At 54.4% G+C, this 114,738-nt stretch carries 107 protein-coding genes (1 of these 107 only partly in view); 50 read left to right on the top strand and 57 right to left on the bottom strand.

Translation table 11 applies throughout. The annotated features are described in order from the left end of the window. The 22 genes from HCX89_RS20145 to HCX89_RS20040 all read right to left on the bottom strand — a co-directional run. Positions 1-1,482: the start of a DUF6701 domain-containing protein gene (locus HCX89_RS20145; protein ID WP_167717175.1), read on the bottom strand. 1,983 nt of this gene lie to the left of the window's left edge; 1,482 of the gene's 3,465 nt are visible here — the first part of the coding sequence; it begins with the start codon at positions 1,480-1,482; its stop codon lies beyond the left edge, outside the window. After that, complete coding sequence (locus HCX89_RS20140) at positions 1,475-1,948, bottom strand: MSHA biogenesis protein MshP (protein ID WP_096141120.1); 474 nt, start codon at positions 1,946-1,948, stop codon at positions 1,475-1,477. Before HCX89_RS20140 ends, HCX89_RS20145 begins: the two co-directional genes overlap by 8 nt. Then, complete coding sequence (locus HCX89_RS20135) at positions 1,938-2,774, bottom strand: PilW family protein (protein ID WP_167717173.1); 837 nt, start codon at positions 2,772-2,774, stop codon at positions 1,938-1,940. The genes HCX89_RS20140 and HCX89_RS20135 overlap by 11 nt, the downstream gene beginning before the upstream one ends. Further along, entirely contained in the window at positions 2,774-3,274 is a 501-nt protein-coding gene (locus tag HCX89_RS20130; RefSeq protein ID WP_045282604.1) for a prepilin-type N-terminal cleavage/methylation domain-containing protein, read from the bottom strand. The genes HCX89_RS20135 and HCX89_RS20130 overlap by 1 nt, the downstream gene beginning before the upstream one ends. After that, positions 3,264-3,731, bottom strand: coding sequence for a Tfp pilus assembly protein FimT/FimU (locus tag HCX89_RS20125; RefSeq protein ID WP_167717171.1), 468 nt, complete (start codon positions 3,729-3,731; stop codon positions 3,264-3,266). Before HCX89_RS20125 ends, HCX89_RS20130 begins: the two co-directional genes overlap by 11 nt. A 108-nt stretch (positions 3,732-3,839) precedes the next feature. Beyond that, entirely contained in the window at positions 3,840-4,358 is a 519-nt protein-coding gene (locus HCX89_RS20120; RefSeq protein WP_093983822.1) for a prepilin-type N-terminal cleavage/methylation domain-containing protein, read from the bottom strand. 34 nt (positions 4,359-4,392) lie between these two features. Next, positions 4,393-4,995 (bottom strand): type II secretion system protein, encoded by a 603-nt coding sequence (locus HCX89_RS20115; RefSeq protein ID WP_028781345.1) that lies wholly within the window; start codon positions 4,993-4,995, stop codon positions 4,393-4,395. 65 nt (positions 4,996-5,060) lie between these two features. Then, positions 5,061-5,555, bottom strand: a complete 495-nt coding sequence (locus HCX89_RS20110; RefSeq protein ID WP_096141125.1) for an MSHA biogenesis protein MshF — start codon at positions 5,553-5,555, stop codon at positions 5,061-5,063. Beyond that, on the bottom strand, positions 5,555-6,775 hold the full coding sequence (locus HCX89_RS20105; RefSeq protein ID WP_045282601.1) for a type II secretion system F family protein: 1,221 nt from the start codon (positions 6,773-6,775) through the stop codon (positions 5,555-5,557). Before HCX89_RS20105 ends, HCX89_RS20110 begins: the two co-directional genes overlap by 1 nt. A gap of 2 nt (positions 6,776-6,777) precedes the next feature. Next, on the bottom strand, positions 6,778-8,532 hold the full coding sequence (locus HCX89_RS20100) for a GspE/PulE family protein (RefSeq protein ID WP_144224387.1): 1,755 nt from the start codon (positions 8,530-8,532) through the stop codon (positions 6,778-6,780). Then, on the bottom strand, positions 8,529-9,866 hold the full coding sequence (locus HCX89_RS20095) for a lipopolysaccharide assembly protein LapB (protein WP_167717169.1): 1,338 nt from the start codon (positions 9,864-9,866) through the stop codon (positions 8,529-8,531). The genes HCX89_RS20100 and HCX89_RS20095 overlap by 4 nt, the downstream gene beginning before the upstream one ends. Then, the gene (locus tag HCX89_RS20090) at positions 9,863-10,774 is read right to left on the bottom strand and encodes an ExeA family protein (RefSeq protein ID WP_167717167.1); all 912 of its coding nucleotides are present in this window, start codon (positions 10,772-10,774) and stop codon (positions 9,863-9,865) included. Before HCX89_RS20090 ends, HCX89_RS20095 begins: the two co-directional genes overlap by 4 nt. Before the next feature lie 8 nt (positions 10,775-10,782). Further along, entirely contained in the window at positions 10,783-12,474 is a 1,692-nt protein-coding gene (gene mshL, locus HCX89_RS20085) for a pilus (MSHA type) biogenesis protein MshL (RefSeq protein WP_096141129.1), read from the bottom strand. Then, positions 12,474-12,692, bottom strand: a complete 219-nt coding sequence (locus HCX89_RS22945) for a general secretion pathway protein GspB (protein WP_223828866.1) — start codon at positions 12,690-12,692, stop codon at positions 12,474-12,476. Before HCX89_RS22945 ends, mshL begins: the two co-directional genes overlap by 1 nt. An 88-nt stretch (positions 12,693-12,780) precedes the next feature. Continuing rightward, positions 12,781-13,440 (bottom strand): MSHA biogenesis protein MshJ, encoded by a 660-nt coding sequence (locus HCX89_RS20075; RefSeq protein WP_025011840.1) that lies wholly within the window; start codon positions 13,438-13,440, stop codon positions 12,781-12,783. Further along, on the bottom strand, positions 13,437-14,036 hold the full coding sequence (locus tag HCX89_RS20070; protein ID WP_054744487.1) for a PilN domain-containing protein: 600 nt from the start codon (positions 14,034-14,036) through the stop codon (positions 13,437-13,439). The genes HCX89_RS20075 and HCX89_RS20070 overlap by 4 nt, the downstream gene beginning before the upstream one ends. Further along, positions 14,033-14,917 (bottom strand): MSHA biogenesis protein MshI, encoded by an 885-nt coding sequence (locus HCX89_RS20065; RefSeq protein ID WP_107005202.1) that lies wholly within the window; start codon positions 14,915-14,917, stop codon positions 14,033-14,035. Before HCX89_RS20065 ends, HCX89_RS20070 begins: the two co-directional genes overlap by 4 nt. A 220-nt stretch (positions 14,918-15,137) precedes the next feature. Next, positions 15,138-17,051: an RNase E specificity factor CsrD gene (gene csrD, locus HCX89_RS20060; protein WP_044735305.1), complete on the bottom strand. Its 1,914-nt coding sequence runs from the start codon at positions 17,049-17,051 to the stop codon at positions 15,138-15,140. A 191-nt stretch (positions 17,052-17,242) separates the two neighbouring features. After that, complete coding sequence (locus HCX89_RS20055) at positions 17,243-18,490, bottom strand: malic enzyme-like NAD(P)-binding protein (RefSeq protein WP_025011583.1); 1,248 nt, start codon at positions 18,488-18,490, stop codon at positions 17,243-17,245. 175 nt (positions 18,491-18,665) lie between these two features. Continuing rightward, a complete protein-coding gene (locus tag HCX89_RS20050) occupies positions 18,666-19,445 on the bottom strand; it encodes a thermonuclease family protein (RefSeq protein ID WP_243887760.1) in 780 nt (259 codons plus the stop codon). 137 nt (positions 19,446-19,582) lie between these two features. Further along, the gene (locus HCX89_RS20045; RefSeq protein ID WP_144220639.1) at positions 19,583-20,245 is read right to left on the bottom strand and encodes an SDR family NAD(P)-dependent oxidoreductase; all 663 of its coding nucleotides are present in this window, start codon (positions 20,243-20,245) and stop codon (positions 19,583-19,585) included. Continuing rightward, positions 20,242-20,751, bottom strand: coding sequence for a hypothetical protein (locus tag HCX89_RS20040; RefSeq protein ID WP_167717165.1), 510 nt, complete (start codon positions 20,749-20,751; stop codon positions 20,242-20,244). Before HCX89_RS20040 ends, HCX89_RS20045 begins: the two co-directional genes overlap by 4 nt. 85 nt (positions 20,752-20,836) lie before the next feature. Here HCX89_RS20040 and HCX89_RS23035 point away from each other — a divergent pair, with 85 nt between their 5' ends. From HCX89_RS23035 to HCX89_RS20025, 4 genes are all read left to right on the top strand, one after another. Further along, a complete protein-coding gene (locus HCX89_RS23035; RefSeq protein ID WP_256873028.1) occupies positions 20,837-20,971 on the top strand; it encodes a hypothetical protein in 135 nt (44 codons plus the stop codon). After that, positions 20,968-22,449: a 4-hydroxy-3-polyprenylbenzoate decarboxylase gene (gene ubiD / locus HCX89_RS20035; RefSeq protein WP_054744491.1), complete on the top strand. Its 1,482-nt coding sequence runs from the start codon at positions 20,968-20,970 to the stop codon at positions 22,447-22,449. Before HCX89_RS23035 ends, ubiD begins: the two co-directional genes overlap by 4 nt. 65 nt (positions 22,450-22,514) lie before the next feature. Beyond that, a complete protein-coding gene (gene fre / locus HCX89_RS20030) occupies positions 22,515-23,213 on the top strand; it encodes an NAD(P)H-flavin reductase (RefSeq protein ID WP_025011578.1) in 699 nt (232 codons plus the stop codon). Between the two features lie 156 nt (positions 23,214-23,369). Next, positions 23,370-23,750, top strand: coding sequence for a gamma-butyrobetaine hydroxylase-like domain-containing protein (locus tag HCX89_RS20025; protein ID WP_025011577.1), 381 nt, complete (start codon positions 23,370-23,372; stop codon positions 23,748-23,750). A gap of 43 nt (positions 23,751-23,793) precedes the next feature. Here the strand turns inward: HCX89_RS20025 and HCX89_RS20020 are convergent, their stop codons facing one another. The 3 genes from HCX89_RS20020 to HCX89_RS20010 form a co-directional block, all read right to left on the bottom strand. Further along, the gene (locus HCX89_RS20020; protein ID WP_167717163.1) at positions 23,794-24,888 is read right to left on the bottom strand and encodes an MJ1255/VC2487 family glycosyltransferase; all 1,095 of its coding nucleotides are present in this window, start codon (positions 24,886-24,888) and stop codon (positions 23,794-23,796) included. 9 nt (positions 24,889-24,897) lie between these two features. Then, a complete protein-coding gene (locus tag HCX89_RS20015; RefSeq protein ID WP_025888251.1) occupies positions 24,898-25,410 on the bottom strand; it encodes a phosphatase PAP2 family protein in 513 nt (170 codons plus the stop codon). A gap of 121 nt (positions 25,411-25,531) precedes the next feature. Beyond that, positions 25,532-25,774 carry a YgjV family protein gene (locus tag HCX89_RS20010; protein WP_028781361.1) on the bottom strand — a complete coding sequence of 81 codons (243 nt, stop codon included), beginning with the start codon at positions 25,772-25,774 and terminating at the stop codon, positions 25,532-25,534. 334 nt (positions 25,775-26,108) lie between these two features. Between HCX89_RS20010 and rraA the strand changes: the two genes are divergently transcribed. From rraA to HCX89_RS19945, 13 genes are all read left to right on the top strand, one after another. Beyond that, positions 26,109-26,594 carry a ribonuclease E activity regulator RraA gene (gene rraA, locus HCX89_RS20005; RefSeq protein WP_025011574.1) on the top strand — a complete coding sequence of 162 codons (486 nt, stop codon included), beginning with the start codon at positions 26,109-26,111 and terminating at the stop codon, positions 26,592-26,594. A gap of 108 nt (positions 26,595-26,702) precedes the next feature. Further along, positions 26,703-27,725 (top strand): formimidoylglutamase, encoded by a 1,023-nt coding sequence (locus HCX89_RS20000; RefSeq protein WP_025888250.1) that lies wholly within the window; start codon positions 26,703-26,705, stop codon positions 27,723-27,725. Between the two features lie 270 nt (positions 27,726-27,995). Next, the gene (gene ubiE, locus HCX89_RS19995) at positions 27,996-28,751 is read left to right on the top strand and encodes a bifunctional demethylmenaquinone methyltransferase/2-methoxy-6-polyprenyl-1,4-benzoquinol methylase UbiE (RefSeq protein ID WP_025011572.1); all 756 of its coding nucleotides are present in this window, start codon (positions 27,996-27,998) and stop codon (positions 28,749-28,751) included. Position 28,752: 1 nt separating this feature from the next. Further along, positions 28,753-29,385, top strand: a complete 633-nt coding sequence (locus HCX89_RS19990) for an SCP2 domain-containing protein (RefSeq protein WP_144224403.1) — start codon at positions 28,753-28,755, stop codon at positions 29,383-29,385. After that, the gene (ubiB, locus tag HCX89_RS19985; protein ID WP_144224405.1) at positions 29,382-31,031 is read left to right on the top strand and encodes a ubiquinone biosynthesis regulatory protein kinase UbiB; all 1,650 of its coding nucleotides are present in this window, start codon (positions 29,382-29,384) and stop codon (positions 31,029-31,031) included. Before HCX89_RS19990 ends, ubiB begins: the two co-directional genes overlap by 4 nt. 59 nt (positions 31,032-31,090) lie before the next feature. Beyond that, the gene (gene tatA / locus HCX89_RS19980) at positions 31,091-31,336 is read left to right on the top strand and encodes a Sec-independent protein translocase subunit TatA (RefSeq protein WP_028781364.1); all 246 of its coding nucleotides are present in this window, start codon (positions 31,091-31,093) and stop codon (positions 31,334-31,336) included. A gap of 6 nt (positions 31,337-31,342) precedes the next feature. Next, on the top strand, positions 31,343-31,750 hold the full coding sequence (tatB, locus tag HCX89_RS19975; RefSeq protein WP_028781365.1) for a Sec-independent protein translocase protein TatB: 408 nt from the start codon (positions 31,343-31,345) through the stop codon (positions 31,748-31,750). A gap of 10 nt (positions 31,751-31,760) precedes the next feature. Further along, entirely contained in the window at positions 31,761-32,516 is a 756-nt protein-coding gene (tatC, locus tag HCX89_RS19970) for a twin-arginine translocase subunit TatC (protein WP_025011570.1), read from the top strand. A 48-nt stretch (positions 32,517-32,564) separates the two neighbouring features. Further along, positions 32,565-33,068 carry a hypothetical protein gene (locus HCX89_RS19965; protein WP_167717161.1) on the top strand — a complete coding sequence of 168 codons (504 nt, stop codon included), beginning with the start codon at positions 32,565-32,567 and terminating at the stop codon, positions 33,066-33,068. Beyond that, positions 33,065-33,868, top strand: coding sequence for a TatD family hydrolase (locus tag HCX89_RS19960; protein WP_144224409.1), 804 nt, complete (start codon positions 33,065-33,067; stop codon positions 33,866-33,868). Before HCX89_RS19965 ends, HCX89_RS19960 begins: the two co-directional genes overlap by 4 nt. Next, positions 33,861-35,762, top strand: a complete 1,902-nt coding sequence (locus tag HCX89_RS19955) for a diguanylate cyclase (protein ID WP_025888242.1) — start codon at positions 33,861-33,863, stop codon at positions 35,760-35,762. The genes HCX89_RS19960 and HCX89_RS19955 overlap by 8 nt, the downstream gene beginning before the upstream one ends. Further along, on the top strand, positions 35,759-36,769 hold the full coding sequence (hemB, locus tag HCX89_RS19950) for a porphobilinogen synthase (protein WP_025011566.1): 1,011 nt from the start codon (positions 35,759-35,761) through the stop codon (positions 36,767-36,769). Before HCX89_RS19955 ends, hemB begins: the two co-directional genes overlap by 4 nt. Before the next feature lie 203 nt (positions 36,770-36,972). Further along, positions 36,973-37,509: a thioredoxin family protein gene (locus HCX89_RS19945; RefSeq protein ID WP_025888240.1), complete on the top strand. Its 537-nt coding sequence runs from the start codon at positions 36,973-36,975 to the stop codon at positions 37,507-37,509. Between the two features lie 86 nt (positions 37,510-37,595). On the opposite strand, the gene HCX89_RS19940 is transcribed toward HCX89_RS19945, so the two are convergent. Then, positions 37,596-38,525 carry an exopolyphosphatase gene (locus HCX89_RS19940; protein ID WP_167717159.1) on the bottom strand — a complete coding sequence of 310 codons (930 nt, stop codon included), beginning with the start codon at positions 38,523-38,525 and terminating at the stop codon, positions 37,596-37,598. Beyond that, positions 38,526-39,839, bottom strand: a complete 1,314-nt coding sequence (gene rhlB / locus HCX89_RS19935; RefSeq protein ID WP_025011564.1) for an ATP-dependent RNA helicase RhlB — start codon at positions 39,837-39,839, stop codon at positions 38,526-38,528. A gap of 153 nt (positions 39,840-39,992) precedes the next feature. Between rhlB and trxA the strand changes: the two genes are divergently transcribed. Both trxA and rho read left to right on the top strand, forming a co-directional pair. Further along, positions 39,993-40,319, top strand: a complete 327-nt coding sequence (gene trxA, locus HCX89_RS19930; protein ID WP_025011563.1) for a thioredoxin TrxA — start codon at positions 39,993-39,995, stop codon at positions 40,317-40,319. A 212-nt stretch (positions 40,320-40,531) separates the two neighbouring features. Then, a complete protein-coding gene (rho, locus tag HCX89_RS19925) occupies positions 40,532-41,797 on the top strand; it encodes a transcription termination factor Rho (protein ID WP_025011562.1) in 1,266 nt (421 codons plus the stop codon). 75 nt (positions 41,798-41,872) lie between these two features. Here the strand turns inward: rho and HCX89_RS19920 are convergent, their stop codons facing one another. The 3 genes from HCX89_RS19920 to HCX89_RS19910 are packed head-to-tail and all read right to left on the bottom strand — an operon-like array spanning position 41,873 to position 44,227. Next, on the bottom strand, positions 41,873-42,820 hold the full coding sequence (locus tag HCX89_RS19920) for an SPFH domain-containing protein (protein WP_096141142.1): 948 nt from the start codon (positions 42,818-42,820) through the stop codon (positions 41,873-41,875). Further along, the gene (locus HCX89_RS19915) at positions 42,817-43,743 is read right to left on the bottom strand and encodes an SPFH domain-containing protein (RefSeq protein WP_025011560.1); all 927 of its coding nucleotides are present in this window, start codon (positions 43,741-43,743) and stop codon (positions 42,817-42,819) included. The genes HCX89_RS19920 and HCX89_RS19915 overlap by 4 nt, the downstream gene beginning before the upstream one ends. Before the next feature lie 22 nt (positions 43,744-43,765). Next, positions 43,766-44,227, bottom strand: coding sequence for an NfeD family protein (locus tag HCX89_RS19910; RefSeq protein WP_025888236.1), 462 nt, complete (start codon positions 44,225-44,227; stop codon positions 43,766-43,768). A gap of 412 nt (positions 44,228-44,639) precedes the next feature. Between HCX89_RS19910 and HCX89_RS19905 the strand changes: the two genes are divergently transcribed. After that, entirely contained in the window at positions 44,640-45,392 is a 753-nt protein-coding gene (locus tag HCX89_RS19905) for an outer membrane protein OmpK (RefSeq protein WP_028781368.1), read from the top strand. Positions 45,393-45,450: 58 nt separating this feature from the next. Here HCX89_RS19905 and udp read toward each other — a convergent pair whose 3' ends face one another. After that, positions 45,451-46,209, bottom strand: a complete 759-nt coding sequence (udp, locus tag HCX89_RS19900) for a uridine phosphorylase (protein WP_025011557.1) — start codon at positions 46,207-46,209, stop codon at positions 45,451-45,453. A 307-nt stretch (positions 46,210-46,516) separates the two neighbouring features. Here udp and HCX89_RS19895 point away from each other — a divergent pair, with 307 nt between their 5' ends. Then, positions 46,517-46,729, top strand: a complete 213-nt coding sequence (locus HCX89_RS19895; RefSeq protein WP_025011556.1) for a YdcH family protein — start codon at positions 46,517-46,519, stop codon at positions 46,727-46,729. A 73-nt stretch (positions 46,730-46,802) separates the two neighbouring features. Here HCX89_RS19895 and HCX89_RS19890 read toward each other — a convergent pair whose 3' ends face one another. Further along, entirely contained in the window at positions 46,803-47,978 is a 1,176-nt protein-coding gene (locus tag HCX89_RS19890; protein ID WP_071238643.1) for a type III PLP-dependent enzyme, read from the bottom strand. Positions 47,979-48,398: 420 nt separating this feature from the next. Between HCX89_RS19890 and ygiD the strand changes: the two genes are divergently transcribed. Beyond that, on the top strand, positions 48,399-49,178 hold the full coding sequence (gene ygiD, locus HCX89_RS19885) for a 4,5-DOPA dioxygenase extradiol (protein WP_109247131.1): 780 nt from the start codon (positions 48,399-48,401) through the stop codon (positions 49,176-49,178). 19 nt (positions 49,179-49,197) lie between these two features. On the opposite strand, the gene HCX89_RS19880 is transcribed toward ygiD, so the two are convergent. After that, positions 49,198-49,689 carry a hypothetical protein gene (locus tag HCX89_RS19880; protein WP_037437423.1) on the bottom strand — a complete coding sequence of 164 codons (492 nt, stop codon included), beginning with the start codon at positions 49,687-49,689 and terminating at the stop codon, positions 49,198-49,200. Between the two features lie 123 nt (positions 49,690-49,812). Between HCX89_RS19880 and HCX89_RS19875 the strand changes: the two genes are divergently transcribed. After that, complete coding sequence (locus HCX89_RS19875; protein ID WP_025011552.1) at positions 49,813-50,658, top strand: mechanosensitive ion channel family protein; 846 nt, start codon at positions 49,813-49,815, stop codon at positions 50,656-50,658. On the opposite strand, the gene HCX89_RS19870 is transcribed toward HCX89_RS19875, so the two are convergent. Further along, a complete protein-coding gene (locus HCX89_RS19870; RefSeq protein WP_167717157.1) occupies positions 50,659-51,537 on the bottom strand; it encodes a radical SAM protein in 879 nt (292 codons plus the stop codon). 206 nt (positions 51,538-51,743) lie between these two features. Between HCX89_RS19870 and HCX89_RS19865 the strand changes: the two genes are divergently transcribed. Then, positions 51,744-51,995 (top strand): hypothetical protein, encoded by a 252-nt coding sequence (locus HCX89_RS19865; protein WP_167717155.1) that lies wholly within the window; start codon positions 51,744-51,746, stop codon positions 51,993-51,995. Between the two features lie 58 nt (positions 51,996-52,053). Here the strand turns inward: HCX89_RS19865 and HCX89_RS19860 are convergent, their stop codons facing one another. The 4 genes from HCX89_RS19860 to HCX89_RS19845 all read right to left on the bottom strand — a co-directional run bounded on the left by HCX89_RS19860 (position 52,054) and on the right by HCX89_RS19845 (position 55,593). Then, positions 52,054-52,371 carry a putative quinol monooxygenase gene (locus HCX89_RS19860; protein WP_025011549.1) on the bottom strand — a complete coding sequence of 106 codons (318 nt, stop codon included), beginning with the start codon at positions 52,369-52,371 and terminating at the stop codon, positions 52,054-52,056. After that, complete coding sequence (locus HCX89_RS19855; protein ID WP_071238640.1) at positions 52,372-52,839, bottom strand: GNAT family N-acetyltransferase; 468 nt, start codon at positions 52,837-52,839, stop codon at positions 52,372-52,374. Positions 52,840-52,949: 110 nt separating this feature from the next. Next, a complete protein-coding gene (locus HCX89_RS19850; RefSeq protein WP_145839101.1) occupies positions 52,950-54,530 on the bottom strand; it encodes a DHA2 family efflux MFS transporter permease subunit in 1,581 nt (526 codons plus the stop codon). A 13-nt stretch (positions 54,531-54,543) separates the two neighbouring features. Next, positions 54,544-55,593, bottom strand: coding sequence for an HlyD family secretion protein (locus HCX89_RS19845; protein ID WP_144131722.1), 1,050 nt, complete (start codon positions 55,591-55,593; stop codon positions 54,544-54,546). A 100-nt stretch (positions 55,594-55,693) separates the two neighbouring features. On the opposite strand from HCX89_RS19845, the gene HCX89_RS19840 reads away from it, so the two are divergent. Both HCX89_RS19840 and HCX89_RS19835 read left to right on the top strand, forming a co-directional pair. Then, positions 55,694-56,668 carry a LysR family transcriptional regulator gene (locus tag HCX89_RS19840; RefSeq protein WP_167717153.1) on the top strand — a complete coding sequence of 325 codons (975 nt, stop codon included), beginning with the start codon at positions 55,694-55,696 and terminating at the stop codon, positions 56,666-56,668. Between the two features lie 243 nt (positions 56,669-56,911). After that, entirely contained in the window at positions 56,912-57,289 is a 378-nt protein-coding gene (locus HCX89_RS19835) for a GreA/GreB family elongation factor (RefSeq protein ID WP_028781376.1), read from the top strand. Between the two features lie 360 nt (positions 57,290-57,649). Here HCX89_RS19835 and HCX89_RS19830 read toward each other — a convergent pair whose 3' ends face one another. Then, a complete protein-coding gene (locus tag HCX89_RS19830) occupies positions 57,650-58,453 on the bottom strand; it encodes a helix-turn-helix transcriptional regulator (protein WP_167717151.1) in 804 nt (267 codons plus the stop codon). A gap of 137 nt (positions 58,454-58,590) precedes the next feature. Between HCX89_RS19830 and HCX89_RS19825 the strand changes: the two genes are divergently transcribed. Both HCX89_RS19825 and HCX89_RS23030 read left to right on the top strand, forming a co-directional pair. After that, positions 58,591-59,478: a DMT family transporter gene (locus tag HCX89_RS19825; RefSeq protein WP_223828868.1), complete on the top strand. Its 888-nt coding sequence runs from the start codon at positions 58,591-58,593 to the stop codon at positions 59,476-59,478. A gap of 427 nt (positions 59,479-59,905) precedes the next feature. Further along, positions 59,906-60,037 carry a hypothetical protein gene (locus tag HCX89_RS23030; protein ID WP_096141150.1) on the top strand — a complete coding sequence of 44 codons (132 nt, stop codon included), beginning with the start codon at positions 59,906-59,908 and terminating at the stop codon, positions 60,035-60,037. Positions 60,038-60,120: 83 nt separating this feature from the next. Here HCX89_RS23030 and HCX89_RS19820 read toward each other — a convergent pair whose 3' ends face one another. Then, on the bottom strand, positions 60,121-61,455 hold the full coding sequence (locus HCX89_RS19820; RefSeq protein WP_167717149.1) for an SO_0444 family Cu/Zn efflux transporter: 1,335 nt from the start codon (positions 61,453-61,455) through the stop codon (positions 60,121-60,123). Further along, on the bottom strand, positions 61,449-61,940 hold the full coding sequence (gene zntR, locus HCX89_RS19815) for a Zn(2+)-responsive transcriptional regulator (RefSeq protein WP_039035242.1): 492 nt from the start codon (positions 61,938-61,940) through the stop codon (positions 61,449-61,451). Before zntR ends, HCX89_RS19820 begins: the two co-directional genes overlap by 7 nt. A gap of 275 nt (positions 61,941-62,215) precedes the next feature. Here zntR and purH point away from each other — a divergent pair, with 275 nt between their 5' ends. Both purH and purD read left to right on the top strand, forming a co-directional pair. Then, the gene (purH, locus tag HCX89_RS19810; protein ID WP_117200043.1) at positions 62,216-63,805 is read left to right on the top strand and encodes a bifunctional phosphoribosylaminoimidazolecarboxamide formyltransferase/IMP cyclohydrolase; all 1,590 of its coding nucleotides are present in this window, start codon (positions 62,216-62,218) and stop codon (positions 63,803-63,805) included. Positions 63,806-63,939: 134 nt separating this feature from the next. Beyond that, entirely contained in the window at positions 63,940-65,235 is a 1,296-nt protein-coding gene (gene purD / locus HCX89_RS19805; protein ID WP_071238635.1) for a phosphoribosylamine--glycine ligase, read from the top strand. 137 nt (positions 65,236-65,372) lie between these two features. On the opposite strand, the gene HCX89_RS19800 is transcribed toward purD, so the two are convergent. The 4 genes from HCX89_RS19800 to HCX89_RS19785 all read right to left on the bottom strand — a co-directional run bounded on the left by HCX89_RS19800 (position 65,373) and on the right by HCX89_RS19785 (position 69,712). Next, on the bottom strand, positions 65,373-66,101 hold the full coding sequence (locus HCX89_RS19800) for a fumarate reductase iron-sulfur subunit (RefSeq protein ID WP_028781383.1): 729 nt from the start codon (positions 66,099-66,101) through the stop codon (positions 65,373-65,375). Beyond that, complete coding sequence (locus HCX89_RS19795) at positions 66,098-68,125, bottom strand: fumarate reductase flavoprotein subunit (RefSeq protein WP_071238634.1); 2,028 nt, start codon at positions 68,123-68,125, stop codon at positions 66,098-66,100. Before HCX89_RS19795 ends, HCX89_RS19800 begins: the two co-directional genes overlap by 4 nt. A 65-nt stretch (positions 68,126-68,190) precedes the next feature. After that, positions 68,191-68,856, bottom strand: coding sequence for a fumarate reductase cytochrome b subunit (locus HCX89_RS19790; protein WP_071238633.1), 666 nt, complete (start codon positions 68,854-68,856; stop codon positions 68,191-68,193). A gap of 130 nt (positions 68,857-68,986) precedes the next feature. Then, positions 68,987-69,712 (bottom strand): fumarate reductase cytochrome b subunit, encoded by a 726-nt coding sequence (locus tag HCX89_RS19785; protein ID WP_025889945.1) that lies wholly within the window; start codon positions 69,710-69,712, stop codon positions 68,987-68,989. Between the two features lie 351 nt (positions 69,713-70,063). Between HCX89_RS19785 and prmA the strand changes: the two genes are divergently transcribed. From prmA to pbpC, 5 genes are all read left to right on the top strand, one after another. After that, a complete protein-coding gene (prmA, locus tag HCX89_RS19780; RefSeq protein WP_025011337.1) occupies positions 70,064-70,945 on the top strand; it encodes a 50S ribosomal protein L11 methyltransferase in 882 nt (293 codons plus the stop codon). Positions 70,946-71,097: 152 nt separating this feature from the next. Then, positions 71,098-72,069, top strand: coding sequence for a tRNA dihydrouridine synthase DusB (gene dusB / locus HCX89_RS19775; RefSeq protein ID WP_025011338.1), 972 nt, complete (start codon positions 71,098-71,100; stop codon positions 72,067-72,069). A 14-nt stretch (positions 72,070-72,083) separates the two neighbouring features. Then, positions 72,084-72,389: a DNA-binding transcriptional regulator Fis gene (gene fis / locus HCX89_RS19770; protein ID WP_025011339.1), complete on the top strand. Its 306-nt coding sequence runs from the start codon at positions 72,084-72,086 to the stop codon at positions 72,387-72,389. A gap of 287 nt (positions 72,390-72,676) precedes the next feature. Further along, entirely contained in the window at positions 72,677-78,319 is a 5,643-nt protein-coding gene (locus HCX89_RS19765; protein WP_167717147.1) for an MG2 domain-containing protein, read from the top strand. Further along, positions 78,316-80,601 carry a penicillin-binding protein 1C gene (pbpC, locus tag HCX89_RS19760; protein ID WP_167717145.1) on the top strand — a complete coding sequence of 762 codons (2,286 nt, stop codon included), beginning with the start codon at positions 78,316-78,318 and terminating at the stop codon, positions 80,599-80,601. Before HCX89_RS19765 ends, pbpC begins: the two co-directional genes overlap by 4 nt. A gap of 135 nt (positions 80,602-80,736) precedes the next feature. Here the strand turns inward: pbpC and HCX89_RS19755 are convergent, their stop codons facing one another. Genes HCX89_RS19755 through HCX89_RS19745 form a run of 3 tightly spaced genes read right to left on the bottom strand, consistent with a single transcriptional unit; the run spans position 80,737 to position 87,881 of the window. Next, the gene (locus tag HCX89_RS19755) at positions 80,737-83,592 is read right to left on the bottom strand and encodes a pitrilysin family protein (RefSeq protein WP_167717144.1); all 2,856 of its coding nucleotides are present in this window, start codon (positions 83,590-83,592) and stop codon (positions 80,737-80,739) included. Between the two features lies 1 nt (position 83,593). After that, complete coding sequence (locus HCX89_RS19750) at positions 83,594-85,360, bottom strand: ABC transporter ATP-binding protein/permease (protein WP_167717142.1); 1,767 nt, start codon at positions 85,358-85,360, stop codon at positions 83,594-83,596. 58 nt (positions 85,361-85,418) lie between these two features. Next, entirely contained in the window at positions 85,419-87,881 is a 2,463-nt protein-coding gene (locus tag HCX89_RS19745; RefSeq protein ID WP_167717140.1) for a TonB-dependent siderophore receptor, read from the bottom strand. 205 nt (positions 87,882-88,086) lie between these two features. On the opposite strand from HCX89_RS19745, the gene HCX89_RS19740 reads away from it, so the two are divergent. The 8 genes from HCX89_RS19740 to HCX89_RS19705 all read left to right on the top strand — a co-directional run bounded on the left by HCX89_RS19740 (position 88,087) and on the right by HCX89_RS19705 (position 94,271). Further along, a complete protein-coding gene (locus HCX89_RS19740) occupies positions 88,087-88,827 on the top strand; it encodes a DUF3450 domain-containing protein (protein ID WP_141250878.1) in 741 nt (246 codons plus the stop codon). After that, complete coding sequence (locus HCX89_RS19735; RefSeq protein WP_167717138.1) at positions 88,824-90,152, top strand: MotA/TolQ/ExbB proton channel family protein; 1,329 nt, start codon at positions 88,824-88,826, stop codon at positions 90,150-90,152. Before HCX89_RS19740 ends, HCX89_RS19735 begins: the two co-directional genes overlap by 4 nt. Then, positions 90,149-90,643: a MotA/TolQ/ExbB proton channel family protein gene (locus tag HCX89_RS19730; RefSeq protein WP_025011346.1), complete on the top strand. Its 495-nt coding sequence runs from the start codon at positions 90,149-90,151 to the stop codon at positions 90,641-90,643. Before HCX89_RS19735 ends, HCX89_RS19730 begins: the two co-directional genes overlap by 4 nt. Before the next feature lie 3 nt (positions 90,644-90,646). Continuing rightward, positions 90,647-91,054: a biopolymer transporter ExbD gene (locus HCX89_RS19725; RefSeq protein ID WP_025011347.1), complete on the top strand. Its 408-nt coding sequence runs from the start codon at positions 90,647-90,649 to the stop codon at positions 91,052-91,054. Then, a complete protein-coding gene (locus HCX89_RS19720; RefSeq protein WP_157824608.1) occupies positions 91,023-91,682 on the top strand; it encodes an energy transducer TonB in 660 nt (219 codons plus the stop codon). The genes HCX89_RS19725 and HCX89_RS19720 overlap by 32 nt, the downstream gene beginning before the upstream one ends. Continuing rightward, positions 91,666-92,862, top strand: coding sequence for a hypothetical protein (locus HCX89_RS19715; protein WP_044735342.1), 1,197 nt, complete (start codon positions 91,666-91,668; stop codon positions 92,860-92,862). The genes HCX89_RS19720 and HCX89_RS19715 overlap by 17 nt, the downstream gene beginning before the upstream one ends. Positions 92,863-92,989: 127 nt before the next feature. Continuing rightward, positions 92,990-93,691, top strand: a complete 702-nt coding sequence (gene ric, locus HCX89_RS19710) for an iron-sulfur cluster repair di-iron protein (protein ID WP_044735343.1) — start codon at positions 92,990-92,992, stop codon at positions 93,689-93,691. Positions 93,692-93,755: 64 nt separating this feature from the next. Beyond that, entirely contained in the window at positions 93,756-94,271 is a 516-nt protein-coding gene (locus HCX89_RS19705; protein WP_025011350.1) for a helix-turn-helix domain-containing protein, read from the top strand. Here HCX89_RS19705 and HCX89_RS19700 read toward each other — a convergent pair. The 8 genes from HCX89_RS19700 to HCX89_RS19665 form a co-directional block, all read right to left on the bottom strand. Beyond that, positions 94,241-94,825, bottom strand: coding sequence for a HupE/UreJ family protein (locus HCX89_RS19700; RefSeq protein ID WP_167717135.1), 585 nt, complete (start codon positions 94,823-94,825; stop codon positions 94,241-94,243). The genes HCX89_RS19705 and HCX89_RS19700 overlap by 31 nt on opposite strands. A gap of 120 nt (positions 94,826-94,945) precedes the next feature. Beyond that, positions 94,946-95,416 carry an Sbal_3080 family lipoprotein gene (locus HCX89_RS19695; RefSeq protein WP_045283232.1) on the bottom strand — a complete coding sequence of 157 codons (471 nt, stop codon included), beginning with the start codon at positions 95,414-95,416 and terminating at the stop codon, positions 94,946-94,948. A gap of 79 nt (positions 95,417-95,495) precedes the next feature. After that, positions 95,496-96,212, bottom strand: a complete 717-nt coding sequence (locus tag HCX89_RS19690; RefSeq protein ID WP_167717133.1) for an HAD-IA family hydrolase — start codon at positions 96,210-96,212, stop codon at positions 95,496-95,498. Beyond that, the gene (gene xerC / locus HCX89_RS19685; RefSeq protein WP_167717131.1) at positions 96,212-97,108 is read right to left on the bottom strand and encodes a tyrosine recombinase XerC; all 897 of its coding nucleotides are present in this window, start codon (positions 97,106-97,108) and stop codon (positions 96,212-96,214) included. The genes HCX89_RS19690 and xerC overlap by 1 nt, the downstream gene beginning before the upstream one ends. Further along, positions 97,108-97,743, bottom strand: a complete 636-nt coding sequence (locus HCX89_RS19680) for a DUF484 family protein (protein WP_025011355.1) — start codon at positions 97,741-97,743, stop codon at positions 97,108-97,110. Before HCX89_RS19680 ends, xerC begins: the two co-directional genes overlap by 1 nt. Continuing rightward, positions 97,740-98,567: a diaminopimelate epimerase gene (gene dapF / locus HCX89_RS19675; RefSeq protein WP_062793757.1), complete on the bottom strand. Its 828-nt coding sequence runs from the start codon at positions 98,565-98,567 to the stop codon at positions 97,740-97,742. The genes HCX89_RS19680 and dapF overlap by 4 nt, the downstream gene beginning before the upstream one ends. Positions 98,568-98,616: 49 nt before the next feature. Then, the gene (gene lysA, locus HCX89_RS19670) at positions 98,617-99,861 is read right to left on the bottom strand and encodes a diaminopimelate decarboxylase (RefSeq protein WP_054744512.1); all 1,245 of its coding nucleotides are present in this window, start codon (positions 99,859-99,861) and stop codon (positions 98,617-98,619) included. Beyond that, on the bottom strand, positions 99,862-100,011 hold the full coding sequence (locus tag HCX89_RS19665) for a lipoprotein (protein ID WP_162887842.1): 150 nt from the start codon (positions 100,009-100,011) through the stop codon (positions 99,862-99,864). A gap of 80 nt (positions 100,012-100,091) precedes the next feature. Here HCX89_RS19665 and cyaY point away from each other — a divergent pair, with 80 nt between their 5' ends. Then, positions 100,092-100,421 (top strand): iron donor protein CyaY, encoded by a 330-nt coding sequence (cyaY, locus tag HCX89_RS19660; protein WP_025011356.1) that lies wholly within the window; start codon positions 100,092-100,094, stop codon positions 100,419-100,421. 14 nt (positions 100,422-100,435) lie between these two features. Here the strand turns inward: cyaY and HCX89_RS19655 are convergent, their stop codons facing one another. Continuing rightward, positions 100,436-102,859, bottom strand: a complete 2,424-nt coding sequence (locus HCX89_RS19655; protein WP_167717179.1) for a class I adenylate cyclase — start codon at positions 102,857-102,859, stop codon at positions 100,436-100,438. A 202-nt stretch (positions 102,860-103,061) separates the two neighbouring features. On the opposite strand from HCX89_RS19655, the gene hemC reads away from it, so the two are divergent. From hemC to HCX89_RS19625, 6 genes are all read left to right on the top strand, one after another. Continuing rightward, positions 103,062-103,991 carry a hydroxymethylbilane synthase gene (gene hemC / locus HCX89_RS19650; RefSeq protein WP_025011358.1) on the top strand — a complete coding sequence of 310 codons (930 nt, stop codon included), beginning with the start codon at positions 103,062-103,064 and terminating at the stop codon, positions 103,989-103,991. 12 nt (positions 103,992-104,003) lie between these two features. Next, entirely contained in the window at positions 104,004-104,732 is a 729-nt protein-coding gene (locus HCX89_RS19645) for a uroporphyrinogen-III synthase (RefSeq protein WP_025889834.1), read from the top strand. Between the two features lie 52 nt (positions 104,733-104,784). Beyond that, positions 104,785-105,894, top strand: a complete 1,110-nt coding sequence (locus HCX89_RS19640; RefSeq protein ID WP_052678653.1) for a uroporphyrinogen-III C-methyltransferase — start codon at positions 104,785-104,787, stop codon at positions 105,892-105,894. Next, positions 105,891-107,060 (top strand): heme biosynthesis HemY N-terminal domain-containing protein, encoded by a 1,170-nt coding sequence (locus HCX89_RS19635; RefSeq protein ID WP_025011361.1) that lies wholly within the window; start codon positions 105,891-105,893, stop codon positions 107,058-107,060. The genes HCX89_RS19640 and HCX89_RS19635 overlap by 4 nt, the downstream gene beginning before the upstream one ends. Before the next feature lie 242 nt (positions 107,061-107,302). Continuing rightward, positions 107,303-112,294, top strand: coding sequence for a retention module-containing protein (locus HCX89_RS19630; RefSeq protein ID WP_167717129.1), 4,992 nt, complete (start codon positions 107,303-107,305; stop codon positions 112,292-112,294). 251 nt (positions 112,295-112,545) lie between these two features. Continuing rightward, positions 112,546-114,738 (top strand): retention module-containing protein (locus HCX89_RS19625; protein WP_167717127.1); only part of this gene is annotated, 2,193 nt, incomplete at its 3' end.

Genomic DNA, 114,738 nt, shown 5'->3' with positions numbered 1-114,738 from the left:
TGTGAAGAGCTCTGAGCAGCTGGCATTTTTACAGGCCCTCAAGGTGATGGGTTCGGCACGACAGGTAAAAGGTGCGCTGCTGTAATCAAACTCAAAATGATGAACCTGCTCACCCACTGCCTTGGAGTCCAAAGCACAAACCTGGAAATTGTCTATCTCATGGTTGTTGTTGGAACCGCCGGTAGAGCCGGTGAGCGACAGGTAAAAATCTGTCGGCACACTCCCTTGGCCAATAAAACTCCGGGCATTGAATGGGCTAACCAGAGTTTGGTAACCGGCACCTGTATCCCGCTCAACAGACACCATGGCCATGTTGGCCTGGCGGGAATCTACAGTAATCTTATACCTGTGCCCAGGAGCGGGGTAATAGCTGCTACGCACATCTATCTTGGGATAAATATTGGCAACTGTACCTGTCAGGTATCGATAGGAACCGGCCTGAGCGCCCCGAATAGACACGGCTTGACGGCGAAAGCCCGGGCCACCGACACGCCCTTCTGTGGGGTTGGAAAAGTTGCCGTATTCATCCAGTGCCACCCCCAACCAGCCACCGGCAAAACCCGGGGTACCATCATTACGCTGGGCATAACCCAAGGCGCCACCAAAACTGCCCGGCTGTGGCGTCACGGCCGCATCAGAAAGGATCACCGCCACACCATCACCGCCGGTACCACTCTGGGGCGACCAGGCGTAATAATCAAATTCAACTGTTACCAGGTTGCCTTCGGCCGGAAATAAGCGCTGATAGGTACTGGAGGTTGCCTGATTGCCTCGGGCAGGAGTCAAACGCAGACGCCCACCCACTATGCTGGGCGGCACTGAATTGCCCAGCACCTTGATGGCCCAATCATCTGCCGATAGGGAAGCCGAACTGAAGTCATCGCTGAAACACCCCAGCACTGGCGTTTGGTCATTACTGCACATGCCGCCAAAATCGGCGTCTTCGACTGCACCGAGATCAATATCCACATCCGAGTTACCGGTAATCACCAAAGCTCCCCCAGATGCCAGAGCGCCATCCAAGGACCCATTTCCAGCTATCTGCACTGCACCCTCGACATACAAGATCGCATTTATGGTGTCATGACCATTGATACTCAAAGAGTTACGCACATAGATGATCAGATTCTCGGCCTTTCCACCTGGGTTCAGAGTGGCATTGTTCAGCTCTAGGTCATCGAAATATAACCTGGTGGTCGTTGTTGTTGGATTCAGGAAACTGCCATGGGAGAAACTACCGCGATCAAAATCATAATCTCCCGGAGCCAGTGACTGTTCACAAAAAAGAGGGTCAAACCAACTTTGTCTACAAGTTAAATTACCACGGCTAGGAGGCAGATTGGCAGGCGGCACAAAACCATCATTGAAATGGTTCCCTGTCGGAGGGTCGGTAAATATATCACTGCACTGAGGCACAGCCAATGCCAGCGCGGGCAGGCCGCCAAGCAATATCCCGAGCAAGAGTAATATGCGACTATTCACGGGCTTCCACCTCCACAACCCGGCTCACTCTCAGGCATTGACTGTCATCTGCCGCGCCCACACCACAACTGCCACTCTCGCATACAGCCGTGCTGCGAATACGATACAACTTGGCACTGCCCGGGCTGGTGTCCTGGCTTAAGGTATCGCAACTGAGCTGTACATTGCAGCCGTGAAACCCGGTCACATCCGGCGCTGTCCAGCTTGAGCCCACGGCGGCGCAGCCGGCAGTGCCACCGCTTAAGGGAAACAGCCTGGCCAGGGCCGCATCGGCGCCGCTGTTGGCAGCGTTGAGCGCCCTTAAGCCCCAGACTTCCAGGTTGACGCTTTCATCGGCGTCGCCGCCAACCCGCAACAGAGTCACGGCCAACAGCGACATCACCAATATTACAAAGATGGCTATCACCAAGGCGCTGCCGCCCTGATGCTTTTGCGCATAACAGTGATAATTTCGACTAAGGAACATTGATCACCTGCACTTGATGTTGATACTGAAAATGCTCTCCGACGACCGAAAACTCTGGCCGCAATTGCACTATGGCGTTGTTGACCAGAGTGGCCGGCAACAGCTGCACCGCCGGGTTGGTGGCAATATCATTGCTCAAGCCTTCGGCCATCAAGGCTCCAGAGCCCATAGTATCGGGCAGAGGTTGACCGGCATGATAACCATAGTTGCTATAACGGCGAATGCTGCCATCCACCGAAGAAAAACAGTAGCTGACAGGTTGCCCGGCCACATAAAAGCGCTTCGCCGGTGAGGCTTCGGCAAAATTAACCGCAGCGGCAAACTGCAAGGTCAGCTGTGAGCCATTGAGCACCACCTTATCTATGGCATGACGCTTGTTGCTGCCACTGCCATAAATCTCCGCATTGGTCAGCGGGTACACCAATAGCTGTTCACCGGCCGAAATAGCCGTTGCCGGCGCAAACACTGTGGCAGTGTCCGTCTGGACATCCGGCGCCAGTGGCAATGACAGATAGCTGCCGCTGGCACTGATGGGCAGAAACTCCAAACACTGCAGCTGAGAGCTGGACTGCAACCTGAGACTGGAAGGCACGGCATTACGCAGCTCCCGGCTCAGTCGCTCCATCACGAAACGACTGCTGCCCAGCACTCTGTTGACGGCGGTAGAATCCACAAAAATACGGGTACCAAAGATAATAAAGCTGCTGACACCCACCACCAGAATCCCCAGGATAAGGATCACTGTGACCAACTCCACCAAGGTAAAGCCCTTGGCGAAACCTTGTCCTTTGATCTGTATGAATCTCTTACCCTGCCTGCTGCGCATCAGAAATTACTCCTCAGCACGTCGTAACGGATAGCTTCGCCCGCAGGGGTAGTTACCGTGACAGTCACCAGCTTGCTGTTGGCTTGATACTGGGATACCTGGACGCTGAGACTGTACCCAGGGTAGTGACTCAGGTAACTCAGGCTGGAATTAAGCATCAGGCTCTGCTCGTTAAGGCCATGGTAATCGTCGATATCGTCAAACTGATCCCGACTCTCACCATCCGGGCCATAATCGCTAACCTGGGTACAACTGACACCACCCAAACCGTCACAGGCGGGCAGGCCACCGTTGGCGCCGCTATGCTCATCATAACGCTTGCCCCAGATTTCATTGATCACAGCCTGAGCCAACTCGGCGCTGCGCACTCTATGCAGAGTCTGCGCCGCGTGATCGCTTTGGGGAAACAGCACGCTGGTCAACAGCACCAGGGCGATACCGAGTACCAACATGCCGATCACCAGCTCTATCAGGGTGAATCCCCGCGCTTCAGCCCTCATGGATATAGCCCTCGGACTCTATGGCGATAGTCAGGGTTTCATCGGCGACCACAGAGAGGCAGGCGCCACTGCAGGCAAGGTTGGTGCGGCCCAAAGCATCGAACTGAATCTGAAAACTGTCAGCACCGTTACTTTGAAGCAGTATCCGGGTATTACGCGGCAGACTTTCGACGCTATTACTACGGATGACGCTCGTACAGTCCTGGGTCAAGTGGCTGAGTTGATAGGCGCTGTTGCTGATAGAGAGCCGATAGCAACGGTCGGGATTATTGAGTGCCAACATCTGGGTCTTTTGCAACTCGGCAATCAATTCCTGTCGCAGCGTCCAGGCGCTGTAACTGCTGGAGGATACCAATTTTGGCAGCACCACGACGGAAAGTATGGCCAGCAACATGATAGTCACTACCAACTCCACCAGAGTAAATCCCCGGGTGCCTGTCCCCTTGGTCACAGCCATATGATTTCCCGCCAATTCCATACTCAGTCAAGTATGGCAAATAAGCCCAATAGTTTGAATCCTGACGTAAAAAAGGCCTGCTTGGCAGGCCTTTTCAGCTACAGGCTATTAGCAACCATTGTCTGTCAGTGTAATAGTGGGTAATGCTCCGACTGCTGTAGGTGCTACGTAAACAATCTTACAGCTGGCTGCCGGATTGGCGACATCGGCTGGCGCACCGCGTTGCCAAATAGTCACCTGCCCATCAGTAGTTCCATCGATAACCCAGTCATTCGAACCCGTTGCCGTTGGCGAAGTGCCGGCATCAAACCGAGCATCCATTCCTGCCTGAAATGCAGCTTGACTCGCGGCCATATAGCCAAAAACGATGGCGACATCATCGGTAGTAGCAGTCGTACCCGCGATATCCACAGTGGTAGAAGGCTGCTTTTCAACTCCGGCCAAGGCGGCTTTGGAGTAAATCAAGCTGTTGGCTCCTTGAATCGCCCCTTTCATTCCTTGCAGGGCCGAAGCTCTGGCATCTGATTGCAGATTGATAAACTTGGGCGCTGCTACCACCGCCAGAATACCGAGAATTATGATCACCACCACCAGTTCAATCAGGGTGAAACCTTGTTGTCTTTGCATAGCGCTTTCCTTTGGTTCAAAAAATTCAATTCAATCAGTTGCTGAAACTCAATACCTGGCCAGTACCCGGGTTATAGGTAATTCCCTTGGCGCCTGTGGTGTTGAGATCCGGTGCCGGTGTCGCCACACCCGAGCTTTGATTCAGCACCAGAGATGCCACCTGATGGTAGACGCAGAGATCCAGCCCGGTTACCACAGTGCCGTTAATGGCTGTGGCGCTTGCACCTGCTCCTTCCAAGGCCCTGACGGTATAGCGTTGATCTCTGGCATCGGCACTGTAAAGCACATTCTTGGGTGCACTCTGCAGCACGGTATTGAACACTTGCTGGCAACTGGCATCATCCATGGAAGTGGCCGAGGTATTGCCAGTACCGGTCGGATAGCCGAAGCGGGTATCCAGAGACACTGTCGTACCATCGAGGATCACCGAGTTGTTACGGCGACCATCGACCTCCCATTGGGAGCGCACAAAACTGACTGCAGTGGCGAGGCCACCTGTTACACCTTCGAGACTGGCATCCTCGGCATCATCTGTCACATTCAAAAAACGCGGAATAGCGGTTGCAGCCAGCAGGCCCAGGATCACTATCACTATCACCAGCTCGATTAACGAGAAGCCTTGCATCTGTCGTTTCATCTAGGTTTCCTCCACCTGTTCGCCACTGATTTTAGCAGTTCCGTTAAGATAAAAAACCAACTCGGTCAATAATCTGTATCAGCTGTCAAAAAAATGACCCTGCCGGTGTCCATTTGATAACTCAGACTCTCACCGGCAGGGCTCATATAGCGGCAGCTTTGATCCTGGTGGAGAAACTGCACCCGGATAACGGCCTTATCCGGCATGCCTCCCAGAAGCTGTTGCCAAAGAGCTACACAGCCGCTGTCATCCCGGCTGGGCGCCTGTGGCCAACCGGCCTTATTCATAGCCAATTGACCTGGAGGCTCTGGTCGTTCCAGCGTCTGCCAATCCAGTTGCATCTGTTCAGGGCGTCCCAGGCTCAGCCACTGGGATCTCACCATGGCCAATACATTCAGCAACCTGTGGTGTTCAAGCTGCAACCCTCTGGCCGACACCTGATCCACGGCTGAAAAATAACGTACTCCCAACACCGCCAGAATGACCAACAACAGCAGCAGCGCGGCCAGTCTGGCGAAGGTTCGCAGCAGATCTTCCTCGGCCTGATGCTGGCTTGGCATCAGCGGCCTCCCTTGACCACATTAAGCATGTCCCACATAGGCAGATAGATACCCAGGGCCAGGATCAGCACCACAATGGCCACTATGCCGATCAAAATAGGTTCCAGCCTCGCAGTGAGGTTCTTGAGGTCATAATCTACCTCACCTTCGTAAAAATCGGCGGCATCATTGAGCAGTTGATCTATACGGCCGGTTTCTTCCCCAACAGCAACCATCTGCAACACCAGGGGCGTAAACAACTGACTCTGATTGGAAACCCTCAGCATGGATTCCCCCGCTTCGACCCCGCGGCGCATGTTGACGATTCTGTCGTGCATATAGCTGTTGTCTACGGCATCGGCCACCAAGCTGAGCGCCTGAGTCATTGGCACTCCGGCCCCCAACATCATGGCAAAACTGCGGCAATAACGGGCCAGAGTCGAGCGTTCGATTATGGAACCCACCGCTGGAATATGCAGTTTCCAACGATCCCACTGTTTTTCGCCCTTCTCGGTTCTATGCCAATAACGCACCCCGAGTACAGTTACCACCAACCCCACCAGCATCAAGGGCCAGTAATTGACAAACAGGTTGGAGGTACCGATAAGCAGCCGGGTCGCCCAAGGCAATTCGGCACCGAAGCGGGAAAACATTTCGGCGAACTTGGGGATCACCATAATATTGAGGATCACCAGTGCCAGTGCAACCGCCAACAGAACAAACATGGGATAACGCATGGCAGACTTGATCCGTCTGCGGGTTTCCTGCTCCCGCTCGATATAACCGGACAACTGTAGAAAGGCATCTTCCAGTTTGCCCGTGTTCTCTCCCACATGAACCATGGAGACGAACAAGGCGTCGAACACATCCGGATGGTGGTTCATTGCCGACGACAGCGGCCGTCCGGCGGTCAACTGTTCAGAGACATCCTGCAATGCCTCTTTCATCCGTTTGGAATGGGTGGTTTCCGACAGCCCGGCAATGGCTCGCAGAATAGGAATGCCGGAGCGGGTCAGGGAGTACATTTGCCGGGTAAATATCTGCAGCTCATCCAGGCCAACCCTACGCTTGAGCAAACCTTTGAGACTGAGATCCGGGCCAGGCTTGAGCTCAACAAGCTCCAATGGGATCACGGCTCTGGCCAGCAGCAGATCGGCCGCCACGCTCTCTGAAGCAGCATCCAATTGTCCCTTGACCTGTTCACCGCGGGCATCCCGGCCCCGATAGGCATAGAGCGGCATAATCAGACCTCATCCCGTTCCATCATCTCGGCCGCCAACGGCACTTGAGACTCGGAGACATCTTCCACCAGCTTGGCGACCTCTTCTATGGTCGTCAGGCCGCTGCGTAAATATTCCAGAGCCGATTCAGCCAGCGGGGTAAACTGCTCGCTGGCGTAAGCGGCACGGGCAAACTCATGGGGATTACCGCTGCGCATCGCCTCTATCATGGTTTCATCCAGTTCGAGGATCTCAAACACCCCTATACGACCGCGATAACCTGTGCCGGAGCAGCTCTGACACCCTGTGCCCACTCTGAGCCTGGCATCGGAAAAGTCGCGCTTGCTGATACTCTGGAGCCAGACCCTGTCCTGCGGCGTGAGATGATAATCGGTGGCGCAGTTCTTACACACCCGCCGCACCAGGCGCTGGGCTATGATGACCCTGAGGGCACTGGCCACCAAATAACTGGCCGCCCCCATATCAAGCAAACGCAGGGCACTGGTAATGGCATCATTGGTGTGCAGGGTCGAGAGCACGAAGTGACCTGTCAGGGCACCGCGCAAGCCGATTTCGACGGTTTCCTGATCCCGCATCTCCCCCACCATTATGATGTCGGGATCCTGGCGCAGTGTGGTGCGCAGTACATTGGAAAAATCCAGGCCTATCTTGTGATTGACCTGCACCTGGTTGATCCGCGGCAGTTGGTATTCCACCGGATCTTCCACGGTAATGATCTTACTCTCAGCCTTGTTCAGCTCACTGAGAATGCCGTAAAGAGTGGTTGTCTTACCCGAACCTGTAGGACCTGTGACCAACAACATGCCGTGGGGGCGTTTTATCTGCCGCCGTACCCGCTCGAGAATATGCGGCGGCATCCCGGTTTCATTCAGGGTCAAGAGCCCTGCCGATTGGTCCAGCAGCCGCATCACCACAGACTCGCCGTGATAGATGGGCATGGTAGACATACGCACATCTATCTGATGGCCTTTGATTTCAATATGAAAACGGCCATCCTGGGGCAAACGTTTTTCCGAGATATCCAAGCCGGCCATCAGCTTGAGCCTGAGCACCAGCGCTGCGGCAATATTGACCTCTTTGAGCACGTTTTCCTGCAACAGACCATCCACCCGCTGACGGATCCTGAGCGACTTGTCTCCGGGTTCAATGTGAATGTCCGAGGCGCGGATCTGTACTGCATCCTCGAAAATCGACTGCAACAGCTTAACCACTGTGGTTTCGTTGTCGCTGTCACCTTCGGTCAGACTGGCGAGATCGAACTGATCATCGGCGGCGTACTCCTCCTCCAGCTTGCCGGCCATCTGGGCAATGTGGCCGGTGCGGCGATAGAGGTTATCAAAAGCATCGAACAGCTGCTGTTCCTTCACCACCGCCAGTTTCAGGCGTCTTGGTGCCAATAGCACATCCAATTCATCCAGCGCCTGCAGATCGGCAGGATCGCTCATGGCCACCAGCACAGAATCCTTGTCGGCTTCAATCACCAGAGCCCGAAAACGCCGCGCCTGCACTTCGGACAAGAGGTTGACCACCTCGGCAGGAATGGGGCGTTTGCTGATATCGATAAAGGGAATATTCAACTGATGCGAGAGAAACTGCAGCAGCTGCTCCTCGCTGATAAAGTCCATGTCTATCAGGGTGCGCCCCAGCTTGCGGCCGGTTTGCTTTTGTTGTGACAGCGCGTTTTGCAGCTGCACCTCGCTGATAATCTGCTCCTGTACCAGGAGATCACCGAGGCGCATTTTCAACTTGGGTTTCACTGGCGGCCTCCTATCTGGGCGAGTCGGTTTTCTATGTAATCACGGGCATCCGCGGACAAGCCCTGGCGCTTGAGTGCTTCCTGGTAACTGGCCTTGGCAGCGTCATAATCACCACTCGCATCCTGGGCATAGGCCAGCCCCAACCACCAGCGTCCCTGAGAGGCATCCTGCCGGATCAGGCTAAGATAACTTTGTTGTACCAAGGGCCAATCCTTGAGGCTTTGGCCAATTTCCGCCTGCAGCAGCCATTTCTCGCGCCCAAGCTCGCTGCCATCGGCTATCTGTTGCAAACTGGCGAGCGCCAGAGGTAACTCGCTGCGAGCCTTCTGCACCCGGGCCAGCAACAACCAAAAGGTCGGTTGCTGCGGATAGCTTTCGGCACCTTGACGCAGCAGTACTGCCGCCTTGTCCAATTCACCGCGGCCATAAAACAGCGCCGCCAGCTCCTGGCGGGCGTTGTGATTGGCATCATTCAAACGCAAGGCTTCGGCATAGGCCGACATTGCCTTGTCCAACTGCCCCAGTTCCTTAGCCTGTTGTCCCTGTTGTAATTTCTTTTGCGACAGCTCTGCCGGGGTCAGAGATACCTGAGTCACGCTCATTTTCGCCTGGCTTGGCTTGGCACCCCCAGATGTGGATTGGGTTATCCTGCCGCTCTCATTGGGGCTGGGCTTCTGATCCAAGCCTGACTTTTCATTGCGACCAGGTCTTTCTATTTGCACTGACTGAGCCGGCTCTTGTCCAGCCTCCAGCCCGAGCGGCTCTTCCTTGACTGCCAAACGTTCGGCAACAGCACTGGTTTCAAGGCTGTCATCGGCCCGGCTTGATTTTAAGTTGCCTGTTTCTGAGCCATACATTTCCGGGCTTTTTGTTTCAAAGGCTGAGCCTTGAGCATTCAAGCCCGTATCAGGAGCTTTGGATTGTTCACTTGGAGCCAGGCTCTTGCTGGGAAGTTGCAGCGCCGAGTTCTGCGCCTCAGGCTCCAAACTTAATCTATCGCTGCCATCGGCAGCGCTTGAGACTACTTTCGGCTGCGGTCGATTACGGCCCGTGGGCCCCGGCTCATACGGCACGGTCTGCGATGGCTCTGCTCGGCTTCCGCTTTGGTTTGCAGCTTGGTTTAGGGTTTGAGAAGCGCTTTGACTGCCACTTCCCAAATAACCGCCCAACCATAACCCCAGCGCCAATAGAGAGATGCCAAGCAGCGTGCCACCCAGCAGCAACCACCAGGGATTAGCCGCCGCTTGACTGGCCTGCCCCGCCGGCACATGAGCTAAGTTGTGGGGCTGCTGGCGTTTATCCAGGTCCTTGAGCATCTGATTGACCACACTCATAACCAGACTCCCTTCATGGCATAAACCCCGACCGAGGCGCCGACTGAAGTAAGGAGCAGTGCCAGAGTCGGCCAAAGCCAGCGCCAGTTCGAAGTACGGGAAGCATCTTCGGTATCCTTGATGGCGCCCTTGATATGCGCCGTTTTCACTTGCTGTTTGCCTTCACCGAAACAGAGCAGCAGCGCCTTGTGCGCCAAAATATTCACCAATCTGGGGATCCCTCTGGCAGCCACGGCGATACGTTTACTGTCTGCAGCGCTGAATAACGCCGGCCCCTGATAGCCGGCCACCGCCAATCTGTGGCGCAGATAGGCATAGACTTCATCCCGGGTCAGCGGCCGCAAGCGATAGCTGAAGGTGATCCTCTGGCGTAACTGTCGAAACTCTTGCTGCGCCAGGCGCGAATCCAGTTCGGGCTGGCCGAAGATCACCACCTGCAGCAACTTGCGGCTCTCGGTTTCCAGATTGGTCAACAGCCGCAAGGCTTCAAGACTCTCATCCGGCAAGGCCTGGGCTTCATCGAGCAACAAAACAATATTGAGCCCCTGGGCACTGAGCGCCAGCAGCTGCTGCTGGATAAGACCACTGAGTTGCTGCTGATCTTTAATATCATTCACGGCAATCCCCAGCTCCTCGGCAATCGCCAGTCTGAGTTCTGCCGGGGTCAGATAAGGATTGGGCAACCAGGCGCAGCGAAACTGCTGCGGTAACTCGTTGAGCAGTTTGCGGCACAGCAATGTTTTGCCGGTTCCCACTTCGCCGGTGACCTTGATAAAACCTTCACCGGTTTGCAGCGCCACCTGCAGCACCTGCAAGGCCTCCACATGGGGAGCCAACCCCAGGAAAAATCCTGTATTTGGGGTCAGGGCAAAAGGCATGCTCTGGATGCCAAAATGCTGCAGATACATAGAAGCGGCTATTCCTGTGGATACCAGCGGTCAAGCAAGCTCTGAGAGCGTTGCAGTTCTTTTTGCCAGGTGCCATCAACTACCACGGTCGGCTTGAGCAAAATCACCAGCTCTGTCTTGCGCTTTAACTTACTGCGGTTGGTAAAGGCTTCACCGATAAAGGGTATATCGCCCAGCAGCGGCACCTTGGATACCACTTCGGTATTCTCGCTCTTCATCAGGCCGCCAATCACCACCACATCACCGGAAAGCGCCTTGATGACAGTGTCAGACTCACGGATTTCACTCTGGGCCAAGGGCAGATCCAACGAAGAGTCACTTATCTTGATGCTCTTTTTCTGCTCTTTCACATCTGTTACCGAAGGATGTACATGCAGCAAGACACTGCCGTCTTTGTCTATTTGGGGCGTCACATCCAGAGCGATTCCCGAGAAGAAGGGCGTCAGCTCCACCTCAGGTGATGTCACCGGTGTGGTGCTGGCCACTGTGGTAGAGGAGACATCTGTGACAAAGTATTCGTCACGGCCAACTTTGATCACCGCCTTCTGGTTGTTGGACGCTGTCACCCTGGGGCTGGAGAGCACATCGACATCGCCTTGGGTATCCAGCAGAGTGATCATGGCGGTGAAATCCGTACCCTTGAGTGATAAAGAGGTCACCCCTCCTATGGCCTCGGTGATCTGATCGCCAAACGAGCCCTCGCTGGTGCCAAAATTAACCTTGGTGTTACCGTCGGCCAAAGCGCTGCCAAGCACATCCTGCCACTGGATCCCCTGCTGGTAACCATCGGAGAGGGTCACTTCGAGGATCTTGGCTTCCAGAATAACCTGCCGCTGCAGATGGCTCTCGGCGGTGGAGAGGAAACTGCGGATCTGCCGCAGCTCGTCCGGATTGGCTCTGACGGTTACCAAGCCGGCCTGGGGAGTGACCACTACAGAGCGGCCGTCGCCACTGCTGCCGAGAATCGATTCCAGGGTCTTTTGCAGCTCGCCCCAGAAATCTGTCTTGGTGCGGGAACTGATGAAGGTGCCGTTGGTGTTATTGCTGTTCTGGTCGTTGCCGTTGTTGTTACTACGGTTATTGCTGAAATTGCTGTTATTGCCGTTGTTCAGGCCATTATTGTTGAGGTTGTTATTGCTGTTGTTGTTATTGTTGTTGTCAGAGATCCTTCCCGAACTGACCGAAGTCAGCGACAGACCGATACGCTCCATATAGAGGTAATTGACCGGGAAAGTCTCGGTTCTCAGGCCTGCCGGATAGACCCTCAGGATCCGTCCTTCCCGGCTGATCTCATAGCCGTAAATGTCCTGTACTACCTGCAAGGCTTCACTCAGGGTCACGCCCTTGAGCGATAAAGAGATATTGCCGCTCACTTGTGGGTGCACAGCCACGCTGAAGGGAGTGCCTTCCACCAGACTCGGGAAAAACACCCTGGCATCGACATCATTGGCCGAGACATCAAAACGCCGCTCGGTCTGCATAGGTGCGGCCAGCCCGGCCAGAAGACCATCGGCGTTCAACTCTTGCTGCACACCGGGAGGCAAGCTGGCCGGAGGAGGCACTGCTGCCCTGGCATTTTGCTGCGCCATGGAATCGCGCAGCGCCTCTTTGGAGGCGGCTGGGTTGGGCCTATCCGTGGTTTGACAGGCCGCCAGGCCCAGAGCCAACAACGGCAGCATATAGGCGAGTCTGGTTTTCATTAATGTTTTTCCTTGCGCTCGGTAATCGCTTGAAACAGATAGAGTCGGCGACCATCGGCCAGCAAAACACTGTCCTGATCGATACGGCTTAACACCACCCCTTGAATCCTGTCTCCCTGGCGGTAAATTTGGTTATTAATCACGGCCCGCCTGCCCTGAGGTCCGCTGAGCAGGCTGCTCAGTATCAGGCCCTGCCCTCCCTGCTCCTTGGCTGGCAAATTTACTCCCTGTGCCGGCATGGTAGGGTCCCGCAGGCTGGCTGCTGCCAGACCCTGGCTGCAGAGCATCGCCAATAAGATTAAGCACTTAGCTGGATGATGCCACACTGATAAAGTCCTCATTGATGCTGAGCGTGTATAACTCAAGTTGCACACTGGCCTTGGGATACTCAGACACCCGGTAATCCAGGCGCTTCCAATAGAGCTTGTCCGGCATGTTTTCCACCGCTTGCACAAACTTGAGCACGGCGAAATAGTCGCCTTCAAACTCCAGCACTATGCCGTGACTATAGAGATTCATCTGTTGTTCATCAGCTTTGCCTACCACCAGCAAAGGTGTTGGGGCGACAGACTTGAAGCCGGTCAGCTGTATTCCTTGCACCCGTTCCAGCAAGGCGGTAAGCAATGATGGCATATAGCTGGCGGGCACCATGTCGACCATCTGGCGGTCCAGTTGTTGATCCAACGCGGCGATATCACGATTGACTTGCCCCAAGCGGGCCTTAAGCGGCGTATCAGGGTCTTCCGCCAGGCGTTGGCGATAGAGCTCCAGCTGTTGCTGACTGAGTTTGATGCTACTCTGGCCGGCATGCAGGCGTTGCAGATTGCTCTGGCGCTCCAGCCAGAAAGACTCCAGCGGCAGATACAGCAGAAACAGCAGTAATAACAGGCTGACTCCCGCCACCATGATCCTCTCTCTTTGACTCAAACCATCAAAGGCTTGGCCCAGACGCCGAAGGAAATTCATTTCTTCACCTCCCGGGCTTCACTGGTCAGGACGAAGGCCAGTGGCTGGCCTGGCTCCCGAGCCATGGTCATGGAAGCAAACGAGCGCCCTCTCAGACTCTCGGTTTGTTTGAGCCTGTCTATCCAGCGCGGCAGACTCTGCGGATATTGGCCGAAACCTTCAAACTCCAGCTTGTCTTCTTCAAGTTTGATGCGGCTCAACCACACGCTGCCATCGGACACTTGGGCCAACTCCTGCAGCACAGGCGCAAAGCCCTTGGACGTCATGCGCTCCCGCTGCCCAAGCTCGGTCAGCAGTAAACCCTTGAGCTCTCGCTCCTGAGTACGACGCTCCAGCTCAATGACCAGCTCGGCACTAGGCTGACGCTTGGCCAATTCGGCTTCCAGTTGTTGTTTTTGGCTCTCCAAGGCCTGTCGCTGCGACTCGACCTCAAGCAACTGCCTGGACACTTGCGTTTGCTGCCACCATCCCAAGCCGATAAGTGAGAGTCCCAGTAACAAGAATACGCCAGCAATAACCAGCAAACGAACAAAACTGAGCCTTAGCCTGGGAGGCAAGAGTGAAGACGAATAGAGATTGATCCGGGTCTTGCTCATTTGCTACCCCGCTCCAATTCCAGATAGCTGAGCTCAGCCATTTTCATACCGACATCCATGCCATTAACCGGACGCACCTGCTGGTTAAAGTTACTGGACACAAGTTGCGCCAGGGCATCGGTTTGCCCCTGAACCATGATTTCAATCGAGGCTACCGGCGCTTGTCTGAGCTGGCTTTCAAAAAAGTCCATCGAGCGCTGGATCTCCAGGCTGAGGGTATCGGCAACGCCGAACCCCAAGGATTCGGCATCGGTCTGGTGCAGTTCGGCAAATCCGCGAATGCGCCGCTGCATGTAGAGTTCACCCTCGCGCACCACAGTGAGCAGTAACTCCTGCCCGGGAATTTGGCTGATCACCAGCCTGGCCATAGGGTCTTGGCCAAAGAGGTTAGTGGGCAGTAACTCTTCGATGCTGATCCCCACCAACTCCATACCGGCCTTGTCTATTCCCTGGGCCAAAGCAGATAGGCTGCTGCGGGAGCAAACCACCACATTGAGTTTGTCACTGCTTTTAATTGGTGATTCGAAGTAGTCCAGATGGATATCGGCCGGCGGCGTGCTGACCATGTCCTTGACCGCCCAAACCAGCGCTTGAGCCATCTCATCGGCTTCTACCTTGGGCCGGTCGGCGCTCAGGAGTTGATAATGACCAAAGCCCAACGCCAACTGCAGTTTCGAGGGGCCAAAGTCGGCATAGATAGCGGAAAACAGTGCATTCCAATCATCTTTTTGCAGTGAATAGCTGTGGCAGAGTGCACCTTGGTTGTCACTGCCGGGGCGAAAGACCCAGGCGTGATTGGCCGCGAGGAAGATGCCGGTAGCGACGCCGGATTCGGGCGAGCCAAAGCTAAAAAGACGACTGATGAATGACTTGTTCGTCATAGGTAACCCTGAGTCCCTGTGAAAGTGGTTGGCCTGACCTCGGCCTTAAGGTTAACAAATTGCTGCAACCTTAAAATTTAAGTCAATATTTTGGCGTATCCATTCTAAACACTAATCACTTCATTTTATAGGCAAATATTCTCAAACTGAGAACTGCTCTAAAGATAGGCTCACCCATGCTGATAAACAAGTCGAACGAATACAAGGCTTGTACTCTTGCTCAGGCGCTGGCCGGCATAGGCTCGCTGAACCAGCTACCCTGAGCGGCGCTGACGCCGAGTATTCTCAAAGTCTGCCACTCTTCGAACAGCTCCACGCCTTCGGCACAAACCTGTACTTCGGTGCGGTAGAGTCCACCTATCAGGCTGCGAACAAACAGCTGATTTTCGGGCCGTAAATGGATCTGCCGCACTATGGATCTGTGCAGTTTAATCAGCTCGAACCCCGTGTCCTGAATATACTGGGTGCTGATCACCTGCTGCCCCACATGATCGACACACAGGCGCGCGCCCATTTTGCGGATCATTTGCAGCCTGGAGGCTATCTTCTCCTGATTGGGCGCCGCGATATCTTCACTGACCTCGAAGATCAACCTGCCGGTCAGATCCCGGTATTCCAGCAAGGTAGTACGCAGCCAACGGATAAAGGCGCGACTCATCAGCGAATCCAGACTCAGGTTGATGCTGAAACAAACCTTCTTGTCCGGCTCACTCGGCAGCAACTCAAACAGGACTCTTTCCAGAGTCTGGCGCTCAATTTGCGGCATCAGCCCACATTTAACCGCCATAGGCAGAAACAGTGTCGCCCGCACCAGATTGCCCTCGGGATCTCTGGCCCGGGTGAACACCTCTCTATGGTGCAGTTTGCCGTCACAATCCATCACTGGCTGGGTATAAGCGAGAAAACGCTTGTTGACCAAGGCCATTTCCAGAAAGCTGCGCCAGCGCACAGAGCCCTTGGCAAACTCCTGATCCACCGCACCCTTGTCATACATAAACCAGGTATTGATCCCCTGCAGCTGAGCCGCTCTCAGCGCCATTTCCGCCTCTTCCAGCAACTGTTGCTGACCATCGCCCACCTTGAAGTAAGCGCCGCCGAGATGATAGAAGTTGTCGGCGTTGTCCAGCTTGGGCAACACTTGGCTTTGGCAGACTTTCAGCAGTCGGATCGCCAGTTGATCGGCCTCCGCCAGGGAAATCTGGGTCACCACTATTGCAAACTGGTTATGGGAACGGCGGGCAAAGAAACTGTTGGGCTGAGACTGCAGTATCTGGCTAATGCCGTTGACGTTTTGTCTTAGCAGCTCCAGCGTCAGGCTGTCTCCCAGCTGTTGCTGCAGCAGATCCAGATCCTCCAGCTCCAACAGATAAAGCACCCCATGGGCTATCATGCCCTGTTCATTGCTCAGGGCATCGAGTCGATTCTTGAGAAACAGGCGGTTACCTATGCGGGTGTCGGGATCCAGGAAAGTATTGCTGCGGATAAACTTGTCAAATCTGGCCCGCTCTTTCTGGGCATCGGCCAGCTCTTCCAGCAAGCGACTTAGGGCGCGGTTAATCAATCTGGGTTTACCCTTGCCCGGCATCGCCAGCGCTTTTTCATGCTCACCCAAGAGGATTAAACGGCTGCGCTGTGCCAGCTCTTCAATTCCCTCCAGTTGCCGCGAATACCAGAGATAGCCGAAACGGACAAACGCCAGCACGGCACCCACGCCGACCAGAATGATCAAGACTTCGTACCAACCTGGCCTGTGCTGGGAAAACGGCTGCGGTAGTTCCAGCTCCATGCGGATACCCGGGTTGTTCTTCAGCTGTGACTGATAACGCACCAGGTTTTCTGTGCCGATATTGCCTTTATATTCAAACAATAACTTGTCGTAATGCCAGAGCTTAAAGCTGGCGGCGTTGTAGGCAATCAACATGGGAGGCAGCCAGGACTCCAGCTCCCAATTGCTGCTGGGTTGGTACTGGTTGCTCAGCATGGTTTCCAGCTCCGTGACCTTCTGTTGCTGGAACTTGTAGGTCAGCTGCAGGAAACTCATCATGGCACAGAGCAGAAACACAAACGCCACTGTCGTCAGCGACAAGAGCCAAAAACTGGTGAGTTTTTTTGTGAGAATTCGGGTGAGTTTCATCGAGGGCGATCCTGCCAGTCTTCTTATTCTTCTAAGTGTTGAGCCGCCTCACTGCGGGAACTCAGTCTGTTGATTATTCAGCAGCCATACGCAAAAGGCAACCGACAAGCTGCATAGCACGGCAAATGCCCCGTTTGCCTTGCAGAAACAACAAAGGGGCCAAACAAGGCCCCTTGGGAGTAAAGCTGCTATCAGACTTCCGGGTATTGCGGCAGTGTGTCTATCTGAGCAACCTGAGAGTCTATGGCTGCTTGCGCCACAGCCTTGGCGACTTTGGGCAACAGTCTTGGGTCCATAGGCTTGGGCAGCACATATTGCGGGCCGAAACTCAGCTCGCTGACATTGGGGTAAGCCGCCAACACAGATGCTGGCACAGGCTCCTTGGCCAGTTCAGCAATGGCATAAACCGCGGCTATCTTCATCTCATCATTAATGCGGCTGGCACGCACATCCAAAGCGCCACGGAAAATGAATGGGAAACAGAGCACATTGTTGACCTGGTTGGGATAGTCGCTGCGACCGGTTCCCATGATCAAATCGCTACGTATCTCATGAGCCAGTTCAGGCTTGATCTCGGGATCCGGGTTGGAGCAAGCGAAGATCACCGGCTTCTCAGCCATCATAGCCACTTCCTCGGCGCCGAGAACATCAGGGCCAGACAGTCCCAGGAACACGTCGGCCCCCTTGATCACATCCTGCAGCGTGCGCTTGTCTGTGTTGTTGGCAAACAGTGCCTTGTACTCGTTGAGATCTTCACGACGAGTATGGATTACGCCCTTTCTATCCAGCATGTAGACATTTTCACGCTGTGCTCCACACTTGACCAGCATGCTCATACAGGCGATGGCCGCTGCGCCTGCGCCCATACAGACAAACACAGCCTCTTCCAGTTTCTTGCCCTGGATCTCGAGGGCATTGATCATCCCGGCGGCAGTAACGATTGCCGTGCCGTGCTGGTCGTCGTGAAACACAGGAACCTGGCAGCGCTCGATCAGCTCACGCTCAATTTCAAAGCACTCAGGCGCCTTGATGTCTTCCAGGTTGATACCGCCAAAAGTGTCGGCAATCGCTTCGACTGTATGAATAAACTCTTCAGCTGTGCGGTGTTTTACTTCGATATCTGTGGCGTCGATATTGGCAAAGTGCTTGAACAGCAAAGCCTTTCCTTCCATTACCGGCTTGGATGGCAAGGGGCCTAGGTTACCCAGCCCCAGAATGGCGGTACCGTTGGAAATCACGGCAACCGTGTTGCCCTTGTTGGTGTATCTGTACGCATTGGCAGGATTGGAAGCGATTTCACGTACCGGCTCTGCCACCCCCGGGCTGTACGCCAGCGCCAGATCCATACTGGTCTCGGCGGGCTTGGTCAGCGTCACTGCGGTTTTGCCTGGAACGGGGAACTCATGGTAATCGAGCGCTTTTTGACGGAAATCTGTCATTTTTAAATCCTGAAATGCGGAATGATATTAAGTAAAAACCGTACAAACACAGGTCTGGATCACTGCAGAACTCCCTCTACAGTGACTCAAATCACAAGGCGCTAAAGATACGCGAAAAGGCACTGTTTTAAAACAGTGAGATAGAAATTTTCCGCTTAAGTCAGGCATTTTGCTTCTAAGGGGGATTTTCTAAACTTATCTGTGATGGATGAGTGGCGATCATCTGCCATTTTTTGTAGGAAAAATACAACTTACCCCGCACTATAACGGCTCTTTTGAGCGAGTTCAGCGCTAAAAGGTTGCTAAAATTACCAGATCCGGCCTGAGGTATGCCGACATAGAAGTTATTATCCAGAATAAGCCACAAATACTGTCCCTTTCTTTCAAAATCTGTCACCACACCTCTGACCAGCCGATACTGATTTAAATCCTGCTGGCCGATAGCCGAAACCGCCTTGGGGGCATAGTCATCAAACACCCACAAACCTGTACTCTGAGTTCGTGCTTGCTGCTCCAACTTGGCAAAGCATTCCCAAAACGGATGTTCCTGATAGACCCTGGCCATGGCAAAACCCTGTTGCAGCAGCTCCTGCTGCAACAATAAACCATCCGGAGTAAAGACATAGGCCAGAGTGCGACCATAGGGATCCAGCTTGGTTGGGCCAAACATCAGCGCCAGCTCGTCCCCCGCTTTGAGCTTAGAGGCGACAAAGGCCCTGGCCTCCAGACTGTAGCGCTGGGAGAGACTGGGATACTGATGATCTATCTCGGGGGCATTGACACCTATCAAGCGTATCAGGCGGCCATCTTTGAGTGTGAGGGTATCGCCATCATTGATATAGGCGAGTGTAACCTTTTCGCTGGCAGTATAGGGAATACACAGATTGCCGCTTGTGCTGGCCTGCGCCAATCCCAAAGACAGCAAACTGCCCAGCAGCAACAGACATATAATCATGCATGAATGACGCCCAAAGCCAGATCCTGAGCTAGTACTGTGCCATTGAAATATCATGGCGCCTCCCTTGGCTGTAATTGCCTCTTGGCTGAGTGGAATCACGGTCAAAATCCTTTTTTAACTCTTAATGCTGCCCCCTAGCCCCGGGTCAAGGTGATATCCGAAACATAACCGTGGGCACAACTTTGCAAGGCCTGACTGAGCATGGCTGCGGCTTCATCGGCCGTCATAAAGCTCGACGTATCCACCAATTTACCGCTGCTGGGCCAGAACCCGGTTGCCATTCCACCGGGGTAGACAGCTATCAGTTTTATCTTGCTGCCCTTGAGTTCCAAGCGTAAGGACTCCAGCATGCCTCTGACGGCCCATTTTACCGCGCAGTAACTGCTCTCTCCGGCCTTGGGTTGCAGCGCCGCGGTAGACATGACAATCACCAGTGTCATGGACTCTTGCCGCCAACGGGCCAACATGGCTCTGAGCAGCAACAGAGTGGACAGCAGATTATTGTCGATAAGGGTCTTTATCTCGACTGGTGACTGAGTTTCCAGGTTACCGAAGCGGCCACTGCCGGCACAGTGCAGCAGCATTTCGGGGGCCTCGCCCAAAGTATCGAGCAGAGCCTCAATCGCTTGCGGATTGGTTAAATCTGTGGCTTGGCAACTGACACCGGGCAACTCTGCCGCCAGTTGTTGCAGCCTCTGTTCGCTGCGGCCGGTTAACAACAAGGACCAACCTTCAGCATGATAACGCCTCGCCAGCGCTGCCCCCAAGCCACTGCTGGCCCCGGTGATCAATTTCATTTGCTTTGTTCTCCGACTTCAGATGGGGACTGTGGCAGAGGCCGATAGGTTTGGCTTTGCCAGTCAAATTGATAGGTTTTGCCCTGCCATTGATACAAGGTGCGATTACCTTGTTGTATCACCCTGGCGTTGGCCGGTAGGCTGGCACGACTCCCTGTATCGGCCAAGGTTTCAAAGTGAGTCGTTACTCGCTGCGGTGGCGCCACCACCACAGGCTCCGGCTTGGGTTGCCTGCGATATACATAGGGGCGCTGCCAGCGATCTCTGTACCAAGGATCATCCCACTGCCAACGATTCCACGGGTCGTAGCGCCAGGGCGATAGCCAGGGATTGTTAACGCCCCAATACAGGCCCCAATGACTTCGTGAGCCATGATTATGGTGGCGATTATAATCTTCTCTATGAATATCACCCTGATAGTGGCGCTCGGCATGGGAGTTATCCCTGGCAGCAGCCACCAGTGGCAAACTCATCAGTATCAGACTCAGGAAAAATGCTCGTTTCATATAGCCTCCAGGCTTCAAGGCCCGCAGCTTTCATGCTACTACGGCTGGCGCCCGGATTCATCAGTGAATCGCAGGAGAGATAAAGATGACTCAGCGTGCATTCAGCCAAGGGGCGCCTGTTTGTCTCTGCTCCCCCATGCGACAGCAGTTAACCGCTGCCGGGATTAATGCTATAGTGCGCGCCATTAATGCATTCGGCAGCGAGGCTATTTCCACATGAGTTTTAAGGATTTACGCAGTTTTATCGATCACCTCGAGAGTCAGGGTGAACTCAAGCGTATCAGCTATCCGGTTGATCCTTATCTTGAAATGACCGAAATAGCCGATCGGGTGCTGCGTGCCGGTGGCCCGGCCCTGCTGTTTGAAAATCCCAAGGGCAAACAGATGCCCGTGCTGGTGAATCTCTTCGGTACTCCGAAGCGAGTCGCCATGGCGCTGGGCAAGGATGATCCCATGGCACTGCGTGACGTGGGCGAATTGCTGGCGTTTCTCAAGGAGCCCGAGCCACCCAGGGGCTTCAAGGATGCCATTGCCAAGATCCCCATGTTCAAACAAGCGCTGAACATGCCGCCCAAGACAGTGCGTAACGCCCCTTGCCAGGAGGTGGTGTTGCAAGGCGATCAGGTCGACCTGACCGCACTGCCCATTCAGCACTGCTGGCCCGGCGATGTTGCACCGCTGGTAACCTGGGGTTTGACCATCACCAAAGGGCCGAGACAGAAACGCCAGAATCTGGGGATCTACCGCCAGCAACTGCTGGGCAAAAACAAGCTGATCATGCGCTGGCTGTCACACAGAGGCGGGGCATTGGACTTTGCCGACTTCAAGCAGCAGCACCCAGGTGAAAAATATCCTGTGGTAGTGGCTCTGGGCAGCGACCCTGTCACTATTCTCGGCGCCGTCACTCCAGTGCCCGATGCCATGAGTGAATATGCTTTTGCCGGACTGCTGCGCGGTGAGCGCACCGAAGTGGTCAAGGCCTTGAGTTGCGATCTGGAAGTGCCTGCCACTAGTGAGATCATTCTCGAAGGTTATATCGATCCCGAAGAGATGGCGGTGGAAGGCCCCTACGGTGACCACACAGGTTATTACAATGAAACCGACAGTTTCCCTGTGTTTACCGTGACCCATATCAGTCACAGAAAAGACGCCATCTACCACAGCACCTACACGGGAAGACCACCGGATGAACCGGCCATGCTCGGGGTTGCCCTCAATGAGGTCTTCGTTCCTATCCTGCGCAAGCAGTATCCGGAAATCGTCGACTTTTACCTGCCACCGGAGGGTTGTTCTTACCGGATGGCGGTGATCTCCATCCGCAAACAATATCCCGGCCATGCCAAGCGGGTGATGATGGGAGCCTGGTCTTTCCTGCGTCAGTTTATGTATACCAAGTTTATTGTCATAGTCGACGAAGACGTGAATTGCCGCGACTGGCAGGACGTTATCTGGGCCATAACCACCCGGATGGATCCCAGCCGCGACACTGTGATGATAGACAACACACCCATTGACTATCTGGATTTCGCGTCCCCCGTGGCGGGACTGGGATCCAAGATGGGCCTGGATGCCACCAATAAGTGGGAAGGTGAAACCAACCGCGAATGGGGCACCCCAATAGTGATGGACCAAGAGGTTAAACAGCGAGTGGACGAGATTTGGGAGCAGTTGGGCATAGAAGACCAAGCTACCCTATAATCCGCAATAACTGCTTTAGCCATTATTAAAATAAGCCTTCAACAGAGAGGTAAAAAGGAAGTTCGATGAATAGCATCCGCTGTAAGATAGAGAAAGTTGCCCCATTCAATGACGCTGTGTACCAAGTATTGCTGCGCCCCGAAAAACCGCTGGAGTTCAAGGCCGGTCAATACCTGTGTGTGGTAATGGGTGAGAAAGACAAGCGTCCCTTCTCCATAGCTTCGGCTCCCGGCAGCGAACTCATAGAACTTCACATAGGCGCAGCCGTCAGCGAGAGCTATCCCATGCAAGTGGTCGAGCGGCTGAGAAACAACAGCCATATCGATATCGAAGCTCCGGGCGGCGAAGCCTTCCTCAGACACCAGAGTATCAGGCCCAGACTGCTGGTTGCCGGTGGTACAGGCTTCTCCTATATCAAGAGCCTGGTAGAGCAGCAAATCGCCCTGGGGCAAAAGGTTGAAACCCTGCTCTATTGGGGCTGCCGCAATCCTGAAGCCATGTACTACGAAGCCATCGCCAGAGAGTGGCATCAAGCGCACCCTTGGTTGCACTTCGTGCCGGTAGTAGAACAGGCCGAGGCCGACTGGCAAGGGAAACAGGCCAATCTGCTGGCGCAGATACGCTCGGACTTTGTCAGCCTGGTGGGCTATGACATCTATATTGCCGGTCGTTTCGACATGGTCGGTGCCGCGCGGGAGCTGTTCCGCGAGATGGGACTGGATGAAGCCCACCTCTACGGCGATGCCTTCGCCTTTATCAAATAACTGTCTTCATCATTATCCAATAATGGCCGCTGCCAGCGGCCGCTATTTTTTGCCACCATTAATGTGTGTCAGCTCTCATCCACCGGGGTGCACAGTCCCAGCGCTCTGACATAGAATAAACAGATACACAGAAACCCCGGACACAATGGAGTTCCCATGAGTCATCCTCAAGTCACATCACTGAAACTGAAGCGTAAATCCAAACTGCTCGAGATAGGCTTCGATGATGGCAGTCAGTATCAGCTGAGCTGCGAATTTCTGCGGGTTCACTCTCCATCGGCCGAAGTACACGGCCATGGCAACCCCAAGCTGGTGACTCACAAAAAAGAGGTCAACATCAGCGCCATTGAGCCGGTCGGCAATTATGCGGTGAAGCTGGTCTTCGACGACGGCCATGATACCGGCCTCTATTCCTGGCAGATACTGCACCAGCTCTGCACCCAACACACCGAACTCTGGGAACAATATCTGGCTAGGCTGCGTGCCGAAAAGGGCAGTCGTGAAGCCCTGATCAGCATGAATATCAAATATAACTGAGGAAGGTGCGAACAAATTCCACGAGGACTTATTCGTACCTTTGCTAGCGGATCAGCGAGCCCAAAGGCAGCCCGCTGAGCGCCCTGGCATCCTGCTTGGAAAACCAGGTGTCGGGTAATGTCACCTGCTGCCACAGCTCCCGGCACAGCGATTGGCTGTCCTGCCAATTGCCGGCCAACAGCCAAGGCACCAGCAGATCGCCCACATCCGGGTAGTTAATCGGCTCAGGGCTACCCCGTTTGAGCCAACGTTTCACCGTTTGCGGCTCCAGCGTCATCATGCTGTCGGCCGCTGCCAGCAGCTCCAGCGCGGCCACATTCGACAGCTGTTCAAACTGCCCAAGCAAGGGTTTAACCAAGAGCTTTTTACCCAGGGTCAGGGCTTCACTGGCCAGTTCAAATCCGGCATTGGCTATCACCCCACCGCAACTGGCGAGATCGGCCTTGAAGCCTTCACGATCAAAACCATGCCACAGAATATGCTCAGATAAAGCAACTGGCGCCGCCTGGCTGTGATACACCATAAAACGGTAGTCATGGAAAGGGTGCAACAATTCGGCAATAGCTTGTGGGCTCTCAAACGGCAGATACACCAAAATATCGTGCAAATGTTCCACGGCGCAGCGGCTGACATCGACAAAGGGCGGCAATATTGGGTAGCCAAAGTGATGCCAGTGACACCCCAATGCCTGATCCACGGGAGCAAAGTTTTCCAGCAACCAGTCGTTGAACCAGGAGTTTCCTACTTTGGGCACAGGGTATTTGAGGGAAGCCTGATGACTAATGCCTATGCTGGGCACCCCCTGACGCCTGGCGGCCCAGGCCGAAACTGGCTCAAAGTCATTGAGCAAGAGATCATAGCCACTGAGATCCAACTCGCGAATGTCCCGCCAAAGCTCAATGGCGGAATTGTGCATCAGTGTCTTGGGGATGCTAACCCGTCCCTTTTGAGTCACAAAGGTCAGCCCGGCACAGACCCGGTAATCGCCGAAGGCCTGCATATCAAAAAACTGCTCCGGCTTGCGACCACTGAAGAAATAATCAACCTGAATATCGTGCTTTGCCAAGGCTTTGGCTACTACTCTGGCGCGACTCAAATGGCCATTCCCTGTGCCCTGAACGCCGTAAAGTATCCGCATTGATAGTCCTTATATCCAAACTACTGCTATGAGAGTGGCACTGCTGCCCAAAAGGGCACCGGCCAAGATATCGAGAGGGTAGTGAACACCGAGAAACACCCTGGAAACCCCAACCAGGCCAGCCCAGATAAATGCCGGCACTGCCAGCTGCGGGTAAATTTGCCATACCGCACTGGCGAACACGAAGGCACCCGCCGTATGGCCGGACGGCAGACTGAATTTGTCAGAGGGCTCAAAGCTGGCCCTGAAGCCCACCAGAACCTGATGACATGGGCGTTTACGTCGAATGGCATTTTTGAGTAACAGGTACAAAGGCAATTCCACTGCATACGCCAACAGCAACAAAGCGAAGAAGCGCTGTCCATCCTGCTCCAGCAACATAAGCAGCGCCAGACACAGGTAGAGCGGACCATTACCCGATGCAGAAAACTTGAGGGCGCTGGCTTCCAGATCATGCTTGCGGCCAAATTGTGTCAGCGCGCGAAAGGTTCGAAGATCGAGTTCAGCAAGGTAGGTAAACATGGCTGAGGCTCCTTCTGTGGACAGTAAGGAGCCGGGTCAAGGGCTCCGTTCTGTGTAGCAGTAAAGAGCCTAGTCAAGGGGTGTGACGGACAGGTGACACCTGCCCTAAGCTTTTATGACATCAGGCAGTGACAGTAGCCCGGCCACGATAGATTTTGATCAAATGATAGATGTTGATACAAGCCACAAAGGCGTTCATCCCCGCTACCGGCCAGGCAGAAATAGCTGCACCGTAAATCACAAACAGGGTACAACCGGTAAAGTTGATCCAACGCAGCCAGATAATGTCCTTCATCATCAGTGAAATGGCCACCATGATGGAGGCAAAATAGCCAACGATTTCAACTGTGTTAAGAGCTTCCATAAGGCACCTCATTAAGGCCCTCTGCCGTCCATAAGCCTGACGGGGGATCCATGCCCCTAAAGCAGGTTAAAGTTAAGTAAGTTTGAATGGTGCCAATGCTAACAAAAGTCACAACAGAGTTGTAATAAAAATACGTTATTTAATGAGCTGCATCAAAAAACGCTGCATATATAGACAGGAGTTACGAAATATTACCACGCAAATGTTAACGGAGAGAAAATCCAGCAATACCGTGATTGATAACACTTTTCTTTTCAAGAATCCCTTATATACTGGCACTTAGTGCGTTATCCCGCGGTCTTGTCAGACCCTGCGGTTCAACAGGAGTGTAAATATGGAATACAACACCTCAGAACTTTGTGACATGTACCTGGATGTTGTCGATGTCGTCGAGCCCATGTTCAGCAACTACGGTGGCTGTAGTTCATTTGGCGGCTCCATTAGCACCATCAAATGTTTCGAAGACAACGGCCTCATTCTCGATGTATTGCAGGACGATGGCGAAGGAAAGGTTCTGCTGGTAGACGGTGGTGGTTCTCTGCGCCGGGCGCTGATCGATGCCTCGATTGCCGAGGTTGCGGTCAACAACAACTGGGAAGGCATTATCGTTTACGGTAGCGTGCGCGATGTCGATGCCCTCGAAGAGCTGGATATAGGTATCCAGGCTTTGGCCTCCATTCCTGTTGGTGCCGATGGCAATGCCATTGGTGAAGTGGACATTCCGGTGAACTTCGGTGGCGTCACCTTCCTGCCTGGCGATCATATCTATGCCGATAACACTGGGGTGATTCTTTCTCCCGAGCCTTTGGATATCGACTGATAACGACCTCTGCACAAAAGCCGGCCTCTGCCGGCTTTTTTGTTGCCTTTTGCTCAGCCTCGGCCAGAATAGAGGCTATTCTTGCCCCGTCAGAGAAAGGGATATTCTATGGAACTGCCGCTCTCCCCCATCACGCAAGCCAAGCTGGCTCAATCTTTCAGCCCCAGAGAAGGTGAAACCCGTCTGGGTCAGAAAGTGCGCCTGCTGCCAGGCGCGGCAAGCTATATGGATGCACTGACCCAGGCCAAAGCCGCAGGCGCCCGTTTTGCCATTATCGGAATCAAGGAGGACCTTGGGCCCAGGGCTAATCTAGGGCAAGGCGGTGCCAACCAGGCCTTTGCCGCCATGTTGCCGGCGCTGCTTAATCTGCAGTCCAACCGCTTTTTAAGTGGTGAAGAATGCCTGCTGCTGGGGGAAATCACCCCGGTTGCCAATGCTGCCAATGATTGTCAGCAACTCAGACAAGAGGTGGAGTCTCTGGATCAGCAGGTCATCGAAGCCCTGACTCCGGTTTTTGCCGCCGGGCTTGAGCCCATCGTCATCGGCGGTGGCCACAACAACGCCTTTGGCTTACTCAGCGCCGCCCGGGCGGCATTATCCAAGCCGCTGGCGGCGGTCAATCTGGATCCTCATTCAGACTTCAGGTTGCGTGAAGGCCGCCACAGTGGCAATGGTTTCAGTTATGCCGCGGCCAACGGCGCCCTGGGGCATTATCACGTGCTCGGGCTGCATGAACTGAAAAACAGTGAAGCCAATCTGGAACAACTTACGGCATTTGGAGGCAGTTGGCACAGCCTGCAGCAGATTTGGGTACGTCGCGAGCTGAGTTTAGAACAGGCACTGAGCGACATTGCCCGCCAGCTGCGTCATACAGGTCTACCGGTCGCCATAGAGCTGGATCTGGATGCCATAACCCAGATGCCATCCAGTGCCTCAACCGTTGCCGGTATTCCGTTGTTGGATGCGGCACATTACGTCAGCCATATGGCGCGCCACACCCCAAGTGTTTATCTGCATCTGGCCGAAGGCGCCCCGGCATGCCACGACGCAGGTTTAGCCGCCGGCTACAAGGCCGTAGGTCAGTGCCTTGCCGAACTGATTTACGCCTATCTACAGGCCAAACAGGTCTGAACACTGCCACACTCTTTTCGCTTTAGCACCGCCAAGCTTGCCCGTGCCCAAATAGGCAGGACGGCTCAGCTAGGTTCAGCCGCAATAGGGAATGCTATGGCGGCTGGGGCTATTCACCCCCGGCGGATATTGTGGTCTAATGCGCAGTCTGGCCTGGGGGCCAACAGCATTTTTTACTGCGGCGATCACAGCTTGGCCGCGCAAAGATTCAGCAAGCTGTACCAATAGCTTACACTCGCTGCAATACGAGCTAGTCATAGGAATACACTGATGTCTGAAGACTCACCAAAGAGTACACATTTCGGGTATAAAACTGTCGAAGCCGATAAGAAGGCCGACCTGGTAGCCGGAGTCTTCCATTCCGTTGCCACTAAATACGACATCATGAACGATGTTGCTTCTTTTGGTATCCATAGATTCTGGAAACGCTTCACCATTGAGTGCGCCGGTGCCCGTCCGGGAATGAAGGTATTGGATCTGGCCGGTGGTACCGGTGATTTGACCGCCAAGTTCTCTCACCTGGTGGGTGACAAGGGTCAGGTTATCCTGGCGGATATCAATGATTCCATGCTCAAAGTCGGTCGCAGCAAGCTGCGCGACAAGGGCATAGTGGGCAACGTCAGTTATGTACAGGCCAACGCCGAAGCACTGCCCTTCCCTGACAATCACTTCGATATCATCACCATCGCCTTCGGCCTGCGTAATGTGACCGACAAAGACGCGGCGCTGCGCTCCATGCAACGTGTGCTCAAGCCAGGCGGTAAGTTGTTGGTATTGGAGTTTTCCAAGCCACAGCATGAGATCATGCGTAAGGCCTACGATCTGTATTCGTTCAAGATCCTGCCCAAGATGGGTCAGCTGGTTGCCAAAGATGCCGACAGCTACGAATACCTGGCCGAGTCCATCCGTATGCACCCGGATCAGGAAACCCTGAAACAGATGATGCAGGATGCCGGCCTGGAGCAGGTGGATTACATCAATATGACCGACGGCGTAGTGGCTCTGCACCGAGGCTATAAGTTCTGAGATGAATGAGCTGAGCCTGACATCCCAGTGGCGGCTGCTGTGCTGCGCCGCTCTGGAGATGGCGCTAGAGAAAGTCACCGACCAAGCCGAGGGCGAATATGCCCGGTTGAAATCGCTGCACGGTAAAGTCCTGTGTCTGCAACTCAGTCAACTGAACTGGCCGCTTTATTTAGTGTTTGCCAAGAAAATTCAGGTGCTTTCCAGCTATGAAGGTGAGGCAGCGGTTACCGTCAAGGCCGATGCCACCACCCTCTACCGCCTGGGCGAAGGCGAAAGCCTCACCGAGCTTATCAAACAAGATAAGCTGGTAATCGAAGGGGAACTCGCCTTGCTGCAAACATTCAGCCATTTTCTGCAGCAGGTCAGCTTCGACTTTGCCGAGCCTTTGTCCCGGTATCTGGGCGATGCCCCGACTCATATATTGTTAAGTGGTCTGCAGCGAGCCAAGGCAGATTTAAGCCGGGTTTTTAACAAGACCCAATCCCATCTGGCGCAATTAACCACCGAAGAGTACAGATTAGCCCCTCATCGGCTTGAATTTATTCACCATTGCGACAAAATTGACGAGCTTGCGGCCGCCACGGACGCTCTGGAACAACGACTCGCCAATTTGAAGGACAAGAAAAGCCCATGAGTTTCGCCAGTATCAAGAGAGGATATCAGGTTATCAGCATTGCCCTGCATTATGGTTTGGACGAGCTGTTGCCGAAAAAGTTGACCCCTTGGTACTTCAAACTCTGGCGCCGTAGTCTGTTCTGGCTGCGAAACAAACATAAATCCAAGGCCGGTGGTGAACGGCTGAAACTGGCCATGCAAGAGTTGGGGCCGGTTTATATCAAGTTCGGCCAGATGCTCTCCACCCGTCGCGATCTGCTCAGCGATGACTGGGCCCATGAATTGGCCATGTTGCAGGACAGAGTCCCACCATTTGACTCCAAGCTGGCGCGGGAAGCCATTGAAGCCGAACTCAAGGCCCCCATAGAAACCCTGTTTGACGACTTTGACGATACCCCGCTGGCCTCGGCATCAATTTCTCAAGTGCACACGGCAACGCTCAAGTCCAACGGCAAGCCTGTGGTTCTCAAGGTATTACGCCCCAATGTAGAGCAAAACATTCTCGCCGACTTGCAGCTGATGAGCCAGAGTGCCAATCTGCTGGAAACCATTCTCGGCCCGGATAATCGCCTGCGCCCGGCCGAAGTGGTGGAAGACTACCGCACTACCATTCTGGGAGAGCTCAACCTTAAACTGGAAGCGCTCAACACGGTCAAGCTGCGCAACAATTTTATCGACTCCAACGCTCTCTATATTCCCTATGTTTATGAGGAACTGTGCTATCCAAGGCTGATGGTGATGGAGCGCATCGAGGGGATCCCGGTTTCGGACGTTGCCGCGCTCAAGGCCCAGGGTACCAACCTCAAGCTACTGGCCGAGCGTGGGGTGGAACTCTTTTTTACCCAGGTATTTCGCGACAACTTTTTCCACGCCGACATGCACCCGGGCAACATCTTTATTTCCCTCGAGCACCCGGAAGACCCTTTCTATATTGGTCTGGACTGCGGCATCATGGGAACGCTCAACGACACGGATAAACGCTATCTGGCGGAAAACTTCCTTGCCTTCTTCAATCGTGATTACCGCCGTATCGCCCAGCTGTATGTGGAATCCGGTTGGGTTTCGGCCGATACCGACATTCAGGCCTTCGAGCAAGCAGTCAAAGTGGTGTGTGAACCTATGTTCAACAAGCCGCTGGATGAGATCTCCTTCGGCCATGTGCTGCTGGAACTGTTCCGTACCGCTCGCCGCTTCCACATAGTGGTACAACCACAGTTGGTCTTGCTGGAAAAGACCTTGCTCTATATCGAAGGCTTGGGACGTCAGCTCTATCCTCAGTTGGATCTGTGGCAAACGGCCAAGCCTTTCCTCGAACAGTGGATGGCCGAACAGGTCGGTCCAAAGGCAATGTTCAAAAAAGTGCAAACACAATTGCCCTTCTGGTCTGATAAACTTCCAGAGTTTCCGGAGCTGATATATGACAATCTGAAGCTGGGGCGAAATCTCCTTGGAGCTCAACAGCAGATGTTGGACAAATATCTGAAGCACCAGCAGAAAGCGCACAAGAGCAATTATTTGTTAATCACATCCGCAATTTTGTTGATCTGTGGCACGATTTCACTCAGTCAGGACGCTACACTGTGGCCTTCCTATGTCAGTATGGGAGCCGGAGCAATCCTGTGGTTTATTGGATGGCGATCCAGGCCCAAAATTAAGAAATTTTAATTAGTACATTTTAATTAAAGGTTCATAATTGAACCAAGATTATCTAAGAGGAAACCTTCATGGGTGGTATCAGTATTTGGCAACTTCTCATCATCGCGTTAATTGTAGTGCTGCTGTTCGGCACCAAGAAGCTGCGTTCACTGGGCGGCGACCTCGGCGGAGCAGTCAAGGGATTCAAGAACGCCATGTCCAGTGACGATGACAAGAAGGCCATTGAGGACACTTCTGCACAGAACACTCAGGCAGACCCCAAAGCACAGGCGGCTGATAAGAAGCCAGAGTCCAAGGACAAAGAACAGGCGTAATTCCCTATGTTCGATGGTATCGGCTTTATGGAGCTGCTGCTCATCGGGGTATTGGGGCTGGTCGTTCTCGGCCCCGAACGTCTCCCGGTAGCGGTACGTTCAATTACCGGTTGGATCCGTGCCATGAAACGCATGGCCAATTCGGTCAAAGATGAACTTGAGCAGGAGCTCAAGATCGAGCAGTTACATGCAGACCTGAAGAAGGCCGAGAGCAAGGGCCTCAGCAATCTGTCTCCCGAACTGCAGGAGTCTATCGACCAACTGAGAGAGGCGGCCCAATCGGTCAACCGTCCCTATCAGGTTGAAGACAGCAAATCTCCAGCCCAGGAAGCACCCAAGGCAGAAGCCGCTGTCGAGGAGAAGACACCTGCCACCGAGACGGCTCCCAAGCCGACAGGTACTGACACTAAATAATGGGTAAAGCATGTCGCAACAGCAGCCATTAATCAGCCACTTGCTGGAACTGCGCACTAAACTGCTCAGAGCTATAGCAAGTGTGCTCATCGTGTTTATCGCCCTGGTTTACTGGGCAAACGACATCTATCACTACATGGCGATCCCATTGATGCAGTCACTGCCGGATACCGGCAGCATGATTGCAACGGATGTGGCCGCACCGTTTTTCGCTCCCTTTAAACTGACGCTGGTACTGTCTTTTTTCATTGCTGTGCCCTATGTGCTGTATCAGATCTGGTCCTTTGTTGCGCCTGGACTGTATAAACATGAAAAACGTCTGGTAGTCCCGCTATTGTTCAGCAGTACTCTGCTGTTTTATTTGGGGATCGCCTTTGCCTACTACGTGGTGTTCCCGGTTGTATTCGGCTTCTTTACCAGTGTGGCTCCGGAAGGAGTTCAGGTTGCTACCGATATCAGCAGTTATTTGAGCTTTATTCTGAAGCTGTTCTTTGCCTTTGGTTTGGCATTCGAGATCCCGGTCGCCGTGATTTTGCTGTGCTGGGCCGGTGTCACCACTCCGGAAGACCTAAGAGCCAAACGCCCCTATATCGTTGTCGGCGCTTTTGTGGTGGGCATGTTACTGACACCTCCGGATGTTATTTCTCAGACTATGCTGGCCGTGCCAATGCTGTTATTGTTTGAGGGCGGACTCTTGGCTGCCCGTTTTTACAGCAAGGCTTCGGATGAATCAGACGAGGACGAGACCGAAGAAAAGCAAGCGTAATCAGCGGGCAGCAAGGGTAAAAACAAGAATAAAAGAAGGATGATATTCATGCGTTTAACCTGGATTGCTGCCTCTACTGCTGCACTGCTTTGTTTTCAGGCTCAGGCCGGAATAGAACAGCAATTGGCTCAGTGTGCCTCCCTATCTGACAAGCTTGACCGGCTCATCTGTTACGATGAGCTGGCTGCCAAAGTCACCCATGCAAAAGTCACCCCTACAGAGGCTGCAGTGGTTGCCACTGCGCCTGTGGCCAAGAGTGTCCAGGCCGATCCTGTGGCCGACTTCGGTGCCGACAACCTGGAATCCACTATCCAGGCCAGCAAGAAAAACGAAGTTGCGAAGATTTTCCTGACCATCAGCGAGGTCGGTAAAGACCCCTATGGTGCCCTCAAGATCAGCTTCAGTAACGGTCAGGTTTGGAAACAGACCGACAGCCGCAATTTCCGCTTGGAATCCGGGCAGAAAGTTTATATCGAAAAAGCCGCCTTAGGCTCATTCCTGTTGGGAACTGAAGGGCGCAACAGCACTATCAGGGTCAAGCGTCTGCAGTGAATCAATACCTGGATATCGCTGTCAATCTGATTGGCAGCCACCTGGAACAAGATCTCAATCGAGTTATCAATGAAGCGGCGGACCAGGGTGTCTCGCCGCTTATCCTTATTGGCAGCCATCTGGATGAAAGCCGAAGTTGCATCCAGGTTTGCCGACAATACCCCAAAAAAATCTACACCACAGCTGGTGTCCACCCCCATCATGCCAGCCAGTGGCAGACGGAGAGCGCCACCGAACTGAGGCAACTGGCCAGGCAACCTGGAGTCGTTGCCATAGGGGAATGCGGCCTGGACTACAACAGGGACTTTTCGCCGCGCCGGCAGCAGCGCCAGGCTTTTGAGGCCCAGTTGACACTGGCGGCAGAACGGCAATACCCGGTACTGATGCACCAGCGCGATGCCCATGATGACTTTTTGGCTATTTTGGATGACTATCTGGAAGCACTACCGGCGGCGCTACTGCACTGCTTTACCGACGGCCCCAAACAGGCCGAGGACTATATTGCCAGAGATCTTTACCTGGGCGTGACAGGTTGGGTTTGTGATGAACGCCGGGGGCAGGACTTGGTAAACGCCCTGCCCTTGATCCCGGATAACAGATTATTGCTGGAAACCGACAGTCCCTATCTACTGCCACGCAGCATGAGACCCAAGCCCAAATCCGGCCGCAATGAGCCCAAATATCTGCCTTATATCGCCCAGGCTGTCGCCGACATCCGCGGTCAGTCGCTGGACAGTCTGGCACGCCAGTGCTATAGCAACAGCTTGCGTTTCTTTAAGCTGGAGAGCACCCATGGCTAATGCTTACTCTGTACTGCTGCTCTTCTGTAGCTTGCTATCTCTGGCGGTTAACGCCGAGCCCAGCGTCGAAGTTTCAGCCTCAAAGGGGCTGGATTCGGACTTGCGCCCCAGTGCCCGAGTAACAGAGCAAGGCCCAGATAGTCGCCTCAGCCAGGTGCTCAACCTGCCGGATTCAGCCTGGCACCCAGCGAATGACTACAGCTTTGTCGACATGGGAACCGATGGCCTCTGGTTCAACTTTAGCCTCTACGCCGATGAACCCGGCAGTTTCAACAGAATATTGGCCTTCAATAACCCCAGTATGGACAGGCTGGAGGTTTACCACTACGTCAATGGTCGTCTCAAACGTCAGTTGACTCTGGGAGATACCCAACCCTTTGGCCACAGAAGCATATTGAGTACCGACTTCCTCTACGCCTTTGACATCAGGCAGCAGGAACAGCACCAATTTTGGTTGAAGCTGACCACGGCCGGCAGCAGCTATCTGCCTATTCACCTTTGGGAGCCATACGCGCTACTGCAAAGCCATGAAACCCGCAATATGCTCAATGGCATACAGTTAGGCGCCCTGGCCGCTATAGGCTTGTTTGCACTGTTCATTGCAGTGACTACCCGCTCCTTCAGTTACAGCTATTACGCCGGTTATGTGCTCACAATGACCCTATTGGTTGCCTGCATCAATGGCACGGCATTTCGCTACCTATGGCCCAATGTGCCACAGTTGCAACAGTATGTGATCCCTTTGTTGGTTCCCCTGGTTATCGCCTTTGGGATCCTCTTTACCGAGAAGGTATTACAGCTCAAATATCACAGCATTCGCATGTTGAGGGCCTGTCGCTACACGGCGGCCTGCGCCATACTGCTGATGTTCGCGACTGTGCTTATCGATTATGCACTCGCCATCTATATTGAGATAATCTCAGTGATGTCAGTGAGTTTGATGTTGCTGATTTTCAGTATCCTGCAAGCGGTGCGTGGCAATAAACTCGCCAAGCTCTACACCGTCTCCTGGAGTGGAATGACGCTGGGGATCTTCGTCTCCTGTCTCATGTATCTGGGTCTTATCAAACTGCCCTTGATGCCACAAACGCCAGTGTTGTTGGGGCTCACTTTCGAAGTGGTGTTTATGGCAGCAGTGCTGGCAATACGCTACAACGATGAGCGCAAGGCCAAGCAAAGAATTCAGCAGGAAGCCCTAAAACAGGCAGAGCGGATCCGCGAAGCCAGGGAAGAAACCCTGAGGATGGAAGCCGAGAGCAACGAAAAACTGGAGCGTATGGTGCAAGAGCGTACTCTGGAGCTGGAAATCGCGCTCAGAGAGCTGAACGAAGCCAACCAGAAGCTCACCGAGCAGGCCACAATAGACAGCCTTACCGGAGTTAAAAATCGTTCCACCTTCGACAAGCGTCTGCAGGCCGAAGGGCGGATCAGCCGCCGGCAACAGACGCCGCTGGCACTGCTGATGCTGGACATAGACAGGTTCAAGACCATTAACGACAAACATGGTCATCTGGCCGGCGATCAAACCCTTAAGAGTATTGCCGATACCCTCAAGAATATCCTCAGGCGTCCAAGTGATCTGGTATCACGTTTTGGCGGTGAGGAGTTTGCTATTATATTGCCCAATACTGATACTAGCGGGGCCTTGAGAGTGGCAGAACAGATACGTCACGCCATCTCGGCCTTGGATGTCAGTTGGGATAAACAGACTATCCCTCTGACGGCAAGTATCGGCGTCAGCGTCGCCATCATAGAGTCGGACATGCACATCACCCAGTTGCTGGAGCAAGCCGACAAGGCGCTGTATCGTGCCAAGAATTCAGGCAGGGATCGGGTCTACGCCTTCGATCCCGAGCAAGATACTCTTTCAGATCCAGCCAGGAGCCCAAAGTGAACATAATTACCAGTGCCTACCCACAGCGTCGTATGCGCCGTATGCGCAAGCATGAGTTCAGCCGCCGCCTGATGGCTGAAAACCAGTTGACGGTCAATGATCTCATCTACCCCATGTTTGTGCTCGAAGGCAACAAACGTACCGAGTCGGTGGCCTCTATGCCAGGCGTTGAGCGTTACAGCATAGATCTGCTGCTCAAGGAAGCCGAAGAGCTGGTAGAGCTGGGGATCCCCTTGATTGCCCTATTCCCCGTCACGCCGGCGGAGAAAAAGTCCCTGATGGCCGAAGAAGCCTACAATCCCGATGGTTTAGTGCAAAGAGCCGTTCGTGAGCTCAAGGCAGAGTTCCCTCAGCTGGGCGTGATGACAGATGTCGCGCTGGACCCCTACACCACTCATGGACAGGACGGCATCATCGATGAGACAGGTTATATTATCAATGACGTCACCACTGAAATTCTGGTGAAGCAGGCGTTGTCCCACGCAGCTGCCGGTGCCGATATGGTGGCTCCTTCAGACATGATGGATGGTCGCATCGGCGCCATACGTCAGGCACTCGAAGCCGCCGGCCATGTCAACACCCAGATCATGGCCTACAGCGCCAAGTATTCTTCTAACTATTATGGCCCCTTCCGCGATGCGGTCGGCTCTGCCGGCAACCTCAAAGGCGGCAACAAACACAGTTATCAAATGGATCCGGCCAACTCGGACGAAGCATTGCATGAAGTCGCCCTGGATATCCAGGAAGGTGCCGATATGGTAATGGTGAAGCCAGGCATGCCTTATCTGGATATAGTGCGCAGAGTCAAAACCGAACTGGGTGTGCCGACTTTTGCCTATCAGGTCAGCGGTGAATACGCCATGCATATGGCAGCAATTCAAAACGGCTGGCTGGCAGAAAAAGCCATAGTGATGGAATCCCTGCTGTGCTTCAAACGCGCAGGCGCCGATGGCATTCTCACTTACTTTGCCAAGCAGGCCGCCCAATGGCTAAAAGACGCCAAGTAAATTGAACTCCAAAGCCGCCTTCAAGGCGGCTTTTTTGTATTTGTCCCATTCCCGGCATGAGTTAATTCCCCCGCTGACTCCCCTGTTGGTTCAGATCAAAATTATTTAGTGATCTTGCTAACATACATAGTGTTTGTCTCTTTGCCATATCCCTCACCAATGGTTGAATCAGGGTATGGAGTCACCCCACCCGAGGTAGTATGATGCACCAGAATGTAAAAGCGTTACTCGCCACCACCGCGTTATTCTTCAGTTGCCAGGTTATGGCCAATGGCGGTTGTGGTTTCGAAGACAAACAGGAAGGCTTTATCGCCACCTGCAGCGAGGAGAAACAGGAAGTGATCTTAACGGGCGCAGTCGAAGCACAGAAACTGGTGACAGAATTACCCGAATTCAGCAGTGGCTACCAGAGTTATCAGGTAGAGACAGATGCCTTAGCTCCAATAAAAGCCGTCGATAAAGCTACAGAAATTGTAGTCATCATAGGTACCTGGTGCCCGGACTGCCACAGAGAAACACCACGCTTTATCCGTATCATGGAGCAAGTGGCCAACCCTAATATCCAGGTGCGTTATATCGGGGTAGATCGCCAGAAACAGGATCCGGAGGGCCTGGCCGCCCAATATGACTTCCAGCGGATCCCAACCTTTATTGTGCTTCAGGATGGCAAAGAGATTGGCCGTATCGTTGAACGCCCGGAAGTCTCTCTGGAGCAGGATCTGGCCAAGATCCTCAAGTAATCTTTCAAGCCACTAGGCCGGGTAACCTATGGTGCACTCGGGCCGTAGCAGCCAAAAATGAGAAAAGGACCTGGTGAAGGTCCTTTTTACTGTGCCGGTGCTAAAGACTGCCTTTTGGCCAACATCTGCAACACCCCTTCGCGCAAAGCGCCGCCGGATAAATGCAGGCGTTCAATACCCAGCAGTTCAAACAGCGCCAGCAGAATAGCGATACCGGATGCAAAGGTCGGTGCCCGCTCGGGACACAGACCGCTGATCCCATTCAGAGTCAGGCTCTCCTGAGCCAACAACTCCTGCTTCAGTGATTCCAACACCGTCAGGGTCAGAGTTTCCGATTCCTGCCTGTGTTGCAACACTTCAACCACTGACTGCACTGCTCCGGAAGCGCCGACCACCGAATGCCAGCCCAGCGCTTTCAAAATCGATTTGTGTTCAGCCAAGGTCTGATCCACCCTGTCTCGCACATCGTCAAAGTCCAGCGGTTGCAGGGGAGCTGAGGTGAAAAAGCATTGATTGTAGGTGACACAGCCTATGGGCAGGCTGGTTTTAAACAGCACCTTTTCACCGTCACCCACAATAAACTCGGTACTGGCGCCACCTATATCTATCACCAAGCGTCGCCCTTCACCATGAGTGGTCGCCACCATGCCTTGATAGATAAGTTCGGCTTCGCGCATACCACAGATGATCTCTATCGGGTGACCTAATATTTGCAAAGCACGACGATTGAATTCATCGGCATTGCTGATACAGCGAAGGGTTGCGGTAGCAATGACGGCCACATTGGCATCATCGACTTGATGCTCCACGAGCATATTGGCAAACATGGCCAGGCAATCGAGGCCACGTTCGAATGCCGCCAGGTTGAGACTGCCATCGGCCTCGATTCCCTCGGCCAACCTCACCTTACGTTTGTATTTGGCGAGAACCTTGGGCTGGCCGCCGACAGTGCGGGCAACCAGCATATTGAAGCTATTGGAGCCAAGGGTTATGGCTGCGTAGGCGGGTTTCGGCATTCAGGAATGTCTGCGGGTCCTGTCGTGACGAGGCGGACGACCGCCGCTACGATGGGCTCCCTGAGGACGTCCCTGGCCACGATCACGGGTATTACGTGGTCCGGCATGCTTACGATGAATACGAACCGGTGCTGGAATATCATCGAGCAAGGCTTCGGCATCGTAAGAGGTTACCGGAATCGAGTGCTTGATATAGTCTTCGATAGCCGGCAGGTTGAGGGCGTATTCTTCACAGGCAAAGCTGACTGAAACCCCTTTGGCACCAGCACGTCCGGTACGACCGATACGGTGAACATAGTCTTCACAGTCATCAGGCAGGTCGAAGTTATAGACATGGGACACATCAGAAATATGCAGGCCACGGGCCGCTACGTCTGTGGCCACCAAAATATCCAGATCACCCTTGGTGAACAACTCCAGGATCTTAAGACGTTTCTTCTGCGGCACATCACCAGTCAGCAGACCGACTCTGTGACCATCACCTTCGAGCCAGCCCCAGAGGTTCTCACACTGATGCTTGGTGTTGGCAAAGACTATCGCCTTATCCGGCCAATCTTCTTCAATCAGGGTAAGCAGCAGTGGGATCTTGTCCTTCATCGAAGGATAGAACAGCTCTTCCTTGATGTTTTTTGAGGTCTTCTCTTCCGGTGCAATTTCGACTTTGACCGGATCATTCATATGATCATAAGCCAGCTCCTGCACCTTCATCGACAGGGTTGCCGAGAACAGCATGTTGAGCCTGTCTTTGGCATCCGGCATGCGGCGGAACAGGAAGCGAATGTCTTTGATAAAGCCGAGATCGAACATGCGATCCGCTTCATCCAACACTACGGCCTGAATAGCGCTGAGGTTGATAACCCCTTGACGCACGTAATCTATGATGCGTCCTGTAGTACCAATCAGGATATCCACGCCCTTGTCCAGCACTTTGCGCTGGGCATCATAGCCTTCGCCGCCATAGACAATCCCCACCTTGAGTTTGGTGTGTTTGGACAGCAAGGTGGCATCTTTGGCTATCTGAATCGCCAATTCCCGGGTTGGTGCCATGATGATGGCTCTGGGCTGATTAAGTTGGCGTTCTGCGGGGATGTCGGTAGAAAGTAAGTGGTTAAAAGTTGCTACCAGAAAGGCCAGGGTCTTGCCCGTACCTGTCTGCGCCTGACCGGCGATATCTTTGCCCTGCAAAAGTACCGGCAGGGAAAGCGCCTGAATAGGCGTACAATATTCGAAACCGTTTTCTGCAAGTGCCTGAATTACTTCAGGATGGAGTGGCAGTTCGGCAAATTTTTGTTGGGATAAATGTGTTTCGCTCATAGCGCAAGCATACCAGTTAGGGTTGCAATAAGATACTCGATCGTTTGAAATAGCGACAAGAAAAAAACGGTGACTTGAATTGCCGTTAATCCAACCCAATATACAGGTTAAGCCATTAACAGACCAGCAATGGCAACCCAACTGGAGAACATCATGAGCGATAAAATTGTGTACCTGAGCGACGACAGCTTTGAAAATGACGTCCTGAAATCAGAACTGCCTGTATTGGTAGACTTCTGGGCCGAGTGGTGTGGCCCATGCAAGATGATCGCTCCAATCCTGGACGATGTTGCCGAAGAGTACGCCGGCAAACTAACCATCGCCAAATTGAACATAGATCAGAACAACGCTTCACCTGTTAAATACGGTGTTCGCAGTATCCCTACTCTGCTGTTGTTCAAAAACGGTGAACTGGTTGCCAATCAGGTTGGCGCCCTGTCCAAGACTCAGTTGAAAGAGTTCATCGACGCCCAGATTTGATCACTCAAATCAAATAAGTGACACCCGGCACGCCCCGAAATAAAAATGTGCCGGGTTCAGTTAAACTTCTGGACGCCCTGTCCTGATAGTGCTACTTTAATAACCAGATTCTTTCTACTAACCCACTTCTCGCTGTTCAATCAACATCCATCAAGTCCAATTTGAGAGATTGAGCGCGTAAGCTTTGTCGCGTGAAACAAGACCCACCAAAAATGAATTTAACTGAATTAAAAAACAAGTCTATTGCAGACTTAGTCGCACTGGCCGAAGAAATGAAGCTGGAGAATATGGCTCGTGCCCGCAAGCAGGATATCATCTTCTCTATATTGAAAGCCCACGCCAAGAGTGGTGAAGACATCTTCGGTGGAGGCGTTCTGGAGATACTTCAGGATGGTTTTGGTTTCCTGCGCAGTGCCGATGGTTCGTATCTGGCCGGTCCCGATGACATTTATGTCTCTCCAAGCCAGATCCGTCGTTTCAACATGCGAACGGGTGACACTATTTTTGGCAAGATACGTCCCCCCAAAGAAGGTGAACGCTATTTTGCTCTGCTGAAAGTCAACGAAGTTAACTTCGACAAGCCTGAAAACTCCCGCAACAAGATCCTGTTTGAAAACCTTACCCCACTGCATGCAGAAGAACGTCTGCGTATGGAACGCGGTAACGGTTCCACCGAAGATATCACCGCCCGAATTCTGGACCTCTGCTCACCCGTGGGTAAGGGCCAACGTGGTCTGATTGTTGCGCCACCAAAAGCCGGTAAGACTCTGCTGCTACAGAATATTGCCCAGTCCATCACCTACAACAACCCTGAAGTGGTGTTGATGGTGCTGCTGATCGACGAACGTCCTGAAGAAGTGACTGAAATGCAGCGTCTGGTTCAGGGCGAAGTGATCGCTTCCACCTTCGATGAGCCTGCAAGCCGTCACGTACAAGTTGCAGAGATGGTTATCGAAAAGGCCAAGCGCCTGGTTGAGCACAAGAAAGACGTAGTGATTCTGCTGGACTCTATCACCCGTCTGGCACGGGCTTACAACACAGTTGTGCCTTCATCAGGCAAGGTACTGACTGGTGGTGTAGATGCCAACGCACTGCACAGACCCAAGCGTTTCTTCGGTGCAGCCCGTAATATCGAAAATGGCGGCAGCCTGACCATTATCGCCACTGCGCTTATCGATACCGGCTCCAAGATGGACGAAGTAATTTACGAAGAGTTCAAGGGTACAGGTAACCAGGAACTGCATCTGTCACGCAAGGCCGCCGAGAAGCGGGTGTTCCCTGCCATTGACTTCAACCGCAGTGGTACCCGCCGTGAAGAGAAACTGACTACACCGGATGAGCTGCAGAAGATGTGGATCCTGCGTAAGATCCTCAATCCTATGGATGAAGTCAGCGCGATGGAATTCTTGATCGATAAGCTGGCAATGACCAAGACCAATGAAGAGTTCTTCACTGCGATGAAACGCACTAAGTCTTGATAGTCTGACTCAGTAACTTAACACCATAAAAAAGCCGCTCTTAGAGCGGCTTTTTTGATCCCGTCAGTTGTATTATCAAACGTTAGGATTTTTCTCTTCCGTCAGCCCGATTGAGGCCATCCAGGATTCAAAGTCCACCATATTCCCCGGCAAGACTATCTTGCTGCCAGGCTTACTCAGACCACTGAGCTGCGCCAGATACTGCTCACCCAGTTGCATCCGCAGTGCGTTTTTGCCACCGGGCGCAGCGATCACTTCGGCCAACTTCTCTATCGAACCTGCTGTAGCGCGGGCAATCGCCAGTATCTCCTCGGCCTTACCTTCGGCCTCGTTGATTCGGCGCTGCATCTCACCCTCGGAATGGTTGATCATCTCCTGCTTCAAACCCTCGGAACGATTGATCTTACTCTGCTTATCACCTTCACTCTTGGCCAGCAATGCCCGGCGTTCACGCTCGGCATTGACCTGCATCTCCATGGCGTTTTTCACGGTTTCCGGTGGCGTAATATTCTTGATCTCATATCTATGCACCCGAATACCCCAGGAGGCGCCAGCCTGATCCAGTACCTCTACCACCTTGGCACTAATCAAGTCGCGCTCTTCAAAGGTGCGGTCCAGCTCCAGAGTGCCTATCACAGAGCGGGTGGTTGTCTGCGCCAGTTGAATAGCCGCATAGCGATAATCGGTTACCCCGTAGCTGGCCTTGACCGGATCCACCACAGAAATATAGATAACCCCATCGACCTCGACATTCACCTCGTCACTGGAGAAGCACTCCTGAGGTGGCACATCTATGGTTTCTTCTTTAAGGTCATGGATATAGGCGACCTTATCGATAAAAGGCAACAAAGCGTGGAAGCCGGCATCCAGAGTCATATGGTATTTACCCAAACGCTCCACGATATAGGCAGATTTGGTTGGCACCAAGCGAATCGACTGAAACAGCTTGACGATAAAGATCAGGAAGATAAGCCCCCAGATCCCCAGTACTATCATGTCGGTATCTATCTGTCCCAGATTCATTTGCGCGCTCCTTTGCTACCGGCAGCAGTATTGCTGACTTGCTGAATACCCTCGAAAAAACCTTCCATCTTTGCCAGTTCGGTAGGAACCACGGAAATATCTGCCTTCTGCAATATCTCACCGACCTGTTCGATAAACTGTTCTTTCAGCTGCATGTTCATCGCCTCATTACCGCCGTTGACCGCCAGCGCCTTGGCAACCATGGCCATACTCTCGGCCTGGGCGTTGGCAACAATCGCAATCTCCTGCGCCGTACCCTGAGCCTCATTGATGCGCTTCTGTTTCTGGCCCTCTGAGATGTTAATCGCTTCCTGACGCTCACCCTGAGACAGGTTGATCATCGCCTCTTTCTCGGCGCTGGCCAGGGTGATTTCGGCGCGCTTGCGGCGCTCGGCTTCCATCTGCTTCTCCAGGGTGTGGATCACATGCCTGGATGGGCTGATATTTTTGATCTCATATCTGAGCATCTTGATCCCCCAGGGATCGGACGCCTTGTCGATTTCGCGGACAATCGCCTCGTTGAGCGCATCACGCTCGGAAAAGGTCTGGCTCAGAGTCAGTTTACCTATCTCGGAACGCATTGTGGTTTGTGCCAGGTTTACCGCCGCCAGACGATAATCTTCAATACCATAGCTGGCCAGCTTGCCGTCCATCACCTTGAGATAAACCAGGCCGTCGACTTCCAGCTGGATATTGTCCTTGGAAATACAGCTCTGCGGCGGTACATCAAGCACCTGCTCACGGGTATCGTGTCGATAAGCGACTCGATCGAAGAAGGGAATTAAAAAGTGAAAGCCCGGCTGCAGTACAGTACGGAATTTCCCCAGACGCTCAATGACATGCACCTCACGCATGGGCACAATCAACATCAGCTTATAGAGAATGAACAGAACAAAAAGTATAAAAATGGTAAATGCAAACATAGAGTCCTTCCTGCTTGATTGATTATTCAGAGTCGTCGAGTGGTTCCACTACCAGAGCAATATTATCGCGGCAGATAACCTTCACTCTGGTGCCGACCGGGATCTCCGAGCCGTCTCCCAGTGCGGGCCAATCCGCCCCCTGAAATTCGATGCGACCGGTTTTTTCACCCGGCCCAATGGTTTCCTTGACCCGGGCCGGCAGATTAAACAAATCCAGCTCCTCGTCGGTATTGCCAACGTGAGAGTCGCCTCCCACCAAACGTTGAGTCAGTTGCCTGAAGCTCAACAGCAAGACGATTGAGGAGATAAACCACAGGGTCAGGCTTTGTGCCCAGCCCTCGACTAAACCCACCCAGATAGCCCCGGCTACCAATAAACAGGCTGCACCGAGAAATACCACTATCCCGCCAGGCAGTATCAGTTCAGCCAGCATCAGCACTATACCGATTAAGGCCCAATAAAGCATGGGATCCGAAGACGCCATATATCCCTCCCCCCAGAAATCAAGTGTCCATCTTGGCACTATATCAGCAGTTGCATCCCTTGGCGACATAATATGTCAACTTGAATCAATTGATACCTTCAGGATTCGCTGACCAAATGACTTTCAGCTCACAAAATTCAACTTTTCTTTACATCTTTGTGAGTCAAAGCTGTTGGAAATTATTTGATTTACCTTTCCAATCAATTGAATTAAATCAAAAAATGTCATTATTCAACGACCGTTTCAACAGGTTAAAAAAGCTTTGAGTCCGACGCCGTTTTTCCCTATATTGCCATGGCTTTTTGACCGGCAATCGAATCACAGAATTCAGCCTTGGTAAAACGTTTTGCCAACAGATAGCCGCCGGCACAACAGCAAACTGCTTCTGACTCTACCAAAGGGATACTCTAAGATGAAAAAAATCTGCCTGTGCGCAGCTCTGTTGTTCTCACCTCAAGCATTCAGCGAACCTCTGGTGCAATGGTGGGATGTCAATATCACTGCGCTCTATGGCCAGGACTACGACCTGGCACCATCGGATAAGCAAACCACTTTTACCCTGGAAACCGCCGGCGGTTGGAAATATGGCGATTGGTTTGTGTTTCAGGACTTTATCAATTTCAACGGCCACAATGGCGGTAAGGACAGCACCACCTATGGTGAGATCTCTACCCGCTTCAGCGCCGGTAAAATTCTCGGCAAACCTGTGGGTTTTGGCCCAGTGACAGATCTGTCACTGGCGCTGACATTCGAAGAGGGCGAAGGCCCGGTGGAAACACTGCTCTACGGTATAGGTATGGACCTCAAGCTGCCCTACTTCACCTATTTCCAGCTGAACACCTATCGCCGTGACGCCCAAAACAGTGCCAATATCAGCGATGGCTGGCAGTTGACTCCTGTGTTCCGCATGGACATTCCCGTGGGCAACAGCAAGATTGTCTTCGATGGCTTTATCGACTGGGTATTTGCCGCCGATGAAGACGGCTATAAAGAAAATATCCATATCAACCCCCAGATCAAATACGACCTGGGCGCAGTGCTTTTTGGCGAAGCCAAGAAGGATAAGTTTCTGGTAGGTATCGAGTATGATTACTGGCAGAACAAGTATGGTGTGGACGGTGTCGACCAGAACACCTATTCGGTGATAGCTCAATATCATTTCTGAGCCGGGTCATGGTTCATTAAAAAGGCGCTCGGTGAGCGCCTTTTCCATTTTTACCTAATCAGGCCAGCAGTTTTCTGGCGGCGTTGACCACAATGGAAACCGCACTGACTTCAGTTTGTTTCATTGTTGCCTCATTGGGGATCTCTTGCTGGGTACGGTTGACAATCACACCGGCGACACAAGCGGCGCGCCAGCCTTGAGAGGCACACATGGTGAACAGAGTCGCAGACTCCATTTCATAATTGAGTACGCCCATTTCCTGCCACTCTTTCATTGAACCGGCAAAACGGCGGGTTACCCGGCCACTAACGGTATCATAGCGTTCCTGACCCGGGTAGAAGGTATCAGATGAGGCAGTAACCCCAATGTGTGGTTCAATACCGGCATCACGACAGGCGGCAACCATGGCAGTGGTACATTCGAAGTTAGCCACCGCAGGGAACTCCATTGGCGCAAAGTGCAAACTGGCACCATCGAGACGTACAGAAGCCTGAGTCACAATCACATCACCCACATTCACGTGAGGCTGAATTGCACCTGTGGTACCGACACGCAGGAAAGTATTAACCCCCAGTTGCGCCAATTCCTCCACCGCGATGGAAGTCGAAGGACCACCGATACCGGTAGAGCAAATCACTACCGGCTTACCATCAAGATAAGCCAGATAGCTGGTGTACTCACGATGGCTGGCCAGGAAAGTCGGCTTGTCCATCAGTTCAGCGATACGTTTAACTCGTTCAGGATCGCCAGGCACGATAGCCAGTGTGGCGCCATCCAACATCTGCTTGGTCAAACCCAAGTGAAATACATCAGCCATAGTGAAAACCCCTTTCAATTTTGATTATAAAATTCGTCTTACCGAGACTCTATCCCAGTATGGAAGCGGATAAGATTAACTTGATCACAGATTTTACGGCAATAATTAAATAATCAGCCGTAACAGAGTTACCAAGTTTGCTACGATTGTCTGACTGGTTTTACAACAGATTGTTCGAAAGCATAGCAGTAAAAGGCCTCACTCACCTCCACCAAACGGTTAATCTTTCCATTGATCAAGGTCACATATTCGTCATCCCAAACAGGTTAGGGTTAACAATAATCCCCCAGCCAACAGGAGTGCGCCAATGTTTCCGGAATACCGCGATCTGATCACCAATCTCAAGAGCAGCGATAGCCATTTTCAGAAGCTTTTTGATGAACACAATCTGCTGGATAAAGAGATAAAGAATAAGGAGCAGCAGCTTTCCAGTGAATATACCCAAGAAGTCAAAGAGATGAAAAAGCGCAAACTGGAGCTGAAAGAACAGCTGTACGACATTCTCAAAGCTAACGGTTAATCCAAAACAGACAGGGCGCCACTTGGCGCCCTGTTGAAATTAATCTCAGCAAAAACCTCACTCTTCGCCGAGATTACAAATAGTAGTCTTGCAAGGGTGGGAAACCATTGAAGCACACCGCCGAATATGTGGTGGTATAAGCGCCTGTGGTCAACCAATAGAGCCTGTCACCTATAGCCAGATCCTCTGGCAAACCGTAACTGTACTGTTCATACATGATATCGGCGCTATCACAGGTAGGCCCGGCAATAACGCAAGGTTGCAGCTCCCCTTGAGCCTCAGTGTAAATCGGAAACTTAATCGCTTCGTCCATAGTCTCAATCAGCCCGGAAAACTTACCGACATCGGTAAATACCCAGCGCTCCAGTGCCGTGTTGGACTTGCGGCTGATCAATACCACCTCAGAGACCAGCACACCGGCATTGGCAATCAAGGAGCGCCCAGGTTCCAGCACTATCTTGGGCAACTGCTCACCAAAATCCTCTTTGAGGAAGTGAATGATCTGCTCGGCGTAAGTGGTGAGACTATTGGTCTTGTCGATATAGTTGGCCGGAAAGCCGCCGCCCATATTGATCATCTCCAGCACTATGCCATGTTCCTCTTTGAGCCTGTCAAAGATCACCTTAACCTTACCGATTGCCGCATCCCAAGCCCCTATGTCCCGCTGCTGTGAACCCACGTGGAACGACAAGCCGTAGGGCTTTAACCCCAACTCCTTTGCCAGCACCAAAAGCTCATAGGCCATCTCATTCTGGCAGCCAAACTTACGCGACAACGGCCAATCGGCGGTTTCTGTACCTTCGGTAAGGATCCGCACATAGACCTTGGCCCCAGGGGCTTCTTCGGCAATCATCCGCAGATCGGCCTCTGAGTCGGAGGCAAACATAGTCACGCCACGCTGGTAGAAGGCTCTGACATCCTTGCGTTTTTTAATGGTATTGCCATAGCTTATCCGCTCAGGGGAAACACCCAACTCCATCACCATATCCAGCTCATAGATGGAAGCTATGTCAAAATTGGCCCCTTTATCTCGCAGCAAGCTGAGGATCTCAGGTGCCGGGTTGGCCTTCACTGCATAATAAACGCTGGCAAAGGGAAAGCTCTGCACCATATCATCATACTGTTTCGCGATGATCTTGGTATCTATCACCACAAAAGGTGTCACCTTATCACTGGCAAAAGCTTTGATACGCTCAAAGGTTTCATTGTCATAGTAATCAGCAACATCAATAGATTGAAATTGGCTCATTGGCCCTGTGTCTCCTCGACATTCAAGTGCGGCGAACAGCCTCGCCGAAGCGGGTTAAAATCCAGCGCAGTAAACGCTATTTCCGCCGCTCACGCAATGAATTTTTATACATTAAAATCAATTTTTTATTCCACAAATCCAAGTCGCAGCGACTACAAAATAAAAGCATTAAGAATCATGCAATTACTACTTTCACCCTCAAATACAAACCATGATTGCTGCTCGCTTGAAGGCGCTTCAAAGCAAACGGCTACTGGAACTACCTAAAGCATAGCGGCAAGCAAGAGAGCACGGGATATTCGATTTAATGGAAGAGTATGGCGAGTATTTTGCGATTATTTTCAATCGAGCATCCGGGTAAGCTGAATGCAGATATGTCAGGAACTGCATACTGCATCCTACCGCTGATTTGGAGACTCTATGTCCGCGACACAGATAATGCCGGCGCTGTTTCTGGGCCATGGCAGCCCGATGAACGCCTTGCAAAACAACACCACCACAAAGCAGTGGCAAGAGCTGGGACAAACACTCCCCAGGCCCAGAGCGATATTGTTAATTTCGGCCCATTGGCTGACACGGGGCACCGCAATTTCCACTGCAAGTCGGCCGCAAACCATACATGATTTCGGCGGTTTTCCCGCCGAGCTCTTTGCCATGCAGTACCCGGCCGCCGGCGCGCCGGAGTTGGCGGAGCAAATTGCTGCCAGTCTGAGCATTCCTGTCACTCGTATCGACTCGCAAGGGTTGGATCATGGCAGTTGGTCGGCCTTGGTTCACCTTTATCCCGAGGCCGATATTCCGGTATTTCAATTGAGTCTGGATCAAAACCTCAGAGCGCAGCAGCAGTTCCAGGTTGGACGCGAGTTAAGGCGCTGGCGCGAGCAAGGCGTACTGATCATAGGTTCAGGCAATGTGGTCCACAATCTGCGCGCCTTGGCACCAGGCAGCCCACCATTGCCTTGGGCATCCCGGTTTAACCAGGCGGTTACCGAGGGTTTAATAGCTGAAGAAGATCAGGCGCTGCTGGACTACAAAACTTTGGTCGATACCGGCACGGCCGAGCTGTGTCATCCAACAGATGAGCATCTGCAGCCACTGTTTTATTTGTTGGGAAGCGCCTTCCCGGGAGAGCGCAGGCTGCTGTTCAACAACAGCCTGGAGATGGGGGCTATCAGTATGTTGAGTCTGCAGCTCGGCTGAAGCTCGAGCTGCGAAGGGCTCAGTCTTGCAGCCCGGCGTCTTTGAGAGCCTGCTTCAGGGCTTCGGCATCATCAAAGTATTGCAGTTTGGTGATGGTCAACTGGTCCAGAGAGATCAGGCTGGCGGCATCCTTGGCGGCGGGCAGTAATTTGCTGATCTCACCCTCTTTGTCCAGGGCAATACTGAAACTCAGATCCCGCATCTGTGGGATGGCAACAAATTTGGCAATCAAGGATGGCATACCGCTGATATCGGCCAGATAAAAGATACCCGCCTGCTGCAACGCCTGATTATCGCGGCCTTCGAGTGCGGTTTTGATGATCTCACCACCTTTCATGCTGCGGCCAAACAATAGATACTTGGCTGAAGTGTCCAACACCATGGCGGCTTCATGTTGATCCTGCAGTGAAATCGGTTTCAGCGTGTCACCCACGGCATATTCGGAAGCCTGGATCATAGGGCTGGCCAGCATGGTCAGACACAGAGAGAGCAGTATTGCAAAAGACCTCATATAGTTCCCTTTTAATTTGCCACAACAAAGAGGCAGAATACCCTGTTATTGAATACAAGTGAGTGACATGACTCAGGAATATTGTTTCCATATCTTGCGGCATTTCAGGAAAGGAGCCAAGCAATGAAGAATACCGGGTTGGAGCTGGAGTTGGCACAGCTGCAAAATGTCTATGATCTTATAACCGAGTTTTTGGTGAAATACAGCTTCCAACTCTTGGGTGCACTGATCATCTTTCTGCTGGGACTGTGGCTGGCCGCCAAGGTAGCCAACACAGTCAGCCGCCAGTTGGAAAAACACAATGTCGACGTCACTCTGGCCACTTTTGTCACTCATTTGGTGCGGATACTGATCATCATAATGATTGCCATCATCGCCTTGGGCAAACTGGGGATCAGCGTCACCCCCATGGTGGCAGCCATAGGTGCCGCGTCACTGGGCGCCGGTTTGGCAATTCAGGGCATGCTGTCCAACTATGCCGCCGGGGTGACCATTATTGTCACCCGTCCCTTTATCGTGGGCAATACCATCACGGTCAAAGGCGTCACAGGCTTGGTCAAGGATATTCGCCTGGGGCTGACCATACTCACCAACGAGGAGGGCGAGCAGATCAGTATTCCCAACAAACACATTATCGGCGAGATACTGCACAACTCCTTTGCCAACAAATTGGTAGAAACCCACTTCAACATCGACTATAAAGCCGATCCCCAGCAGGCGATAGCCATAGCTCAGGCTGTGCTCGGCAGCCATCCCAGTGTCGATGCCAACTCCCCATCACAGGTGGGTATCAATGGTTTCAACAGCACAGGCATAGATATCGGCGTACGCTATTGGGTTCCCACTGCCAGCTATTTCCAGGACAAATACCAAATAAATCTGCAAATTTGGCAAGGTCTGCAACAAGCAGGGATCCAGATCCCCTGTCCGGCACGGGACATAAGGATCACTGAGCGGCAAGAGGACTGATCACAAGCCTCTTTGCCACTCGGCTCGCAGGGCGAAGCGTCCTGCGAGCGCCTCCTCAACCGTCGCCAACAACCTGGCCTTGTCCCGCCCAAGTATGCCTTTCAACACCAAATAATTGGAAGCATGATCCGAGCGGAAAATGGTCTGCTCTAACTCCAACTCCTGCAGCAAATAACGCATCTCCTGCAACAGTTGTCTTTGGTCCGGCATTTGAAAGTCGCCATCAAACGCACTATCCATTCTTTCCTTGCCAAGTGGCAGAGTCACCACCAGGGTGCTGAGATAATCCGGCTGCGCCGCATTCATCAGTCGCGCCGAATTAAGTGCGTGTTGCTTCGATAAATCCACGCCACCCAGACCATTGAGTATCATCACAGATGACTTTATTCCGGCGGCACGAATTTTCTCCAGCGCCGCCAGCGAGGAGGCGTAACTCTCACCCTTGCCGATACGGGTCAGCACCTGATCATCACCACTCTCGCAACCGACGTACAGCAAGGACAACTTGAGTTGCCGCAACCGCAGTAGCTGCTCCACACTCTTGTTGTCTAGGTTGCGCGGCAAACAATAGCTACTGATGCGACTGACATTGGGCAAGTAGTGATGAATAAGCTCACAAATCTGTTCCAGCCTGGCAAACGGCAACGTCATGGCATCACCATCGGCCAGAAACACCCGGTTCACCTCGGCGCCTGAAGCCGCTACCCGGCGCAGGTCTGCTTCCATCTTTTCCAACTTGAACGCCCTGAAACGCTTATGCTCCTGGGTATACATGTCGCAAAAGGCGCAGCGATTCCAGCTGCAACCATTGGTCACCTGCAGTATGAGAGATTTCCACTCCGATGGCGGCCGAAACACAGGTTCAATATATGACAACATGCTGCTCCTTGTTTATGACTCAATCGATTTTGCCCCTGTTACCGGAGGCGGCAGGCTTAAGCCTTGAGGCTAACCCCGAAGCACTAATTTGCATATTTTTTGCCCAAAGTCATATTTTACCCCGTGCAAGCCTGTTATATTAGCCGAATACGTAACAACTGCAGCGCCTTATAGTCCGCGAGTGCCAACCTGGGGTAAGAATCACTATGATTGCCACACAAGTACCTGACAGACGAAAGCCGGATACCGAGCAGGTCAGCAATAGCATTCATTGGCATGCCATGACTGCCGAGCAACAACTCGCCTTCTATCGCTTACAGGGATATGGTTATCGCTTGCTGTTTGTACGTAACCTGCTCAGTGGCCCGTTGGCCATCATAGCCCAGCATGCGCAGCTGGCGACCATCTCCTCGGCAGGTGAGCTGGACCTGCAGCCGGACATTCGTCTCCGAGCCTGAAAAATGCCCCTAACGGGGCATTTTTAGTTGCAGCTGTTTTCAACTCATACCAGAAATATCAGACGATGATTTCCTGATAAGTCTCTACATGATGGGACTCTACCAGCTCAGGCATCTGCTGATGGAAATAGTGCTGGATGGCGTCTTTGGCGCAGTGCTGGTCGAAAGATTCGATGTCGACAAACTTCTCAACGAAAGTGATCCTGCGCGGCTCATCGCGACTCTGATTCAGTTCGTAGCGAATGCAGCCATCCTCCTTGCGGGTGTCCGGGATCAGCGCTCCCAGAGCCTCAATCAAGGCCTGCTCCTTACCCGGCTTGGCCAGAAAGCTGGCCACACAAACGATTTGACGCTGGTTTATACGATATAACGACATTCAAGTGTCCTTCTTTTGAGAGTGCAACAACATATCCAGATGGGGAATGCCATCTTCCAGATAGACTTCTGAAACCACTTCAAACCCCAAACTCTGATAAAACGCCCGCAGATACTCCTGCGCACCAATCTTGATATCTTCAGCGGGCCACAGCTTATGGCAGCCGCCAATCGCTTCCAGCATCAGCTGTCTGGCACGGCCACCACCTCGGGCCTTGGCCGCAACGGCCACCCGGCCGATACTGACCTGGGAATAACTGACCCCGGCAGGCAGCAGCCTGGCATAGGCCAACAGCTCCCCGGAACTGCTGCGGCCAAGCAGGTGCATGGCCCCAGCCGCTCTGTCTTTTTCATCCAACTCTGGGTAGGGACAATTTTGCTCTACCACAAAGATATCCACCCTGAGTTTCATCAATTCATAGAGGGTGTCCAAGGTTAACTCAGCAAAGGGTAATAATTGCCACTGCACGGATAGTACTCTGTTATTTATCGGGAACTCAGCCTACACCAGTCTGAAATTCGGCGCAAAAAAATGCCCGCAACGGGGCGGACCAAAGGGTATGAAGAAAATGTTTCGGATTACGCCTGAGGCGCCGCCTTACGGATAGACAGTACGGCCACCACGGCAAGAACCAACAGGCAGCCCATGATAAAAAACACATCGTTGTAGGCCTGTACATAGGCTTGTTGGATCATGGTCTGCGCCAATAAGGCCTTGGCTTGCGCCGAAGCCGTGACCGGATCTGAGCCGGCTGCCTGCAACAGCGCCGCGTTGGCGTTGAGCGCCTCATAGGCTCCGGCACTCACGGCGGGCACGGTTTCCTTGATATGCGCCAGATGCATTCTGGAAAGGTTGTCTGTCAGAGTCGCCACCAGCGCAATCCCAAAGGCGCCGCCCAGGTTGCGCACGACATTGAGCACGGTCGACGCAGATGGCGTTTGCTCAGGCTTGAGATGCATTGTCGCCAGGATCCCAATCGGCACCATGATAAAGGGCTGTCCCAAGGCTCTAACCACCTGCGACGCTATCATTTGCGGTCCGGCATAATCCATGGTCATATGGCTGTTCATGTAATAGCTGAGCGCCAACATGGCAAAACCGAACGCCGCCAGGTAACGGCCGTCAACTTTCTGCATTAGTCTCGGCACCAGTGGCAACACCAGGAGCTGCGGAAATCCCATCCACATGATGACCTCACCAATTTCCAACGGACTGTAGTCATGTAGCTGCGACAGAAACAGCGGGATCATATAGATGGCACCAAACAGCGCCGCCCCCAATAGGAAATAGGCTAAGGTAGAAATAGCAAAGTCTCTCTGCCCAAGAAGCCTTAAATTCACCAAAGGTGCAGACTTGCGCAGCTGGATCCAGATAAACAGGCAGATATTGATTGCCGCTATGATGGCCAGATTACGGATCAGATCCGAGCCAAACCAATCCTTGCGATTACCTTCCTCCAATACCACTTCCAGGCATCCCATCCCCAGCGCCATAGTCACTATTCCTGAATAGTCGGCGTTGCTGAGTTTGTCCCAGAGAATCGGCTTCTTCTCCAAACCGTAGGCCAACATGGCCATCACTACCAAGCCAGGGGGAAGATTAATGTAAAACAGATAATGCCAGCTGAGGTGTTCGGTCAACCAGCCGCCCAGAGTGGGGCCAATGGAAGGCGCAAAAGTTGCCGTTACCCCAAACAATGCCATACCGACGGCGCGTTTTTCAGTGGGCAAGCATTCGAGAATCAAGCGAAACGCCAGGGGAATAAGGGCGCCACCAAAGAAACCCTGCAGTGCCCGAAAGGCGATCATCGCCTCCAAATTCCAGGCAAATGAACAGAGCAGCGAAGCCACAATAAAGGCCAGCGCGTTCCAAAGCAGATAGCGCCGCACCGACAGACCTGTGCTCAACCAGCCGGACAGGGGAATGGCTATCATCTCGGCCACCAGATAGGCAGTCGAGATCCAGGATCCCTCTTCCAACGTGGCCCCCAGACTACCCTGGATCTCCTTCATCGACGCATTGGTGATCTGAATATCCAGAATCGCCATAAAGGCGCCAATCAGGCCGCCGAATACGGCTATCCAGGCGCGGCGTGAGCCGGGTCCATAGCTGTCATCCTGCGACGCGGCAGTGGCTGCTGTGATTGCAACTTGAGTCATCTGAGTTCAAGCTTCAGCGGCGGGCGATGGCATCAAGGGGGCCACCGGTCTCGGTATCAACACTGACGACGGCACTGAGTCCGGGCATCACTCTGGCATCTTCTTCTGCCAACTGCAGGCGGATCCTTACCGGGATCCTCTGAACTATCTTGGTGAAGTTACCCGTGGCATTTTCCGCCGGTAACAGACTGAATTTGGCGCCGGAGGCCGGTGACAGGCTATCGATAACACCAGTAAAGGTTTTGTCGGGAAACGCATCGAGCTTTACCTGCACCGGCTGACCGGGCTGCATATGCTGGATCTGGGTCTCTTTGAAGTTCGCCGTGATCCATACGGCCCCATCCGGCACCAAACTGAACAGCGACTGCCCCGGCTGGACGTATTGCCCCACCATGGCGCCGCGTTTGCCCACAACTCCAGAAAATGGAGCCCGCACCTGAGTATCTGCCAGTTGAATTTTAGCCAGTTCCAAACTGGCACCCGCTTCCTGACTCTTGGCCTCGGCCTGGGTTAATTGGGCATTAAATACTGCCAGTTCCCGCTCTTTGGCATTGAGTGCGGCTTTGGCTTCATCCAGACGAGCCGCGGCAGAATCGGCAGCGGCCGTCAGTTGATCCACATCATCCTGGGAACTGTAATTTTTCTGTCTGAGTTTTTCGGAGCGCTCCAATTGCTGACGGGCACGATGCAAATCTGACTCGGCGGCGACCACTCCAGCCTTGGCCTGAGTGATCAATGCCTGTTGCAGATCGACCTTGGCAGCCAAAGTGGTCAATTCTGCTTTGGCACTGTCCAGTGCCGCCTGCTCCTGCGACAACTTGGCCTGATACTGACTGTCTTCCAGTTGTGCCAACAACTGCCCTGCTTCTACGTGCTGGTTGTCTGTAATATCGGTTTTAACCACATAACCCGGCACCTTTACACTCAGGTGAGAAATGTCGGTTTCAACATAAGCGTTGTCTGTGGTTTCGATAAATCTGAGTTGCTGATACCAGTACCAACCGCCGCCCAAGATGGCCACCAGCAGCACAGATCCCCCAACCAGCATCTTGGGCTTCAACATAATTAGACTCCTGAATTTTGGAGTGGTATTTTACAACTGTCTCAGCAGATTTATTAGATGCCATACACTCAACCCACTGTTTCACAGGTGTAACAATAATATGGATCTCAATCGGATACAGATTTTTGCGCAAGTTGTTGATAAAGGAAGCTTTACTGCCGCAGCCAAGGCGATGGGCATCACCAAAGCGACCGTCAGCCGTAAGATAGCCGAGTTGGAGCACAGCACAGGGGTACAGCTGTTGTTGCGCACCACACGTAGCCTGAAACTGACTGAGGCAGGTTCAATTTACTTCAACAAAGTCAATAAAATACTCACAGATTTACGCAGCGCCGAAGATCAACTCAGCGCCAGCCAACAGACAATCCGTGGTAATTTGCGTATCGTTTGCCCGATAGAGTTTGGCCAACAGGCACTCGGCCCTGTAATTGCCAGGTTTCTGGAAGACTATCCGCAAATGCAGATAGAAGCCGAGCTGACCAACCGCAAGGTGGATATGGTCGAAGAAGGTGTCGATGTGATGTTTCATGTCCAGGGCTTGGATGACCCGAGACTGGAACACTTTCGCCTGGTACATGCCCACAAGGTGTTGATGGCCAGCCCGGAATATCTAGAGAGGTTTGGCACGCCAACGACACCCGATGAACTGCTTAACCACAGAGGAATACGCCTGGCATCGCCCTACATAGATGGCAATTGGCGGATTTTTGATGGCAAGCAATGGCAGGAGATAATCCCCGACTGTCGCTTGCAGGTCAACAATATCACCCTGGCCAGAGAAGCTGCTATAGATGGCCTTGGGATCGCCAGCCTACCTATGATGATCGCCCATGATGCGCTGCAACGGGGTGACTTGTTGCCGATACTGCAGGATTTTCCCATGGAACATGTCACCATCAATCTCATCTACCCCAAGCGTGCCTATCTACCGAGAAAGTGCCGCACCTTTGTTGAATACTTTTATGAGGCGCTATTTCAGCGCTGGGGCAGTCTGGTACTGGACATCCCTCCCTATGTCATTCCCCCGGAGAATTTGGCCCAGATGACCCCGACCAATATCTGCTGTGACCAATGAGGGTTTGCTTTTCCAATCTCCTTGGGCTATGGTGAGGGCCAGTTAGATTTTTTCCCTTATTTTTAAGTGCTTGCACTTGCATTGATGTTGCGGAGTCTCATTATGTACAGTCACACTTTACCTCTCAAGAGCACTTCACTGACATTTCCAGTGTAAGCCGGGTGCGGCCACGCATCCGGCAGTAGCAAAGTTTTCTATTCATTTTCCGTTTCAGCCTGTGAGGTTGTGGTGGTGTATAAATCTTTGTCTGCACTGGCAGATCTATTTTCATTCAAAACATCGCAGCTCTATCTGCAAAACTCGTTCAATGTGTCGTTGAGGCCACTGACCCTGGCATCGGTGATCGCCAGGCTGGCACAGCCCTGTCCCGGCGGCGGTGTGGTGCACCCGGGAACCAAGGCGCGTCTGCAAAACCTGAAAACCGGCGAGTTTCTGGAGGTGGAGTTGGTTTATCCACAACAACATGATCCCGACTCCGGCCGCTACTCTGTATTGTCCGATCTGGGTGAGGCCCTGCTCGGATGTACGCTGGATGATCTGATTGAAGTGGATGTACCGGGTGGCCCTGTGCTGTTTCAGATCCTGTCCCTGAACCAGCCAAGGCCCTGCCTGCCGGCCTGATTGCATGCTTATTGACGCTTAAAAAGAGGAGACAGTGCCTTGAAGTGTTTAACTCAGCCGTGAATGGCCCGGACAGGATGATCCGGGGTTTGGCTTAATCCTCGACGGCCACCGCCTCTTTCCCGGTCGGTCGAAGGGGAAACAGCCCTCTCTCTGGCAAAGCGGCGGCGTAGAGAGAGGTCATTGAAGAGGAGATACGCTCATGAGTAAAGAAAAAGCAAAGAAAAAACCGACTAAATCCCTGAAAGAAAAACGACGGGAAAAACGCGAAAAACGCGCAGTTCAGGAGTAATCCCAAACTACTCCGATAGCTTACTTAGTTTCGAGCCACCTTTTGGGCGCCTTAGGGCGCCCCTTTTTTCAAGGCAAGACAAGCGCACTTCCTTGGGCCAGCTGTTGCCTGTAGGCCTGCGGTGTACAACCTGCGTACTTGCGAAACAGGCTGATAAAGGGCGAAGTCTGGTGGTAACCCAGCGTCAGTGCCACCTCCTTCACTGAAATCGCTTGTCGCAGCAGCTGCAAACTGTGGATAAAGCGATAGCGTTGCCGCCACTCGGTATAGTTCATTCCAAGCCTTGCCTGGCACAAGCGCGCCAAAGTGCGTTCTGTGGTACCTAAGGTATTGGCCCAGGCGGCAAAACTGCGCCCGCCCTCAGGCTCGGCTTCCAGCTCGGCAGCTATGGCCTGCAACATGGGATGGTCGGTTACCGGTAAAAAGGGTTGTACTTCCCTGGCCTGACTCAGCTGATCCAACAGCACCTTTAGCAGTCTTTGATCCTCAGGTGTATGTGCCAGCTCGACGCCTCTTGAGTTCAAGTCCATCAAAATAGCTTCCGCTATCGGGCTCAACTCCAGCAGGCAGATATGCTTGGGCAGCCTGGCAGCCAGTTCCAGTGGCACATTCATTGAACTGTACTGCACGCAGCGGCGCATGTAGCTCTCATGCTTTACTCCGGCCGGGATCCAGATACCGCACTGCGACAACGACATAAAGCGCCGTCCTTGAGCCACCAGCTCCATCAAACCGCCGCGGCTCAGTTGCAGTTGCCCCCAGACATGACTGTGCATAGGCGTCAGCGTATCGGGTGAAAATTGCTGGTAGTAGAAGAATACCTGCGAGCCGTCACCGGGATGCTGCTCAGGTGGGTGATAGATATTGGCCATATGCAAATGTCCGAAGGCGGGTTGACTTTGTCTGATAACAGATATGTATATCACATAAGACGTGGAATAATCTGCCCCGTATTATCCAACCCAGGTTTGTCTGTTGAGCCTTGCTCGTAGTTCTGAGGAGCCCTGTTTTGTATCTGTTTCCCTTGTTGGCCGTAGCCATCTGGGCCGGCAATAGTCTGGTCAATAAACTCTCCGCCGGTGTCATAGCGCCGGAAGCCATCTCTTTCTACCGTTGGGCTTTTGCACTTTTGCTCTTGACCCCAGTGCTGCTCCCCGGGGTTTGGCGCCGCCGCGCCATGATCCGTCCCCATATTGGCAAACTCGCCGTGCTGGCAAGCCTGGGAATGGTGCTGAACCAAAGCCTGGCGTATTTTGCCGCCGCGACCACCAGCGCCACCAATATGGCGCTGATCACCTCTCTGGTGCCGGTTCTCAGCCTGTTACTGGCGGTGCCTTTGCTCGGAGTGAGGCTCTCCAAATTGGCACTGCTGGGCGCCTTTATCTCTTTCAGCGGTTTACTGTTTATGCTCAGCCAAGGCGACTTGGCCAGGCTGTCTACCTCAGTGGTACCCGGCGATCTCTTGTTACTGCTGGCCGCCGTGGTCTACGCCCTCTACGGCGTGCTATTAAAACGCTGGTCGCTGCAACTGCCGACCTGGGACCTGCTGTATATGCAGATACTGTTCGCCGTGTTCATGCTGTCGCCTCTGCTGCTCTTTGCCAGCAGTATCAGCATCACCCAGGCTTCACTGCCCTTGATAGCCTATGCCGCTATCTGTGCCTCGATTCTGGCGCCCTGGGCCTGGATCAAGGCGATTGCCCTGCTGGGCACAGAGAGAACCGCCATCTTTATGAACCTGATGCCAATCTTCACCGCCGTGCTGGCATCCACGTTACTGGGTGAGCAGTTGGGAGTCCCTCACTATGTCGGCGGTGCCTTGGTGCTGACCGGGGTCAGCCTGGTGCAGTATCGTGCCAGACGCCCAAGAGCCATGCTCAAGGCGGAAGCACTTTAAAGAAGGGTTGTGGCAGCGACTGATTCGCCCAGGCTTTCACTCACTCTCTCACACAATCTTTCGCACGGCCCTGGCCACTTTGTAGTGAAATACTCTTAGGAAATTCCCGCAAAGGACCAGGGCTATTGGCTGCGAAACACGCCTTGCATATAGGCACGCAAGCCGACGCAGAGCACAGATAAAACTTGTTCGCGCTCCTTAGTCAAATACCATCTCAAAAACAAAAACTTATTCTCAAATATTCTATTGAAGCCGACAGCAGTATTTCGGCAACAGGCGTAAAATATCCGGGTCGGCCCAGGCCGACCAACTGGTTGAATCACGCCGGTGTCTGACTGACCGGTATGCCAGCTGTAAGTGGATCTTAAATTGCAGGAAGCGGGGAGATAACCCCAGCCAGGCTTTCGCTATCAATGGAATCAACACCATGAAAGAGCACAGAAACAGCAAAGAGCAAAAGAAGAAACCCATGCACTCTGCCAAGGAGAAGCGGGCCGCCAAAATGGCCAAGAAGCAGGCCAAACTCAATCCTGTGGAGAATATCAAACAAGGCAAATGACCCTCTCCCTTCACAGCCCCAGTTTGGCAATAGATAAAACGAAAGGCGCTCAATCGAGCGCCTTTCCCTTGTGCAGTGGAGTGTCAGCCGGAGCAGCAATCCCGCCGCAGCCAACGCCTGGGGATCTTGTCGTAAATCACCTTGGCCATCAGCAGCGCCAGAATAATCCCCGACCAGTTGACCACAGCCTGTGGCAGTAACTGGTGCTCTTCCCCTATCTGCGGCATCACTTCAAAACCAAAGTTCGCCACCAGCAGGTTCACCAGCATTCCGGCCAGCAGCGCCACCCCGAGTACCCCGCCAAGATAGCCGTAAAGCGCCCGTTTACCCATCTCTTTGGCGACTACGCCTAGGGTGGCTATGTTGGTAGCTGGTCCCGCCAGCATAAACACCAACACGGCGCCCGGGGAAACCCCGGCCAGCAGCAAACCTGCCGCTATCGGCGTCGAAGCAGTGGCACAGATATACATGGGGATGGAGATGAGAACCATCACCAACATGGCCAGAATACCGCCGCCCCATTGGGCCAGGAAGTCTCCCGGCACATAGGTCTGTACCAGCGCGGCAAAGAATAACCCCACCAGCAACCAGATGGCGGTGTCACGCACCAGATCCGTGGCGGCATACTTGAGACCGGCCAGCACTCTATGCAAGACAGACTTCGACTTGAGTTCAGCTGCCATATCGTCACTGTCGCAGCAGTTCGAGGCCGATTGCGATGATGAACAACATGAAGCCGCCTCTACCTTGGGTTGAGAGCAGCAGGACTGAGTGGCTTCTTCCTTGACCGAAGAACAACAAGAGCTGCCGGCGGTGCTGGCCTTAGCGGTACTGATCTTAGCCGTACTGCAGCAGTCTGCCTCTTGCACCTTGGCCGGGGCACAGCAGGAACTCTGAACTTGTGTCGGTGCGGCCTTGAGAGGACTGTAGTTGGCGGCGCCTACCGGCTTGAACTGAGCCGCAGTTTTGACTTGAGCCCCTTCCGGATCGCTCTTCTTCACTGCCTCAGAGGGCAAAGCCGGCTCATCATCGCGACCAACCAGCAAACCTGCCACTATGGCACTGCACACCGCGGCAATGGGCCTGACAATCGCCATAAAGGGGCCGAGCAGAACATAGGAGACAGTGACCGAATCGACGCCGGTTTCCGGGGTCGATACCAGAAAAGAGGTGGTAGCCGCCTTGGAGGCGCCGCTGCGTCTCAGGCCAACAGCGGCCGGGATAACGCCGCAGGAACACAGCGGCAAAGGCGCGCCCAGCAGGGCCGCCTTGACAGTGGTCTTGAGGCCATGGCCCCCCAATTGCTTTTGCATCCAGCTCATGGGAACAAAAACCTTCAGCAGCCCCGCCAGCACCAGCCCCAATAGCAGCCAGGGGGCTGACTCGAGAAACAGCTCAATAAAATTATCCATCAACATGATTTTGCGCCCCTACTTGCACGGCTATTGGCATGACTGTGATTGTGACCCTTGCCGGTTTCGACTCTGGGGGACAGCTCATCGTCACAAGACTCCAACGCCTCCAGAATCGAACAATGCTCGGCACTTTCCGGGCCGCCACAGCAAGTATCCGACAGTAACTGCAAAGACTGGCGGAACTGATTAAGCTCGGCAATTTTCTGTTGCACCTTATCCAACTTGTCGTCCACCATGCCTTTGACATCGCTGCAGGCACGGTTGGACTTATCCAGTTCAATGGACAAAAGCTCGGCTATCTCCCCCAGGGTAAAACCCACCGCCTTGGCCCTGAGAATAAACTTCAGCCGCTCGGCATCCCTGTCGCTGTAGACCCGGTAACCGGAGTCGGTGCGCATAGAGGGTGCCAGCAGGCCGTGTTTCTCGTAAAACCTCAGGGTATCGGCCTTGATATCAAAGCGCTTGGCCAGTTCACCTATCCTGTACATATGCAGTTCCTGCTAATAATTCCTATTCAAGTATAAAGCTTAGAGCTTAATCCAAGGTCAAGTGTTTTTTATCCCGCTTCGGGGTTTTGGCTTGTTCGCAGAGCAATATTGTGAAACGCGTAGAAAAAACACCGCGGCAAATCGTTTTACGTTAAAATACGGCGCGCCTTGAGGGTTCCCGGACCATTCGAGGGACTTTTGGAAAACAATGCAAATCGCACTGCCTGGTTTTCCGAAAGATCCTTGAATATAAAAAAGTGGAATACTGTACCCAAATGAATAATGCCAGACCCATACGTCGCGCGCTCTTGAGCGTATCTGATAAGACCGGAATCCTGGAGTTCGCCAAAGCGCTGCATGCCCAGGGCGTTGAACTGCTGTCCACCGGAGGCACCGCCCGCTTGCTGGCGGATAACGCTGTACCTGTCATTGAAGTTTCAGACTACACAGGTCACCCAGAGATCATGGATGGCCGGGTCAAGACACTGCATCCCAAAGTGCATGGCGGTATTCTCGCCCGTCGTGGCCAGGACGAAGCCGTCATGGAAGCCAATGGCATAGGCCCGATTGACCTGGTGGCCGTTAACCTCTACCCCTTCGCCGAAACCGTTGCCAAGCCGGGTTGTACCCTGGAAGACGCCATAGAGAATATCGATATCGGCGGCCCGACCATGGTGCGCGCCGCGGCCAAGAACCATAAAGACGTCACCATAGTGGTCAACGCCTCTGACTATCAACGCGTACTGGCAGAAATGGCGGCACACCAGGGTTCAACTACTCTGGCAACCCGTTTTGATCTGGCCATTGCCGCCTTTGAACATACGGCCGCCTACGATGGCATGATAGCAAACTACTTCGGCACCCAGGTTCCGGCCCACAGCAAGGACGAGTGTCATCAGGATTCCAAGTTCCCGCGCACCTTCAACACTCAGTTGCTGAAGAAACAAGATCTGCGTTACGGCGAGAACAGCCACCAGAGTGCCGCCTTCTATGTTGACCTCAACACAGACGAAGCCTCGGTCGCCACTGCCGTGCAGCTGCAAGGTAAGGCGCTGTCTTACAACAATATCGCCGACACCGACGCCGCGCTGGAATGCGTCAAGGAATTTGAGCAACCCGCCTGCGTTATCGTCAAGCACGCCAACCCCTGTGGTGTCGCCCTGGGCAGCGATCTGCTGGACGCCTACAACCGCGCCTTCAAGACAGACCCTACCTCGGCCTTCGGCGGCATCATCGCCTTCAACCGTGAGCTGGACGGCGCCACTGCGGCGGCCATTGTCGAGCGTCAGTTTGTTGAAGTGATCATCGCTCCTAAGGTCAGCGAGCAAGCCCGCGAGCTGGTTGCCAAGAAAGCCAATGTCCGTCTGCTTGAATGCGGTCAGTGGCAAGGCCGCACCAAGGGCCTGGATTACAAGCGGGTCAACGGTGGTCTGCTGATCCAGGACAGAGATCAAGGCATGGTGAGCGAGGCCGACCTCAAGGTGGTCAGCAAGCGTCAACCTACTGCCGAAGAAATCAAAGATCTGCTGTTCTGTTGGAAGGTCGCCAAGTTCGTTAAGTCCAACGCCATTGTTTATGCCAAAGACGGCATGACCATAGGGGTGGGCGCAGGTCAAATGAGCAGGGTCTACAGCGCCAAAATCGCCGGTATCAAGGCCGCCGATGAAGGCTTGGTCGTGGAAGGTTCAGTGATGGCATCCGATGCCTTCTTCCCCTTCCGTGACGGTATCGATGCCGCTGCTGCTGCCGGTATCAGCTGCATCATTCAACCCGGTGGCTCAATCCGCGATGAAGAGGTGATTGCCGCTGCAGACGAGCATGGAATGGCCATGGTATTTACCAATATGCGCCACTTCCGTCACTGATAGTCAGCAGGCCCGAACCGGCCTGCACTGATGCAATGAACTTATCGCCGGAATAACCTCCGGCGATTCGCCGTAACAAAGCCCTGCCCGGCCTGAACCTGCCCGCAAGGCGTTAAGCGAAAAAGGATAAGAAGATGCAAGTACTCGTGATTGGTGGTGGTGGTCGTGAACATGCCCTGGCCTGGAAGGCAGCGCAATCTGCCGCCGTGGAAACCGTATTTGTTGCTCCGGGGAATGCCGGCACGGCGCTGGAGCCCAAGCTGGAAAACCTGGCGATAGAAGCCACGGATATCCCGGCGCTGCTGGCCTTTGCCAAGCAACAACAGATAGCCCTCACCATAGTCGGCCCAGAGGCCCCTCTGGTACTGGGAGTGGTCGATGCCTTCCGCGCCGAAGGTCTGAATATCTTTGGCCCCACCGAAGCGGCAGCGCAACTGGAAGGCTCCAAGGCCTTTACCAAAGACTTTCTTGCCCGCCACCGGATCCCAACCGCCGACTACCAGAACTTCACTGAAATTGCCCCGGCCAAGGCCTATGTCGCCGAGCTTGCCGGTCGCACAGGTTTCCCTGTGGTAATCAAGGCCGATGGTCTGGCCGCAGGTAAAGGGGTGATCATCGCCCAGGATCAAACCGAGGCCGATGCCGCCATCGACGATATGCTGGCAGGCAACAAGTTCGGCGAAGCCGGCTCCAGAGTGGTCGTTGAGGAGTTTCTGCGCGGCGAAGAAGCCAGCTTTATCGTGATGGTCGACGGCAACAATATTCTGCCTATGGCCACCAGCCAGGATCACAAAGCTCGTGACAACGCCGACAACGGCCCCAACACAGGCGGCATGGGTGCTTACTCCCCGGCGCCGGTCGTCACCCAAACAGTGCACGATTGGGTCATGGCCAATGTTATCCGGCCAACGGTTGACGGCATGGCCGCCGAAGGCAATGTCTACACAGGCTTCCTCTATGCCGGCTTGATGGTTGCCGCCGATGGCAGCGCCAAGGTGCTGGAATACAACTGCCGCTTTGGCGACCCCGAGACTCAACCTATCATGATGCGCCTCAAGTCGGATCTGGTGGAGCTCTGCCTGGCCGCCTGCCGTGGTGAGCTGGACAAGGTCAGCGCCGAATATGATCAGCGTGCCGCCGTCGGTGTGGTCATGGCCGCCGGGGGCTATCCGGATGATTACCGCAAGGGTGATGTTATCGAAGGGCTGTCGCTCGGCAATAATGAAGCCAAGGTGTTCCACGCCGGTACCAAGATGGTCGATGGCCATGTAGTCACCAATGGCGGCCGGGTATTGTGCGCCACGGCTTTGGGCAACACAGTGACCGAGGCCCAGCAGGCCGCTTATGCCCTGGTGGATGAAGTCCATTGGGACGATGTCTACTTCAGAACCGACATAGGCTATCGCGCCATCGCCCGCGAGCAGGCATAACGGCTTTCACTCAGTTAGCCAGACTCAACAGTCAACAAAAAAGCCCGGAATTTTCCGGGCTTTTCTGTTTGAACCTCAGCTTAGCTCTTTAAGGGCTTAGTTCTCTGAAGGCATAGTTTTCTGATTGCTTAATCACTTTAAAGCAAGGTACTGGCCATCTTGCGGCGCAGGTAGGCTATCTGCTGCATATGGGGCAAGTCTTTAGGACAGTTGTCCTGACATCCCAGCAGGGTCATACAACCGAACACCCCATCCTGATTGCCTATCACATGGTAGAAGTCCTCGGCGCTGCGGGCATCGCGGCTATCCAGCTCGAAACGAGCGATTTTCATCATGCCGACTGCGCCGACAAAGGTGTCGCGCATCTGCTTGGTGGCGCAGGCCGAGACGCAGACACCGCACTCCACACAGCGCTCCAGTTCATAGAGTCTGGCGGCTTCCTCCGGGTCCATCGGGGCTTCCAGATGGTGGATATCCTGCTGATCCGGCTTGGGATGCAGCCACAGCTTGAGCCTTTCAGCCAGCTCACGCATAAACTTGCCTGTGTTGACCGACAGATCCCCTATTAGCTCAAAGCCTGGCAGCGGCATCAGGGTGATCAGTCCATCTGGATATTTGGCGGTCAAGGTGCGGCAAGCCAAGGTAGGAAAGCCGTTGATCACCATGGCGCAGCTGCCGCAAATCCCGGCGCGACAGACAAAGTCGAACTGCAACGATGGGTCCTGCTCCTCCCTGAGGCGATTGAGGGCGATAAATACCGTCATCCCCGGTGTTTCTTGCAGTTGATAGTCCACCATTTGTGGCTTGTCTCCCGCTTGCTGTGGGTCGTAACGGAAGATCCTGAAGGTTAAAGTGCGACCACTCATGCGTTGTCATCTCCGGCAGGGTTAGGCTGAGAAGGGGTTGAAGTCTGTGGGCAAGCCAGACGGTCGCTCAGGCGCTCGTTGCCGGGGCGCAGGCTTTCCGGCAGTTCGAACGGCATCAGTGCCCGCTGCTTGTCTTCAGCACCGGCATCCGGCCCCAGAGACGCGAGAATGGCAGCAATCTCCTGCTCGCGTTTGGCGGTATCCGGATGGGCAATGGCATTGTCGGCACCATAGCCGCGATAACCGGGCGGCAGTTCCATCTGCATCACATCCAGCGCCTCGTAGCTGAGCACAGGCTCCAGCGCGTCGGGGTCCGGCCAGCTGGCCAGGGTACGGCTGAGCCAGTCTTTGTCGTTACGCTGCGGGTAATCCTCGCGGGCATGGGCGCCACGACTCTCGGTACGCGCCAGGGCGCCGCAGGCCACAGTCAGCGCCACCTTAAGCATACGCCTGACCCGTAAGGCCTCGACCAACTCGGGGTTGGCGTGGCGCTTCTTGCAGGTAACGACAATATTGCGCGAGCGAGCCAGCAAATCCTTGAGTTCGGCCACCGCCTTTTCCAGCTCTGGGCCGTTACGGAAGATGCCGACATAGTCCATCATCACTCTTTGCATCAGGCGCTTGAGCTCAAACGGGCTCTCGCCCTGCTCCCGAGCCAGCAACTCGTCTATTTCCTGGTTGAGCTCATCACGGAAACGCTGCACCAGCGCCGTATCCAGCACCAGCTCCTCCTGCTCGCAGAAGTCGGCCACATATTTGCCTATGATCATGCCGCCGACCACGGTTTCCGCCAGCGAATTACCGCCCAAACGGTTAAAGCCATGCATGTCCCAACAGGCTGCCTCACCGACACTGAACAGCCCCTTGAGCTGCGGGCTCTCTCCTGTGTGATTGGTGCGAATGCCGCCCATGGAATAGTGCTGGGTCGGCCGCACCGGGATCCACTCTTCGGCCGGATCTATGCCGAGGAAGTTCTCGCAGATCTCTTTGACTTCCCGCAGGTTGGTTTCCACATGCTTGCGCCCCAGCAGGGTGATATCCAACCACAGGTGCGGGCCATAGGGGCTGTCGACTCCCTTGCCCTTACGCATATGTTCTGTCATCCGCCGTGATACCACGTCACGCGAGGCCAGCTCTTTCTTTTCCGGCTCATAGTCTGGCATAAAGCGGTAGCCGTCTTTATCCCGCAGCAAGCCACCGTCTCCGCGGCAGCCCTCTGTGGTCAGAATGCCCACTGGCACTATGGCCGTGGGGTGGAACTGTACGGCTTCCATATTGCCAAGGGTCGCGACCCCGGTTTCCAGCGCCAGCGCCTGGCCTATGCCCTCACAGATCACCGCATTGGTGGACACCTCATAGATACGGCCGTAGCCACCTGTGGCTATGGTGGTGGCCCGGGCGATATAGGCCCTGAGTTCACCTGTGATCAAACAGCGGGCAATGACCCCATGGCAGCGGCTGCCGTCGTGAATGAGTTTCAGCGCCTCGACCCGCTCATGCACTGGGATCTCCATGGAGATCGCCTTATTGTCCACCGCATACAGCAGCGAGTGGCCGGTACCATCGGCGGTGTAACAGGTGCGCCATTTCTTGGTGCCGCCAAAGTCGCGGGCGTTGATCAGCCCGTGAGCCTCGGCGGCTTCTTCCAGAGTTACTTTTTCGGCATTGACCACTACTTGACGCGGCCCGGCAGTCACCCTGGTCCAGGGTACGCCCCAGTTGGCCAGCTCACGGACCGCCTTGGGAGCACAGTGGGCGAACATTCGTGCCACCTGCTGATCGCAGCCCCAGTCTGAGCCTTTGACCGTGTCCTGAAAATGCACATCTTCGCTGTCGCCCATGCCCTTGACGGTATTGCCGAGACTGGCCTGCATGCCGCCCTGGGCCGCGGCCGAGTGGGAACGCTTGGCAGGGATCAGCGACAGTACCAGGGTATCCAGGCCACGCTCTTTGGAAGCGATGGCTACCCGCAGCCCCGCCAATCCGGCGCCGACAACCAACGAATCCGTATAGATGAGTTTCACGCACACTCCTTATGGGACGGCCCAATGCCGTTTACCCTAAAGCTATCTGTTTGGGTTATCGATACTCAGCTCGCGTGGGGCCAAAAGGCCAGCAAGGACGCCAGACCTACGGCGACAAACGCCACACTGAGTATGGTTTTAATTTTTCTAAGGCGCGCCCGGCTGTTGAGATCCCGCGTCGCGCCCCATTTCAATGCCACCCGGTACAGTCCTATGGCGGCATGTAACTCCACTGTCAGCAGTAGTGGCAGGTACAAGGCCCAGGCATACTGGTTCCAAATCCTGTCGGCCGAGCCCTGTGGCCCTATGGTTTCCGGGGCCGAACCCACCAACCAAAGATGCACAGGAAGCAGCAGCAAAATCACCACTCCGGTAGCGGCCTGCCACACCCACAAGCGGGTATCGCCATGATCAATTTGCACTAGTTGCTGTTTCAGAGCCTTTTGCTGCCTGAGCGACAGAGGCAACTTGTGCAAGGCCACCAACACATGCAGTAACGCCAACCCGGCAACGGCTATGGCTATCAGGCTCACCACCCAGGGATAGCCGTGGCCATCATCACTGAGAAAACTCAGCTCCATGTTGCGGGCCACCCATTCCATTGCCGGTGCCCCCAGCAATATTGAAGACACCAGCAACAGGTGAGTCCACAAAAACAGCGCCAACAACACGCCTGAAGCACTCTGCCCCAGATCCAACCAGCCGCCCCAGCGCTCACTCAGTCGTATCATCCGTATTCCCCCTGTCATCCAATGGCTTAACCGCTTAAAGATAGTAAAACCAATGTGGATCACAAAGGGCGAACGAACCCTGAGGCAGATCAAACTTCTGCCGGTTAATTTACCTTTAACTGATATTGAGTTAACCGGGAACAAACGGCTGCAACGGCAGGCTCAGCTCATTGCCTAGCAGCATATAGGTCACCAAACTGCCTAAACCAAGCACAATAAGGTATACAATCAATAGCTTGGCTATTTTCCTCAGGCCAGTGCGGTTAAAGCTGAGGCCCCATTTCACCGCCACCCGATACAGACCTATCATGGCGTGGATCACCACCGCAGGCAGCAGCAGGATATACAGCAGCCAGGTGTTGTCGTGCCAGACTCGGTAGGCCGACATATTGGGGCCGATTTCCGGATTGGCTATCATGGTGACCAGGTGCATGGGCACCAGGAAGAACAGGATAAAGCCGGTAGCCAACTGCCAGAACCAGGCGTGGCTGTCGCGGTGTTTGATCAGATGCAGATGGCTGCGCAGCGCCCGCCATTGGCCGAGCTGCGCCGGAAAGCGCCTCAGCGCCATGGCGGCATGCAGTATCACCACCAGCAGAATAAACACAGAGAAGAGTTGCGTCAGCAGTGGGTAACCGTGGCCACTGGCACTGAACCAACCGCCTTCCAGCACCTGCACTACCTTATAGAAAGCCTCTTTACCCAGCATGATGCTGGATTCGAAGTGAAGATGCGCCAACAGAAACATGCCCAGCAAAATGCCGCTGGCACTCTGCAGGCGATCGGCTCTGGCCGACCAGTGGTGGCTGTTGGCATGACCGAGCCAGCGCTCGGGGATGTGATATTTTGTCAGCATGTTTTTTGGGTACAGATCCTTGGGATCTACAACATAACTCACAGCCAAACTGCGCCAATGCCCAAGGAGTCTGAATGTGACCTGCCTCAATCGAAAGTGGGGGATTATCTGATCACGCTCACAAATAAACCACTTTCAGCAAAACAGAGGTAATACCAATTATCCACTACAAATCAAACGTTTATTTGAAACTTTAAAACAAAAAAGACAGCAAATTACCGTAAATCCAACCGCTGACCGAGTAAACCTGAAACCGGGTTTCACTCCGCCCTCTTTACCCCGGTGTGCTGGCAAGGCCGGCAGCCTATGGCTTACAATAGCGCTTTATTGTCCCCCACGAGAGAAGATTCCATGCCCTGGATCCAGTTACGCATCCACAGCAGCAGCGAGCACGCCGAGACACTCAGCGACCTGTTGCTGGAGGAAGGCAGCGTGTCCATCACCTTTGAAGATGGTAAAGATACGCCGATTTTTGAGCCCAAACTGGGAGAAACCCCACTTTGGGCCGACACTGTGGTGGTCGCTCTGTTCGATGCCGGCACAGATCTGACTCCCACAGTCGAGATGCTCAAGCAACTGCCCTTCCTCGAAGGCAAGCTGAACTACAAGATAGAGCAGATAGAAGATAAAGACTGGGTACGCGAATGGATGGACAGCTTCCACCCCATTCAGTTCGGAAAGCGCCTGTGGATCTGTCCCAGCTGGCGTGAAATCCCGGAGCCTGAAGCCGTCAACGTCATCTTGGATCCCGGCCTGGCCTTTGGCACAGGCACTCATCCCACAACGGCCCTGTGCCTGGAGTGGCTCGATGGCCTGGATCTGCAAGGTAAACAGCTGGTCGACTTCGGCTGCGGTTCCGGCATTCTGGCAGTCGCAGGTCTCAAGCTGGGCGCAACCAACGCCATAGGCATAGACATAGACTACCAGGCTATAGACGCCTCCCGCGACAATGCCAAGCGCAACGGCGTGGATGACAGACTCAGCCTCTATCTGCCTGAAGATCAACCCAAAGGTATTCAGGCCGATGTGTTGGTAGCCAATATTCTGGCCGGACCGCTGCGGGAACTGGCCCCCCTGATCGCCGAGTTGGTTCGTCCGGGTGGCAAACTGGCGCTGTCCGGTTTACTGCAGGAACAAGCCGAAGAGATCCGCGAATTTTACGCTCAATGGTTCGAGATGGACGAAGCCGTTCACAAAGAAGATTGGAGCCGCTTGACAGGAGTACGCAAATAGCGGTAAAGGCGGCGCCAGAGCGCACTGGCGCTGACTTCCCACCAATCAAAAGTCAAGTAAAAAAGTTTTGCTCAGGTCATTTATTGACCTTTTCACCGCTGCCAAAAAGGCGTACTATAGCGCCCCTTTGAAGAGCAAGGTGAAACAGCAAAATGCAGATTGGACCCTATCAACTGAAGAATCAGCTGATCGTGGCACCAATGGCAGGTGTCACCGATCAGGCCTTCCGCAATCTCTGTATCCGTTATGGTGCTGCCATGGCAGTGTCAGAGATGCTTTCGTCCAATCCCGACCTTTGGGACACGGACAAGAGCCGCCAGAGAATGACGCACTCGGGTGAAGAAGGCATACGCTCAGTACAAATCGCCGGGGCTGACCCCGATAATATGGCTTGGGCCGCCCGCTACAATGTGGAGCAAGGCGCCCAAATCATAGATATCAACATGGGTTGTCCGGCAAAAAAAGTGAATAAAAAGCTCGCGGGTTCTGCCCTGCTGCAATCGCCGGAACTGGTAAAGAAAATACTGGATGCCGTGGTTGCCGCAGTGGATGTGCCGGTAACGCTGAAGATTCGCACGGGCTGGGCCCCAGAACACAGAAATGGTGTTCAAATCGCCCGGATTGCCGAAGAGAGTGGCATTACGGCGCTCGCGGTTCATGGCCGCACCCGCCAATGCATGTACAAGGGTCATGCCGAGTACGACACCATCAAGGCAATCAAACAGAATGTCTCGATTCCTGTTGTCGCCAACGGGGACATCGATAGTCCGGAGAAGGCGCGTTTCGTGCTGGATTACACAGGTGTCGATGCCCTGATGATAGGACGGGGTGCCCAGGGAAGGCCTTGGATTTTCAGAGAGATCCAGCATTACCTGGACACAGGTAGCAAGCTAGCGCCCATAGGGATGGCAGAGCAGCGTCAAGTGATGCTGGAACACCTAACCAAACTGTATGATTTATATGGGGAAGTAAAGGGCGTCCGCTTCGCCAGAAAACATATGGGATGGTACCTGGACCAGGAAGAACAGCGCCAGTTCCGTGCCGACTTTAACCGGCTGGAAACCGCTGCAGAACAATGTTCCATGGTGGAACGTTTTTTTGATGAATGTGTACTAGATAAATAAAGAGCAGAATACGAATGTTTGATCAGACAACTCACACAGAAGCTCATCAGCTTACCGTAGGCAAAATCGAAACCGCTAACGGCACCATCAAGCCCCAGTTACTGCGCGACGCTGTAAAGCGCGCTGTCAGCAACTTCTTCGCTCAGTTGGACGGTCAAGAAGCTCAGGAAGTTTATGAAATGGTGCTATGCGAAGTTGAAGCACCTCTGCTTGATATCATTATGCAGCACACTCGTGGCAACCAGACCCGCGCCGCCAACATGCTGGGCATCAACCGCGGCACACTGCGCAAGAAGCTGAAAAAATACGGCATGAACTGATCACCAGTTCGCTAGATGCTGTAACTAAAAAGGTTTACCCATAAAACGGTAAGCCTTTTTTGTTTTACCCTCCATGAAGACACTATATTGTTGATCGCCACCGACTTATCAAAGTAACACGGATAAAAATCAGCCCGATTGTTGTACCATGGAGTCTCAGTTGCAGAGGCGATATCGAATAGGGCATCACAGCATAGGCCCGGTCTGATTGACATCGGCGACCGACATCTTTAAAACGTCAGCCAACTTGGCGATAGCGCTACGAGACACAGCAAGGACACGGAACGATGGGACAGCTTATAGGAAATTTCTTCTCGGTAGTTTGGCGAGTTCTCGCTGCCGTTTTTGGTCACTGGCAGGCTCCGCCCTGGATGCATTGGTGCATAAAGCATCCCTTTAAAGCCTTGGGAAGCCTACTGCTGCTATCTGTATTGACTGTGCTTTGCTGGGGTGGCTGGTATTGGTACCAGCATTTACCCAAGCCCTATACCCTGCACTATACGCTCAAGGCGCCGCGGCTAACCGATTACCACCAGACCAAACCTCAGGTCGCTCCCTTGACCCTGACCTTCAGTGGTTCGGTCGCGCCTTTGGATGTCATAGGCAAACCTGTCTCCAAGGGCGTCAGTCTCAGCCCCCAACTCGCCGGACAGTGGCGCTGGGCCAGTGACAAACATCTGCAATTTACTCCGGATAACGACTGGCCGATTGCGGAAAAGTTCGCAGTCAGCCTGGATAAGAAGCAGCTGCTGGCAGACCATATCTTACTGGATAAATACCAGAGCGAATTCAGCACAGCCGCCTTCACGGCCACCATCTCTGAGGGGCGCCTGTACCAGGATCCGGCCCAGCCGAGTATTCAAAAGCTGGTCGCCACCCTGGCCTTCAGCCACCCGGTGGATACGGCCTCGGTCAAACCTCAACTGGCGATATTGCTGAGCCCCGGCTTGACCTACAGCGGCAATGGCGACACCGAGGTCACCTTCGATGACAAGCATCTGTTCGCTTACATACATTCTCCTGCGCTCGCCACGCCACTTGAGCAGAGCACTGTAACCCTGGAAGTCAGCAAAGGGATCCAGGCGGCCAGCGGCGGCAACAAGGCAGGCAAGAGCCAATGGCAAGTAGAGGTTCCCGGCCGTTATCAGCTGAGTTTTAAACAAGCTCAGGTCAACTTCGCCTACAACGACAAGGATGAACCCGAGCCGGTGCTGACGATGGAAAGCTCACGTCCGGTCAACGACGAAGCGCTTCAAGGCAAAGTACATGCCTGGTTGCTGCCGGTGAAAAATCCCAAGGGAAGCCGTCACTGGTATCAGGAAAATGTCACCGAACAGGTACTGGCCAAGGCCGACAAACTGACCTTGACCCAGATCCCCGGTGCCGAAGGCCTCAACCAATTACACAGCTTCAAGCTGAAAGCTCCGGTCGATCGCTACGTGGCGGTAATGGTGGATAAGGAAGTCGAAGGCCAAGGGGGTTATCTGTCCCGCGATGCAGTGCTGACTGTGCTACGAATGCCGCAGTATCCCAAGGCGCTCAACTTCCTCGGCGAAGGCTCCTTGCTGACTCTGGACGACGATCAACGCCTCGGCTATTTGGCCCGAGGGGTGCAAAAGGTGCAGATTGAGGTCGCCCAGCTACTGCCTGATCAGCTCAATGCCCTGATAGATCAAAGCTCGGGCAGCTTTGCCGAGCCCTACCTAAACAACACAGATTTCGACCGTTTGGTCACTCGTCAGGTGTTCAAGCAACAGCTTACCGGGCGCGATCCCAGCAAGACGCTCTACGGCAGCGTCGACCTCAAGCCCTTCTTCAAGGACAAGCGCGGCATCTTTGTGGTCAAGCTTACTCCGGCCGATGAAAGAGACAGCCAAACCTTCGACTATTACCAAACCGAGGCCCACGATCTGCGCTTTGTGGTCGTGACAGATCTGGGCATACTCGCCAAACGCAGCCGTGATGGCAGCCAAGATCTGTTCGTGCAATCCCTCGGCAAGGGGACTCCGGTGGCCGGAGCCCGGGTGGCCGTCATCGGCCGCAACGGTTTGCCGGTAGCCGAGGCTTTGACCGATGAACGCGGTCATACAGGCTTTGCCAAGCTTGGCGAGCTGCGCCGGGAAAAGACCCCGCTCTACTATCAGGTCGAAAAGGATGGCGATCTCTCCTTCTTGCCGCTGGCTGATTGGCGTCGCCAGCTCAATCTGTCCCGTTTCGACACCGGCGGCAGCTATGAGAGCGACGATCCCGGCGCCCTGAGAGCCTACCTCTTCACCGACCGCGGGCTGTATCGCCCCGGTGAAACGGCCCATATCGCCAGTTTGGTGCGGGGTCAGGACTGGAGTACCGCCCTGGGTGGCCTGCCGGTGAAAATGCAGATCACCGATCCCCGCGGTGTAACCGTGCTGGATCGCACCTTCAAACTCGATGGCAGCGGCTTTGACAGCCTGGACTTCAGCGCCGGCGAAACCGCGGTTGCCGGTGACTATCTCGCCACTCTGTCCCTCATCAAAGACAGATACCGCCTCACGCGTCTGGGGGATGTCACCTTCAAGGTGCGCGACTTCGAGCCGGATCGCATCAAGGTGCGGGTCTCTCTGGGCACCGACAAGCAGTTTGAAGGCTGGCGCAAGCCACAGCAACTCAAGGCCGAGGTCTTGGCCGAGCAACTCTTCGGTGGCCCGGCGAGCGATCGCCGAGTCAGCGGCGAGATGGTGCTGTCACCAACAGATATTAGCTTCAAAGCCTGGCCCGGCTATCGCTTTGGGGTATTGGGCAAGCTCAAGGAATCGTTCCGCGAAGACTTGAGCGAAACCACCACAGACGGCGAAGGCAAGGCCAGCCTGGACTTGGCGCTGGACCGCTTTGCCGGCAGCACTTACAAGCTGCACTTGCTGGCTCGGGTATTTGAAGCCGGCTCAGGCCACGGTGTCAGCGCCCAAGACCAGCTACTGGTATCCGATGCCGACTGGTTACTGGGCTACAAGAGCGATGGCGCTCTGGATTTCATCAGCAAAGACGGCAAGCGTGTGCTCAACCTGCAAGCCGTTGGCCAGAACCTTCAAGGTGTGGCTACTGAGCTCAAAGTCGAGCGTATCGCCCGGCGCTGGGTGTCTGTGTTGGTGAAACAGAATGACGGCACCTACCGCTATGAATCGCGCCGCAAAGACAAACTGCTGGGCAGCACTGCCCTGAGTCTGGCCGCAAGCGGTGGCCAATTGGAACTCGACACCAGGGAGCCGGGTGACTACCGCCTGCGACTGCTGGATGAAAACGGCCGCCAGTTGAACCAAATAGATTACAGCGTTGCCGGCAGCGGCAACGCCAGTCGCACGCTGGAGCGCAACGCCGAGCTGGAACTGACGCTAAACAAGGCAGAATATCTGCCGGGTGAAAGCATTCAGGTGGCGATTCAGGCCCCTTACAGCGGCGCCGGACTCATCACCATAGAGAGAGACAAGGTTTACGCCTTCAAATGGTTCAAGGCCGACAGCACCCGTTCGTTACAGAGCATTACCCTGCCGCAAGGCATTGAGGGCAATGCCTATATCAATGTGCAGTTCCTGCGGGCACCGGACTCGGAAGAAGTCTTTATGAGCCCGCTGTCCTATGCCGTGAAACCCTTTAAGGTGGATCTCGGTGAGCGGCGTCAGGCCATCGCCCTGAGCCTGCCGGAAAAGGTTAAACCCGGGACGCAACTGGATATCGACCTCAAGCTGCCAAGCAAAGCCAGAGTCGTGGTATTCGGGGTTGATGCCGGTATTTTGCAGGTGGCCCGCTATGAAGCGCCGGATCCACTGGCGCACTTCTTCGACAAGAAGGCTCTCAGCGTAGATTCCAGCCAAATTCTCGACCTGCTGCTGCCGGATCTCAAGGTGCTGATGCGCCAGGCCGCCCCCGGAGGTGACGCCGCCGCGCTGCTGGCAGCCAACCTCAACCCCTTCAAACGCAAGCGCGCCAAGCCTGTGGTCTACTGGTCGGGTATTCGTGAGTTGGCCGCCGGAGAGCAGCGGCTGCAATATACAGTGCCCGACAGCTTCAACGGCAGTATCCGCTTCTTTGCCGTCAGTGCCACCGAAGGCGGCATAGGCACCAGCGAGGCCAGTGTCGCGGTCAAGGCGCCTGTGGTGATGAGCCCCAATGTGCCGGCTTTCCTGGCACCCGGCGACACCGCCGATGTTACTGTGGGACTCTATAACACAGAAGCCGAAGCGCAGGATGTTACCCTGACCCTCAGCCTGAGCGGCGCCCTTCGCAGCGACCTGCAACCGCAGCAGTTCCATATCGAACCGGGCCGTGAAGCCACGGCGCACTTTGCCGTCAAGGCAGGCGAAAATCTGGGTCAAGGAGAACTCCACTGGAAGCTGGCCACCAGCGAAGGCGAGCTCAAGATCAGCGAGAGCATCTCGGTACGGCCGTTAACGCCCCACCGTTTAACCCTGGCCACGGCTGTGCTCGACCGCTCCGAAGCCAAGCTCAAACTTGACCGTCAGCTGTTTACGCCGTTCAGCAAGGTGGAAGCGGCCCTTGGCAACAGTCCGCTGGTTTGGGCTCAGGGGCTGAGCCACTATCTGGACAACTATCCTCACGCCTGTACCGAACAGTTGGTATCCAAAGCCGTACCGGCACTGCTGCTGGGCAAGCCTCAGGATAATCTCAATGACTTTAACCAACTCATTGGCCAGTTGCGAAGCCGCCAGAACAGCAGCGGCGGCTTCGGTCTCTGGGCCGCCAACCCGATAGTCGAGCCTATGGTGGCCTTGTATGTGGTAGACATGCTGCTGGACGCCAAGGCCCAGGGTTACCCCGTGCCACAGGATCTACTGGACAAGGCCAACAGCTATCTGTCGAGCGTGAGCTCTGGCCCCAGCAGCGGCCTGGATGAACTGCGCGAACGTGCCTATGGCGCGTATCTGCTGGCCCGCCAGGGGGTGCAGGTGAGCGGCGCCCTGGCCGACATCCGCGAGCGTTTGCAGCGCTACTATCCTAAGGATTGGCAAGCAGACATCGCCAGTGCCTGGCTGGCCGCCAGCTTTACCCTGATGCAGCAGCAACAGTTGGCCGAGCCACTGTGGCAGGCGCAGAAGTGGCAGCTGCTTGAGGATAAGCCCCAGCGCCTCGGCCTCTACCTGGATCCCATGGTGCACGATGCCCAGCTGCTGACACTCATCGCCCGTCAGGCGCCACAGCGCCTGGATGACCTGCCGGAACAGTTGCTGCCGCGCATGGGCCAGTGGCTCAGCGAGCAGCGTTACAGCTCGCTGTCTGCCGGTACTCTGGTGCGGGCGCTGACCGCTCTGGATAACTCCCGCGGCGATCAGGGGCTGGCCATGCAAGCCCTGGTCGATAAGGCCTGGCAGGCACTGAGTCTACCCAAGGCTAAGTTGCCCCTCGGCAGTGAAGAGGTGAAATACCAGAAAACCGGCACTAATGATGCCTTCTATCTTCTTAGCCAGCAGGGATTTGACCAAAGCCCGGCCAAGCCTTTCAGCCAGGGGCTGGAGGTGAGCCGCGACTATCTGACCCTGGAACAGCAACCTCTTGCCAAGGTCAAGGTCGGGGATGAATTCCTGGTCAGGCTGCGGCTGCGCGCCACAGATATGGACAAGTTGCAGCAGGTGGTAGTAATAGATCTACTGCCCGGCGGCGTGGAGCCGGTTTATCGTGACAAGGATGACAGCTTCGACGGCTGGCAGCCGCCTGTGGGCATGGCTCAGCACAGCGACTGGTCGCCACAGTGGCTCAATGTACGCGAAGACCGCCTGGTGCTCTACGGTACCGCCTGGCGCGATGCCAAAACCTTTGTCTACAAGGTACGGGCCACCAATGTCGGCCAGTTCCAGGTGCCGCCCGCCTATGCCGAGGGGCTGTATGATCCCCTGGTTCAGGCTCAGGGCCCAAGCGGTGAGTTGGTGATCGAAGCGCCATGAAACGCCGCTATTTGTGCCTGCTGGCCCTGGCAGCCTTGCTGCTGGGGCTGAGACTCTGGCCGGCACAACCTTTTTCAAAGCTGGCGCCCAGCTCCCGCATGGTATTGGCCGCCGATGGCAGTCTGCTGCGGCTGACGCTGGCCAGTGATGGCCAGTATCGGCTCTGGCAACCCCTGGAAGGGGTTTCAGACAACATGGTGCAAGCCATCTTGCTCAAGGAAGACCGCTATTTTTACTTCCACCCCGGCATCAACCCGGCGGCCACCGCCAGGGCGATAGTCGCTACCTATCTTAAGGATGATCGCCAGGGCGCTTCGACCCTGACCATGCAGCTGGCCCGGCGGGTTTACAACATCAACAGCCGCCAGGTTGCCGGGAAACTGCAGCAGATGCTGGCGGCGTTCTGGCTGGAACTGCGTTACTCCAAGCATGATATTCTCGAGGCCTATCTCAATCTGGCGCCCATGGGCGGCAATATTGAAGGTGTTGGCGCTGCCAGCCGCATCTACTTTCATAAAGACGCCGGTGAGCTGTCACTCAGTGAAGCCCTCAGCCTGGCGGTCATGCCGCAAAGCCCGGCACGGCGCGCCCGCTTCGGTGCCGACTTTCAGGATGCCCGCGACCGTCTGGCGTTGCTCTGGCAACAAAGCTATCGCGACGATCCCCGCAACAGCGGCCTGTTGACCCTCACCGCCATCGGCCATGACCGCACTGAGCTACCATTTCTGGCGCCGCATTTCAGCCGCCGCCTGCTGCGGGATAATAGTGACACCCTAATTCACAGCACCCTGGACGTCAGCCTGCAGGCCTTGCTGGAACGGCGCCTTGGGCTGTATATCGAAAGCCAGCGCCATCTTGGGGTCAAGAATGCCGCCGCAATCCTGGTGGACAGCCGCGATCAGAGCATCAAAGCCTGGATAGGCTCGGCAGACTTCTTCGATACCGATATCCAAGGCCAGGTGGACGGCGTCAGCGCCCGCCGCTCGCCGGGCTCAACCCTGAAGCCATTTCTGTTTGGCCTGGGCATAGATCAGGGGCTCATACATCCGCTGAGCATACTCAAGGATGCGCCCACCGCCTTTGGCAGTTTCCAACCGGAGAACTTTGACCACAGATTTACCGGCCCCATCAGCGCCCACGACGCCCTGGTCAAGAGCCGCAATCTGCCGGCCGTGTGGCTGGCAGGACAAGTGAACCAACCCAATCTCTACGGCTTCCTGCGCCAGGCCGGCATTCAGGGGCTCAGGGGTGAAAGTCATTATGGTTTATCCCTGGCACTGGGCGGCGGCGAGCTGACCATGGCAGAGCTGGCGCGGCTGTACCTGATGCTGGCGAGCCAGGGCCATGACTACCCGCTGCGGGATCAACAAAGCCAGCCCATCAGCCCGCAAGGAAAGAGCTTGCTGAGCCCGGCCGCTGCCTTTATGGTGCGGGACATACTCAAGGACAACCCTCGCGCCGACGGCCTGCCCGGCAGCAACTGGACAGTGGCCTGGAAAACAGGTACCTCCTGGGGGTATCGCGATGCCTGGAGCGCCGGTATCACAGGCCCCTATGTGTTGGTGGTCTGGGTGGGCAACTTCGATGCCACCCCCAACCCGGCCTTTGTCGGCGTCCGTACCGCCGGGCCCCTGTTCTTCGCCCTCAGCGATGCCTTGCAGGGCGTACTGCCCGGCACGGCCGATATGGCCAACACGCCGCCGGATACGGTGAAAAAGGTAGCCTTCTGCGCCGCCTCCGGCGAGCTGCCCAACCCTTGGTGCCCCAAATTGGTCGATGGCTGGTATATCCCGGGAGTTTCCCCCATCAAGGTCTCCAACTTGCATCGCCCGGTGTGGCTGGATAACAAAACCGGCGCCGCCGTCTGCCCACCCTACGACTCGGCAATTCACCACCAGGAGGTGTTTGCCTTCTGGCCGTCAGACTTGGCGGCCCTGTTCGAACAGGCAGGTTTACCCCGCAGGATGCCGCCAGAGCTTCCGGCCGCCTGCAGCCAAAGAGTCGCGGTCAGCTACTCGGCCCCGCTTATCCGCTCTCCCTTGAAAGGCGTCACCTACAGCCTGCGCCAAAGCGTGGCCAATGAACACATCGCCCTCAAGGCCGACGCCGCCTCCGACAGCCAAATACTCTACTGGTTTGCCGGTAACAGCCTGCTCGGCCAGAGCCTGCCGGGCCAAACCTTGGAATGGCGCCCACCCAGAGCAGGACGCTTCCAACTATCGGTCAGCGACGACAAAGGCCGCAGCGCCAGCAGACTACTGCGAGTAGACATGCTGCCTTGAGCCCTCTCCCTTGGTGGCAAGGCTCATTTCTGCGACACGCAAACAAAAGGCTGATCGTTTCCGACCAGCCTTTTCCATTCATAGTGTAAGACCAAGGCTTAAGCCTTGGCATGAGCCAATCGATAAGCTTTCTCGCTAAGCTTGTGTTGCTGCCGGCTCCAGCATAAAGACCTTCTTCTGCTGTCCCATGAGTTGTTGCAGCAGTTGATTGGTCTGCTCCAGCGTCAGCTTATTCAGCGTGTTCTCAGTCTCGGCCAGCTCCTGAAGTCGCCCGTCATCGGCCATGGTCTGCGCCAGAGCAGCGCTCCAAAAGGCGGCGCTTTGGCGCTGTTGACGCTGCAACACGGCCAGGGTTTGCCTGGCCTGTTTGAACTCGGCCACACTCATGCCTTCCCGCACCAGATGCTGCACTACGGCGTCGGCGTCTGCGGCCAGCGTCTCGGCCCGCTCAGGCGCCGCGGTGAAATTGAGCCGTCCCAGATAATAAGCTGCCGGGTCACGCGCCAATAGCTGCGACATCTGGATCACATAAACACCGGAAGCCTCGGTGCGCAGTTTCTGCCGCAGCCTTTGGTTCAGCACCTGCTCTATCAGTTGCATCGCCATGCTGTTTGCCGCACTCCACTTCGCATCCTGGCTGTATTGGATCTGCACCATGGTTTTCGGGCTGCTGCTCCAGGGGTAACGGCGCTCCATGGACTCAGCCTTGGGGCGAATGTTGCGATCAGTCCAGCTCTGCGCCTTTTTGCCCTCCTGTTTGGCAAGATGACCGAGCCAGAGGTTGGCCTGCTCGCCCAATTGCTTGAGCGGCAGATTGCCGCTGATACTCAGCACCATGGCGCCTGGGTCACCCAGCAGTTGCCGATCTAATTGCTCAAGCCTTGCCAGCTCTGATGCAGGGTCACTGCCCTGCATCAATAGCAGCTCTCCGTTCTCAAAGGCGGCTTGTGTGATGGCATCCATAAAGCGCCGCTCGGCGGGCATATGATTCAGCTGTTGCTGAATGGCCTGAAGCTGCCTGCTCAAAGCCTCCTGGCAATACTTGGGCTGAGTCAAACGCAGGGTAAATAATTTGAGTAGCGGCGCCAGGGTATCGGCGGATGCCTGACCACGCAGGCCATGATGCAGCAGCTCGGCATAGGGGGTGATGCTGATGCCGTATTGCTTCTGCAAGGCCAGCAGATCCCGGCCCGAGTATTCGCCGATACCGCAGGAGGATGGCAGGTAAAGCGCCTGGCTGACATAGCCCTTGGTGTTGTGGTTCTCCAGAGAGCGACCACCGGGAAGGCGCAGATCCAGCTGAATGTTATCGGTCAGCATAGGATCGCTGTGCAGCAGCAAGGTCAGGCCATTGGCCAGTTGCCAGCGCTCGCTGCGCACCTTGGGCAAGGCGCCAAGCGCCGGCAGTGATGCTCTATCCACAACCTTATTCATCGCCGGCGGCGTTAAGTCCAATGTCAGTTGCCTGGGTTTGAGCGCAAAGGCGCCTGGCGTGCTCGCCAGCCCCTGTTGCCAGGCGGTCAGCAGGCTATTTTTATTGAGCTTTTCGGCGTCCGTGTCCGGCCCTATGAGGGCAATTTTGACCTCGGCCTGTTGCAGCAAAGACTGTACCGCCGCCTGCAGATGCTCGGGCGTGACCTCGGCGAGAAAGGTCTGGGTCATCTGCCACTCTTGCTGTTTGTTCAGCATAGGCATTTGAAAGCTGACGGCATTGGTCAGTTGCTCGAGCAGATAACCGCTGTCATAGCGCGACTCGCTCAGCGCCTGCTGTTGCAAGCGCGCCAGCAAGGGCGCCTTGACGGCATCCAGCTCAGCTTGGCTCACCCCTTGGCTCGCCAAACGTTTAAGCTCAGTGGCAAAGCGCTGCAACGCTGTGCCATAGTCGGCATCGAGCGGGTGCAGAATCGCCAGATGCTGAATTCGCGAGGGCGACAGTACCGCGCTCTGATCGCCGAGCTGCGCCTTGGCAAACAGCTGTTCATCCACCATCAGGCCAAGACGACGGTTCAGTACCGCCAGCCAGAGCCTGTCGAGCAGGTCCCGCCATTGGCCGTTGATACTATTGAGCGGCGCGGGCAAGGGCTGTTGCAGCATGAGTTGGATGAAACGCTGCGATTGCTCGGGATCCAACACAGTTTGCAGTTGCACCTCGGCAGCAGAGGCATCGAAACCGCCCCAGTCGGCGGCGACTTTACTGTCGCCCTTAGCCATAGGCCCAAAGAAGTGCTCGATATGCTGCCGAGCGTCTTCGACATCGAACTCACCGGCCATCATCAGCACCATATTCTGCGGCTGATACCAGTCCTGATAATACTGCTTGGCCAGGGTCACAGGTGCATTGCGGATCACTTCGGGCAGGCCTATAGGATTACGCTCGGCCAGTTCGCTGCCTTGATAACGCAGTTGCTCCAGGGCGCTGTTAATCCTCTGCCCTAGCCCCTGACGCAGACGCCACTCTTCGATAATCACTTCCCGCTCGCGCTCAAACGCCTGGGGATCGAATGTCAGCTTATGGCCCCACTGGGATAAGATTTTCAGTCCCAACGCCACTTGCTGCTCGTCGGCGGCGGGTAAAGACAACTTATAGACGGTGGAAGCAAAGCTGGTTACCGCATTGACATGACTGCCAAGGCTGATCCCCTGCTGCTCCAACTGTTTAAAGCTTTGCTGATCCGCAAACGCCTCTGTGCCCTTGAACGCCATGTGTTCAACGAAATGGGCCAAGCCTTGCTGGGCGTCAGTTTCCTGCAGCGAGCCGGCCTTGACCAGCAGCCTGAGTTCCACATTTTGCCGCGGATCTTTCTTGGGCAGCAGCATCACCTGTAAACCGTTGGCCAAGGTATAAGTTTGCAGATCTGGCCTCAGTGGCAAGCTGCCCTCGGCGAGTGGTTGCTGTGACGTTGAATGTTGTTGTGACTCTGGTTTCGGCTCAGTAGTGCTTTGGCAAGCCAGCAGCAACCCGGCCAGCAAACATACTATCAAGAGTTTCATTTCAGGCCTCCCTCAGGCGGGTGATGGTAGCAGGTTGACACTGTTCATCCTGCTCCAGGGAAATAATCTCATCGGCCAACTGATGCAGTGGCAATTGATGGCTGACCAACACTATGCAGGCCTTGGGCAACTCGGCGCGCAAGAGTTGCAACAGCGAAGTGGCGGCGGCTATGTCCAGCGCCGAGGTGGTTTCATCCAGCAGGATCAGCTTTGGGGCGTTGAGCAGCAACCGGGCAAACATTACTCTTTGCTGCTCACCGCCCGATAGCCGCTGCAGCCAGTTATCTGTGTGTTCGAGCGTGTCCTGCAGCTCCCCTAACCCCACCTGCTGCAACACTTGGCAGCAACGTTCGTCGCTAAACCTCTGGGTGTCAGCCGGATAACAGATAAGCGACTTGAGTGAACCCTCCGGCAGATAAAGGCGCTGGGATATCCAGCAGGGGCTGACCCGAGTCGCCAGCTCCCCGTAATAGCCATCCCAGAAGCCAGCCAAGGTTCGCAGTAAACTGGTTTTACCGATACCGGAGCGGCCGTGCAGTACCAGCAGCTTTCCCGGTGTGAGTGAAAGGCGCAGTCTTTGCAGCAGCGGCCGACCATCCGGCAACAAGAGATCCAGACTGGCCTGCAACAGCGGCACTGCCTGAGGTTCAAGCACATTGACACTTTTCTCTGGGACACTATCGGTTGCAGCTGAGGGCTTGGCGGCGACTGCCGCCTCGGGCCGCGGCGTATCGGCAAACAGACTGGCTTCAAAATGACTCAGACGCTCGACCGTAGCGCTCCAGCGCGCCAGGTCTTTATAGGCGTAGATAAACCAGCTGAGGGCACTGGCCACCTGGGTGAAGGCCATCTTTATCTGCATCAAACCGCCGAGCTGAATTGCCCCGGCAAGAAACTTGGGCAGAGCAAAGAATATCGGCGCCAACATGGTGACCTGGCTGTACCCTGTTGTGAAGAAGGCCAGATTACGCTCCTTGGACATCAAGGCGTACCAGTTTCCGGCTACCCGGGAGAAGCTGTGCGCCAGTGCCTGCTGCTCGCAGTCCTCACCTCGCTGCCCGGCAATAGCTTCACTGTGGTTACGGCGCTGCACCAGGGCGATACGGAAATCTGCCTCACGCTTTTGTTGCTGAAAGTTAAGCCGGTGCAATGGTTTACCCACCTTGTGGGTGATCAGGGTGCCTATCAGGGTGTAGAGCAGGCAGACCCACACCATGTAGCCGGGTATGGTCAACTCGGCATCGCCCAAGGGAATGCTGATCTCGCCGGACAGCGTCCAGAGGATCACCACAAAAGAACCTATGGTGAGTACAGAACGCAAGAAGGACAACAGCAGATCCAGCGAAGTGTCCACCAGCAGGAAAACGTCCTCGGCGATGCGTTGATCCGGGTTGTCAGGCTCCTGCTGCCCAAGCTGGATTCGGTAATGGCGACTGTCCGGCGACAGCCAGCGGCTACAGAGATCCCGGGTCATCCATTCACGCCACTGTATGATGAGCTTTTTCTTCAGGTAGTCGGCGTACACCAACACCAGCACCAAGGCGACTATGATCAGCATAAACTGCTGCAACAGGGGGTAAATCAGGCTGCCATCCAACTGCTGCAGCGCGTTGAAGAAGTCGCCGTTCCACTGGTTGAGCTGCACGCTGAACCAGACCGAAGAGAGGCTTAAGGTCAACACCACCAGCAGCAATGCCAAAGCCGGCAGCCGTTGCCGATTACACCAAAAGGGTTTTATCAAATGCCAGAACATGGCCAGATGTTTCATATCGGAAAATCCATCAATAGCAACGGGCGGCCGCTGGGCCGCCCGCCGAAGAGTCAGCTTAGTATTCGTAGTTCAACTGCAACCAGAACTGACGTCCCGGCTCATAGTTGAAATAGAGCTGATCCTGATAAACAAAGGAGTCGTTGGCATTTTTGCGGTTGAGCAGGTTGTAGATCTCCACCGACACAGAGGCGCCCTTGGCAAACTCGGGCTGCCATTGCAACTTGGTATCCCAACGGAAGGTCGAGGCGTAATCCACTTTGGCGTACTTAACCAGATCCTTGCCGGTCTCGGGATCGCGGAAATAACCGTTCTGATCGCGACTGGCCTGCTCACGGCTGGAGGTCCAATGCAGCAGGTTATACCAGGTGAGGCCGTAGTCATCGAACTCGTGGGTCAGTTCCAGATCTATCTTCCAAGGCGCATTGAAGTCGGTGGCCGGTAAATCGGCCGCGGCAATGACCTTGCCGTCATACCAAACCTTGTCGGCATCCACATTGAGACCGGATTCGAAATAGCTGTAACCCTGGTCTTTTGGGGTGTTGCTCTCGGTTTCCTGCCAGGCGACCGAGAACTTGGCCTGGTGGTTTGCGCCCAAAAATTGAAGGGTTTCCCGATTCATCAGGGTGAAGATCACGCTGTCATGGCTGGTACTGCCGCTGTTGTCGAAGGTTCGAATGGCGCGCTGTTCATAGTCATCAGTGCCGGGATACTTATAACGACTGCGCACTTCATCACGGCCGTTGCGGTGCACATAGTTCAGCTTCCAGATGCTGTTGCCCCAAATCTGTTGCACACCGGCGGTAAACTCGTCGTTATAGGGCGTTTGCAGGTCTTCCATCCCCTCATAATCCCGGGTCGGCATCCAGTCGTTGTGGGCAGAGTTGGGTTTACAGTCAAAGTAGCAATGCACCAGGCCACCGTTTTGGCCGCTGTAGAGAGCATAAGTCAACATGGAGCGACCATAGTAACGGTTGGCCCCGGCGGTCAGCAGGGTGTTGCCGTCGCCAAACAGGTTCCAGCTGCTGCTGAGTCTCGGAGCCAGATTATTGCGATTGACAAAGCCGTCGTGATCCAGCCGCAGACCAGGCCTGAAGCTGAAATCGCCCCAGTTGATCACATCTTCAACATAGAGGGCGTACTGGCTGTGAGTGCTCTTGTATCGGCCTTCAAGGAAGGCATCGAGACGCAGTTGTGACCAGCCCATCATCTCCAGGCTGCCGTCGTAGTTGTTGCGGTAGTAAGTCTTGTCCCGGTTGAATGCAGCATCCGTGTAACTGGCTTCGCCCCCCAGGGTAAAGGTGTGGCTCATACCGGCCCATTTGAGGGGATCCCATTTCCACTTCAACTTGGCGGTACTGGTTTCCTGGGTAGAGTCCAGATCGCCCGGGCCTCCGGAGGAGTAGGAGCGATTGCTCTGCCAGTCCATCAATTGCACCCAGTAAGTCTGCTCGCCGGCACGCTTGTCTGTCATGCGGTTATAGTTGAGCGACAACTCCAGTGTAGAAGCGTCAAAGCCGTGCTCTATCTCCAGGGTAGAACTGTAGCCCTTGTGTTCATCGCGGTAGTCTGAATTGGCCACCCCGTTGAAGAACATGTCCGCCTCATAGGCCGAATAGGCCAGCGACAGATGCGCCGTGGTGCGTGGTGAAGCGTACCAGGTAAACTTGCTGAACAGATTGTCTGAGGTGCGCCGTTGATGCTTGAGACCGCCGCCTGTCTTGAAGGCCACCAGCTCACCGTTGGCATCCAGTCCCACCGCGGTAGCAGGTACATTCATCATGGGGATTTTCGACTCACGCCGGGAAACCGAAGCCACAAAACCCAAATCGTCGGTAATGCCGGTTTCAAAGCTCAGGCCATAGTTGCGCTTGCTGTAATCTGTCTGGAATCTGGCCGGTTGTGACAGGTCATTATTGGCCGAGTCAAACTGCAATTTGTCATCTATATGCACCTTGTTCCAACTGGCATCCGTTTGGCGGAAATAGACGCTGGCGGCAGTTTCTCCTTGCCAACTGCGAGTTGTGGCATCCACTACCCCGCCGGTAAAGCCACCGAATTCCACCGGAATATTGGCATCATAAAGGGTCACGCTGTCTATCAGGCGGCTGTCGACATACAGACCCTGCTCGTCGCTGGACAGGCGGGCATTGGTGACCACGCTGCCATCGACCGGATCCAGGTCGTTGTTGATGCTCATGCCATCGAGCAGGAAGGTATTTTGATAGGCATTGCTGCCGTGAATGGAAATGTCGGCGGGTTTGATCTCCCCCTGATTCAGACTGCTGTTGGCGCTGTTGGAAAACTGCACCGCCGGATTGGACCTGAGCAAGTCGGTCAGGTTACCGTCACCGGTTGGGCGTTTTTTGATATCTTCCCGGGTCAGAGTTTCATGTTGGGTCAGGCCATTGTCGGCCTGCTCTCTGACGATTATCTCCTGTTGATCAGCCACATCAACCTGTTGCGCCTGAGCTACCGGCATCAATGCCAGACCACAGACTACAGCCGCGTGTTTCTTCATCCTCAATCCCTTTATTGTTAAAAAACAGCGATGCCGGAGTTGAACCCGCACCACTAAAGTGTGAGGTTGGCCAAAATAACTTGATCAAATACAAATGACAATTGTTATCATTACTATTTGCTGATAATGTCTCAAATCATGTCAACATTCTGGTGATGATGTGCGCAAAACCACAGCATTCCAGACAAAAAATATTTTCATTCAGATGTTTACTAAAACAGCAGTATCTGTCTTGGCCGCCTGGGTATTACAGGTGGCGGCCACGCCGAGTGACCTCAACGAGATCCACAGGGCCGACCGTCAGGGATTAAAGGCCAGCCAACAAGCCCAGCAAGCCATAGAAAAACTCGATGATGAGCAGCAATCCCTGATCCAGGAAAGCCGCCAACTCAAGCATGAAATCCAACTGGCCAGCCATTACCAAAAGCAGTTGCAACAGCAGATAGGGCAGCTGCAATCTTCTCTGGAGGAGCTGGGCGAGCAGCGCCGGCAACTGCGCCAGACCCGGATGCAGCTGGCCCCGATGATGGACGAAATGCTGCTGTCGCTCACGCAACTGGTGCGGGCCGATCTGCCATTTCAGCAGCAGGAACGGCAGCAGCGTCTCGATAATTTGCAACTCTTGCTGCAAAGCGCCGAGCTGAACCAGGGCGAGAAACTGACCCGGCTGTTGGATGCCTACCAGGTGGAGCTCAGCTACGGCTACAGTGTGGAGAGCTGGCAGGGCAAACTCGGCGACGGTCGGCTGGTGAATTTTCTGCGCGCCGGACGCCTGGGGTACTTTTTCCTCACCCTGGATGGCAAGGCCGGTGGCCGCTGGCAGGGAGATAATTGGCAGGCGCTGGCGCCTGAGCAGCTTGGCAATGTCGCCGCTGCCATCCGAGTCGCCTCCGGAGATGGCATACCGGCACTGCTGCAACTGCCTCTGATAGCGGAGGCATCATGAGCTTTTTGTCTTCCAGCACTCGCCAGACCATGATGCGTCCCGCAATACTGTGGTCGCTATCTCTGTTGTCGCTCTCATTGGCCCTCCCCTGCCAGGCCGAGAGTCTGCAACAGGTGTTGGAACAGGTTCGCAGTGGCAGTCGCCAGGAACAAGTGGCCGCCGAGCGGCAAGAGAATCAGAGTCGTCAGAGCCTGGAGCAGGTACGCAGCAACCATAAGAAACTGCAGCAGCAACTCACCCGGACTCAGGCAAATAACCTGGAACTTGAAGACCAACTGCTGGCACTGCAGCAAAGCCTCAAGGACAAACAGGCCCAACTCAACGCCGAGAAAGCCAGTCTCGACGGGGTGTTTCGCGCCATCCAGGAACATGAGCAGTTGCTGCTCACCACAGTGGCACCCCACAACCTCTGGCGCCACGACAGCAGCGGCCTTGCCGAGATACCCACTGACCAACTTGGCCTGCAGCGACTGCAGGCGCTTTGGACCGCATTGACAGAACAAAGCGTATTGGCAGCCAAACCCATAGTGCAAAGCAGCGAAGGCCTCAATGCCGATGGCACCCCAGTGCTATTGAATGTCACCGAATATGGGCCTTTCAATGCCCTCAGCGACAAAGGCTGGGTACGCTACTTGCCGGCGCAGCAAAGCTGGCAACTGCTGGCAGAGCAGCCAAAGCTATCGCCCACCCAGGGGAGTGTCTGGCTCGACCCCTCATTTGGCAAGTTGCTGCAACAGGCGGCAAACGGTAACGGCTGGTTCGACAAGCTCAAACCGGCAGGAATAGTCGGCGTCTTTATCGGCCTGATAGCCCTGATAGCCTTAGGCATAGCCCTGAACCGCCTGTGGATACTGCGCCGCGAAAAACGGCGGCTGACCCAACAGCAGGCCAGTCAGCAAGTGCAGAGTGACAATGCCCTCGGCCGGGTGATGTTGGCGGCAACCGATTGCCCCGAGGAGCAACTCGAAGCGCGGCTCAACGCCGCCGTACTCAGCGAAGTCCCCCGCCTGACCCGTGGTACTGGCACCCTGGCGGTATTGGCGGGGATCCCGCCGCTGCTGGGGCTTCTGGGCACGGTTGGCGGCATGATTGAAACTTTCGATGTGATCACCCGTTTCGGCAGCAACAACACAGAGCTGCTCTCGGGTGGCATTGCCGAGGCACTGCTGACCACCCAGCTGGGACTGATGACAGCCATTCCGCTGCTGTTGCTGCACTGCGCAGTCAAGAGCCAGAGTCGGCAACTGACCCAGATGCTTGAGCAGGAAGCGGCCGCCCTGGTGGTATTGCAGCGCTTTGGTGACACAGGTAACCCCGGGCAATGAGCACTTTCTATGACTTTGTGCTGCAGGCCGGCGTCATTGTTTGGCTGATACTGCTGCTCTCTTGCCTGATGTGGTATCTGCTGCTTAAGGGCTTTAGCCGTATTCACCGGCTGAGCCCCCGCTGGCTGGATGATGCCCGACACTTGAATCCCAAGCTAGCGCGCTATGACCTCTGGCAAAAGGCGCAGCTGCAACAAGCCTTTCTCAGCCGCGCCGCCCTGAATTTAAGCGGCGGAATCGACTGGATAGATTCACTGATAAAGATACTGCCGCTGCTGGGGCTCTTGGGCACTGTCGATGGGATGATCAGCAGTTTTGCCGAGCTTGGGCAACTCGATGTCCAAAAACAGCTGTCATCCGGGATCAGCTCGGCACTGCTGACCACATTGGCCGGTTTGGTGACCTCTCTTTCCGGACTCTATCTGGCCTATCAGCTCAAGCAGAGCAATCAGCGGTTGCTGGCGGAGCTGCGCCGGACATTTTCGGAGTAAAAGATGCAATTCAAACATACAGATGATCAGGGCACAGAAGCCAATGTCGATCTCACTCCCTTGATTGACGTGGTATTTATTCTATTGATCTTCTTTATTTTATCGGCGTCATTTCAGAAGACCCAGTCGCTGGAGCTGGAACGCCCCACAGCTCAGGTGCAAGACAATCAGGATAAGCGCGCCATCTTAATCAGCATAGACAAACACAATGTGATCTGGCTGGAGCAGCAAGCCGTCAAAGCGGTTGAACTGCCCGCCAGGCTGAAACACACGCTGGCAAGTTCAGAACAGAGTTCGGCCATTATCGAAGTGGATAAGCATGTCACCAGCGGCAAGCTCATCGAAGTGGTCGACAAAGTACGCATCGCAGGAGTCAATAATGTGGCCGTCGCAACCCAAGACCCCAGCTAGCCAAACAGGACTGATTTTCACCAGTGCCATACTGATCAATCTGGCGTTGGCCAGCCTGATCTATGCCCTGACTCTGAGCCAAAGCACAGCACCAGTTAAACGGGTCACATTGGGCGGAGTCTACTTTCCCGAGCGGCAGGATAGCAAACCGCAAGAGCCCTTGCCTGAGGTGCGCCTCAGCTCGGCGCCGCTGACATCCTCGCCACCACCTCCTCCTATGACACTGGATCTCAGCGCGCTGGATGCCAACACAGGTATTCCTGTACCGGATCCCCTGTGGCCGACGCCGGATGATATTCAGCAAATCCAGCCACCTACGCTGAATTTCAGCCAAAGCGGCAGCGCCCCCGGCAGTACCATGCAGGCCAGTATCGCTATGGCGCAGGTGGTGTTTCAAATGCCGCCCGAATACCCGCTGCAGGCCAAACAGCGAGGCATTGAAGGACAGGTGACTCTGGATTTGGCGATCAACCCGGACGGCAGAGTGGAAGATATCAAGTTGGTGGATGAAACCCCCAGTGGCGTGTTTTATCGCTCGGCTTCCAGAGCCGTGCTCAGGTGGCGCTTCGCAGCGCCCAAACAGACCCAATGGCAACGGATAGTGATCAGATATGAACTTGAAAAATAGCTTGTTGTTTTGCTGTATTCTGTTCAGCGCGCCGCTGCTGGCGAGCAATGCACTGCAACGTTACCAACAACTGCAGTTTCAATTGCAGCGGGATCCTGCTGCGGCGCTCAAGGCGATTGAAAGCTTTCAGCGTCAGTATGCCGAAGGCAGCGACAACGAACAGCAGATGGCGGCCTACCTGCATCTGCAGGCCTGCATCAGTCTCAAGGACTATCAGTGCGCCGCGCAGCAAACCCGGCTGTTGCTGGCTTTACCCGTCACGGCATTGCAGCAACGGGATCTCTATAAGCTGGGTGCCCAGTTGAACTATCAGCAAAGCGAATACCGCCAAAGCCTCGAATACAGTAAGCAGTGGCTGCAACTGGCGGCCAATCTCCAAGAGCAACAACAGGAACAAGAACTCAAACCCGGCGCCACTGAATTTGCCACCATGCACTCGCTGGCCTCCTACGCCGAATTTCAGTTGCAGCACCTACCAAAGGCCACTGAGCAGATGCGTCTGGCACTGGATTGGGAAGTCACCGAAACCCGGCAACACTTTCTGCAGTCCCTGTATCAAAGGCAGCAGCGTTTGCCGGAAGAAGAGCAACTGTTGAGACAGATGATCGCCGCCTATCCGGATCGCCCCCTATATTGGGAACGCCTGGGCCATAACCTGCAGCAACAGGGGCAAGAGCAGGAATCACTCAATGTCCTCAGCTCGGCCTATAAGGCCGGGCAGTTGCCCACTCGCAGTATTCCACTGCTGGCACAGTTATTGATGCTGCATCAGGCCCCCGGCCGAGCGGCAGATCTGCTGGAGCAACACAGCGAGGCACTGGCACAACACTCCAGCTATAAGCCGCTGTTATCTCAGGCCTATTTGTTGTCGCGTCAAAGAAACAAGGCGCTGAGCCTGCTGCAGAAATCAAGCCAAACCCAAGGACAAAAATCCCTGCCGCTGCGGGCACAATTGGCTTACAGCCTGGGGCAATGGCCACTGGCACAACAACTGTTGTCACAGCTACGGCAGCAAGATGCAGATAACCGCTACTGGCAGCTGTTGCTGGCCCTGAGCCACTACGAAGCCGGGCAGTTACAACAAGCCAAAACCTTGCTTAAAGCGATCAACCAGGGAGAGTACCAGACGACGGCGGCTCAGTGGCTGAATCAGATAAACTACCTCACGGACGCCCCCTGAGGCTCTATCAGGTTTGCTGCAAAATGTGATTAACCAAGCAAAACAGTCAAGTTTTATTAGCCTAAGCTTGGCTAAAATTAAAGATGCTTTTATTATGCATGTAAATTGATAATTCAGAGAGCATCCTATGTCAGCGCAAATATCCCTCGAACGCAGAGTCGGCGAACTGGTCGCCGAAGACTTCCGTAACGCCCATGTTTTCAGCCGTTTTGGTATCGACTTTTGCTGTGGCGGTGGCCGTTCACTGGCATCGGCCTGCGAGCGAGCCGGCGCCGAGCCCACCGAGGTGTTGCACGCCCTGAGCCAACTGGCCGCAGAGGGCACGCCGGACGATGCCTTGGCCAAATTGCCACTTGGTGAGCTTATCGACCATATCGAAGCGACCCACCACAAGTACATACGCGATACCGCACCGCTGCTGCTGGAATATGCCCAGAAGATGGTGCGAGCCCACGGTGAGCATTATGAAGAGATCAAACCCTTGGCCGGTTGGATCCGCGCCCTGATGGATGACCTCTTGCCCCACCTGCAAAAAGAGGAACAGATACTGTTTCCGGCCATTCGTGCCCTGAGTCAAGGGCAAGAGTTCAACGCCTGTTTCGGCCATATAGGCAATCCTATCCGGGCAATGGAATATGAGCATGATGAGGCAGGGCAAATTCTGGCCAAGCTGCAGCAGTTGACCAATCACTACCAGGCCCCTGAGCATGCCTGCACTACCTGGCGGGTATGTTATGCCACCCTGGCCGAGTTTGAAGCCGATCTGCACCGCCACATCCACCTGGAAAATAACCTCTTGTTTCCCAAAGCCCTGGCACTGGTGGACTGAGGGCTGTTCAAATCCCGGCTGACTTGCTACAACTGCAGTAACAGCAGTAAACAAGGAGTCAGTCATGCCGGCTACAGGTTTCATTCTGGACGATATTGAAAATCTGCGTGAGTCCGCCGCGGTGGAGTTCAAGCTCGCCGCCGGACGCCATGGCAAGGGTGCGCTACCGCTGGCGCTGTGGGAAAGCTACAGCGCCTTTGCCAATACCAATGGCGGCGAGATCATTCTTGGTGTCAGGGAGGAAAAGGGCGAGTTTTTTATCGAAGGAATAGCCGAACCCAGGCCCCTTATCGATGAAGCCTGGAAGATACTCAACAATTCACAAAAGATCAGCGCCAATATTCTTGGCCCGGCCGACATTCAGCTGATAGAACTGGCCGGTAAGCAGTTGATCCGCTTTCGGGTTCCCCAAGCCGACTACAGTCAGCAGCCCGTCTATCTGGGGACAGAAGCGATTGGTGGCACCTATATCAGGGTCGGAGATGCCGATATGCGCGCCAGTCCGGCGCAGGTGAAACGCATGCTAAGACGCAAACAGAGACACAGTATTCAAGCCAGCCAGAGTTCCAGAGTCAAATAGCTTCCCACCAGGGCGATAGCCGAGCCCATGAGTTGCACCACACGTTTGCGCTTGCCATCCGGGTTTATCAAACTGCCGATGATCACCCCGGCAACATGAATGGCCGCCGTTCCCAACAAAAAGCCCATGGCATAAATGCTTGGCCTGGCCAACTCAGGTATTTCAACGCCGTGAGCATGACCGTGAAACAAGGCAAAGACGCCGACAAAGGCCATGGCAAAAGAGATGGGCATCTCACGGTTGAGCGCAATGGCAAGCCCCAGCAGCAATACCGACAGGGCAATACCCGATTCAACAAAAGGGAGCGGCATGAGTGACATACCGGCAACCGCGCCCAGGGTCATGAAAAACAGAAATGCCAAAGGTACAGACCAGATGGCACTGCGCCCCAACTGGGTACTGAGAATACCGACACTGAGCATGGCCAACAGATGATCGAACCCCAATACAGGGTGATTGAAACCATCCCAGAAACCACTATCCGCATGCAGCTCGTGTGCTGAGACCGGCAGGCTCAACAGCAACAACAACAGCATGATTATTGGGGATGGCATAGGTTAAACCTCAGAGCACAACGGCAAGGAGCTATACACTAGCACCAAGTCGATGTTAAAAAAATGATAAGAAACTAAAAAAGCGCGCTTTGATGCACGCTTTAATGGTGAGAAATTGTTTCAGGGAGCCAGAGTCAGTGGCTGTGCCCAGGAAACACGCGCCTGTTTCTGTTGGATCAATTGATTGATCAGTTCACGGATCTTAGGTTCGGCATCAATGAACTTGTTCATATTGGCTCCACCCATCCGAGCATCATAGATAGCCTGACCATCGAGTCTACCCTGGTGATACACCTTAATCTCGGCGTATACCATATAAAGCGCCAAGTCCCATGCCCAATTCGCACTGTAGGTTGCAGTCCAATCACATTGATCGGCGGCGTTTAACTCTTGAACCAGTCGATAGCGTATCTGTTTTTCACGCAGCACCTTCTCCACTTCCTGCAAGAAACCTTCCCTGACCTTTGGGTTTTCCAGAATACAGAGGCCTGCATCTTGATGCAGTGCCACAGGATCGACCTGTTGTTTGATGGAGCAAGCACTGAGCCCCAAAAAAGATGTAAGCAATAGTATGGCGAGTCGTTTTGTCATTTTCTTCTTATCCATAGAGATGGTTACAGCCCGGCCGGGCGCAGCCAATCTACTCAGAAAACACAAAAACGCAACAAAATCACAATAGAAGTGCCAATTCACTCAGAGAATGGAGCCGAATGTGAGGCAGCAGGGTGTTGGCTGCTCTGCAGTTATCACCGGCAAACGCCGGATTGAGCCAGGCAGCCTGACAGCCGGCCTTACGGGCACCTTCGACATCTGTCAGCGGGTGGTCGCCGACATGCAGCAGCGCCTCAGAGGGTAAAGCCAGGCGCTCGGCGGCCAACTGGAACATATCCCCCCAGGGTTTACGTCTGATACCATTGCCCGGATGCAGCACAAACTCAAACATCTCTCCCAGGCCAATTTTGTCGGCATCCACATTGCCATTGGTGATCCCGACCAGGCGAAAACGCTCAGCCAATTGCGAAAGTAAGGCGAGCACTTCCTGTGACACCTTAAAGTCGCTGCGCCGCTCAAGGAACAAGGCCAGACCCGCTTTCGCGCCAAGCTTTGCCTTGTGCTTATCATATCCGAGCATCTCCAACCCGGTTTGCAATAGCGCCAATCGCGCGGCACTGGTGTCATGAGTCAGCTCGGCTTGCTGCAGCAACAGCTGGCGCTTCAACGCCCGCCAGTCTGCGGCCTGCCAGTTGCCGCTCAGTGGGTATTCTTTGGCCAGCCACTCGAGCAATGCGCCTTCGGCAGCGGCGATAATTGGCCGGTTATCATAGAGGGTATCGTCGAGATCAAAACTGATGGCTTTAATAGCGCCGGGGCGAAGAAACACCTGCATCACTTGTCCTTTTTAGCTCTGGGGTGAGCGCCGTCATACACCTTGGCCAGATGTTGAAAGTCCAGACTGGTATATATTTGGGTGGTCGCCAGATTGGCGTGTCCCAGCAGCTCCTGTACCGCCCGCAAGTCGCCGCTGGATTCCAGCATATGAGTCGCGAAGGAATGCCTGAGCTTGTGGGGATGCACCCTGGCGGATAATACCTGCTCCCGCCCCCAGCGCGCCATGCGCGCCTGAATACTGCGATGCGCCAAGCGCTTGCCCTTGGCGGTCACGAACAGCGCCTGATCTTCACAGGGAATATCCCGGCGGTAATCCAGCCATTGTTGCAATGCGGCAATGGCGACCGAGCCCACCGGCAGCAGCCGTTCCTTGCCACCTTTTCCCATCACCTTGATTTGCTGCTGGGCGAAATCCAGTTGCGGCACATCCAGCGAGGCCAACTCAGCCAAACGCAGCCCTGAGGAGTAACACAGCTCCATCATCGCCTTGTCACGGGCGCTGAGGGGATCTGTCACCTCAATATCCAGCAGATGGCTGATGCTGTCGGCGTCGAGATTCTTGGGCAGCGGCTTATCCTGTTTTGGGGCGCTCAGTTGCCGGGCGGGATTACTCTTGACCAGCTCTTCGAGCAGCAGAAATTCGTAGAACTGCTTGACCGCCGACAGGCACAGAGACAAAGAGCGGGGGCTGAGGCCCTGACGATGTAACTTGGCCAACACAGCACTCAACTGGGGATCGGTTACCTGGTCCCAGTCAATATCCTGCGGCAGCAGCCCGGCAACCCGTTGCAGTTCGCGCAGATAGTTGCGGGCTGTGTAAGGAGACAGCTGCCGCTCGGCACTGAGATGGCGCTCGAAGCGGCCAAGCCAGGGAGAATCCTGTTTAACGGCCATCAGAGCTTGGGCAGCAGATGGTCCAACAGCTGCCGCAACTGATCCAGCAGCATATTGTCCATCTCCGGATGGAAGTGGGTCACATCGGCACTGGCGATAGCAAAGATCACCTGGCCATTTTGTTCCGACAACCGTGCCAGTGACACTGAGCCGACTTCAGAGCCGAACAAACGCTTGGACTCCTCCTTGGTCAGGCGACCAAAGTAATAGCCGTGCTGCAGGCGCTTACGCCAGATGGCCGAGAGTTCTGAGTCGATATCATGCACGGTAATCAGGCGTACATGACTGAAGTTAAAGGCTTCTTTAAGCTCGGCGCACAGCACCTGTCTCAGCTCACCCATATCTTCGCAATCGAGTAACTTCAATGAAAGCTGGGTATTGAAGCGGAAGATTTTCTCATTGCGGCTGGCCATGCCAAGCAGCGCGGTGATCTCCTCTTCCAGCTGTTGTACCCGGCTGCGCAGCAGCTCTTGCCGCCGCTCTACCAGAGAAACTGTGCCACGCTCGCCGTGGGGCAGACGCATAGCCAGCAGCAGCTCGGGGTGACGGCAGAAAAACTCCGGATTATCCAACAGATATTCACGGATAATCTGCTCATCAAAAGGTGGATTGAGCTTAGCTTTGGCGTCTGTCATATCTGTATCTGTCCGTCGTATACCTGTTCGGCCGGGCCCGTCATCCACAGCGGCTTGCCCTCACCTTCCCATTTGATTGTCAGGGTGCCGCCGGGCAGGTCGACCCGCACAGTGTTGCCCAGCTTGCCCTGCAATTGGCCAACCACAGCAGCCGCGCAGGCACCGCTGCCACAGGCCAGGGTTTCAGCGGCGCCGCGCTCATAAACCCTGAGCTTGATATGGCCCTTGTTGAGCACCTGCATAAAGCCGACATTGACCCCTTTGGGGAAGCGTTCGTGGTTGGTCAGCTGCGCGCCAATAACATCGACATCTGTGGCAGCCACATCCTCGACTTCCAGCACGCAGTGGGGGTTACCCATGGAGACTGCACCGCAGAGGAAGGTTTGCCCTTCGGTAGGCAACAGGTAGGTCTTTTCGGCCTTTTTGGCCTTGAAGGGGATCCGCGCCGGATCCAAGATAGGTACGCCCATATTGACGGTGACATTGCCATCGCGCTCCAGGCGCAGGGTCATCTTGCCGGATGAGGTGCTGACCTTGATCTTGTATTTCTGGGTCAGGCCCTTGTTGCGAACAAAGCGGGCAAAGCAGCGGGCGCCGTTGCCACACTGTTCGACCTCGCTGCCATCGGCATTGAAGATACGATAATGAAAGTCCAGATCCGGATCATAGGGCGGCTCGACCAGCAGCAGTTGATCGAAACCGATACCGAAGTTGCGGTCGGCCAGGCGCCGGATCTGCTCCGGCGAAAAGTACACATTCTGAGTCACGCCATCGACGACCATAAAGTCGTTGCCCAGACCATGCATCTTAGTGAAGTGGATCAAGATTACTCCTAGGTTCCAACGCCTACAGCGGGAAAGTACTCACACTAGTTTACGGCAGCAAGTGCTCACCTTGCCACAGTTGTTCCAGCTTTTCCCGTTCACGCACCAGATAATGTTCACTGCCATCGACCATGACTTCAGCCGCTCGCGGACGGGTGTTGTAGTTGGAGGACATCACAAAGCCATAAGCACCGCTGGAACGCACCGCCAGCAGGTCGTGGGCTTGCAGCACCAAGGCGCGCGATTTACCCAGAAAATCCCCGGTTTCACACACTGGGCCGACTATGTCGTATTCCCGGCTTTCACCCTCTCTTGGCTGCACCGGGATAATCTGTTGCCAGGCGCTGTAGAGTGACGGGCGGATAAGGTCATTCATGGCACCGTCCACTATCGCAAAATGCTTGCCGGCATTCTCTTTCTGGAACAGCACCTGAGTGACAAAGATCCCGGCATTGGCGGCAATCGCCCTGCCCGGTTCGAAAATTAGCTTCAGTGGTCGTTCACCCAGACGCTCGAGCAATGCGGCGGCATACTTGTCCGGTTGTGGCGGGGTTTCTTCATCATAAGTGACCCCCAGGCCACCGCCCACGTCAAGATGCTCAATCACTATGCCTTTTTCTGCCAGTCTATCGATCAATGCCAGCATTCTGTCCATGGCATCGAGAAACGGCCTGAGTTCAGTAAGCTGTGAGCCGATATGGCAGTCGGCGCCCTTGATGGCCAGGTGCGGCAAGGATTGCACCTGCAGGAAGGCTTCCTCGGCTTCATCCATGGCGATACCGAACTTGTTTTCTTTCAGGCCGGTAGAGATATAGGGGTGAGTACCGGCATCTACATCCGGGTTGATCCGCAAGGAAACTGGCGCCTGTTTACCCAAAGAGCCTGCCACTTCGTTGAGCAGTTCAAGCTCGGCGCGGGATTCAACATTGAAGCAATATATGCCCAACTCCAGTGCCAGTTTCATTTCCGCCGCTGTCTTGCCAACACCGGAAAACACCACCTTGGCCGGATCGCCACCTGCGGTGATTACCCGGGTCAGTTCTCCGCCTGAGACAATATCAAAGCCACTGCCAAGGCGCGCCAACACATTGAGCACCGCCAGATTGGAGTTGGCCTTGACCGCATAGCAGATAAGGTGCGGATGAGTGGCCACGGCTCTGTCAAAGGCATGCCAATGGCGCTCCAATGTTGCCCGCGAATAGACATACAAAGGCGTACCATATTGAGCCGCCAAATCGGCCACGGCACAGTCTTCGGCATACAGAGCCTGAGCTTGATACTGAAAATGATCCAATTAGTTTTCCTCTGTCGATTGCTGGGGTTGCTCGGTTTGTTCCGCCTGGGATTGGTTGTCCGGCAGATCCGGGCTCTTGTATAGCGCGCCTTTTTGACCACAACCAAGCAGCAACAGGCTAGCAAGCATCAGGGATAAAAACAGTCTCATTTTACTCAACATCTGGGCAGCAGGATTACATTAGCCTTATAATCGCATTCATCTTGATGAAAGCAAAGGACAGATATTCCATGGCAATGACAGATACCGAATATCATCAGCTCGCCGATGAAATGTTCGACCGGATAGAAACCGCAATTGAGAATGCAATCGATGAGCAGGATGCCGATGTTGATATCGACGCTTCAGGCAACGTGCTGCAACTCGAGTTCGCCGACAGCTCCAAAATCGTGATCAACAAGCAGGAGCCGCTGCACCAGATCTGGGTAGCAACCCGTTTCGGTGGCTATCACTTTGGCTATGTCGATGGAAAATGGATAGATGAGCGCAATGGCGGCGAGTTTATGCCCTTCGTCAGAGAGTCCATCAGCCGCCAGGGCGGAATAGAACTGTCGTTCTGATGATTTAGGGGCGGTCAGAACTCTGTCTGCGCCGCCCTTGCCGTGACCCCGAAAGGCACCACATCCAGATTACCGCTTTGGCGCACCAGGCGGAAAAACTGCGGAAAGTTGAAGTGATTTTTAAGGCTCAGGACTTCGCCAAAGGCGTAATGCTGGGTAACAGTATTCACCAATTCACTGACATCCGGATTGCTGTGCACATAGTGGCTCAAGCCATTTCCTTCATCCAATACAAACACGTCCAACTCGTCTTCCCGGCTGCGCAGAAAATACTGTATCACCCCTTTCACCGCATAATTTTGGATAACCTCAGGCACCTTGACCCAAGGGTCATTGGCAAGCTCAGGCCTTGGCAAACTCTGTAACTCGCCCCTGGCCAACTGACGATAGAGGGACTTCACATCGCTGAGATCCCGGTAACTCATGCCCTTGGCATCGAAAAACAGGCCATATTTCTTTTCACCCAGTTGCAGTGGCTGCACCAGGGTCTTTGACGGACAGGCATCTTTTATCAGTCGGTGCACCTGCTTGAGAATATCCACTACAGTTTGTTCCAGCTGGGACTGCAGCTTTTGCGAAGCACTGACGACATCGAAGGCCACCTGTTGTGGCGCCCTTCTCATACCTGGAGTGGCAAAGGCGATGGCCTCCAATAGCGCCTGCTCACCGACAAAGCTGTGACAATGCCATTCGCCCCAGGAGTTGAGGCTCATCAGTTGCACCGACCCCAGCAAACTGGCTGCCGGTTTTCCTGTCGCCAGCAGGTTGCTGCCCATGAGTTCCAGCATCAAGGTCTGGCCCTGCCAATGCTCGCTGGGATCCTGCTCCAGATTGAGGATCCACACCAACTTGCGATAGTGCCAAGGCTGGCACAGATCCAGTTTCGACACCCGCCACTTCTTGTCTTCGGTATAAGGCAGTAGCCGTTCGGCCACCTGGTTAAGACGCCGGCACCGCAGACGACCCGCGCCGTATTCAAACCAGCGGCTATTGACAGTGGCCACCCCATTGAGACAAGCCCAAATCATCAAGGAGGCGGCATTATCTGCCTGATAGATGGCCACTTCGCCCATAAACTGCCGCGGCTCAGGTGACAGACGATAGAGATGACAGCGACCATCCTGCTCGCTGCGGACTATAGTCAGATTCGGCTCTGCCAGCGACTGACTCCAAAGCCGGTTGAGCCGCAGTATCTGCTGCTTGTCCTCACTGAAATAGGTGTGCAGCTTACGGGTCAGCAGCCCCAAATCTTCCACTTTAAAGTACTCGCTCAGCCTGTGGGTCGAAGCGAAATGCAGCAGGGTCTGGTAGCTGGCCAACATCAACTCGTTAAGTTGAGCATTGAACCACTGCAACTGGCCACTGTGCCAGTGTTCACAATCATCTAGGGTGGTCAGCAGGCTCTGGGGCCATTCCCACTGTTCAACCAACTGCTTGAGCTTGTGGTAGCGCCAATCGTGACACTGCTCGACATCACTGAGCCTGATACCACATTTGAGGTAAAAGCAGCGGCGCACTATCTCCAGCCGACGCTCGTCTCCCACTTTAAGCAGATAAGATTCGATATATTGATACAGGAGCAGATAGGCATCGTTGGCGTTGGAAAAGTCACCGGCCAGAGTTCTCAACCACACCCATTCGCTGACCAGATTGGTTTGTGGATAATTACTGGCATAGGCTTCCAGCAGCAGCACCTTGAGCAGGGCCTTGTGCGGCTTGTCCAGACCTTTATAGAGCTGCCATAAAGAGGCACCAAAATACTCATTGGCCGGCAGTTGGTGCACATCACCAAGGAACAGAAAGTCATTACAGGGCTGGGCATTGGGCCACCAGGCGACAGTCTTGCCAGCCAGGCGGATATGGCTGCGATAGAACTCTTCCAGCAGCAACCAATGCTGGGCGCTGCCGCTGTGTTCATGCCCCAATAGCTCCCATTCGGCGTCCTGATAGCAAGTGTCATCACGGCAAAACTGCCGCGGGTGTACCAGATAAAAGTTCACCTCGAATTGAAAGCCGGCAAACCAGCGGGTGAGTTTTAGGCTCTTCTCCCGCAGCAGTTCCACTTCCTCCTGGGTTAGCCCGGCGTCATAGACCAACCAGACATCCACATCACTCTTGGGGTTCTGGCCAAAACTGGCGGTGCTGCCCATTACGTAAACCCCTTCCAGTACAGGACTGGCATGCTGTGAGTCTTCGAGCAGTGGCAACTTGAGAGTAGCGAGCGATTCTTTGAGCTCGACTGAGTGTTGGAACCCCTTGATACCGCAGGGCGTCATGGGGCCGTTGTATCCGGGCAAGCGGTTGTGATGCTGATGCAACAACAGAGGGATCAGGTTAAACAGATGCCTTTGCAGTGGGGAAAACAGCGCCTGAGCACGGGCCAAACGCACTCGATTGAGGCGCTCGGCGTATTCGGCGTATTGTCGCTGACGCTCGATCATCCGAATTTCACTATCCCTGAACCAGTTAGATGATCATGCTAACACTTTTAAGGTAGCAGGCAAGTAATGAGATCAAGATCACACTATTTGGCGAAAATTTAACGTGCCCACTTCAAAGATTGAGCAGCGTTCGGTGCCATTCTCCAATGGGCAATGTTAGCATTGGCGCATTTAACGTACTCTCACGGAAAAGATTGGCATGTCAGAAAATCGCATTCGCATAGCAACACGTAAAAGCCCTCTCGCCATGTGGCAGGCAGAATTTGTCAAAGCCGAGCTGGAACGCATTCACCCCGGGCTGACAGTAGAACTGCTGCCAATGAGCACCAAGGGTGATGTCATCCTGGATACTCCTCTGGCCAAAGTGGGCGGCAAGGGGCTGTTCGTTAAAGAGCTGGAAGTCGCCATGCTGGAAGACCAGGCGGATATCGCTGTGCATTCCATGAAAGATGTGCCGGTTGAGTTTCCCGAAGGGCTGGGGCTGGAAGTGATCTGCGAACGTGAAGATCCCCGTGATGCCTTCGTTTCCAACAGCTACAAGAGTATAGATGAACTGCCTCAAGGCGCGGTTGTGGGTACTTCAAGTCTGCGTCGTCAGTGTCAGCTCAGAGCCCGTCGCCCGGACCTTATCATCAAAGATCTGCGCGGCAACGTGGGAACCCGTCTGGGTAAACTGGATGCCGGTGAATATGATGCCATCATTCTGGCTGCTGCCGGGCTTATTCGCTTGAAATTATCAGAGCGTATCGCCAGCTTTATCAGCGCCGAAGAATCACTGCCGGCCAACGGCCAAGGCGCTGTGGGCATCGAATGTCGCACCGACGATGAGCGGGTAAAAGCCTTGTTGGCACCGCTTGAGCATAAAGAAACCCGCTATCGCGTACTGGCGGAACGGGCAATGAACACACGTTTGGAAGGGGGTTGCCAGGTCCCCATTGGTGCCTATGCCGAAATCCAGGGCGAACAGCTGAGCCTCAGAGGCTTGGTAGGTAATCCGGATGGCTCCGAGGTGATCACAGGTCAAGTCAGCGGTCACCAAGACGAGGCCGTAGCCCTGGGTAACGCCCTGGCAGAAGAACTGCTGAGCAAAGGCGCCAAAACCATATTGGATGCCGTTTACGGCAAATAACAAGGCGGCACCATGAGAGTGTTGTTGACGCGCCCCGAGGGGCGCAATCACGCCATGGAACAGGCGCTGACAGAAAGGGGCATACCTTTTATGGTGACCCCTCTCTTGGCTGTTGAGGCCATGGAGGATAAAGGTATTTCCCCTGCCGAGGTCCTTGATGCCGACATTATTGTGTTTGTCAGCACCAATGCGGTGCATTTCGGTACTCAGGCACTCAATGCTCCCTGGCCGTCACATATTCAATATTTTGCCGTCGGCGAAGCCACTTTCGAGGCCTTTGCACAGTATGGCATCCGGGGCCATAAAGCGCCGGATGACAATCAACAGACTGAAGGCCTGTTAACCCTGCCGGGTTTGCAACCCGAAGCGGTAAAACACAAGAAAGTGGTCATTATTCGCGGCAACGGTGGCCGGGAAGTACTGGGACAAACACTCCAGCAATATGGGGCGTCGGTTCAATTCTGGGAAGTCTACCGCCGCACTTGTCCTGCCTATGATGCAGTACAACTGGTCAAGGAATGGCAAGACTTCGGAATAGACACCATAGTACTCAGCAGCGCCGAGAGCCTGATGAACCTTATCCGACTGCTGCCAAAAGAGTATTTTGCTTGGCTGCAAGCATGTCATATTATAGTTCCCAGTATTCGGGTGGTAGATAAGGCCGTGGTCGCCGGATTAACTCAAGTGACCGATGCCACGGCAGCCAACAGTAAAGCCGTACTCAAGGCATTGAGGCTCTAGTTTTCCCCCCTCCCGATTTCCAGCCCTATTGTCGCGTTAAAGGACTGCATTAATGGATAACAGTAAGCCAGAAGTCGGGAGCGATACCCCCGCACTGCCTACCCAACCCTTGGGTACCACAGAGCAAGAAACCCCAGCGGCGACAGCCAAGCGCAGCTCATGGCCCCTGAGACTGACGCTACTATTGAGCCTGTTGCTGGCACTGCTGGCCTGCGCCATAGGTGCTTATCTCTTTTGGCAACTGCAGCAACAGCAAGCCGCCAATGCGCAACTGGCAACCACTCTAGAACAAGTCAAACAAGCTCCAGAGGCCAGATTGCAGGCACTGGAGCAGCAACTGAGAAGCGACCGGCAGCAAAATCAACAGCAGCAAGGTGCCATAGAACAACTGAGCGATGCCCAGCAGCAGATGCAAACCCGCATCGCCACTCTGGCACAGCGTAACCCCAACCATTGGATGGCGGCAGAAGCCGAATATCTGGTGCGGATGGCGGGACGTAAACTGTGGTTGGAGAAAGATCCGCAAACGGCAACCGGCCTGTTACAGGCTGCCGATGAGCGTATTGCTGCCATGCAGGAGCCTTCACTCATGCCTCTGCGTCGCGCCCTCGCCAACGATATGGCGGCGGTCAGCGCCATCAAGAATACCGATATCGCAGGTACAGTGTTCACCCTCGATGGCATTATCACCAAGCTGGACAAGTTGCCACTCAATCGTGTCGGTAGCCAGCAAATGGAGCCGGAAGCAGAAAACAAGATGTCTGACTCCATAGGTGATTGGCAGAGCAACCTGTCCAAGACCTGGAGCGCACTGAAGGAAGATTTCTTCACTATCCGCAAGATAAGCTCGGATATCACTCCGCTGCTGTCTCCCCAGCAGGAATGGTATTTATTCGAGAATATCCGCAATAAGCTGCTGCAGTCACAACTGGCCCTCTATCAATATGATGAGCTCAACTACCGCCAGTCATTGGCCATGGCCCGCAAGTGGATCCAGCAATATTTCGATCTCGACGATCCACGCACTGAAGAGGTGCTGACTGCAATCAATGCTTTGTCCAGTCTGCAACTGGATCCCATCAATCTGACAAAATTTGAATCCAGTGCTCAACTCAAACAGTTGGTCACCTATGGCGAACTCATGCCGGGGGCTGAACTATGATAAGAGTACTCATCTATCTGGTGATTATTCTGGCTGGTGCCTGTCTGAGTCCGCTTTTTGCCGGCAAAACAGGCTATGTCTATATCGCCTTTCTGGACTGGCAGCTGGAAACCAATCTGCTGTTTGCCGTTATGGCACTCATCATCTTCTTTGCTCTACTGCAGTTGCTGGAATGGCTACTGGTCACTGTGCTGAATCTGGTATTAAGCAGTCGTTACCTGCCGCGGCGCTGGCGCCGCAATGCCGCCCGCAAGTACACGCTCACCGGCGCACTGGCGTTGGCAGAAGAGGATTGGCCTGCGGCCGAAAAAGCGATGCAAAAAGGCGCCGAAGCCGGTGAACTGCCGGCTCTCAATTATCTGGCTGCCGCCAGAGCGGCCCAAAGACAGTTCAAGAATGAAGAGCGGGACGACTACCTGAATAAGGCTGCCCAGTTGCCACTGGCGACCCAGGCGGTAACCACCACCAGAGTGCGCTACTACATGCAGCAAGGCGAGCTGGAAAAGGCCCGCGAGCAGCTGGATAAACTGCAACCCAGCAGCAAGAGCAAGGCTCCGGTACTGCAACTGGCACTGGAGCTTTACCAGAGCCAGCTTGACTGGCAGGCTCTGAAACTGTTACTGCCGGCGCTGCGCAAAAAGCAGATCCTGGATAATGAAGAATACGAGCTCCTGAACCAGAGGGTAAATAATGCTTTGCTGGCCCAGGCAGCCCTTCGCAGCGAGCAGGAACTGGAAAAGTGTTGGCACTGGCTTAGCCGCCAGGAACGCAGCCAACAAGCCAATATGGCACAATATGCCTTGGGGCTTGCCAGCTTCAACCGCCGTGACGAAGCCCTGAAACTACTGAACAAGGCGCTAAAGAAGGAACCTTGCGCCTCTGTACTTGAAGTTTTGCCGAAGGTTTTTGAAGCCCAGGACAGTGAAACCCTGAAACTGCTGAAGAACTTGGAACCCAAGCTAGAGAACCATGCCGATTACCAACACTGCATGGCCCAAATTCATGAACTCTGCCGTGAATTCAGTCTGGCCCGAGCCGCATGGGAACGCTTGTGTCACTTACTGCCACGTAAAGAATACTGGCTGGCCTTGGCCAGACTTCAAGAGCAGTTGGCCGATCATCAAGGGGCTTTCAATAGCTACAAGCAAGCCGCCAAGAGCGACTAATCGCTAGACCTTTTTTATTAGCCATCACAAGATTACCTGCACGCATACCGTAACCGCATGAATGCGAGATAGATTCTCCAAAGCGGACAAATTGTCTCTTAACAACCTTCCAACCGCGATCAATGTCACATATTTGACAGCCTCAGTTTCAACCCCAGACTTAATAATTAATACCTTTAGCTGACGCTCGTGGGCACAGAGTGACCTTGCCGTCAGTATTTGCGTGCAAAGGAGTATGAGTTATGGGCGTCGCAATCAGTAAGCAAGACGCGGTTGTCACCAATTTGGTTGGGCAACTCAAGGCCAAGGACGAAAATGGCAATATCCGCGATTTGAGTATCGGGGATCTCATCCGCAATGGTGAAGAGATCATCTTCACCGCAAACGATACCTTCACTATCGAATATGCCGATGGTACAAGGCTGACAGAGCAAAATGCACAGCCCAGCGCTCAACCTCAGCCGGATAGCGCGGCCGCAGATGTCGCCCAATTCGCCAACAGTGGAGTCGATGCCGAGATAGCCGCACTGCAGGCTCAGATACTTGCTGGTGACGACCCTACGGCAAATCTGCCTGCTACCGCAGCCGGGGCCGGAACAGCCGGTAACCAAGGTGATTTCGGCTATGTTGCCGTAGACAGAGACGGATCTGAGTTATTGGCCAGCGCAGGCTACGACACCAGTGGCTTTGACCAAACCGCCATTACCACTCAAGAAGAAATACTGCTTGAGGACCTTCCCCTGACTGGCCCCACGCTCACTAGCGGCGCAGCCACACTCTCAGATGCCAACCTGCCAACAGGGACCACTCCATCACCCGCCGCCTTGACCCAAACCGGTAACTTGAGCTTTAGTGCCGCGGCCGGCGTGGCAAGCTTGACCCTGGATGGGGTTGCCATTGTCTCAGGCGGAGTTTTTAATGGCCCTGTCAGTATCAATACCGAATACGGCGTGCTCACCATCAACGCCGTTGACCTGATAAACGGCAATATCAGCTACAGCTTTACCCTCAATTCCGCGGTTGACCACAGTTCAAGTGATGACTTCTCCCAGGCTTTCAACCTGATATTGACCGATCTAGAAGGAAACAGTGTCGGTAATACCCTTACCATCTCGGTACTGGATGACGCTCCAAGCGGCCAGGATGACGTAAACAGTGTAGATGAAGACTCACTACTGGCCATTAGTGGCAATCTGCTCGACAACGATGTTCAGGGTGGTGATACCGCACAGGTAACAGCCGCTGGCAGTGGCGGCAACCTTGATAATGCCGTATCCAATCAAAGCCAGGTTTCAGGCAGCTACGGCCTGCTGACCCTCAATGCCGATGGCAGTTACAACTATCAAATCAATTCTGCAGGACAAGCGGTTCAGGCGCTCGCTCAGGGAGAATCCCTGACGGAAGTCTTCTCCTATCTGCTGACCGATGCCGATGGTGATACCAGCGTCCAGACCTTGACTATCACTATCACTGGCACCAACGATGTGCCTGTGATCAGCACACCCCAGCCGGGTGAGGCCGATGGTGCTGTGCGAGAAGCCGGCCAGTTCGATGACGGCAGCATAGACCCAGGTACCCCGGGTGTCAGTGGCCAACTCAGCGCCAGCGATGTGGACAACGGTGCCGTGCTTATTTGGTCCGGTAGTGCCGACAGCCCACTTGGCAGCTTCAGTGTTGATGCCGCCACCGGCGCCTGGAATTATCAGCTCGATAACGCTTCAGCCGACGGCCTGCTGGAAGGCGAAATTCGCACCGAAACCTTCTCTGTTACTGTAACTGATGAGTTTGGCGCCAGCGCCGAGCAATTGGTCACTATTACCATCATAGGTACCAATGACGCCCCTATTCTCAGCGCCGATAGCAGCGGCAGTCTCACCGACGATGTCGATGTTATCAATGGTATGCTCAGCGACAGCGGCAGCCTGAGCTTCACCGATGTCGATATCAACGACAGCCACAGTGTCAGCAGCAGCTACAATGGCGATGCGAGCTGGAGCGGCGGCGCCCTGGCTCAAGCCACCCAGGATGCGCTGGCGGCCGGCTTCAGTGCCGACAACTCCGGCTGGAGCTATGATATCGCCAACAGCTTGGTACAGTTTCTCGCTGTCGGTGAGACCATCACCTTGAGCTTCACGCTGACGGTCACCGACGCCTTTGGCGCCAGTGATTCACAGCTAGTCACTCTGACTATCAATGGCACCAATGATGGCCCCGTAATTAACCCTCCTGGCGAGGGCGATGCCGACGGCACTGTGCGTGAAGCCGGTCAATTTGACGATAGCAGCGTCGATCCCGGAACTCCGGGTGTCAGTGGCCAACTCAGCGCCAGCGATGTGGACAACGGTGCAGATCTGACTTGGTCCGGTAGTGCCGATAGCCCACTTGGCAGCTTCAGTGTTGATGCCGCCACCGGCGCCTGGAATTATCAGCTCGATAACGCCGCCGTTGATGGTTTACTGGAAGGCGAGATTCGCACTGAAACCTTCACAGTCACAGTGACAGATGAGTATGGCGCCAACGCCGAGCAACTGGTCACTATTACCATCATAGGCACCAATGACGCACCTATTCTCAGCGCTGACGCAAGTGGCGCCGTCATTGAAGATCTTGATGTCATCAATGGTATGCTCAGCGACAGCGGCAGCCTGAGCTTCACCGATGTGGATATTGGTGACAGCCATGTTGTCAGCAGCAGCTACAATGGCGATGCGAGCTGGAGCGGCGGTGCCCTGGATCAAGCCACCCAGGATGCGCTGGCGGCCGGCTTTAGCGCCGACAACTCTGGTTGGAGCTATGACATCGCCAACAGCCTGGTGCAGTTCCTCGCCGTCGGCGAAACCATCACCTTTAGCTTCACACTAATAGTCACCGATGCCTTTGGCGCCAGTGATTCACAACCCGTCACGGTGACCATCACCGGCACCAATGACGCACCGGTGCTGAGCATCGATATGAGCGGCGCGGTCACCGAGGATGTCGATGTGCTGGCCGGGATGCTCAGCGACAGCGGCAGCCTGAGCTTCACCGATGTCGATATCAACGACAGCCACAGCGTCGGCAGCAGTTATAACGGCGATGTACTCTGGAGCGGCGGCGCCCTGGATCAAGCCACCCAGGATGCGCTGGCGGCCGGCTTCAGTGTCGACAACTCCGGCTGGAGCTATGACATTGCCAACAGCCTGGTGCAGTTCCTCGCCGTCGGCGAGACCATCACCCTGAGCTTTGATGTCACGGTCGATGACGGCAACGGCGGCACTGATACCGATACCGTGACAGTGACCATCACCGGCACCAATGACGCGCCGGTGCTGAGCATCGATATGAGCGGCGCGGTCACCGAGGATGTCGATGTCGTGGCCGGGATGCTCAGCGACAGCGGCGATTTGAGCTTCACCGATGTCGACATCAACGACAGCCACAGCGTCGGCAGCAGCTATAACGGCGATGTACTCTGGAGCGGCGGCGCCCTGGATCAAGCCACCCAGGATGCGCTGGCGGCCGGCTTCAGTGTCGACAACGCCGGTTGGAGCTATGACATCGCCAACAGCCTGGTGCAGTTTCTCGCCGTCGGCGAGACCATCACCTTAAGCTTTGATGTCACGGTCGATGACGGCAACGGCGGCACTGATACTGAAACCGTGACAATCACCATCAATGGTACCAACGACCCGGTTGAAGGCGAATTTGCCAAAGAGATCTGGGTTCCGGCCTCCCTATTGCAACTCTCGGATCCTTATCTTGCCGGTTATCCGCTGAATATTGATGTTCCAACCGATGTAGATGCCACGGATGACATTAGCATAACAAACTTGAGCCTTGAGTTTATCGATCCGGGGGAAACCGCCGAGATAGGCTCCATTTGGTATTGGGATGAAGACATCCAGATGCTGGTGCAGTATGACTTTAACAATCCTGAGGCCTTATCTGCCACAGAGTTGGGCAGTCTGGTCTATATGCCGGGGGATAACGGTGACATAGAGGAACAACTGGATATTTCTCTGACCTTCACAGTCAACTCAGGTACAGATCAGGTTGATGGCGACTTCATCATCCATGCTGTGCCGGGTAACAGCTTGGGAGGGGAAAGTGTCACCATAGGTGATGGTTCATCGCCTTTGACCTCAGGGAATGATCAGGATGCTGTCCTCAGTATCAGTGGCGGATTCGCCGATGCCATTAATTTAGATCCAGCCAATGGTAGCCTGGATCTGTTTACCGATTACCAGAAATCGCCCTTTGCCATTCCAATTCCCGGAGATGAGAGAGACATTGACACTACCGCGGGCAGCAAGCGAGAAACGGAGGTCTCAGTCAGGCTTACCATTAACGGCATAACCTTCATAGTGCTGTTGGCAGATCCCGTCGATAGCGTCGAACAGACTTGGTTCTATGATGCGGATTCAGGCTTGATGAAGGCCAGTATTGGCTACGATCAGATAGTGCAAGAATCGGATAACTCAGTAACTCTCGCCGACTACCTGACTTTGAATCCAGCCCAAGCAGGCGATCTATGGACCATTACTTATTTCGACAATGATGGAGGCAGTTATCAGGCTAGGTATGTACAAGCTGTATTTACTCACGAGCTGCTACCTGATGATGCCATTACGGTAACAGGAACCGACGACATAGATAATCTCATCTTTGGTAGCACTCAAAGTGACTCGCTCACCGGGGCAAACCAAAGCGATGAAATTGTCGGTCGCGAAGGAAATGACACCATCTATGGTCTGGAAGGTGATGACCAACTACTGGGTGGCGCCGGCAATGACTACATCTTTGGCGGTACAGGTGCCGACTATCTGGTTGGCGGCCCCGGCAGTGATCGCTTGGATGCTGGCATAGACAATGACAGAGATATATTGATCTGGGATGCAGGGTCTGCAGATGGCAGCACTGATGAAGTCTATAACTTCGACCCTAACACAGATGCACTGGATTTATCAGACATCTTGGTCAATGAAGAAAATGGGGTTTTGGATGATTACCTGGACTTCAGCTTCGTGGGTGGCAACACCATCATAAGCGTCGACACAACAGGTGCCGGAGGGGACAGTGTCACCATAGTTCTCAATGGTGTGGATCTGTCCGCAGAGTATGGAACTACAGATGAAGGTGTGATTATTCAATCCCTTATCTCCGACGGTGCATTGTTGGTCACTCAACCTGTTGTTCAGGCTTCTCTTCCAGAGCCTAACTATACTTATTCATCCGAGGAACAATTAATTCCCTAACCTTAAGCAATAATTTTTTCAATAGAATCAACAGGAGCCGCAGGCTCCTGTTTTTTTATTAATCAACAACAAAAAATACTCCCTTTAAATCAGTTAATTAACAAAACGACAAGCAGCGTCAAAAAATTGACCTTTGAAACTAATTAATCTAAAATCGCACCCAAGAGATTTACACTATTTGCCAACTTGCAACCCAAACCATTGGGCTGCAACTTTATTGATACGGATATTGCAAGCGCCGGGGGCGGGACATGAAAGCACTTATCACTACACAAGATGGTCAAGTTAAGACTTTGAATGGCAAGGCTTATGTCATGTCAAATGGCCAGCAAATGCCACTACAACAGGGCGACTTCGTCGCGCAGGGAAGCGAAGTTTTTGTCGATAATGATGCCCAGATAGAGCTCTTGTTCAGCGACGGAAGCCGTCTTGTAAGTGAAGCTGAAGTCACTCAGGAAGCGTTGCAAAATGCCGATTCTGCAACAGATTCTGAAATTGCTCAGCTACAGGCCCTTATCGCTGCGGGAGAAGATCCAACCGCTTCATTGCCTGATACTGCTGCCGGTGGAGCTCAAGGGAATGAGGGGACATCCGGCTTTGTTTCCTTGGCAAGAAGTGGGGCAGAAACTCTGGCTGCCAGTGGCTACGATTCAGCGGGCGTCGAAGCTGATGCCATTACACTGCAAGATGGCTTGTCACAAAACACCTTCGAGTTGACTCAAGTTGCTCCCAGCACTGTAACCTTGTTGGCGCCAACCCAAGTCAACGAGGGTGGCAGCATTACCTACACTGCTGTTGTAGACAATGCTCCTCTGGAAAGTGATTTGGTTCTGACCTTGTCCAACGGCGCGACTATAGTGATCCCTGTTGGCCAAACTTCAGGCAGCGTTACCGTCGACGCCCCCAGCGATGATGTCTACTTGGACAGTGAAGTACTGAATGTCGGTGTCACTGAGTCCCAGGGCGGCAACTACGAAAACCTGGACCTAGGCAATAGTGTCGATACTCAGGTCAATGACACCATAGATACCACCACGGTCACCCTGACTGCCCCGGCTGAAGTGAATGAAGGCGGCCAGATCACCTATACCGCCACGGTCAATAATGCCCCCGAAACTGACTTGGTACTGACCCTGTCCAACGGCGCCAGCATCACCATTGCGGCAGGTCAGACGTCCGGCACCGTGACCGTTGATGCACCGACTGATGATGTCTATCAGGACGGTGAAACCCTCACGGTCAATGTCACCGGTGCCCAGGGCGGCAACTATGAAAACCTGGACCTCGGCAATAGTGTCGATACTCAGGTCAATGACACCATAGATACCACCACGGTCACCCTGACCGCCCCGGCTGAAGTGAATGAAGGCGGCCAGATCACCTACACAGCCACGGTCAACAATGCCCCCGAAACCGACCTGGTGCTGACCCTGTCCAACGGCGCCAGCATCACCATTGCGGCAGGTCAGACGTCCGGCACCGTGACCGTTGATGCACCGACTGATGATGTCTATCAGGACGGTGAAATCCTCACGGTCGGCATCACCGACGCCCAGGGCGGCAACTATGAAGAGCTGAACCTCGGCAATAGTGTCGATACTCAGGTCAATGACACCATAGATACCACCGCGGTCACCCTGACCGCCCCGGCTGAAGTGAATGAAGGCGGCCAGATCACCTATACCGCCACGGTCAATAATGCCCCTGAAACCGACCTGGTACTGACCCTGTCCAACGGCGCCAGCATCACCATTGCAGCCGGTCAAACCTCCGGCACTGTAACCGTTGACGCTCCCAGCGATGATGTATTTGTTGATGCGGAAACTCTGACCGTAGGTATAGATAGTGCACAAGGTGGTAATTTTGAAAACCTGGATACCAGTGACACAGCTTCCACACTGGTAAATGACACTACCGACACCGTTTTTGCCCAGATCAGCGTAGACAAAACCAGTGTCGCTGAAGGTGGTGAAATCACTTATACAGTGACTTTGGTCGATGCCAACGGTAACCCGGTAACCCTTCCTAGTGGTGCTTCGGTTACCCTTGCACTTGATTGGAGTGGTACAGCATCTGCGGCAGATGTTGATAATTTACCTCCAAGCGTGACCATTACCGGTGATAGCCAGCAAAGCTTTACGGTTAATACCATTAACGATGGTGTCTATGAAAATAGCGAAAATCTAAGCGTCGTCATTAGTGGTGTTACTGACGTCGATAATAGCCTTGAACAACTTGAGATAGGCAGCAACAACAGCGCCGACACCACCATTCTTGATGCCCAGGATGCGCCTGTGGTCGGCATTGTCGCCGATCAAAGCAGTGTCACCGAGGGTGAAACTGCCGCCTTCACCGTCAGCATCGACCAGGTGGCCGACGAGGATGTGGTAGTCAACTTCACCTACTCCGGCGTGGCCGAGGACGGCAGCGACTTCACCGGCGTC

The organism is Shewanella sp. Iso12 (genome assembly GCF_012030025.1).
GTDB lineage: Bacteria > Pseudomonadota > Gammaproteobacteria > Enterobacterales > Shewanellaceae > Shewanella > Shewanella algae.
The sequence above is the reverse complement of the archived record's forward strand: the minus strand, read 5'-3'. Positions and strand labels throughout refer to the sequence as shown.

What these genes read in the sequence shown, in the direction of transcription:
- HCX89_RS20140 (WP_096141120.1), bottom strand. Translation starts at nt 1,948, where the DNA reads ATGTTCCTTAGTCGAAATTATCACTGTTATGCGCAAAAGCATCAGGGC.
- HCX89_RS20135 (WP_167717173.1), bottom strand. Translation starts at nt 2,774, where the DNA reads ATGCGCAGCAGGCAGGGTAAGAGATTCATACAGATCAAAGGACAAGGT.
- HCX89_RS20130 (WP_045282604.1), bottom strand. Translation starts at nt 3,274, where the DNA reads ATGAGGGCTGAAGCGCGGGGATTCACCCTGATAGAGCTGGTGATCGGC.
- HCX89_RS20125 (WP_167717171.1), bottom strand. Translation starts at nt 3,731, where the DNA reads ATGGCTGTGACCAAGGGGACAGGCACCCGGGGATTTACTCTGGTGGAG.
- HCX89_RS20120 (WP_093983822.1), bottom strand. Translation starts at nt 4,358, where the DNA reads ATGCAAAGACAACAAGGTTTCACCCTGATTGAACTGGTGGTGGTGATC.
- HCX89_RS20115 (WP_028781345.1), bottom strand. Translation starts at nt 4,995, where the DNA reads ATGAAACGACAGATGCAAGGCTTCTCGTTAATCGAGCTGGTGATAGTG.
- HCX89_RS20110 (WP_096141125.1), bottom strand. Translation starts at nt 5,555, where the DNA reads ATGCCAAGCCAGCATCAGGCCGAGGAAGATCTGCTGCGAACCTTCGCC.
- HCX89_RS20105 (WP_045282601.1), bottom strand. Translation starts at nt 6,775, where the DNA reads ATGCCGCTCTATGCCTATCGGGGCCGGGATGCCCGCGGTGAACAGGTC.
- HCX89_RS20095 (WP_167717169.1), bottom strand. Translation starts at nt 9,866, where the DNA reads ATGAGTGTGGTCAATCAGATGCTCAAGGACCTGGATAAACGCCAGCAG.
- HCX89_RS20090 (WP_167717167.1), bottom strand. Translation starts at nt 10,774, where the DNA reads ATGTATCTGCAGCATTTTGGCATCCAGAGCATGCCTTTTGCCCTGACC.
- mshL (WP_096141129.1), bottom strand. Translation starts at nt 12,474, where the DNA reads ATGAAAACCAGACTCGCCTATATGCTGCCGTTGTTGGCTCTGGGCCTG.
- HCX89_RS20075 (WP_025011840.1), bottom strand. Translation starts at nt 13,440, where the DNA reads ATGAATTTCCTTCGGCGTCTGGGCCAAGCCTTTGATGGTTTGAGTCAA.
- HCX89_RS20070 (WP_054744487.1), bottom strand. Translation starts at nt 14,036, where the DNA reads ATGAGCAAGACCCGGATCAATCTCTATTCGTCTTCACTCTTGCCTCCC.
- HCX89_RS20065 (WP_107005202.1), bottom strand. Translation starts at nt 14,917, where the DNA reads ATGACGAACAAGTCATTCATCAGTCGTCTTTTTAGCTTTGGCTCGCCC.
- csrD (WP_044735305.1), bottom strand. Translation starts at nt 17,051, where the DNA reads ATGAAACTCACCCGAATTCTCACAAAAAAACTCACCAGTTTTTGGCTC.
- HCX89_RS20055 (WP_025011583.1), bottom strand. Translation starts at nt 18,490, where the DNA reads ATGACAGATTTCCGTCAAAAAGCGCTCGATTACCATGAGTTCCCCGTT.
- HCX89_RS20050 (WP_243887760.1), bottom strand. Translation starts at nt 19,445, where the DNA reads ATGATTATATGTCTGTTGCTGCTGGGCAGTTTGCTGTCTTTGGGATTG.
- HCX89_RS20045 (WP_144220639.1), bottom strand. Translation starts at nt 20,245, where the DNA reads ATGAAATTGATCACCGGGGCCAGCAGTGGCTTGGGGGCAGCGCTGGCG.
- HCX89_RS20040 (WP_167717165.1), bottom strand. Translation starts at nt 20,751, where the DNA reads ATGAAACGAGCATTTTTCCTGAGTCTGATACTGATGAGTTTGCCACTG.
- HCX89_RS23035 (WP_256873028.1), top strand. Translation starts at nt 20,837, where the DNA reads ATGACTCAGCGTGCATTCAGCCAAGGGGCGCCTGTTTGTCTCTGCTCC.
- ubiD (WP_054744491.1), top strand. Translation starts at nt 20,968, where the DNA reads ATGAGTTTTAAGGATTTACGCAGTTTTATCGATCACCTCGAGAGTCAG.
- fre (WP_025011578.1), top strand. Translation starts at nt 22,515, where the DNA reads ATGAATAGCATCCGCTGTAAGATAGAGAAAGTTGCCCCATTCAATGAC.
- HCX89_RS20025 (WP_025011577.1), top strand. Translation starts at nt 23,370, where the DNA reads ATGAGTCATCCTCAAGTCACATCACTGAAACTGAAGCGTAAATCCAAA.
- HCX89_RS20020 (WP_167717163.1), bottom strand. Translation starts at nt 24,888, where the DNA reads ATGCGGATACTTTACGGCGTTCAGGGCACAGGGAATGGCCATTTGAGT.
- HCX89_RS20015 (WP_025888251.1), bottom strand. Translation starts at nt 25,410, where the DNA reads ATGTTTACCTACCTTGCTGAACTCGATCTTCGAACCTTTCGCGCGCTG.
- HCX89_RS20010 (WP_028781361.1), bottom strand. Translation starts at nt 25,774, where the DNA reads ATGGAAGCTCTTAACACAGTTGAAATCGTTGGCTATTTTGCCTCCATC.
- rraA (WP_025011574.1), top strand. Translation starts at nt 26,109, where the DNA reads ATGGAATACAACACCTCAGAACTTTGTGACATGTACCTGGATGTTGTC.
- HCX89_RS20000 (WP_025888250.1), top strand. Translation starts at nt 26,703, where the DNA reads ATGGAACTGCCGCTCTCCCCCATCACGCAAGCCAAGCTGGCTCAATCT.
- ubiE (WP_025011572.1), top strand. Translation starts at nt 27,996, where the DNA reads ATGTCTGAAGACTCACCAAAGAGTACACATTTCGGGTATAAAACTGTC.
- HCX89_RS19990 (WP_144224403.1), top strand. Translation starts at nt 28,753, where the DNA reads ATGAATGAGCTGAGCCTGACATCCCAGTGGCGGCTGCTGTGCTGCGCC.
- ubiB (WP_144224405.1), top strand. Translation starts at nt 29,382, where the DNA reads ATGAGTTTCGCCAGTATCAAGAGAGGATATCAGGTTATCAGCATTGCC.
- tatA (WP_028781364.1), top strand. Translation starts at nt 31,091, where the DNA reads ATGGGTGGTATCAGTATTTGGCAACTTCTCATCATCGCGTTAATTGTA.
- tatB (WP_028781365.1), top strand. Translation starts at nt 31,343, where the DNA reads ATGTTCGATGGTATCGGCTTTATGGAGCTGCTGCTCATCGGGGTATTG.
- tatC (WP_025011570.1), top strand. Translation starts at nt 31,761, where the DNA reads ATGTCGCAACAGCAGCCATTAATCAGCCACTTGCTGGAACTGCGCACT.
- HCX89_RS19965 (WP_167717161.1), top strand. Translation starts at nt 32,565, where the DNA reads ATGCGTTTAACCTGGATTGCTGCCTCTACTGCTGCACTGCTTTGTTTT.
- HCX89_RS19955 (WP_025888242.1), top strand. Translation starts at nt 33,861, where the DNA reads ATGGCTAATGCTTACTCTGTACTGCTGCTCTTCTGTAGCTTGCTATCT.
- HCX89_RS19945 (WP_025888240.1), top strand. Translation starts at nt 36,973, where the DNA reads ATGCACCAGAATGTAAAAGCGTTACTCGCCACCACCGCGTTATTCTTC.
- HCX89_RS19940 (WP_167717159.1), bottom strand. Translation starts at nt 38,525, where the DNA reads ATGCCGAAACCCGCCTACGCAGCCATAACCCTTGGCTCCAATAGCTTC.
- rhlB (WP_025011564.1), bottom strand. Translation starts at nt 39,839, where the DNA reads ATGAGCGAAACACATTTATCCCAACAAAAATTTGCCGAACTGCCACTC.
- trxA (WP_025011563.1), top strand. Translation starts at nt 39,993, where the DNA reads ATGAGCGATAAAATTGTGTACCTGAGCGACGACAGCTTTGAAAATGAC.
- rho (WP_025011562.1), top strand. Translation starts at nt 40,532, where the DNA reads ATGAATTTAACTGAATTAAAAAACAAGTCTATTGCAGACTTAGTCGCA.
- HCX89_RS19920 (WP_096141142.1), bottom strand. Translation starts at nt 42,820, where the DNA reads ATGAATCTGGGACAGATAGATACCGACATGATAGTACTGGGGATCTGG.
- HCX89_RS19915 (WP_025011560.1), bottom strand. Translation starts at nt 43,743, where the DNA reads ATGTTTGCATTTACCATTTTTATACTTTTTGTTCTGTTCATTCTCTAT.
- HCX89_RS19910 (WP_025888236.1), bottom strand. Translation starts at nt 44,227, where the DNA reads ATGGCGTCTTCGGATCCCATGCTTTATTGGGCCTTAATCGGTATAGTG.
- HCX89_RS19905 (WP_028781368.1), top strand. Translation starts at nt 44,640, where the DNA reads ATGAAAAAAATCTGCCTGTGCGCAGCTCTGTTGTTCTCACCTCAAGCA.
- udp (WP_025011557.1), bottom strand. Translation starts at nt 46,209, where the DNA reads ATGGCTGATGTATTTCACTTGGGTTTGACCAAGCAGATGTTGGATGGC.
- HCX89_RS19895 (WP_025011556.1), top strand. Translation starts at nt 46,517, where the DNA reads ATGTTTCCGGAATACCGCGATCTGATCACCAATCTCAAGAGCAGCGAT.
- HCX89_RS19890 (WP_071238643.1), bottom strand. Translation starts at nt 47,978, where the DNA reads ATGAGCCAATTTCAATCTATTGATGTTGCTGATTACTATGACAATGAA.
- ygiD (WP_109247131.1), top strand. Translation starts at nt 48,399, where the DNA reads ATGTCCGCGACACAGATAATGCCGGCGCTGTTTCTGGGCCATGGCAGC.
- HCX89_RS19880 (WP_037437423.1), bottom strand. Translation starts at nt 49,689, where the DNA reads ATGAGGTCTTTTGCAATACTGCTCTCTCTGTGTCTGACCATGCTGGCC.
- HCX89_RS19875 (WP_025011552.1), top strand. Translation starts at nt 49,813, where the DNA reads ATGAAGAATACCGGGTTGGAGCTGGAGTTGGCACAGCTGCAAAATGTC.
- HCX89_RS19870 (WP_167717157.1), bottom strand. Translation starts at nt 51,537, where the DNA reads ATGTTGTCATATATTGAACCTGTGTTTCGGCCGCCATCGGAGTGGAAA.
- HCX89_RS19865 (WP_167717155.1), top strand. Translation starts at nt 51,744, where the DNA reads ATGATTGCCACACAAGTACCTGACAGACGAAAGCCGGATACCGAGCAG.
- HCX89_RS19860 (WP_025011549.1), bottom strand. Translation starts at nt 52,371, where the DNA reads ATGTCGTTATATCGTATAAACCAGCGTCAAATCGTTTGTGTGGCCAGC.
- HCX89_RS19850 (WP_145839101.1), bottom strand. Translation starts at nt 54,530, where the DNA reads ATGACTCAAGTTGCAATCACAGCAGCCACTGCCGCGTCGCAGGATGAC.
- HCX89_RS19845 (WP_144131722.1), bottom strand. Translation starts at nt 55,593, where the DNA reads ATGTTGAAGCCCAAGATGCTGGTTGGGGGATCTGTGCTGCTGGTGGCC.
- HCX89_RS19840 (WP_167717153.1), top strand. Translation starts at nt 55,694, where the DNA reads ATGGATCTCAATCGGATACAGATTTTTGCGCAAGTTGTTGATAAAGGA.
- HCX89_RS19830 (WP_167717151.1), bottom strand. Translation starts at nt 58,453, where the DNA reads ATGGCCAATATCTATCACCCACCTGAGCAGCATCCCGGTGACGGCTCG.
- HCX89_RS23030 (WP_096141150.1), top strand. Translation starts at nt 59,906, where the DNA reads ATGAAAGAGCACAGAAACAGCAAAGAGCAAAAGAAGAAACCCATGCAC.
- HCX89_RS19820 (WP_167717149.1), bottom strand. Translation starts at nt 61,455, where the DNA reads ATGTTGATGGATAATTTTATTGAGCTGTTTCTCGAGTCAGCCCCCTGG.
- zntR (WP_039035242.1), bottom strand. Translation starts at nt 61,940, where the DNA reads ATGTACAGGATAGGTGAACTGGCCAAGCGCTTTGATATCAAGGCCGAT.
- purH (WP_117200043.1), top strand. Translation starts at nt 62,216, where the DNA reads ATGAATAATGCCAGACCCATACGTCGCGCGCTCTTGAGCGTATCTGAT.
- purD (WP_071238635.1), top strand. Translation starts at nt 63,940, where the DNA reads ATGCAAGTACTCGTGATTGGTGGTGGTGGTCGTGAACATGCCCTGGCC.
- HCX89_RS19800 (WP_028781383.1), bottom strand. Translation starts at nt 66,101, where the DNA reads ATGAGTGGTCGCACTTTAACCTTCAGGATCTTCCGTTACGACCCACAG.
- HCX89_RS19790 (WP_071238633.1), bottom strand. Translation starts at nt 68,856, where the DNA reads ATGATACGACTGAGTGAGCGCTGGGGCGGCTGGTTGGATCTGGGGCAG.
- HCX89_RS19785 (WP_025889945.1), bottom strand. Translation starts at nt 69,712, where the DNA reads ATGCTGACAAAATATCACATCCCCGAGCGCTGGCTCGGTCATGCCAAC.
- prmA (WP_025011337.1), top strand. Translation starts at nt 70,064, where the DNA reads ATGCCCTGGATCCAGTTACGCATCCACAGCAGCAGCGAGCACGCCGAG.
- dusB (WP_025011338.1), top strand. Translation starts at nt 71,098, where the DNA reads ATGCAGATTGGACCCTATCAACTGAAGAATCAGCTGATCGTGGCACCA.
- fis (WP_025011339.1), top strand. Translation starts at nt 72,084, where the DNA reads ATGTTTGATCAGACAACTCACACAGAAGCTCATCAGCTTACCGTAGGC.
- HCX89_RS19765 (WP_167717147.1), top strand. Translation starts at nt 72,677, where the DNA reads ATGGGACAGCTTATAGGAAATTTCTTCTCGGTAGTTTGGCGAGTTCTC.
- pbpC (WP_167717145.1), top strand. Translation starts at nt 78,316, where the DNA reads ATGAAACGCCGCTATTTGTGCCTGCTGGCCCTGGCAGCCTTGCTGCTG.
- HCX89_RS19755 (WP_167717144.1), bottom strand. Translation starts at nt 83,592, where the DNA reads ATGAAACTCTTGATAGTATGTTTGCTGGCCGGGTTGCTGCTGGCTTGC.
- HCX89_RS19750 (WP_167717142.1), bottom strand. Translation starts at nt 85,360, where the DNA reads ATGAAACATCTGGCCATGTTCTGGCATTTGATAAAACCCTTTTGGTGT.
- HCX89_RS19745 (WP_167717140.1), bottom strand. Translation starts at nt 87,881, where the DNA reads ATGAAGAAACACGCGGCTGTAGTCTGTGGTCTGGCATTGATGCCGGTA.
- HCX89_RS19740 (WP_141250878.1), top strand. Translation starts at nt 88,087, where the DNA reads ATGTTTACTAAAACAGCAGTATCTGTCTTGGCCGCCTGGGTATTACAG.
- HCX89_RS19735 (WP_167717138.1), top strand. Translation starts at nt 88,824, where the DNA reads ATGAGCTTTTTGTCTTCCAGCACTCGCCAGACCATGATGCGTCCCGCA.
- HCX89_RS19730 (WP_025011346.1), top strand. Translation starts at nt 90,149, where the DNA reads ATGAGCACTTTCTATGACTTTGTGCTGCAGGCCGGCGTCATTGTTTGG.
- HCX89_RS19725 (WP_025011347.1), top strand. Translation starts at nt 90,647, where the DNA reads ATGCAATTCAAACATACAGATGATCAGGGCACAGAAGCCAATGTCGAT.
- HCX89_RS19720 (WP_157824608.1), top strand. Translation starts at nt 91,023, where the DNA reads ATGTGGCCGTCGCAACCCAAGACCCCAGCTAGCCAAACAGGACTGATT.
- HCX89_RS19715 (WP_044735342.1), top strand. Translation starts at nt 91,666, where the DNA reads ATGAACTTGAAAAATAGCTTGTTGTTTTGCTGTATTCTGTTCAGCGCG.
- ric (WP_044735343.1), top strand. Translation starts at nt 92,990, where the DNA reads ATGTCAGCGCAAATATCCCTCGAACGCAGAGTCGGCGAACTGGTCGCC.
- HCX89_RS19705 (WP_025011350.1), top strand. Translation starts at nt 93,756, where the DNA reads ATGCCGGCTACAGGTTTCATTCTGGACGATATTGAAAATCTGCGTGAG.
- HCX89_RS19700 (WP_167717135.1), bottom strand. Translation starts at nt 94,825, where the DNA reads ATGCCATCCCCAATAATCATGCTGTTGTTGTTGCTGTTGAGCCTGCCG.
- HCX89_RS19695 (WP_045283232.1), bottom strand. Translation starts at nt 95,416, where the DNA reads ATGACAAAACGACTCGCCATACTATTGCTTACATCTTTTTTGGGGCTC.
- HCX89_RS19690 (WP_167717133.1), bottom strand. Translation starts at nt 96,212, where the DNA reads ATGCAGGTGTTTCTTCGCCCCGGCGCTATTAAAGCCATCAGTTTTGAT.
- xerC (WP_167717131.1), bottom strand. Translation starts at nt 97,108, where the DNA reads ATGGCCGTTAAACAGGATTCTCCCTGGCTTGGCCGCTTCGAGCGCCAT.
- HCX89_RS19680 (WP_025011355.1), bottom strand. Translation starts at nt 97,743, where the DNA reads ATGACAGACGCCAAAGCTAAGCTCAATCCACCTTTTGATGAGCAGATT.
- HCX89_RS19665 (WP_162887842.1), bottom strand. Translation starts at nt 100,011, where the DNA reads ATGAGACTGTTTTTATCCCTGATGCTTGCTAGCCTGTTGCTGCTTGGT.
- cyaY (WP_025011356.1), top strand. Translation starts at nt 100,092, where the DNA reads ATGGCAATGACAGATACCGAATATCATCAGCTCGCCGATGAAATGTTC.
- hemC (WP_025011358.1), top strand. Translation starts at nt 103,062, where the DNA reads ATGTCAGAAAATCGCATTCGCATAGCAACACGTAAAAGCCCTCTCGCC.
- HCX89_RS19645 (WP_025889834.1), top strand. Translation starts at nt 104,004, where the DNA reads ATGAGAGTGTTGTTGACGCGCCCCGAGGGGCGCAATCACGCCATGGAA.
- HCX89_RS19640 (WP_052678653.1), top strand. Translation starts at nt 104,785, where the DNA reads ATGGATAACAGTAAGCCAGAAGTCGGGAGCGATACCCCCGCACTGCCT.
- HCX89_RS19635 (WP_025011361.1), top strand. Translation starts at nt 105,891, where the DNA reads ATGATAAGAGTACTCATCTATCTGGTGATTATTCTGGCTGGTGCCTGT.
- HCX89_RS19630 (WP_167717129.1), top strand. Translation starts at nt 107,303, where the DNA reads ATGGGCGTCGCAATCAGTAAGCAAGACGCGGTTGTCACCAATTTGGTT.